This is a genomic window from Veillonellaceae bacterium (genome assembly GCA_025992895.1).
Lineage (GTDB): Bacteria > Bacillota > Negativicutes > Veillonellales > Dialisteraceae > Dialister.
Window position 1 is genome coordinate 560,343 of sequence record DAJPGA010000001.1, and the last position, 115,343, is coordinate 675,685.

General features: G+C 49.6%; 105 protein-coding genes (1 of these 105 only partly in view). 57 read left to right on the plus strand and 48 right to left on the minus strand.

Translation table 11 applies throughout. The annotated features are described in order from the left end of the window. Positions 1-68 precede the first annotated feature (68 nt). Both OIM03_02195 and OIM03_02200 read left to right on the plus strand, forming a co-directional pair. The gene (locus OIM03_02195) at positions 69-905 is read left to right on the plus strand and encodes a DUF4352 domain-containing protein (protein HJI73083.1); all 837 of its coding nucleotides are present in this window, start codon (positions 69-71) and stop codon (positions 903-905) included. 71 nt (positions 906-976) lie between these two features. Continuing rightward, positions 977-1,669 (plus strand): hypothetical protein, encoded by a 693-nt coding sequence (locus OIM03_02200; protein HJI73084.1) that lies wholly within the window; start codon positions 977-979, stop codon positions 1,667-1,669. A 167-nt stretch (positions 1,670-1,836) separates the two neighbouring features. Here the strand turns inward: OIM03_02200 and OIM03_02205 are convergent, their stop codons facing one another. Further along, positions 1,837-3,057, minus strand: a complete 1,221-nt coding sequence (locus OIM03_02205; protein HJI73085.1) for an MFS transporter — start codon at positions 3,055-3,057, stop codon at positions 1,837-1,839. Between the two features lie 25 nt (positions 3,058-3,082). Beyond that, positions 3,083-3,616, minus strand: a complete 534-nt coding sequence (locus OIM03_02210; protein HJI73086.1) for a methylated-DNA--[protein]-cysteine S-methyltransferase — start codon at positions 3,614-3,616, stop codon at positions 3,083-3,085. A gap of 307 nt (positions 3,617-3,923) precedes the next feature. On the opposite strand from OIM03_02210, the gene OIM03_02215 reads away from it, so the two are divergent. Beyond that, positions 3,924-4,796: an AraC family transcriptional regulator gene (locus OIM03_02215; GenBank protein ID HJI73087.1), complete on the plus strand. Its 873-nt coding sequence runs from the start codon at positions 3,924-3,926 to the stop codon at positions 4,794-4,796. A gap of 283 nt (positions 4,797-5,079) precedes the next feature. Here the strand turns inward: OIM03_02215 and OIM03_02220 are convergent, their stop codons facing one another. The 4 genes from OIM03_02220 to OIM03_02235 form a co-directional block, all read right to left on the minus strand. Continuing rightward, the gene (locus tag OIM03_02220; protein HJI73088.1) at positions 5,080-6,402 is read right to left on the minus strand and encodes a hypothetical protein; all 1,323 of its coding nucleotides are present in this window, start codon (positions 6,400-6,402) and stop codon (positions 5,080-5,082) included. A 167-nt stretch (positions 6,403-6,569) separates the two neighbouring features. Beyond that, positions 6,570-7,778 (minus strand): hypothetical protein, encoded by a 1,209-nt coding sequence (locus OIM03_02225; protein ID HJI73089.1) that lies wholly within the window; start codon positions 7,776-7,778, stop codon positions 6,570-6,572. 337 nt (positions 7,779-8,115) lie between these two features. Further along, complete coding sequence (locus OIM03_02230; protein ID HJI73090.1) at positions 8,116-9,486, minus strand: FibroRumin system radical SAM peptide maturase; 1,371 nt, start codon at positions 9,484-9,486, stop codon at positions 8,116-8,118. A 9-nt stretch (positions 9,487-9,495) separates the two neighbouring features. Further along, complete coding sequence (locus OIM03_02235) at positions 9,496-10,818, minus strand: radical SAM protein (protein ID HJI73091.1); 1,323 nt, start codon at positions 10,816-10,818, stop codon at positions 9,496-9,498. 1,061 nt (positions 10,819-11,879) lie between these two features. Between OIM03_02235 and OIM03_02240 the strand changes: the two genes are divergently transcribed. Continuing rightward, positions 11,880-12,113 carry a hypothetical protein gene (locus tag OIM03_02240; protein ID HJI73092.1) on the plus strand — a complete coding sequence of 78 codons (234 nt, stop codon included), beginning with the start codon at positions 11,880-11,882 and terminating at the stop codon, positions 12,111-12,113. A gap of 163 nt (positions 12,114-12,276) precedes the next feature. On the opposite strand, the gene OIM03_02245 is transcribed toward OIM03_02240, so the two are convergent. The 13 genes from OIM03_02245 to OIM03_02305 form a co-directional block, all read right to left on the minus strand. Next, the gene (locus OIM03_02245) at positions 12,277-13,221 is read right to left on the minus strand and encodes a WYL domain-containing protein (GenBank protein HJI73093.1); all 945 of its coding nucleotides are present in this window, start codon (positions 13,219-13,221) and stop codon (positions 12,277-12,279) included. A 315-nt stretch (positions 13,222-13,536) separates the two neighbouring features. Continuing rightward, positions 13,537-14,487 (minus strand): 50S ribosome-binding GTPase, encoded by a 951-nt coding sequence (locus OIM03_02250; protein HJI73094.1) that lies wholly within the window; start codon positions 14,485-14,487, stop codon positions 13,537-13,539. Positions 14,488-14,499: 12 nt separating this feature from the next. After that, positions 14,500-15,201: a 50S ribosome-binding GTPase gene (locus tag OIM03_02255; GenBank protein ID HJI73095.1), complete on the minus strand. Its 702-nt coding sequence runs from the start codon at positions 15,199-15,201 to the stop codon at positions 14,500-14,502. Positions 15,202-15,330: 129 nt separating this feature from the next. Beyond that, on the minus strand, positions 15,331-15,555 hold the full coding sequence (locus OIM03_02260; protein HJI73096.1) for a hypothetical protein: 225 nt from the start codon (positions 15,553-15,555) through the stop codon (positions 15,331-15,333). A 252-nt stretch (positions 15,556-15,807) separates the two neighbouring features. Continuing rightward, positions 15,808-16,347, minus strand: coding sequence for a 50S ribosome-binding GTPase (locus OIM03_02265; GenBank protein HJI73097.1), 540 nt, complete (start codon positions 16,345-16,347; stop codon positions 15,808-15,810). A gap of 482 nt (positions 16,348-16,829) precedes the next feature. Next, a complete protein-coding gene (locus OIM03_02270; GenBank protein HJI73098.1) occupies positions 16,830-17,834 on the minus strand; it encodes a hypothetical protein in 1,005 nt (334 codons plus the stop codon). Between the two features lie 269 nt (positions 17,835-18,103). After that, positions 18,104-19,438: a hypothetical protein gene (locus OIM03_02275; GenBank protein ID HJI73099.1), complete on the minus strand. Its 1,335-nt coding sequence runs from the start codon at positions 19,436-19,438 to the stop codon at positions 18,104-18,106. A gap of 150 nt (positions 19,439-19,588) precedes the next feature. Further along, a complete protein-coding gene (locus OIM03_02280) occupies positions 19,589-20,563 on the minus strand; it encodes a WYL domain-containing protein (protein HJI73100.1) in 975 nt (324 codons plus the stop codon). 208 nt (positions 20,564-20,771) lie between these two features. Further along, positions 20,772-21,647: an aldo/keto reductase gene (locus OIM03_02285; protein HJI73101.1), complete on the minus strand. Its 876-nt coding sequence runs from the start codon at positions 21,645-21,647 to the stop codon at positions 20,772-20,774. Positions 21,648-21,865: 218 nt separating this feature from the next. Further along, the gene (locus tag OIM03_02290) at positions 21,866-22,375 is read right to left on the minus strand and encodes a hypothetical protein (protein HJI73102.1); all 510 of its coding nucleotides are present in this window, start codon (positions 22,373-22,375) and stop codon (positions 21,866-21,868) included. Positions 22,376-22,405: 30 nt separating this feature from the next. After that, a complete protein-coding gene (locus tag OIM03_02295) occupies positions 22,406-22,966 on the minus strand; it encodes a hypothetical protein (protein ID HJI73103.1) in 561 nt (186 codons plus the stop codon). A 369-nt stretch (positions 22,967-23,335) separates the two neighbouring features. Continuing rightward, positions 23,336-24,070: a hypothetical protein gene (locus tag OIM03_02300; GenBank protein ID HJI73104.1), complete on the minus strand. Its 735-nt coding sequence runs from the start codon at positions 24,068-24,070 to the stop codon at positions 23,336-23,338. Between the two features lie 363 nt (positions 24,071-24,433). Continuing rightward, positions 24,434-25,552 (minus strand): 5-methyltetrahydropteroyltriglutamate--homocysteine S-methyltransferase, encoded by a 1,119-nt coding sequence (locus OIM03_02305; protein HJI73105.1) that lies wholly within the window; start codon positions 25,550-25,552, stop codon positions 24,434-24,436. 297 nt (positions 25,553-25,849) lie between these two features. On the opposite strand from OIM03_02305, the gene OIM03_02310 reads away from it, so the two are divergent. Beyond that, a complete protein-coding gene (locus OIM03_02310; protein ID HJI73106.1) occupies positions 25,850-26,452 on the plus strand; it encodes a TetR/AcrR family transcriptional regulator in 603 nt (200 codons plus the stop codon). Positions 26,453-26,602: 150 nt separating this feature from the next. Next, positions 26,603-26,734: a hypothetical protein gene (locus tag OIM03_02315; protein HJI73107.1), complete on the plus strand. Its 132-nt coding sequence runs from the start codon at positions 26,603-26,605 to the stop codon at positions 26,732-26,734. Positions 26,735-27,021: 287 nt separating this feature from the next. Here OIM03_02315 and OIM03_02320 read toward each other — a convergent pair whose 3' ends face one another. Both OIM03_02320 and OIM03_02325 read right to left on the minus strand, forming a co-directional pair. Then, entirely contained in the window at positions 27,022-27,606 is a 585-nt protein-coding gene (locus OIM03_02320; protein HJI73108.1) for a phosphatase PAP2 family protein, read from the minus strand. Between the two features lie 189 nt (positions 27,607-27,795). Further along, the gene (locus tag OIM03_02325) at positions 27,796-28,353 is read right to left on the minus strand and encodes a phosphatase PAP2 family protein (GenBank protein ID HJI73109.1); all 558 of its coding nucleotides are present in this window, start codon (positions 28,351-28,353) and stop codon (positions 27,796-27,798) included. A 77-nt stretch (positions 28,354-28,430) separates the two neighbouring features. Here OIM03_02325 and OIM03_02330 point away from each other — a divergent pair, with 77 nt between their 5' ends. Together OIM03_02330 and OIM03_02335 are read left to right on the plus strand one after the other, a co-directional pair. Further along, positions 28,431-28,757: a type II toxin-antitoxin system HicA family toxin gene (locus tag OIM03_02330; protein ID HJI73110.1), complete on the plus strand. Its 327-nt coding sequence runs from the start codon at positions 28,431-28,433 to the stop codon at positions 28,755-28,757. Between the two features lie 25 nt (positions 28,758-28,782). Further along, entirely contained in the window at positions 28,783-29,181 is a 399-nt protein-coding gene (locus OIM03_02335; GenBank protein HJI73111.1) for a type II toxin-antitoxin system HicB family antitoxin, read from the plus strand. A gap of 106 nt (positions 29,182-29,287) precedes the next feature. Here the strand turns inward: OIM03_02335 and OIM03_02340 are convergent, their stop codons facing one another. Both OIM03_02340 and trkA read right to left on the minus strand, forming a co-directional pair. Next, positions 29,288-30,736 (minus strand): TrkH family potassium uptake protein, encoded by a 1,449-nt coding sequence (locus OIM03_02340; GenBank protein ID HJI73112.1) that lies wholly within the window; start codon positions 30,734-30,736, stop codon positions 29,288-29,290. Between the two features lie 3 nt (positions 30,737-30,739). Further along, positions 30,740-32,089: a Trk system potassium transporter TrkA gene (trkA, locus tag OIM03_02345; protein HJI73113.1), complete on the minus strand. Its 1,350-nt coding sequence runs from the start codon at positions 32,087-32,089 to the stop codon at positions 30,740-30,742. Positions 32,090-32,824: 735 nt separating this feature from the next. Between trkA and OIM03_02350 the strand changes: the two genes are divergently transcribed. Further along, entirely contained in the window at positions 32,825-33,706 is an 882-nt protein-coding gene (locus OIM03_02350; protein ID HJI73114.1) for a DMT family transporter, read from the plus strand. 197 nt (positions 33,707-33,903) lie between these two features. Further along, positions 33,904-35,361 carry an ADP-ribosylglycohydrolase family protein gene (locus tag OIM03_02355; protein ID HJI73115.1) on the plus strand — a complete coding sequence of 486 codons (1,458 nt, stop codon included), beginning with the start codon at positions 33,904-33,906 and terminating at the stop codon, positions 35,359-35,361. A gap of 235 nt (positions 35,362-35,596) precedes the next feature. Here OIM03_02355 and OIM03_02360 read toward each other — a convergent pair whose 3' ends face one another. Next, positions 35,597-36,421, minus strand: a complete 825-nt coding sequence (locus OIM03_02360) for an aldo/keto reductase (protein HJI73116.1) — start codon at positions 36,419-36,421, stop codon at positions 35,597-35,599. Positions 36,422-36,928: 507 nt separating this feature from the next. Next, positions 36,929-37,759, minus strand: coding sequence for an aldo/keto reductase (locus OIM03_02365; GenBank protein ID HJI73117.1), 831 nt, complete (start codon positions 37,757-37,759; stop codon positions 36,929-36,931). Between the two features lie 391 nt (positions 37,760-38,150). Here OIM03_02365 and OIM03_02370 point away from each other — a divergent pair, with 391 nt between their 5' ends. Then, positions 38,151-39,722, plus strand: coding sequence for an IS3 family transposase (locus tag OIM03_02370; protein ID HJI73118.1), 1,572 nt, complete (start codon positions 38,151-38,153; stop codon positions 39,720-39,722). A gap of 270 nt (positions 39,723-39,992) precedes the next feature. On the opposite strand, the gene OIM03_02375 is transcribed toward OIM03_02370, so the two are convergent. Continuing rightward, the gene (locus OIM03_02375; protein HJI73119.1) at positions 39,993-41,021 is read right to left on the minus strand and encodes a YitT family protein; all 1,029 of its coding nucleotides are present in this window, start codon (positions 41,019-41,021) and stop codon (positions 39,993-39,995) included. A 451-nt stretch (positions 41,022-41,472) separates the two neighbouring features. On the opposite strand from OIM03_02375, the gene OIM03_02380 reads away from it, so the two are divergent. Together OIM03_02380 and OIM03_02385 are read left to right on the plus strand one after the other, a co-directional pair. Next, complete coding sequence (locus OIM03_02380; protein ID HJI73120.1) at positions 41,473-42,171, plus strand: helix-turn-helix domain-containing protein; 699 nt, start codon at positions 41,473-41,475, stop codon at positions 42,169-42,171. 29 nt (positions 42,172-42,200) lie between these two features. After that, positions 42,201-43,043 (plus strand): IS3 family transposase, encoded by an 843-nt coding sequence (locus OIM03_02385; protein HJI73121.1) that lies wholly within the window; start codon positions 42,201-42,203, stop codon positions 43,041-43,043. A gap of 167 nt (positions 43,044-43,210) precedes the next feature. Here OIM03_02385 and OIM03_02390 read toward each other — a convergent pair whose 3' ends face one another. Together OIM03_02390 and OIM03_02395 are read right to left on the minus strand one after the other, a co-directional pair. Continuing rightward, on the minus strand, positions 43,211-45,103 hold the full coding sequence (locus OIM03_02390; GenBank protein HJI73122.1) for a hypothetical protein: 1,893 nt from the start codon (positions 45,101-45,103) through the stop codon (positions 43,211-43,213). A gap of 122 nt (positions 45,104-45,225) precedes the next feature. After that, positions 45,226-46,140: a radical SAM protein gene (locus OIM03_02395; protein HJI73123.1), complete on the minus strand. Its 915-nt coding sequence runs from the start codon at positions 46,138-46,140 to the stop codon at positions 45,226-45,228. Positions 46,141-46,345: 205 nt separating this feature from the next. Here OIM03_02395 and ispE point away from each other — a divergent pair, with 205 nt between their 5' ends. Next, on the plus strand, positions 46,346-47,227 hold the full coding sequence (ispE, locus tag OIM03_02400; GenBank protein ID HJI73124.1) for a 4-(cytidine 5'-diphospho)-2-C-methyl-D-erythritol kinase: 882 nt from the start codon (positions 46,346-46,348) through the stop codon (positions 47,225-47,227). Between the two features lie 81 nt (positions 47,228-47,308). Here the strand turns inward: ispE and OIM03_02405 are convergent, their stop codons facing one another. Next, a complete protein-coding gene (locus OIM03_02405) occupies positions 47,309-47,770 on the minus strand; it encodes a MerR family transcriptional regulator (GenBank protein HJI73125.1) in 462 nt (153 codons plus the stop codon). Between the two features lie 109 nt (positions 47,771-47,879). Here OIM03_02405 and OIM03_02410 point away from each other — a divergent pair, with 109 nt between their 5' ends. Continuing rightward, positions 47,880-48,998, plus strand: coding sequence for an alpha/beta hydrolase (locus OIM03_02410; GenBank protein ID HJI73126.1), 1,119 nt, complete (start codon positions 47,880-47,882; stop codon positions 48,996-48,998). Positions 48,999-49,284: 286 nt separating this feature from the next. Here OIM03_02410 and OIM03_02415 read toward each other — a convergent pair whose 3' ends face one another. The 4 genes from OIM03_02415 to brnQ (OIM03_02430) all read right to left on the minus strand — a co-directional run bounded on the left by OIM03_02415 (position 49,285) and on the right by brnQ (OIM03_02430) (position 55,492). Further along, complete coding sequence (locus OIM03_02415) at positions 49,285-51,105, minus strand: S-layer homology domain-containing protein (GenBank protein HJI73127.1); 1,821 nt, start codon at positions 51,103-51,105, stop codon at positions 49,285-49,287. A 302-nt stretch (positions 51,106-51,407) separates the two neighbouring features. Next, positions 51,408-51,911: an energy coupling factor transporter S component ThiW gene (thiW, locus tag OIM03_02420; protein ID HJI73128.1), complete on the minus strand. Its 504-nt coding sequence runs from the start codon at positions 51,909-51,911 to the stop codon at positions 51,408-51,410. A gap of 540 nt (positions 51,912-52,451) precedes the next feature. Beyond that, positions 52,452-53,777 carry a branched-chain amino acid transport system II carrier protein gene (gene brnQ, locus OIM03_02425; GenBank protein HJI73129.1) on the minus strand — a complete coding sequence of 442 codons (1,326 nt, stop codon included), beginning with the start codon at positions 53,775-53,777 and terminating at the stop codon, positions 52,452-52,454. A 368-nt stretch (positions 53,778-54,145) separates the two neighbouring features. Further along, the gene (gene brnQ / locus OIM03_02430) at positions 54,146-55,492 is read right to left on the minus strand and encodes a branched-chain amino acid transport system II carrier protein (GenBank protein HJI73130.1); all 1,347 of its coding nucleotides are present in this window, start codon (positions 55,490-55,492) and stop codon (positions 54,146-54,148) included. 409 nt (positions 55,493-55,901) lie between these two features. Between brnQ (OIM03_02430) and OIM03_02435 the strand changes: the two genes are divergently transcribed. From OIM03_02435 to OIM03_02445, 3 genes are all read left to right on the plus strand, one after another. Continuing rightward, on the plus strand, positions 55,902-56,627 hold the full coding sequence (locus OIM03_02435; protein HJI73131.1) for a hypothetical protein: 726 nt from the start codon (positions 55,902-55,904) through the stop codon (positions 56,625-56,627). A 104-nt stretch (positions 56,628-56,731) separates the two neighbouring features. Further along, entirely contained in the window at positions 56,732-57,616 is an 885-nt protein-coding gene (locus OIM03_02440) for a hypothetical protein (protein HJI73132.1), read from the plus strand. Between the two features lie 40 nt (positions 57,617-57,656). Then, a complete protein-coding gene (locus OIM03_02445; GenBank protein HJI73133.1) occupies positions 57,657-59,024 on the plus strand; it encodes a threonine/serine exporter family protein in 1,368 nt (455 codons plus the stop codon). Positions 59,025-59,079: 55 nt separating this feature from the next. Here the strand turns inward: OIM03_02445 and OIM03_02450 are convergent, their stop codons facing one another. The 4 genes from OIM03_02450 to OIM03_02465 form a co-directional block, all read right to left on the minus strand. Further along, positions 59,080-60,846: a phosphoethanolamine transferase gene (locus tag OIM03_02450; GenBank protein HJI73134.1), complete on the minus strand. Its 1,767-nt coding sequence runs from the start codon at positions 60,844-60,846 to the stop codon at positions 59,080-59,082. A 400-nt stretch (positions 60,847-61,246) separates the two neighbouring features. Then, positions 61,247-62,920 carry a PIG-L family deacetylase gene (locus OIM03_02455; protein ID HJI73135.1) on the minus strand — a complete coding sequence of 558 codons (1,674 nt, stop codon included), beginning with the start codon at positions 62,918-62,920 and terminating at the stop codon, positions 61,247-61,249. Positions 62,921-63,038: 118 nt separating this feature from the next. Beyond that, complete coding sequence (locus OIM03_02460) at positions 63,039-63,677, minus strand: sulfatase-like hydrolase/transferase (GenBank protein HJI73136.1); 639 nt, start codon at positions 63,675-63,677, stop codon at positions 63,039-63,041. 39 nt (positions 63,678-63,716) lie between these two features. Beyond that, on the minus strand, positions 63,717-64,904 hold the full coding sequence (locus OIM03_02465; GenBank protein HJI73137.1) for a sulfatase-like hydrolase/transferase: 1,188 nt from the start codon (positions 64,902-64,904) through the stop codon (positions 63,717-63,719). A gap of 309 nt (positions 64,905-65,213) precedes the next feature. On the opposite strand from OIM03_02465, the gene OIM03_02470 reads away from it, so the two are divergent. From OIM03_02470 to OIM03_02550, 17 genes are all read left to right on the plus strand, one after another. Beyond that, the gene (locus OIM03_02470) at positions 65,214-66,197 is read left to right on the plus strand and encodes a hypothetical protein (protein ID HJI73138.1); all 984 of its coding nucleotides are present in this window, start codon (positions 65,214-65,216) and stop codon (positions 66,195-66,197) included. 138 nt (positions 66,198-66,335) lie between these two features. Next, a complete protein-coding gene (locus tag OIM03_02475; GenBank protein ID HJI73139.1) occupies positions 66,336-67,355 on the plus strand; it encodes a glycosyltransferase in 1,020 nt (339 codons plus the stop codon). Between the two features lie 33 nt (positions 67,356-67,388). Next, on the plus strand, positions 67,389-68,630 hold the full coding sequence (locus OIM03_02480; GenBank protein ID HJI73140.1) for an O-antigen ligase family protein: 1,242 nt from the start codon (positions 67,389-67,391) through the stop codon (positions 68,628-68,630). Beyond that, positions 68,630-69,586, plus strand: coding sequence for a glycosyltransferase (locus OIM03_02485; protein ID HJI73141.1), 957 nt, complete (start codon positions 68,630-68,632; stop codon positions 69,584-69,586). Before OIM03_02480 ends, OIM03_02485 begins: the two co-directional genes overlap by 1 nt. A gap of 16 nt (positions 69,587-69,602) precedes the next feature. Continuing rightward, positions 69,603-70,796 carry a glycosyltransferase gene (locus tag OIM03_02490; protein HJI73142.1) on the plus strand — a complete coding sequence of 398 codons (1,194 nt, stop codon included), beginning with the start codon at positions 69,603-69,605 and terminating at the stop codon, positions 70,794-70,796. A 417-nt stretch (positions 70,797-71,213) separates the two neighbouring features. Further along, complete coding sequence (locus OIM03_02495; protein ID HJI73143.1) at positions 71,214-71,627, plus strand: type II secretion system GspH family protein; 414 nt, start codon at positions 71,214-71,216, stop codon at positions 71,625-71,627. 9 nt (positions 71,628-71,636) lie between these two features. Then, positions 71,637-72,215: an A24 family peptidase gene (locus OIM03_02500; protein ID HJI73144.1), complete on the plus strand. Its 579-nt coding sequence runs from the start codon at positions 71,637-71,639 to the stop codon at positions 72,213-72,215. A 169-nt stretch (positions 72,216-72,384) separates the two neighbouring features. Then, positions 72,385-72,651, plus strand: coding sequence for a hypothetical protein (locus OIM03_02505; protein ID HJI73145.1), 267 nt, complete (start codon positions 72,385-72,387; stop codon positions 72,649-72,651). Then, a complete protein-coding gene (locus OIM03_02510) occupies positions 72,648-73,010 on the plus strand; it encodes a hypothetical protein (GenBank protein HJI73146.1) in 363 nt (120 codons plus the stop codon). Before OIM03_02505 ends, OIM03_02510 begins: the two co-directional genes overlap by 4 nt. Then, positions 73,007-73,534: a hypothetical protein gene (locus OIM03_02515; protein ID HJI73147.1), complete on the plus strand. Its 528-nt coding sequence runs from the start codon at positions 73,007-73,009 to the stop codon at positions 73,532-73,534. Before OIM03_02510 ends, OIM03_02515 begins: the two co-directional genes overlap by 4 nt. Next, complete coding sequence (locus OIM03_02520; GenBank protein HJI73148.1) at positions 73,527-73,928, plus strand: hypothetical protein; 402 nt, start codon at positions 73,527-73,529, stop codon at positions 73,926-73,928. The genes OIM03_02515 and OIM03_02520 overlap by 8 nt, the downstream gene beginning before the upstream one ends. After that, the gene (locus OIM03_02525; protein ID HJI73149.1) at positions 73,915-75,450 is read left to right on the plus strand and encodes a hypothetical protein; all 1,536 of its coding nucleotides are present in this window, start codon (positions 73,915-73,917) and stop codon (positions 75,448-75,450) included. Before OIM03_02520 ends, OIM03_02525 begins: the two co-directional genes overlap by 14 nt. Beyond that, positions 75,447-76,004, plus strand: coding sequence for a hypothetical protein (locus OIM03_02530; GenBank protein ID HJI73150.1), 558 nt, complete (start codon positions 75,447-75,449; stop codon positions 76,002-76,004). The genes OIM03_02525 and OIM03_02530 overlap by 4 nt, the downstream gene beginning before the upstream one ends. Beyond that, the gene (locus tag OIM03_02535; protein ID HJI73151.1) at positions 75,931-76,554 is read left to right on the plus strand and encodes a shikimate kinase; all 624 of its coding nucleotides are present in this window, start codon (positions 75,931-75,933) and stop codon (positions 76,552-76,554) included. Before OIM03_02530 ends, OIM03_02535 begins: the two co-directional genes overlap by 74 nt. Before the next feature lie 22 nt (positions 76,555-76,576). Continuing rightward, positions 76,577-77,572: a 6-phosphofructokinase gene (locus OIM03_02540; protein HJI73152.1), complete on the plus strand. Its 996-nt coding sequence runs from the start codon at positions 76,577-76,579 to the stop codon at positions 77,570-77,572. 269 nt (positions 77,573-77,841) lie between these two features. After that, positions 77,842-78,540 (plus strand): helix-turn-helix domain-containing protein, encoded by a 699-nt coding sequence (locus OIM03_02545; protein HJI73153.1) that lies wholly within the window; start codon positions 77,842-77,844, stop codon positions 78,538-78,540. Between the two features lie 29 nt (positions 78,541-78,569). Next, positions 78,570-79,412 (plus strand): IS3 family transposase, encoded by an 843-nt coding sequence (locus tag OIM03_02550; protein ID HJI73154.1) that lies wholly within the window; start codon positions 78,570-78,572, stop codon positions 79,410-79,412. Between the two features lie 457 nt (positions 79,413-79,869). Here the strand turns inward: OIM03_02550 and OIM03_02555 are convergent, their stop codons facing one another. Further along, on the minus strand, positions 79,870-80,763 hold the full coding sequence (locus OIM03_02555) for a LysR family transcriptional regulator (protein ID HJI73155.1): 894 nt from the start codon (positions 80,761-80,763) through the stop codon (positions 79,870-79,872). A 248-nt stretch (positions 80,764-81,011) separates the two neighbouring features. Between OIM03_02555 and OIM03_02560 the strand changes: the two genes are divergently transcribed. From OIM03_02560 to OIM03_02595, 8 genes are all read left to right on the plus strand, one after another. After that, positions 81,012-81,950, plus strand: a complete 939-nt coding sequence (locus OIM03_02560) for an AEC family transporter (protein ID HJI73156.1) — start codon at positions 81,012-81,014, stop codon at positions 81,948-81,950. Between the two features lie 172 nt (positions 81,951-82,122). Then, positions 82,123-82,692, plus strand: coding sequence for a flavin reductase family protein (locus OIM03_02565; protein HJI73157.1), 570 nt, complete (start codon positions 82,123-82,125; stop codon positions 82,690-82,692). A 289-nt stretch (positions 82,693-82,981) separates the two neighbouring features. Continuing rightward, positions 82,982-83,449, plus strand: coding sequence for a hypothetical protein (locus tag OIM03_02570; protein ID HJI73158.1), 468 nt, complete (start codon positions 82,982-82,984; stop codon positions 83,447-83,449). Continuing rightward, positions 83,446-83,922, plus strand: a complete 477-nt coding sequence (locus tag OIM03_02575; GenBank protein HJI73159.1) for a DUF523 domain-containing protein — start codon at positions 83,446-83,448, stop codon at positions 83,920-83,922. The genes OIM03_02570 and OIM03_02575 overlap by 4 nt, the downstream gene beginning before the upstream one ends. Next, on the plus strand, positions 83,903-84,805 hold the full coding sequence (locus tag OIM03_02580) for an ROK family protein (GenBank protein HJI73160.1): 903 nt from the start codon (positions 83,903-83,905) through the stop codon (positions 84,803-84,805). Before OIM03_02575 ends, OIM03_02580 begins: the two co-directional genes overlap by 20 nt. Positions 84,806-85,287: 482 nt before the next feature. Beyond that, entirely contained in the window at positions 85,288-87,822 is a 2,535-nt protein-coding gene (locus OIM03_02585; GenBank protein HJI73161.1) for a GGDEF domain-containing phosphodiesterase, read from the plus strand. A gap of 426 nt (positions 87,823-88,248) precedes the next feature. Next, positions 88,249-89,262 carry an iron ABC transporter permease gene (locus tag OIM03_02590; protein HJI73162.1) on the plus strand — a complete coding sequence of 338 codons (1,014 nt, stop codon included), beginning with the start codon at positions 88,249-88,251 and terminating at the stop codon, positions 89,260-89,262. Between the two features lie 55 nt (positions 89,263-89,317). Continuing rightward, complete coding sequence (locus tag OIM03_02595) at positions 89,318-89,998, plus strand: ABC transporter ATP-binding protein (protein HJI73163.1); 681 nt, start codon at positions 89,318-89,320, stop codon at positions 89,996-89,998. Between the two features lie 67 nt (positions 89,999-90,065). Here the strand turns inward: OIM03_02595 and OIM03_02600 are convergent, their stop codons facing one another. After that, positions 90,066-91,064, minus strand: a complete 999-nt coding sequence (locus tag OIM03_02600) for an ABC transporter substrate-binding protein (protein HJI73164.1) — start codon at positions 91,062-91,064, stop codon at positions 90,066-90,068. Positions 91,065-91,459: 395 nt separating this feature from the next. Between OIM03_02600 and OIM03_02605 the strand changes: the two genes are divergently transcribed. From OIM03_02605 to OIM03_02615, 3 genes are all read left to right on the plus strand, one after another. After that, positions 91,460-92,887 (plus strand): MFS transporter, encoded by a 1,428-nt coding sequence (locus OIM03_02605; protein HJI73165.1) that lies wholly within the window; start codon positions 91,460-91,462, stop codon positions 92,885-92,887. A 278-nt stretch (positions 92,888-93,165) separates the two neighbouring features. Beyond that, entirely contained in the window at positions 93,166-94,737 is a 1,572-nt protein-coding gene (locus tag OIM03_02610; protein ID HJI73166.1) for an IS3 family transposase, read from the plus strand. 423 nt (positions 94,738-95,160) lie between these two features. Next, positions 95,161-95,646 carry a DUF805 domain-containing protein gene (locus OIM03_02615; protein HJI73167.1) on the plus strand — a complete coding sequence of 162 codons (486 nt, stop codon included), beginning with the start codon at positions 95,161-95,163 and terminating at the stop codon, positions 95,644-95,646. Between the two features lie 53 nt (positions 95,647-95,699). Here OIM03_02615 and OIM03_02620 read toward each other — a convergent pair whose 3' ends face one another. From OIM03_02620 to lpxC, 5 genes are all read right to left on the minus strand, one after another. Further along, the gene (locus OIM03_02620) at positions 95,700-96,023 is read right to left on the minus strand and encodes a hypothetical protein (protein HJI73168.1); all 324 of its coding nucleotides are present in this window, start codon (positions 96,021-96,023) and stop codon (positions 95,700-95,702) included. 142 nt (positions 96,024-96,165) lie between these two features. Further along, on the minus strand, positions 96,166-96,978 hold the full coding sequence (gene lpxA / locus OIM03_02625; GenBank protein ID HJI73169.1) for an acyl-ACP--UDP-N-acetylglucosamine O-acyltransferase: 813 nt from the start codon (positions 96,976-96,978) through the stop codon (positions 96,166-96,168). Positions 96,979-97,234: 256 nt separating this feature from the next. Further along, a complete protein-coding gene (gene lpxA / locus OIM03_02630; protein ID HJI73170.1) occupies positions 97,235-98,047 on the minus strand; it encodes an acyl-ACP--UDP-N-acetylglucosamine O-acyltransferase in 813 nt (270 codons plus the stop codon). A gap of 139 nt (positions 98,048-98,186) precedes the next feature. Next, positions 98,187-98,654, minus strand: coding sequence for a 3-hydroxyacyl-ACP dehydratase FabZ (gene fabZ / locus OIM03_02635; protein HJI73171.1), 468 nt, complete (start codon positions 98,652-98,654; stop codon positions 98,187-98,189). Between the two features lie 47 nt (positions 98,655-98,701). Beyond that, positions 98,702-99,541, minus strand: a complete 840-nt coding sequence (lpxC, locus tag OIM03_02640; GenBank protein ID HJI73172.1) for a UDP-3-O-acyl-N-acetylglucosamine deacetylase — start codon at positions 99,539-99,541, stop codon at positions 98,702-98,704. Positions 99,542-99,821: 280 nt separating this feature from the next. Here lpxC and OIM03_02645 point away from each other — a divergent pair, with 280 nt between their 5' ends. The 11 genes from OIM03_02645 to bioB (OIM03_02695) all read left to right on the plus strand — a co-directional run bounded on the left by OIM03_02645 (position 99,822) and on the right by bioB (OIM03_02695) (position 110,622). After that, positions 99,822-100,088: a FeoB-associated Cys-rich membrane protein gene (locus OIM03_02645; GenBank protein ID HJI73173.1), complete on the plus strand. Its 267-nt coding sequence runs from the start codon at positions 99,822-99,824 to the stop codon at positions 100,086-100,088. 221 nt (positions 100,089-100,309) lie between these two features. Next, entirely contained in the window at positions 100,310-101,140 is an 831-nt protein-coding gene (larE, locus tag OIM03_02650; GenBank protein HJI73174.1) for an ATP-dependent sacrificial sulfur transferase LarE, read from the plus strand. A gap of 15 nt (positions 101,141-101,155) precedes the next feature. Beyond that, positions 101,156-101,926 (plus strand): nickel pincer cofactor biosynthesis protein LarB, encoded by a 771-nt coding sequence (larB, locus tag OIM03_02655; protein ID HJI73175.1) that lies wholly within the window; start codon positions 101,156-101,158, stop codon positions 101,924-101,926. After that, positions 101,919-103,673 (plus strand): nickel pincer cofactor biosynthesis protein LarC, encoded by a 1,755-nt coding sequence (gene larC / locus OIM03_02660; protein ID HJI73176.1) that lies wholly within the window; start codon positions 101,919-101,921, stop codon positions 103,671-103,673. Before larB ends, larC begins: the two co-directional genes overlap by 8 nt. 62 nt (positions 103,674-103,735) lie before the next feature. After that, positions 103,736-104,398: a metal ABC transporter ATP-binding protein gene (locus tag OIM03_02665; GenBank protein HJI73177.1), complete on the plus strand. Its 663-nt coding sequence runs from the start codon at positions 103,736-103,738 to the stop codon at positions 104,396-104,398. Next, a complete protein-coding gene (locus OIM03_02670) occupies positions 104,391-105,182 on the plus strand; it encodes a metal ABC transporter permease (GenBank protein HJI73178.1) in 792 nt (263 codons plus the stop codon). Before OIM03_02665 ends, OIM03_02670 begins: the two co-directional genes overlap by 8 nt. Before the next feature lie 93 nt (positions 105,183-105,275). Beyond that, entirely contained in the window at positions 105,276-106,193 is a 918-nt protein-coding gene (locus tag OIM03_02675) for a zinc ABC transporter substrate-binding protein (GenBank protein HJI73179.1), read from the plus strand. Positions 106,194-106,551: 358 nt separating this feature from the next. Continuing rightward, a complete protein-coding gene (locus OIM03_02680) occupies positions 106,552-106,977 on the plus strand; it encodes an Hsp20/alpha crystallin family protein (GenBank protein ID HJI73180.1) in 426 nt (141 codons plus the stop codon). 470 nt (positions 106,978-107,447) lie between these two features. Then, entirely contained in the window at positions 107,448-108,446 is a 999-nt protein-coding gene (gene bioB / locus OIM03_02685; protein HJI73181.1) for a biotin synthase BioB, read from the plus strand. 121 nt (positions 108,447-108,567) lie between these two features. Continuing rightward, on the plus strand, positions 108,568-109,569 hold the full coding sequence (gene bioB, locus OIM03_02690; GenBank protein ID HJI73182.1) for a biotin synthase BioB: 1,002 nt from the start codon (positions 108,568-108,570) through the stop codon (positions 109,567-109,569). Positions 109,570-109,638: 69 nt separating this feature from the next. Further along, entirely contained in the window at positions 109,639-110,622 is a 984-nt protein-coding gene (gene bioB / locus OIM03_02695; GenBank protein ID HJI73183.1) for a biotin synthase BioB, read from the plus strand. A 445-nt stretch (positions 110,623-111,067) separates the two neighbouring features. Here bioB (OIM03_02695) and OIM03_02700 read toward each other — a convergent pair whose 3' ends face one another. From OIM03_02700 to OIM03_02715, 4 genes are all read right to left on the minus strand, one after another. Continuing rightward, the gene (locus tag OIM03_02700) at positions 111,068-111,250 is read right to left on the minus strand and encodes an IS3 family transposase (GenBank protein ID HJI73184.1); all 183 of its coding nucleotides are present in this window, start codon (positions 111,248-111,250) and stop codon (positions 111,068-111,070) included. After that, positions 111,250-112,647 carry an IS3 family transposase gene (locus tag OIM03_02705; protein HJI73185.1) on the minus strand — a complete coding sequence of 466 codons (1,398 nt, stop codon included), beginning with the start codon at positions 112,645-112,647 and terminating at the stop codon, positions 111,250-111,252. Before OIM03_02705 ends, OIM03_02700 begins: the two co-directional genes overlap by 1 nt. Before the next feature lie 486 nt (positions 112,648-113,133). Then, positions 113,134-114,198 (minus strand): iron-containing alcohol dehydrogenase family protein, encoded by a 1,065-nt coding sequence (locus OIM03_02710; GenBank protein ID HJI73186.1) that lies wholly within the window; start codon positions 114,196-114,198, stop codon positions 113,134-113,136. Positions 114,199-114,282: 84 nt separating this feature from the next. Continuing rightward, positions 114,283-115,343, minus strand: partial view of an ABC transporter ATP-binding protein/permease gene (locus tag OIM03_02715; GenBank protein ID HJI73187.1) — the 3' portion only. Its footprint extends 604 nt past the window's final position; the window shows 1,061 of its 1,665 coding nt (coding positions 605-1,665); its start codon lies beyond the right edge, outside the window; the stop codon is at positions 114,283-114,285.

The window sequence follows — 115,343 nt, forward strand, 5'->3', positions numbered from 1 at the left end:
AGGTAGTATAATGATAAATATAGATATAGTTTTAGAAATATCATTTCAAAGGAAGCGGGGGGCTTATTATGAAATGGAAAAAACTGGGCATGGGGATTGCCGTCCTGCTGGCTGTCGGAACACTGGCAGGCTGCGGTGCTAAGACTGTCAAGAACGAACAGATCACACTGGATCTTTCCTTCGGACAGAGAGCGGGAACCTATACGGGCGAGGTCAATGAAACGAGCATTCCGAACGGAAAAGGAAAGTTCGTTTCCAAGAACTCTTCAGGCATGGAATGGACCTATGAAGGCCAGTTCAAGGAAGGCCACTTCGACGGCAAGGGCAAGACAGAATGGCCGGCCATCGGCGTCGTCAAGGAAGGCACCTATAAGAACGACCGCCTGAACGGCGAAGGCAGGATGTACAAGAAGAACGGGGACAAGACATACGAATACAAGGGGAACTTCACGGCGGGCCTTCCTATGGAATCCAAGGTCATAGAACTCAACCAGCAGACCACCTTTGACGACTGGACCTATAAAGCCACGAAAGTAGAGACACAAGACTCCATCGGAAACAGGCAGGCTGGCGGCAAGTACATCCTTGTCACCGTGGACGAAACGAATAACGGAGACAGCGCCCGCCAGCCAGGCGCAGACAGCTTCTTCATGGTCGTCGATAAAACAAACGGCGACCGCTACAGCATGGATACTGATGCCTCCCTGGCGCTCATGGACGTCACAGGTGACTGGAGCATCCCATGGATACTCTCCTCCGTCGGACCTGGAGAAACAGCAGATGGCATCGTCTACGTCTTTGACATCCCGAAAGATGCGGACCTATCCAATTACCTTCTCCTCCCGACAAGAAGCATGGGCGGCGTAGCTCCGATCCAGCTCGCGGAAAAAGAAACACTGAAATAGAGTGGTAGACATTCATGCTAAATAATCTTAAATAGCAGGATGAGACAGAATTACGGGATCATGGAGCGTAAATGGAGATTAAAATCATTGGCATAGGCGGTGGGGGTATACAGGCTCTTAACCACATGATTGACGCTGGGTTGCAAGATGTTGATTTTGTGGCAGTAGATACCGGGGAGCATGAACTGAAAAAATCCCGGGCAGCAACCAAAATTCAGATCTATGACTTTGCAGGTTTGGACCGCATAGTTGTGGAAACCGAAGAGGATTTTGGTAAAGAAGCTAAAGATAAGCTGATAGAAATCATAGACGATACGGATCAGGTATTTCTTGTCACAGGAGTGGGTGGAGGCACCGGCAGCGGGGCCGCTCCTGTAATTGCAGCCTGGGCCCAAAAGGCAGGTGCGCTGACTGTCGGTATAGTGACTACACCGTTCCGTTTTGAGAGCCGTATCCGGCACGATCGTGCCAAACGAGGCCTTACCTGCCTGAAATCCAAAGCAGATATATTGCTTGCTGTCTCGAGCGACAAGGTGGATGAAGCATTAAACAAACAGAGGAAATCTTTGATAGATACATGGAACCAGATTGATGATGTAGTAAGCCAGGCCGTGCAGAGCGTTATTAATCTGACGGCCAAACCGGGCTTGATTGGTACGGACTTCAAAGATGTCAAAAACATCGTTTCATATATTGCCAAGGCTGTAGATCAGAATATTGTTACGGTCTCTGCCGCCAGCATGGATGGTACGAGGCATCGTTGAAAGTTGGAATCGGTTTTCTCGGCGGATGGATCGGATGAATCAGTCATTGGAATTTTGTGAAATGACGAATTACCATATTCCGGAATTTCTTGAAAGAATGATTCAGCATTTAAATCAAAAAAAACTCTCGCAGGTATGATGCCTGCGGGAGTTTTTCGTTTCTATCTTTATTTCTCTGTTTGTGCCCGTGCTGCAGCTGGTTCTGTTCTAAGGTTCTTGAGGAAGAGAGCGGTGATCCAGATGGCTGCGCCGAGGAATCCTAAGAGGACGAATGCGCCGGTGAGGCCTTTCAGGTCGGCGATGTGGCCGAGAACCGGAGTGACGGTGCCGCCAATGCTGACGGCAAGGCCCAGGGTGACGCCGGAGGCGAAGCCCATGTGGTTAGGCAGGTACTGCTGGCCGGAGATGACCATCGGGCTGTAGCAGAGGCCGATGCCCATGCCCATCGGGATGAGGAGGAGGGCTGCTGTGTAAATATTCGGTGCCATCGGGAATGCAATGAGGCCGAAGGCGAGGAGGGTGGTGGAGAAGACGATGGTCTTCTTTTCGCCCCAGTAATCAGCCAGTCTTCCGCCAAGGAGGGCAGAAAGTGCGGACATCGCATAGTAGCAGCTCAGCATGGCACTGCTGACGGTGTCGCTCTGGTGCATGACGTGAAGCATGTAGAGGACAAGGAAGGTGCTGATGCCGCTGTTGATGATCGAGCGGAGCGTCACGAGGACGCCGAGTTTACAGAAGGCCCAGACATCATCTTTCCCTTCTGCCGAAGACTTCTTAGCCTTGGCTGCCGCTTGGACGGCTAAGTCTTTCGGGAAGAAAAGAGGAAGGGCAAGGCCGAAGAGCATCGGCGGGATGAGAAAGATGATTGTGCCTTTGAGGCCGAAGAGCGTGATTCCCAAAGTGGCAAGAATCGGGCCCAAGGTGAAGCCCAGGTTTCCGCCAAAGGAGAAGACGCCCATGCTGGTGCCTTTTTTCTTGGCGCCGCTTGTAGCATTGACAAGCTTGGCTGCCTGCGGGTGGAAGAGGGCAATGCCGATACCACTGATCATGACAGCGACGCAGAGGGCATAGAAATTAGAGAGGAAGCCCGTGAGCGCCATGCCGCCGCCTGCCAGGCAGACGCCAAGGAGCATGCAGTAAGGACGGTTCTTCTTATCTGCCATGTGTCCGAAAATCGGCTGGATGATGGATCCGGCAAGGTTCGAGGCCATGACGAGGAGAGCCGCGGTGGTGTAATCATAATGGTATGCAGCGACGAGGAAAGGGAGTATCGCTGCCAGTGTGCCCTGATTGATATCCGTGCACATGTGGCCGAGGGCGAGGATGTAACGTGCCCTGGTCTGCTTTTCTTGAAGTGCGGTTTCATTCGCGGAGATAGCTTGTGTCATGTGATTTCCTTTCATGGAAATGGGATCAGAGCGCTGTTCCTTTCTTCGGTATGAAGAAATGGCTCATGTCCGCTTTTTCCAGTTTCAATAGTTGTATTTTTTTGTCGATGCCGCCGGCGTAGCCCGTGAGGCTTCCATTTGTTCCGACGACCCTGTGACAGGGAATAAGGATAGAGATTTCATTATGACCGACCGCGCCGCCAACGGCTTGGGAAGACATACGGGAAAGCCCGTGCTTCTCTGCGATCCTTCCGGCGATGGCGCCGTAGGTCATAGTCTGCCCATACGGGATGGTGAGGAGAATGTCCCAGACTTCCTTCTGAAAGGCCGTTCCATTCATGTGGATAGGAACCTGGAAATCCGGTTTCCTTCCTGAGAAATACACGTCCAGCCAGCGCTTCGCTTCACGGAGAATGGGGGTGTCCATTTCCTTGTGAGCAGGAGCGAGAAGGCGGGCGAAGTATTTCTGCCCTTCGAACCAGAGTCCGGTCATGCCCTCATCATCCGCAGCCATGAGCATAACGCCCAGCGGGGATTCGTAGTGACTTGTGTACTGCATCATGATCTCCTTTCTTTCGTCCCGGGATAATGGCCTCCTGGACAAAAGGCCATTCTGAAAGGCAGGAAACCGGCGGTACTTGATGGACGGGGAGCCGGCCTTCAGGCGGCTGGCACGAAGCAGCGAGACTGATACGCTGATTCCTGTCAGCCATCCGGAAGAGTCTTGTTTCCCTGCCGCGGAAATAACCGCGTATACCCGAATCTTGACTTTCTTCCTGAGCACACTATAATTATATGACAGAAAAACAACTATAAATATGATAAAACCACTGAAAACTATCACAAAATAACCAAAGGAGCGGACCATGGCAAGAGAAAGAGAGAAATACATCAATTCCATCAATCTGAACAGCCAGACAGATTTCCCATACCTCGTCCTCGACGTCGTCAACGACCGTTCATATCCAAGAAATCCGGGCTTCCACGTCATGCACTGGCATGAGGATCTTCAGTTCGGCTATGTCCTGGAAGGCGCCGTCGTTCTCGAAACGCTCGATGAATCATGGAAAGTCAGCGAGGGGGAGGGATTCTTCATCAATAAGAACGTCATCCACACCGTCCGCCGACTTGGAAACTGTCATTACAAAAGCTTCATCTTTCCAACTTATTTCCTTGGCTTCTATGAAGGCAGCCCCGCCCGTGACATCGTCGACAGCATCACGGAAAACGAGGAAATCACCTGCCTTTCCTTCGCCAATAAGGAAGCATGGAAGACATCCGTCAATGAAAATCTCGCCATCCTGGCCGATATGGAAAAGGAAAAGACAGAGTACTACGCCTACGAAATCCTCCTCCGTCTTGCCTCGCTCTGGCTGACCCTCCGGAAGAACATCACGCTTCCTGAGCAGCGAAAGGAAAGTGCTGTGCACCTCCGCATGAAGAAGATCCTCCAGTACATCGAAGAGCACTACGGCGAAGACATCACCCTCGAAGACATGGCAGCAAGCGCCAGCATCAGCAAGACGGAATGCGCCCGCTGCTTCAAGACGAGCCTGAACACCACGCCCTACAAGTACCTCACCGAATTCCGCCTCTCCAAAGCCGCAAGGCGCCTCAAGACGACCGACGACCCCATAGGCACCATCGCCGCCGAAGCAGGATTCCACCAGGTCAGCCACTTCGGGAAACTCTTCAAGGAAAAGACAGGCTCCTCACCAAGAGAATACAGAAGGAAATGATGTTTCGTCCACGCAAAAAGGAGCTGTGACAAAATCCATCAAAACACTGTTTTTCCTTTTCTCGAACGAAGTTCGGTTTAAGGGTGTTTGAGCTTGCCCCGTAGGGGGAGCTGGCGCCGTAGGCGACTGAGGAGGTTCATTTCCTTCGAGCGCAGCGAGGTTTTGAGGCTTTCAGATAACACAAATATACAAATGTGTTGGATTATCTTCTAATTGAATATACCAGCATAAAAAGAGCTGTAGCAAAATGATTGCACATTTTGTCACAGCCCCTTTATTATTTTTAAGCCACGTTGTAATCTCCGTCTTTCCAGTATCCTTTGTAGGAAACGTCACCGCTTTCGTCATACATCGTGCCCTTGCCGTCATACTGGTTCTTGCCGTTGAACTCGCCTTCATACTTCACATGGCCATCCGGGTAGAATTCCTTGCCTTCCTCCCAGCGGGTGCCGCTGAATTCACCGGTGAAGAGTTTGTAACCATCAGCAGAGTATTCCGTCCCTTCTTCGATGTAGCTCATGCCCTTGAATTCACCTTTGATGAAAGGGATCGCCTTGAAAATATTCTCCACCTGATCATTGATGAGAGTGACAGACGGATATTCGAGCCCTTCCTTGATGAGACGGGCCTGATATTCCTGCTCGATCGAGAGCAGACTATCCTTGATTTCACTGCCCATCGAATGATCCTTGGCAATCTTGTCCATATCGTATGTCTCAAGAATCTGGCTCAGATCGTACGTATCCGGCATGATGATCTGCGCGCCCGGATGCTGGGCAAGCCACGCATTCAGGACATTGATAATCTTCGCCTCATATTCCGTCCGGAGCTCCCTGTGCAGCGCATTCTGCCTCGTGTATTCGGAAATGGAGAGCTTCTTCTTGCGCTCCTCCTTCTTTTCCTGAACAATGTCGCGCGCATCGGTGTCGATTTCATTCAGCTTCGGCTTCAGCTTGTGGTATTCATAAAGGATGCCCTCGCCTTCAGTGTGGCCTTCCTTGAAATTTCCTTCGTACTTCAGCGCATTTCCCGTAAGACTGGCCGAAGAATACTGGTCCTTTCGGAAGAGCCCGTGCAGCGGCATTTCCTCACCGGGGCGCATATACTTCGTATAATTGCTGAGCGGCAGCACGACCGTGTCGTAATACTGGCCATAGCCATCGTACTGGCCGTTCTTGAAATACCCTTTATATAAAGCGCGCCCCTTGACATAGAGGATGCCCAGACCATCCGGCTTGTCATCCTTCATTTCGCCCTTGTACGTCACCTTCGAATCCGGATTCCGACTGAGGAACCATTTTTCTTCCCCATTGATCGAATTCCGCCTGCTCTTGACCGGCACCGACTTCTCATTCTTCGACTCTAAAAGCCCGACAGCCTTGCGATCGTCGTTGAACTCATCGCCGATCTTTTCATTCATGTAATAGAAGACATAATTCGTACTCAGCGGATCCCTCTTGTAAAGATCTGCATACGAAGAAAAGGGATTCCCGGAGACCGACGACTTCGTATCTCCGCATCCCGCAAACAGCATACCCATGCCAAGGACAAGCATCACCATCCACAACGCCCATCCACGGAAACGCGTCCAACCAGCGCTCATCATACACCTCAAACCAGACCTTCCCCGCCCGGCCCTTCTGTACTAAAGAATTCGAAATATATATTAAGTATAAATAATAGACGTCCCGCTGTCTATGGGGAATAAAGAAAGGGGGCTGTAGAAATGTGCAATCATTTCTACAACCCCTTTAGTGTTTTTACTTATTTTTTTTACTTCGCGTGATAAGTACCGTCTTTCCACTTGCCGTCATAGACGATATTCCCATAGCTGTCATAGAGTGTGCCTCTCCAGTTGTATTCATTCCGGTCATTGAAGTAGCCCTCATACTGCACCGTGCCGTCCGTGAAGAACTGCTTTCCCTGATACCAGCTGAGTCCCTGGAATTCACCCTCAAAGAGTTTGTTGCCAAGATAAGAATATTCCGTCCCTTTTTCTACATAATTCGGTCCGGAGAACGTGCCGACGATGAAGGGGATGTGGACGAAGAGTTTTTCCACCTCATCATTGACGAGAGAAACCGTCGGGTATTCAAGGCCTTCCTTGACGAGCGCATCCTGATACTCTCTCTGGATTTCAAGGAGCTTCTTTCCGATTTCCTCATTCATATGATGATCCCTGACGTAAGCAGGCATGTCATACGTTTCCAGAGCATCTGCCAGCGCAAAGCCCTCAGGTATGGTAATCTTTGCCAAAGGATGCGCCTTCTGCCAGGTATTCAGGTAATCCATCACCTTCGCTTCGTACTGCACCCGGAGCACGCGGTGCTGATCATTCATCCTCGTGTAATCGGCAATGGATAGCGATCGTCTCCGCTTATCCATATTTGATTTCATTTCCGCCAGTGCCTTTTGGTCGATTTCCTTCAGCGCCGGCATCATTTTTCCGTATGCATATAAAATGCCATCACCATGGGGGAGGCCGTCCTTGTACATGCCCTCATATCTCAGCGCATATCCGGTAAAGGAAATCTCAGAAGCCTTCTCGTACGTGAAAAGCCCCTGCAGCGGCGTTACCGAACCCGGACGCGAATATTTCGTGTAATTCTCCAAATCAAACGTCATCCTGTCAAAATACTGTCCGTATCCGTCATATTTCCCATTCTTGAAATGGCCCTTGTAGAACGGCTTCCCGTCCGAGTAAAGGATTCCCAGGCCTTCCGGCTTTCCATTCTGCACCTCGCCGCGGTACTTTATCCGCGCAGCAGGATTTGTCGAAACCTGCCACTGCGAGCCATATACAATCGCAACCTCCTGCACTGGGATTTCCTTTCCTTTTTTCTCGTCAAAAGCTGCGACTTCTTTGCGTTCAGCATTGAATTTATCCCCGATTGTCTCATTCATATAATAAAAAGCATAATTGGGATTCAATGGATCGGACTTGTAAAGATCCGCATACGAAACGTACGGATTTTTTGACATCTCAGCCTTCTTGATAGCATCCCCGCATCCGGAAATCAGGAACACAAAAAGACCGAGGCATAGCAGCAAAACCCCGGCGGCCCTAGTGCGTCCCCGCATCCAAAAAGAAGCCATTAAAACCTCCCGCCAGACACGACCTGCCTGGCTCTATCTATTAAGCTTATAAAAGAATCGCATGTTAGTACTATCTATTATACTAGAAATGAAGATTTATTGTAAACGGGGAGAGAACGCGGATTTGATAAAAGCGCAAAAGAAAAGAGAAAGATTTATCTTTCGTTTAAACCAAGAAAAAAGAGCAGCCGGGGTGACTGCTCTTTTCTGATGGATGCCGATTTTACACACATTCCTCAGCTTCCCTGACGGAGTATTTCAAAAGCTCTCCGATGAGGTACTCGAGGACCTTCTTTGCATGGATGCAGAAGGCTTTGTCTATTGCATCGATGGATGCGGTATTGTTCAGCTTCTGTGCATTGACAGGGCATCCGCCTCCGCAGATGCCAAGGGCTTCGCAGTTCTGGCATTCTTCCTTGAAGACAGGGCTCAGATGATTCCAGTGATTGACTTCCGCATTTTTGTCGACGACGAGATTCTCGTCGTCAATGGATCCGATGAAGTGCTCTCTCTTTTCCATGGCTCCGTGGCAGATGCCGACCTGGCCGTCAGGTGTGATGACGATCTGACTGCCGGACGTGGCAGCGCAGTCAGAGAAGTAGAGGCCGGATTCAGCAAAGGCCTTCAGTTTCCTCATGAAGCGGTCCTCGTAGACCCCTTTGTCCTTCGTCTTTTCGTAGAAATCAATGATGAAATCAGTGGCATTGATGTAGTAATTCTTTTCAACGCCGAAGTTCTTGGACTTCAGGAGAATGTTGAAGCAGACGGAATCAACGTCAAGGTCGTCCAGAAGATTGATCAGCGACTGGACATCCTTGATCGTTTCCTCAGAAAGCGTGATGGAGAGGCCGAAGCGGAGTCCCATGGACTGGGTGAGGCGAAGCTTCCTGATGATGTGGGGGAATGCCAGGCCGCCGGCTCTCAGGACGCGGTTGCTGTTCTTGGCTTCATCCGCGCCGTCGATGGAAATGGAGACGTTGATCTTATGATCGATCAGGAACTGGACGATTTCCTCATTAAGGAGAGTGCCGTTCGTAATCATGGAGAATTTCAGCTTCGGGCCAAGCAGATGCTGCTCCTGGTAGTACCGGCTCCTTTCGACGACGTATTTCAGTGTGTCGAAATTGACGAGAGGCTCACCGCCGTAGAAGATGATTTCCTTCTCATCATTGAACTGGGACATGTCTTCTCTCGTCTGGCGGGCGAAGAAGGCGAGGGCCTTGTCGGCCGTCTCATGGCTCATCGGATACTTTGTGACCTTGGGCGCCTCGATATCAGCATTGCCGAGAAAGCAGTATTTGCATGCCAGATTGCACTGCTCAGAAAGGACGAAGTAGGCAAGGCAGATGTAAGGATCCGGTACATGGCTCCTTACATAGTCGATGATGCCTTCATCACTGTCTGTGACGATGAGATACTCCTTCAGGGCCTCCAGCGTTTCATTGGAAAGGGGAGGCTTCACACCATTTCTCATGGCCTCTTCAAAGACTTCTGCTTCCTCTGTCGTAAGAAATACAGGCTTCATTCGCAGGCTGTGATAGTATGCGGTATAGCCGTCGAAAGGGAAGCGGTGCACGTATTTAGAGATAATCAATTTGACCTCCTACCAATACAGGAATTCACTGGATTCGACCATCAGGCGGTACAGATTTTCCTTGTACACATCTTCGCATGTCCTTTCAAAGACAGGCGTCTTTTCATCCAGCTCCACATGAGTGACTTCCGGGATCTCCGAGACGCGGCAGCCGCCTCCGCAGACAAGGCGGATATCGCAGTCGCGGCAGGGGAGGATATTGTCCACGTACGTCTTCTGACGCGCCGTTTTCCTCTTTTTGAGGACCTCCTGGAAATCCGTTGTTCGGATATTTCCATAGCAGCCCACCTCGTACACGCGGCCGCAGAAGAAGAAATCGCCATTTGAATTGACAGTCAGTCCGCCGTAGCCGCAGTTCCTGTAAATGCGTCCGTACTTGTGATTGACGACAAAGGTATTCAGCTCTGCATTCGGATAGATTTCCTCATAGATCTCGTCCACGAGCTTCGTCATGATTTTGTTCTTCTCCACATTCGCCTTCACATCGCGGCCGTTCAGGAGTTCCTTGCCGTAGATGACGAGGAAATGATCCGTCCCGAAACGTTTGATCATCTCCTTACCAAAGGCGATGTACTTATCCTTGTACAATTCAAGGAAACCATAGAGAGGCGTTGTGATGACACTGACGAAGGGTTTTTTCTCCTGGACAAACTTCTCAATCGTATGAAGCGAACGCTCGAACGTGCCGGCCCCGCGGATCCTGGCATTCGACGCTTCATCGAACCCGTCGATGCTGACCTGGATCTCGTCGATGTAATTGGCCGTTTCCTTGATCATCTCATCCGTCCAGAGAACGCCGTTCGACAATACCTGGACGTAAAGCCCCAGATCATGCGCATGGCGGAGAATATCCACGAAACGCTTCTTCAGCGCAACCTCGCCGCCCGTGAAAATGACCTTCGAGCAGTGATTGGCACGGCTCTTGTCCAGAAGGTCGATGATTTCCTCATACGTCAGCTCATGCTCCAGAGAATGCGCTGCATACATGAAACAATGGCGGCAGCGCAGATTGCAGGCATTCGTCAGATAAATGCGGAGCGTGAAATCATCCTCCTCCGAATCGATCCTTTCGCAGAAATGGCGGCCTTCCAGCTCGCCGACAACATGCTCCAAGTCCGCTTCATTCTCAGGAAACGCCTCATGCACCCGACGAAGGGGAACCTTCTGTGACAGCATCTTTGCCATATCCGCCTGCACCTGATTCTCGATCACAATCCAATTCCCGTTCTCCGGAGTTATCAAAAGAAGACAACCCTCATAAGGCACTGCCGTCACATCTGCCGGAAACAAATACACCTTATCCGGATTTACTTCCACTCTCGCCTCTTCCATGCCAAGCCCCTCCCATATTCTTCCTTATATGAAAACAAAGGCCTCTGATAAGAATCAAAGACCTTTGCGCGGTAGATTTCAATTACCATTTAATTGTTACGTTTCCGCCGGTTTTTCTGCAGTTTCCAACGCAGCTCCCACCGATAGGTCTCATGCAGTCACTGTTGGAACCAGTTTTTCTGCAATTGCCTACGCAGCTCCCGCCGATCGGTCTCATGCAATCGGTGTTGGATGCAAACAGCTTGCTGTATGCCTTTTCGCTCCCTACCATCTCATTCACCCTCTCTCCTGAAATGTTTATAGTTATAGTTTTATAACTACCATTCAGCAACCTCAGCACAAACTTTAAATCGCCAAAATAATGATGTCACCCATGATCACTCTTCCTCCCTTCAGATCAGACGACAGGTAAGAAATCTTAATTCCAAGGTTCAATCACTTATTGAATTTTTATTGTGAACTCGTTTAAATCTAAAATAATTTTATCACTCGAGGTGGACAATCCAGTGTCCGTCTAAAAATAAGAAAAGAAAAGTCTGCTATAAATTTTTTGTTTTATGTGTTATTAAGAAGGGATTGAACAGAAAACGCCAGTAATCATCGGCCGAAATGGAGAGGGGCGAACTCTTAATAGGCAAAAGATAAGCCACAGATAAGGCAGAGGGTAAGAATGGTTAACAGGAGAGGAGGGGAAATTTGCATGAGAATAAATCCATCAAAAAAGCAGCCGGGATGGCTGCAATCTACCTATATGAAACTTTAATCCGAAAATTTTGAAAGCTGAAGGCAGGTAAGAATAAAATTTCGCATATTTAATAATTACTGCTATGCATGTGTATTGCATAAAGATATACGCTCATCTTTTATGTTATGAATATTAAGAAATACGATCATGCGATTAAAAGCTTAATATCATGAAATAAAACAGTAGATAGGGTCTCAAAGTAATGATACAATAGGAAAAAGAAATAAAAATTAAATAAATATAAAATTTATAATGCTAAAAATCAACGCGCAGAGGGTGTTTATGGTATAGGGATAATTTCAGATGGGAAGGTGTAATGATGGGACTTTTTGATGCATTTGCTGCAAGTATAAAAGAGAAGGGCTCAGAGCTTGCGTTAATGAATGAACAGATGAAAGCATATCAACTCGAAGGAAATGAAATGACTGACAGCGAGTTAGTCCGTGAATACAAGTATGCAGTGGAGACGTATAAGAGAAGAAAAGATACTGATTCAAGATTACGTGCGCTGGGATTAAGAAAAGCACTTCAAGAGCGTGATATGTTATAATTATTGAAAGATATCATTGGAGTTTAAAAGGAAGATAGGCGGGAACTGTGCCATTGTGTTTAAGACCTCTGCGTGATTGATATAAATTATTCATACGATTTAAACAGTACACCACGTTTATCAGGTGTAAATAAAACCCTCGCAGCAATTAGCTGCGGGGGTTTTATACTTCATACATGGTTTTCATTTCTGCGATTTCTTGTTTCATTTCCTCTACAAAATCATCCGGTCCAAGAACTTTGACTGAGCGGCCCTGGGAGAGGAGGAACATGTTGATGCCGGTGCCGTAGATTTCGGCTTCTATGATGTAAGTGCCATCCTTTTCTTCCACTACTTTAGCGGTAGGAAGGCGGTCAAGGATGGCCTGGACGGAAGGTCCGGTATAAGAAAACTTGATCTTCCTGAATTCGCCGGGGAACATGAACTGTATTTTCTTCCTGAGTTCCCCGACGTCGAAATCATGTTCCGGTGCAAGCGTGAAATGCTTCCTGTGTTCAACAATGTTTTCAATGCGCCCGATGCGGTAGTAGAGCGGTTTCCAGTCGTCTTTATCACAGCGGTAAGCAATGAGGTAGAAGTAATAGTCGGAGAAAGTAATAGCGACCGGCATGATTCTTCTCGTTACAAGTTTCCTGTTGACCTTATAGTACGAGACGGATATCTCTTTCCTTTCATGGATGCATCTTGTCAGCTTCCAGAGCTGGTCGATGACGCTTTCGCAGTCACTTCCTACCGGGCTGTAGTGGAGCATTTCCTTTCCGATGATTTGATCCAGCATAGTTGCATCATGGCGGGACGTGAAGGTTTTCAGCTTATTGATGATGGTCTGTAGCTCCTCCTTGCTGAAAGCGCGGCATCCAATCATGGCTTTGATGATGGCGATGAGTTCCTTACTGAGGAGAATATTGTCGAACTCAATGGAATACGTCTTGGAGCTGCCGGAATATTTAAGGTCGGTAAAATTAGAGAGTTCCCTCTTATCATGGAGGAAATTACGGATTTCGCTGATATCACGGGTAATGCTCTTCGTTGAGACACCATAATCATCGGCCAGTTCCCTGACATTGATTTCTTCTCCTAATATCGTCCGGAGGAAAATCTCCAGCATACGATTTTTCTTGTTTTTCGCTCTCATCGGCCCGTCCGCCCTTCCTGCTGAAAAGAATAAAGCGCTGTATAAGTCACTAAAAACCTATCCAAATCTTTTTTAAGTATAGAGGAAGGACAAAGGGGTGTCTATCAAGAAAGGATTTATAGCGGGGTATATTTATCAAGAGACTATAAATGGGAAGTGTATATGAATATGGATAGTCCATTTTAAAAGCGGTGAAATAAAAAGCAGATAGACATCTTATGAGGATGAGTATCTGCTTTTTTCATCTAATGGCAGAGGCTTTTAGGGAGCTGATGAAGTCTTGCAGGGCTATTCATCAAACATGCCGCCAAGAAAACCAAGGATGGCTCCTACGACAGCACCGATGACCGGGCCGATAAAAGGAATCAGTTTTCCGATTTTTTGGCCTGCACTGGCACCGCTGGCAGCACCTGACAGGGCATTGGTTAAGGAACCTCTGACTTCTTGCTGAATTTCCCGATTGTAGTTTTCAAGGGAGTCATTTTTCTTCCATATTTCCGGATTCCTGTTCAAGCTGTCGGAAAGGAGAAATCTTTTACTGTCTGGCATGATTTTCAGCATTGTCAGGAGAAGCTTGGAAATATTGTAGTGATACAGTGCTGAATAGTAAATCGGATCCGTGGAGATACCGGTTGATTCTAGAATTCTCTGATGAATGGAAGAAACCTTATCATCAAGGAAATCAATAAGAGGTGTTTCAGGCTCTCTTTTTTCTTCATTCCAATGACGGCCTTTAAGAGCCAGGTCGCATTGGTTGATTGCGATAATCATACGCTTGGTATCCTGGATATAAGGGACAATGAGGTTCTCGAATACTTCATAGAAGGTTTTCATGTCTCTGTTAGAGCCGTCTACAAGGATGACGACTTCATCAATGACCAGATTTCCAGCGTTATCCTTTTCTTTCAGCGTATTGGCGATGTCTACGGCATACTTCTTGTCATTTTCCGGATTGTCGCCTAACCCTGGAGTATCCCAGAGAACCATATTGTCAATTTCATATTTTTGGATGACAGATGTTTCGGGATCGGCGCTGTAACCAACTTTTGCAACTTCTGTATCAAAAATCGCATTGATGGTGGAGCTTTTTCCAACGCCGGTTGCACCGACAAACATGATATTTAGTCTCTGCTTTTTGAGTAGATCGATCTTTTCAAGGATGAGGTCTCTGTCCGGAAGCGATTTTGCTAAGTCGGAAGAAAGCCTGTCCTCAAGGGTATCCAGTAAGTTATTTCCCATGAGAAGACCTCCTTAGGTCATGAGCCTTCGTCTTTCCGTAGGCATATGATCAATAATGAAATCAAAGACTGCTTTGACGTTCCAGCCATATTCTGCAGAATAGCAGACCGGCTTTAGGATTTTAACGCCTGTTGCTTCCAGAACTCTTTTCTGCACGGAAAGAGCCTGATCATCCAAGAATGAAAGCAGCGTTGCATCAGGCCGGTTGATAGAAGAATTCCAGTGCCGGCCTTTCATGGCAACATCAGCTTGATTGATGAGAACGAGAATCCTGTCTTTCTGAATGTTAGGAACGATGACCTCGTTCAACAGTGTATAGGTTGTTCCCATGTCACGGTTGGCGCCTTCAATGATGACAATGACCATATCAATGTAGCCATTATTTTCATCGCCATATGTTTTATATAAAAGATCGATCATCTTCTTCTTATGAATCTGATCGAGCCGGACACCATCTCCCAGTCCTGGAGTATCCCAAAGCTTGAACTGATTGTTCAATGTATAGCATCCGATATCCATCGTTTCCGGATCGACGCCATCGCCGACTTTGGCAACGGTCTTTTGGAAAAAAGAATTCAGAGTCGTGGATTTTCCGGCTCCGGTAACGCCTGTCACCATGACATCCAGCCAGTTAATGTTCATGCGTTTGAGATTTCTTTTGATATCATCAGTTCTGTATGTATTATAGGTAATTTGCTGCATTTTCCCAGTCAAGGGCCTCCTGAATTGAAGGATGTTTCTGCCATTCCATGTTCTTTGTCTACGAAGCATAGTTTACGATCCATTTCTTTTGAATTATATGAGGAGTGAGAAGTAATTTTATATGAGGTTCAAAAGAGATGATTAGAACAAGGAGAAAAGACCTGATATAAGTCCTCCAATGGCACCGGTAACAGCCCCTACGACTCCGCCGACCGCTGAACCGATGGCTCTGCCGACGCCTCCAAAGACTGACCCTATGGAGCCGCCGATATCAGCGCCTCTGGAGATGCAGCTGGTAAAGGTTTCTGCAAATTCTTCTATGACGCTCTTGCGGTAATCCTGCAGGTCATCGTTATCCTTCCACATCTCGGTCTGCTTATTGATATTGTCAATATAAACAAGCCTCTTTTCCTGTGGGGTGTTCTGAATGATATAGAAAAGCAGCTTAGCCAGGTTGTATGGATTGGTCTGGGGCAGGCCTTCTTCCTTAAAGCCGGCGCTGTAATAGATAGGATCTACATCAATACCGGTGCCTTCCTTGATACGCTTTTTGACGGAAGCCGCTTTCTCGTCAAGGAATTTTATGAGTACCGGATCCGGTTTATTTTCATCAGAATTTCAGTGTTTCCCCTTCATTGCCATATCTGCCTGATTGATGGCTACCAGGATACGATGCTGCGGATCTTTTCCTAGATTCGGAATGATGACTTCGTTGATCAATTCATAAGAGGTGCCGAGGTCTCTTGTGCTGCCGTCAAGAATGACAAGTACGAGGTCAATCAGGAGATCGCCATTTTCATCGCGTTCGTTCAGCTTTCTGATGATGTTTCTGGCATGATTGTTGTCTGCCTCCTTGCCGTCACCAAGACCTGGGCTGTCCCAGAGAACAAGATTGTCCAGCTCATAGCGCTCAATCGACATCGTTTCCGGATCAGGCGTTACACCGACTTTTGCGCGTTCCGTGTAATTTGTTGAATCAATATTGAACAGCGCATTAATGGTGGAGCTCTTTCCGCATCCTGTAGCTCCTGTGATCATAAGGTTGATCTTCTTATCTTTCAGATACAAATAATTTTTGAGCAATTTGTTACGCTCGGCTTCCGGAATCTTAGCCTTCATGATGTCCGATTTCATCGTATCAAAGAATTTGCTTTCCATAAGGACTACCTCCCAAGGTAATTAAATTTATTCCTTCCCAAGTGTGACCGTTCCCATTGCGGTCCGTAATGATTATTAAAGTGATATGTTTTTTTGAGTTCAACACCTTTCTGTCGTCATGAAATATTCCGTCTTTAGCACTGAAAACGGAATGCGTGAATGGGCTGCTGGGCACGGTTGTCAATTTGTTTGTACGGTTCTCTATTAAGAGAAGACATTTAATTGCTGACCGTATGTATTTATTGTATAAGTGGTATAGGACGATCTTATGTCCCTCTAAACCGAAAAATTAGATTCTTGTGACACTTTGTATCAAATTATTAAAGAAATGATTTATAACAAGATATCTGTTACACGAAGAAGCCTTGGAATACGATAAAAAAGAGGAGCTGAGATCGGGTGTGATTCAGTTCCTCTTTTTTCAGGACGTTCTTCCGCTATGGAATATATTTTCTATTTGTTTAAGGTCCTGGCCTGCCTTCTTATTCCTCTTCGTTCGTCCTGTGCTCATCAGCAAAGTCGACTACCTCGGCATCGGTATCTGTTTTGCAGTTTATGATGTGGCAGGTTTCTGAAGGGCGGGTATTGAAGTTGAAGAGGGCGCGTTTTCTTTTATATTCTTTTCCACTGTCTGCGTCCTGCGTGAATTGTCTGAAGAGACCGGTGAGGGCATGATGGATCTGGATGTATTCGTGACTGTTGATGAAGGTGCAGCCTTTTACGAAAAAACGATCGACGTCTAATGACAGGGCGATGCCATTCTGGAAGTTTTCGAATGTGCAGTTTTCAAAGGTTACTTCTGGAATTTCCAGGAACCGGAACATTCCTTTTTCGGATTGGAACTTGCAGTTGCTGAAGGTGACGCTTTCGTGGTCCTGAATGCTCCAGTCATCTTGCAGGGTGAGTTCTTCGTTTTCAAACTTCAGATGCTTATCACGGGAATGCAGTATATAGTAGGGTTTGCCGGTCTCTGTTTCTATTGCCGGCGTCCTTTCGGCTGCATTTATGGAACGAAGAAAGTTTCTTCTCCGTTCGATTTCATTTGATGGGGTTACGATTTTTTCAGGATCCATGGACAGGATGTTCCTGAGGGTTTTCATGGCTTCCCGTGTATAGGATGTGATGGTGTCACCGTTCAGAATGAATTCGAAGGCTTCTTTCAGGAAAAGGGATTTCGCCGGGGTCTGAACGATTTTGAGCAGGAAGTTCTGCGCCGATTCGAGGTCGAGTGGCTGATCGTCAAGAGAGTCGATTCCCCAAGTCTTGAGGCGCAGGTGCATCCAGGCAGCCTGAGTGTCTGATGGGGCCTGGCCTTTTGGAAGGAGACCGCAGATCATTCGGAGATAAGTCGGCCGAAGAGGCGGAGGGATGAGCTGATCAGAAAGATCCGGGTCCCTGAAATGAAGTGTGGTAATCGACCAGGTTCTAAGATTCTGGAATACATCTTCCGTTTGTTTTGTGGTGGGAATGATGTCGTTGGTTTCCATGTTGTTCTCCTTTTTTGAAATCGGGCCTTGCGTTTTCTGGCAGCCATTTCTTTTGAATGATAAAGGGTATGCTGCGAATCCGCCTTCCGAAAGCTTCTGCAGCAGCGTGTTGATTTATCTTTATTATAAAAAGTGGGCAGGACAATATATGTCCGTCTAAAATTTTGTTTCAGAGAAAATGGACATTGGCATTGGAGAGAAAAAGGCCTGCCGGAGCGGGCGCGGCAGGTCTTCTTGTCAGATTGGCGCTGACTTAAGCAGATATTGTGTTAGTTGACTGCATAATCTCCGTCTTTCCAGTTTCCGGAGTAAACGACATTTCCATTTTCATCATATTGCGTACCCTTGCCTTCATAATGGCCTTTTTTATTGAATTCACCATCATAAGTAAGGATATTATTGGCATTGTACTCTTTTCCTTTGAGATATCTGTTATCTTTGTATTCCCCATCGAATATTACACCATAAGGACCGTAATCTGTTCCATGACCATTCAAAGTATCTTTTTCAAAGTTTCCATAAGTGAAAGGAATAAGGGAAAATGCAGTTTCTACCTGCTCTTCAAATTCAGGAATAGCAGTGGGAACCATGTACGTGGAAGCAGCTTTTTTATAGAATTCTTCTTGAAGATCAAGAAGGTGTTCTTTGACTTCCTTATTCATGTTGCAAAGCTTATCAAGACCGCCTAAATCGTAGAGGTAATGCATGTGTTCCATTTCAGCAGAAGTTGGGACTTCTACTCTGGAATCTTTATGCTGGGCTTGGTATTCATGGATGTAATCAATGACTTGCTTGTGGTAATCATCAAGAAGCCGATTATATTCCTTGATTTGCTGACCGGTTGAATCTTCAAGCTCATGTTTCTTGCGTTCAGCTTCATTTGAAATAAATTTTGTACGAGCGTTGGCTTCGGCCAGCTGAAGAAGGTATTTTATATTTTCATAGTTGTAAGATATTCCTTCGCCATTTCTTTCATTATTTTTATAGTAGCCCTCGTAGCTCATATAATATCCTCTATAAACGGCTGGAGAGACTTTAAAGATGTCGGTCTTTTCAAATTGGAAAAGACCATGAAGCGGCATTCTTCCTGGAACGGAGTATTTACTATAATTGGGCAGAGAGAAGGAACCTTCCCGGATTTCCTGACCATATCCTTCCATCGAGCCATCTTTAAAATGGGCGATATAATAAGGATGATCTTTCCAGTATATGACTCCGATGCCATCAGGTTTGTTATTTTTTATTGGGCCTCTGTAGTAATTGAGACTGTCCTTTCGGGTGATTTGCCAGAATTTGTGTCCATCAACAGAATGCCATGCGATGTTGACTTTGTTATATTTAGCCGGATCAAAGTCAGCAAGTTCTTTTCGTTCTTTAGTAAATATATTGCCTAATTTTTCATTGGTATAGTAATAAGCGTATTTTCGATTCAGCGGATCTGTTTTATATAAATCCTTAAATTCCGCATATGGATTTGGCTCCGATTTGCTTTCTCTCGAGCTTGATTCCGAGCCGCATCCTGCAAAGAGCAGTGCCATGAGGCTGATAACGGCAAGGAGGATGACTGGCAGAAAATGACTTCTGCGGTTCATGCTGGTTTCCATAATAAACTCCTTTTTACAAATTCCCTTCGTTTTCTTATGTGAAGAGGAAGTCCCGATTTCCTCTTTTCACCAATATAGATTCTCCTTCTGCCAAAAGATCCCCGCTGGGCTGCTCTTCCCAAAGCGGCCTTGCGGAGATTCCAATGAGCTTTATTCTTTGTACTGTGCGTCCATGTCGGAGATTTCTTCCCGGATTTCATCGACGAATTCCGGCGGACCGAGGGCCTTGATTTTCCTGCCCTGGGAGAGGAGAAACATATTAATGCCTGTTCCAAATGTCTCAGCTTCGAGGATGGATGTCTTTCCATTCTGCTCGAGGACGCGGGCGGTGGGGATCCGGTCGAGGATGGCCTGGACGGAGTCGCCCGTGTAGGAGAATTTGATTTTCCTGAGTTTTCCCGGGAACATGAACTGGATCTTGTCACGGAGCTTGCCAACGTCGAAGTCATGCTCAGGCGCGAGCGTGAAGTGCGTCCGGTGCTCGGTGATATGCGTGATACGGTCGACGCGGAAGTAGAGGGGAGTCCAGTCTTCTGTGTCGCAGCGGTACGCGATGAGGTAGAAGTAGTAGTCGGAGAACGTGATGGCGATCGGCATGATGCGCCTTTCGACGGGTTCGCGGTCTACTTTGTAGTAGGAAATGGAAATTTCCTGCCTTTCCTTGATGCACCTCGTCAGTTTCCAGAGATTGTCGATGACACTTTCACAGTCGCGGCCGACCTCGTTGTAATGATAGACTTCCTTCGTAATGATCTGATCGAGCAATGCGCGGTCCTGATGTGAAGTGAAGGCCTTCAGTTTACTGATGAGCGTCAAAAGTTCTTCCTTGCTGAAAGCGCGGCATCCGATGAGTACTTTGATAATGGCGATGAGTTCCTTGCTGAGGAGCACATGGTCGAATTCCAGATGATATGTCTTTGAGCTGGCTGAATATCTTAGATCTTTGTAGTTGACGAGGTCCCTGTTATCTGATAAGAAGTTCTTGATTTCGCCGATGTCTCTGGAAATGCTCTTCCCTGACACTCCATATTCATCTGCTAAAGCCTTCGTATTGATATTCCCGCCGACCATTGCCCTGTAAAAGATCTCAAGCATACGATTTTTCTTGTCTTTGGCTTTTACCATACAGCGCAGCCCTCCTTCCCTGTAGTATTTTTATTCTGTATCTATTGTATGAATGGGGAGGGACAATAGTCTGTCCCTATAAAATCGAAGGTTCAGATTTCTGCATCAAATTAGCAATTTTATTCAATTTTCTTCAGGAAATCGGTATTTCAGCGCGAAAAAAGGCAGCGGCCGGGGATGGCTGCTGCCTTTTTTATAGGTATTCTTTTTACAAGCTGGTGACGACGGGGTTGTTCAGGTAGTCGTAGACGCGGCGTACTTCTTTTACATTTCTGGTATCGAGCATCTGCGGACGGGCGAGGTCGAGGGCGCGGATGGCGTTCATTTCTTCATCCGTAAGCTCGAAGTCCCAGATATCCAGGTTCTGTTCCATGCGTTCCTTGTGAACGGACTTTGGAATGATGATGATGCCGCGCTGGATATTCCAGCGGAGGATGACCTGCGCGGTGGTCTTGTGATGAGCTTCTGCGATGGAAGTAAGGACGGGATTCGTGAACATGCCGTTCATGCCTTCTGCAAACGGTGCCCATGCTTCCGGCTGGATGCCGTATTCTTTCATAAGGGCGAGTTCATCTTCTCTCTGATAGAAAGGATGGAGCTCGATCTGATTGATGGCCGGAACGATGTCGGTATTGAAGCAGAGGTCGACGATGCGGTCTGGCAGGAAATTGCAGACACCGATCGCGCGGATCCGGCCTTCTTTGTAAAGCTCCGACATAGCTCGCCAGGAACCGTAATAATCAGCAAAAGGCATATGGATGAGGTAAAGGTCGAGGTAGTCCGTGCCGAGTTTCTTGCAGGAACGCTCGAAGGCTTCCTTCGTCTTTTCGTAGCCCATTTCCTGCATGTAGGCTTTCGTCGTCAGAAAAATTTCTTCACGCGGAATGCCGCTTTCCTTGATGGCTTCGCCGACAGCTTCTTCATTTTCATAGCTGCTTGCTGTATCGAGCAGACGATAACCACAGTCCAGCGCATCTTTCACAGCCTGCTTGCAGGCATCCAGGTCCGTAACCTGAAAAACGCCGAACCCTTCCTGCGGCATCTCGACACCATTATTCAAAGTGATAGACGGGATTTTCATCATATTTCCTCCTTACTATGCTGTACGATTACTGTACGTTTTTTAGAATCTGTCAATAGTATAGCATGAAATAGGCGAAAAATGAAAGATGTTAGCAGGGGTTAAAGTGGGTTGAATATGGAATAGAGAGAGCCCACTATGACGGCACAAAAAAGCCATGAGCAAAGGCTGCATGGGGATGGGGTTCATTCATGGAATATGCATGATTATTATTGGCTATGTCAAATAGCGATCCCTTGTACTCCTTGTTGGTTTTTCGCCAGGATAATGAGTTCGTCTTCTTTATAAGGAAGGAGAATGATCAGGGAGAGGGGGCCGCCCCAAATATAGTAACCTCTTCTTTTTACAGGTGTTCCCAGCATCTTGGTCATGCCGGCTAAGCGCGTTTCAAATTGGTCTCCGCTGAATGGGATCTCTATCCCGAAGAGTTTGTTGTCTATGAAGATGGCACGAATGGTTACAGGTCCCTCAAAGTTCAAAGAGCCCTTAGCATCCGGGATCAGGACGGAATAGTGCGCAGCATCGTCATTGCGTCCCAGAAAAGTGGTTTTATGGGAAGACTGAATGTCTGAGATTGTTTCATCCCAATGAACATCGCCAAAACCATTTGGATCCTGAGAGTTGGTCATAGCACTGACAGTGGGAAGCGGGCTGAATGGAATATAATTTGAAACGAGGGGAGATGCGAAAAGGAGTATTCCTAAAAACAGTATGCGAAGTGATTTTTTCATAGGGATCTCCTTAGGAATAAAGAATGCGGTTTAATAGAGGTTTTCTGACTCAAATTTGAGATGAAAGTAGATATTATAGCATTTATAGAACATATAGTTAGCGGCATGGTAAGGATTTGAATTAAGCACGACAGATTGATTATAAAAAGGTCTCAGACTATTAACATATGTTCCGTCGAGAGTATAACAATTAATATCGGTCATGGTATATTTTATTCCGATGTTCTCGTTGAGTTGGCTCATAAATTTTTTAGCCATACTATTTGTGTCTGATTTATTTGGACTTTCTGCAACAATATTTTCCATTAGCTGTTTAGAGTTTCTATTGTAATCATAGAAACAGGTAATAGTAAATTCAAAAATACCATTCTTAGCATAATCAGGGCCATAGACTTTTGCTCGAATTGTATAGTAGGGGGGAGCATAACGGAGTGATTTTATAGAATAAGAATCTACATAACAAGCGTCAGTTTGCCCTTCAGCTACTTTTACATAGCGTTCGGGATTGTTTTGAAGATCAGAACGTGAAATAGCAAAGGTTGAAAATGGGATTAAGATAAGAGTGAATAGTAGTGTCAGTATCCTTTTCATCGAGAGCATCTCCTTTTAGCAATTATCTAAACTTATTCTATCACCATGACTAATTATTTGAGTATACAAATAATTTATATACGTATCTAGTATAAATGGCTATAGTGTTCGGGAAGGATAAGGAAACAAACGACCGCGAGGTGAGTGGAAAGATTAAAACCATACAACCTCGCGGCGCTCGCGGAAATCAACCCTAACCGCCACTTCGTGGCCCTTCTTCCCCGTCTGGGAAGGTTAACACCACTTATTTGCTTCGCAAAGGGAAAATAGGCAAACCGGCCTTCGGCCCTGAAAAGCAATCTTCTCATATCTTCCAAGAAAAAAGACCCTCGCGGGTCTTTTTCTGTGGTTGGATCCTTACGCTTCCTTTCATTCCACCATTTGTTCTGGCGGATTGTCCATGGGGGAGCGGAAGGGTTTGTATTTTTTGTTTTGTGTCGGGAGCTGGAGGCAGCTGGAGAATGTGGGGTCGGTTTTGAATTGGAGGTAGTGTTTGACGAAGTTGTTGTTTTCGAGGTCGGTGTCTTTGATCATGGATAGGCCGGCTTCGGTGATGTAGACCTGGATGCTTCTGGTTTTCTTGCAGGTATAGGCGTGCAGGAGGCCTGTGGCGAAGAGTTTTCTTAGTTCTTTTTGGAAGGATTCGGAGACGGTTTCGAATTCCCAGTTGTCTTTTCCGATGCGTTTTCTGCGGTAGAAGAGGAGGCCCATTTTGTTGCCTACGAAGATGTTCATGGTGTTGTTGATACAGAAGGGCTGTCTCAGGTTATTGAAATAGTAGATGGTGCGGAGGGTGAGGTAGTCGTATAGGGTGAAGGGACACCATGAGACTTTGTCCAGGGTTTCTCGTATATTTCTTAGGACTTCGCCCGTGATCGGCGCGTATATGTCGAAGGTTTTGCTTGAGTAATAGGGCGTGGTTTTGTGGTCGCTGAAGCGGAAGCTGTAGTACATGCCGTCTTTTCTTCGTATGAGGGCATAGGCGGAGGCGTATTGGCGGCCGCAATAGAGGAGTTCGAGTTTTTCGTCTTCGTATAGGATGGTTTGTAATTTTTCTTCGATTTCCTGGCGTTTGGCGATAAGTTCTTTTTGTACGGTTTTCATGATGGGTTCTCCTTTCGTTTGACAGTGGTTCATCGGTCTGGTTTGCTATCTTCATTATAAGGAAAAGGATGACAGGAACTGTCGAGAGGAGAGAGAGGGAAAAATTTTCTTTAAGGAGAGAAGGAGAAAATCATACAACCGGACTTTGTCCGAGGAAATCAACCCTCTTTGAAAACCATAAAACCAAGGCGAGCGCCTTGAGGAAATGCAACTCATCCGCCCGGCATCAGAATTTATGGCCGGGCACCTTCCCTTCCAGGGCAAGGTGAAAGGTCTTCCACTTTGGCGTTCACCGCTATTTTCGATTTCCCGCATCAAAAAAAGGACTCTTTCGAGTCCCTTTTTTGTTTCAGGTTGATTCTTTTATTCTCCCCAGATTTTATCTGCGTAGTCGCGGATGAGTCTGACTTTGGCCCATTGTTCTTCTTCGGTGAGGGCGTTGCCTTCTTCGGTGGAGGCGAAGCCGCACTGGGGGCTCAGGCAGAGCTGGTCTTTGGGGACGTACTGGGAGGCTTCTTCTACGCGTGCCTTGACGTCTTCAAATTTCTCGAGCTGCGGGAATTTGGAGGTGATGAGGCCGAGGACGACCTGCTGTTTCTGGATGTACTTCAGCGGTTCGAAGCCGCCTGCGCGGTCGGAGTCGTATTCGAGGAAGAATCCGTCGATGTTGCAGTGGCCGAAGAGGATTTCAGCGACCGGGTCGTATCCGCCGGAGGAGAACCAGGTGGATCTGAAGTTGCCGCGGCAGATGTGCATGGTGATTTTCATGTCAGCTGGTTTGGCTTCGAGGGCGAGGTTGATCATTTTCACGTAGTTCTTTTCGATCTTGTCGAGATCAAGGCCTCTTGCTTCGTAGGCTTTTCTCTTGTCAGGATCGCAGAATTCGCCCCAGGAGGTATCGTCGAACTGGAGGTAGCGGCAGCCTGCTTTGTAGAAGGTGCGGATGGCTTCCTGATAAGCGAGGGCAATGTCTCTGTAGAGGTCATCTTCGTTCTTGTAAAGGTCGATCGGCTGGTAGTTTTCTTCGCGGACGCAGCAGATGAGGTGGAGCATGCTCGGGGACGGGATGGTCATCTTGGCCATGGTGTCTCCTGCGACGCTCTTCAGGTATTCGAAGTCTTTGACGAAGGGGTGATCGCCGAAGCCGATTTTGCCGGTGATCTTCACGGTAGCGGCTTTGGGCTGGTGGCCTTTGAAATGGACGGACCATTCTTCGGCCTTGACCTTTTCTACTCCTTCAAGGTTTTCAAGGAAGTCCAGATGCCAGTAAGTGCGGCGGAATTCTCCGTCGGTCACGGCGTGGAGACCATTTTCGATTTCCTTGGCGACAAGTTTCTTGATTTCTTCGTCTTCGATTTGGCGAAGTTCGGAAGCTGTGATTTTGCCTGCTTCCAGATTGCGGCGCGCTTCATGAATGACTTGTGGACGCAGGAAGCTTCCTACGACGTCATTGCGGAACGGCGGTACGTTTCTTGTTCCCATATGGACACATCCTCTCAGTACTCGGAATCTATTGATTCGAAAAAACGGCAGATCGCGGGATTTCCCGCTGCCGGGTAATTCAAGTATAGCATTGAATGAGGATGGCTCTCAAGGAAATAGGGGGTATTCAAGGTTGGCATTTTCGCAATCTATTATGATTTTTATCGAAATAGAAACGATGCGTTTTTCTGACCCGCAAGTGACCGGCTATAGAAATTGACCATAAGTCATTGCAAGACAAATGCTTTTTTAGTATGCTGTAAGAAATAGTATGCTTAGTGACAGTGAGGAGGCATCATGGCTTTAACGAAGAAGGCGGAAAAGACGCGTTCAAGGCTCTTGGAATCCGCAAGACGGCTGATTAGTGAGAGAGGATTTGACCACGTGTCTGTAGAGGATATCACAAAAGACAGCGGCGTGGCGAAGGGTACATTCTACCACTATTTCGAATGCAAGGAAGAGGTCGTGGCGGAGCTTTCCTTCCAGTCAATCCAGACGATCATCAAGAAGGCGATCGATTATGACGGAGACGTCAGGGAACGCTGCCTTTACTACTTCATCGAGCTTTACAAGGATGCTTCCTGGTCAGGCGTGCGCCTGGTGCGCCGGTGGATGAAGGAAACGATGGAGGCGGAAACGCCGGATTCCCGGACGAGGGAATGCCTCGACGGCATCCGCAATACGGTCATGGATATCTTCGTCACCGGCCTTGGCAAGGGAAAAGGCGAGCTCCGCGCAGATGCCCCGCTCGATATGCTTTCCAAACTGCTGATGAGCCATTTCTTCGGCGTCCTGACGATCTGGTGCATGATGAATGGCGAATGGGACATCGTAGCTGATGCCGATGTCTATGCGAAGACGGATATAGACAACCTCCTCGGTGCTTATATTGAAGAATAAACAATTGAAAACGGACCCTGCTCTGGTGGAAACTCCAGAAACAGGGTCCGTTTTCGTTTTTGAAAGGTAGTTTGGAAAAAGAGTGATACGGAGAGACAGGAAATGTGGGAGCACCTGTCTCTCCAGGTCCGGCGTTCGGGAGTCCGGACCATGGGATGGATCCAGCCAGTTGATTCTTTCGGCCGTGTCCTGGGCGTGGGCGCGCCGGACAATTGGGAAGGCTTCTGCCTGCGGAAGGTGGTGCTGGCAGAGGTTAACGGCCTTCAAAATATTTGGCTGTGAAATGTATCAGCGAAAGAGAAGCGACCTGCGATATGGCGCCGCAGGCAGGTTCCAGGGAGGTGCTCCGGGGTATTCCGGATGATGCCTTATTCCTTTTAGGCTCCTTTGCTTTCGCCTGACTATAATATACATGGAATTTTTTTCATGAAATATAATAGATTTTAAAGTTTTTATGAAGTTTGAAATGAGTGTCAGGCGCAGGAGGAAAACGCATGAAAAAAGCCGAAAGAGACGGGATATTTTGTCTCTTTGCGGCTTCTTTTCATGAATTGGATGGTAGTGGAAATTCATGCACTTTCTGCCCGTTTCTTGTGAGCCGGACTTTGTGATTTCGCGCCCGGTTTTTTCTCCGTATACGTCATGAACTTTTCAGATGCCCAGGCGGTGAAATAACCGATCGCGGCGCCTCCGATGACGTCGCTCGGGTAGTGGACGCCTAGGTAAAGCCTCGAGAAGGCGATAAGCGTGGCGAGGGTGAGCGCAGGAATGCTGAATTTCTTCGGCATGTAATGGTAGAGGACGAAAGCAGCGGCAAAGGAAGCAGAGGAATGGCCGGATGGGAACGACCAGTCCGTCGGCTCATGGATGAGCGGCTGCAGGTCCGGATATGTGTCAAAGGGACGGGCTCTTTTGAAAATATGCTTCAGGATGCCGTTCGTCAGGATGAGGTTCATTGCCAGGGAAAGAAATGTGGCATACCCGACCTTCCTGTATTTCTTCGTGCAGATGAGGACGATGGCGAGGGCCAGCCAGATGAAGCCTGCATTTCCCAGGTCCGTCATGGATTCCAGGAAATCCGTCAGCTTCGGAGTGCGCATGAAGTCCTGAATCAGGTAAAGCGAGCCTATTTCAAAGTTATCAAAAGCAAACATCTGCCATCACCTCGTTTCATTATTTTAAGTATATCATGAGGTGCTTTCGGAAAACCTAATAAACGATAAAATTTTGTTTAAATATGGAAGGGTTTCCTGCATTGAAAAAAGGAGCTGTGAAGGTATCGTTTTCTTTCACAGTTCCTTTTTTCGGAGGGGTTGGAATTAATCATCTATGCGATAAAATGGTCACGCATGCTCGGCAGATTTCCTGCCGGGACGTTTGGCCATGATGGCGGTGACTTTGGTTCCTGTGTCTTTGCTGAAGAAGCCGGTGATCTTTTCAGAGAGCCATGCGGAGAAGTATCCGACGAATACGCCGGCGAAGACGTCGGTGGGATAGTGGACGCCGAGGTAAAGTCTCGAGAAGGAGATGAGCGCGGCGAGGATGAACATGACGATGGCAAATTTCTTCGGCAGGTAATGGTAGAGGACGAATGCAGCAGCGAAGGAGGCTGATGCATGGCCGGACGGGAAGGACCAGTCGGCCGGGCGGTGGATCAGGACCTGGAGGCCGCCGTAAGTGTCGAAGGGACGGGGACGCTGGACCAGGTGCTTCAGGATGCCGTTGGCAAGGATGACATTGATGACAAGCGCGAGGATTGTTGTGAGTCCTGCTTTTCTGTATTTCCTGATGGTCATCAGGAGAACGGCAAGGGCGATCCAGACATAGCCGTTATTCCCCAGGTCCGTCATGAATTCCAGAAAGCTCGTCAGGATAGGCGAGCGGAGGGAGTCCTGAATCAAGTACAGAGCTCCTATATCAAAATTGTTCAGTGCAAATATGGTAATCACCTCGATGAAATAAAGATACCATGAGGTGATTGACTGAATGCAAACAATTCCTAAAATTTTCTTTAATTCAGGCAATGAAATGTTTAAGCGCTTCAGGTAATGAGATTTCTATTCCGTCCATTTCAATACGTAATATTACGTGTTATAATATTGATAGTGAGGAAACTTATATGAAAACATCGGAGCTAATAAAACTTTTAAAAAAGGCAGGTTGCCGCTTGGAACGCAGTGGGGCTAATCATGACATATGGTATAGTCCGATAACAAATAAAAAATTTGAAGTGCCTCGCCATGGTGCGAAAGAATTAAAGACGGGGCTAGCATATGGAATTCTTAAGCAAGCCGGACTTAAATAATGGTTCCGGATAGGAGGTGTCTTTTATGAAATATAATTATCCAGCTGTTTTTCATGCTGAGCCGGAGGGCGGGTATACGATTTCCTTTCCGGATATAGAGGGCTGTCTTTCTCAGGGAGAAACGATTCAGGAATGCTGTGAGATGGCAGAGGATGCACTGACATTGATGCTTTGGGATATGGAAGAAAATCACATTCCAGCACCATCTCCGACGCCAATCAATGAGGTGCATAAAGAAAGCAAAGATGATATCGTCACTTTGGTCAAAGCGGATACACTGGCGTATCGGAGGAAGTACGATACAAAAGCCATCAAGAAGACGCTGAGCATCCCGCAGTGGCTTGATACGATGGCGCAGGAAAAAGGCGTCAATTTCTCAAACGTCCTCCAGCAGGCACTGATTAAAGAATTAAATATCCGGTAAGGCGGATATTTGCGTTCGTTGATCCTTTGATCAAATCTACGAACACAAAAAAGGGCTGTGATAAATGATTATCCATTTACCACAGCCCTTTTTAGTTTTGCTTTTCTTACCACCCGCTCTTTTTCCAGAAGGAAGGGATGAAGATGGCAAGGAGTGTGACGGATTCGAGTCTGCCGAAGAGCATGGAGAGGCAGACGATGAATTTGCTGAAGTCGGGGAGTGCCGAGTAGGTGCAGGTGGCTCCGAACTGGCCGAAGGCCGGACCTGCGTTGGACATGGTGGAGAAGGCGACTCCGATGGCGTCCATGAAGGCGACTCCGTCCATCATCAGGCATGCGGCCCAGAGTGTGGCAAGGGCCATGTAGATGAAGAAGAAGCAGAGGACGCGGAATATGGTGTCCTGGGAGTATCTTTCGTGGGATACGGTGACGTGGAGGACGGCTCTCGGGTGGATGTGGAGCTTCAGAATCGAGGTGAAGCTCTTCACGAGGAGGATGAGGCGGATGACTTTCAGACCGCCTGCGGTAGAACCTCCGCAGCCGCCCACGATAATAATGAGCAGGATGATGAATTTCGCAAAGGACGGCCACTGGTCGAAGTCCGCAGAAACGAAGCCTGTCGTCGAGGAGAGGGAGGCGGACTGGAAGAAGGTTTCACGAAGTGCTTCCACGAATCCGTAATTTCCCTGAAGGACTAAGGAAATCGTCATGAGGACTGTCGCCGCGAGGACGATGCCGATGTAGGTGCGGAATTCCATATCGCCCGTGATGGCGGAAAGGCCGTGTTTCCTTGCTTCGACGTAAATCCCGAAGTTGGCGCTCGAGATGATCATGAAGAAAGCGATGACGAGCTCAAGGACGGGGTTGTTGTAGTAAGCGATGCTGGCATCCTTCGTGGAGAAGCCGCCGGTCGCAATCGTCGAGAACGACGTGTCTATCGCATCAAGGAAGGTGAGGCCGCAGAGCATGTAGGCTAGAGCGGCGGCAATCGTGAAGATGAGGTAGACGGTGAAGAGGGCAGAGGCTGTCTCCTTGATCCTTGGAAGGGCTTTCGAGGAGGTGGGGCCGGTGCTTTCCGCATTGACCATCTTCGCACTGCCGCGCCCGATCTGCGGGAAGATGGCGACGAAGATGACGATGATGCCCAGGCCACCCAGCCAGTGCGTCATGGCGCGGAAGAAGAGGATGCTCTGCGGGACGGCGCCAAGGTCGTCGATGACGGTCGCGCCGGTGCCGGTGAGGCCGGAAATGCTTTCGACAAGGCCGTCCAGGGGGCCCAGTGTTCCGCTGAATATATAAGGCAGTGCGAAGAGGAGCGAGACGAAGAGCCAGGAGAGCGCGGTGATGGCCGTGCCTTCTCTGGGCGTCAGGCTGTTTTCCTGCGCGACGCCTCTTTTCTTGAGAACCACGCTTGCAAGACCCGCGACTACCATGGAGAAGATGAAGGCGAGGATCGGGCCTCCCATGATGAGGGAAATGGCCAGAGGCAGCGCCATCATGGCTCCGCTGACGAGCATGATGCGGGAGAGCATGGTGTAAATGACTTTAAGATTCATTGCTTAATCCCCGCCTTTGAAGAAGGAAAGGACGTCGGAGGCCTGGTCGGCTTCGACGATGACGATGGCCCTGTCTCCGGCATGGAGAGCGGAGCGGCCGTCCGGGATGAAGGCTTTGCCGTCACGGACATAAGTCCCGATGAGGCAGCCCTTCGGAAGCTCGACGTCCATCAGGCGGCGTCCGTCGAGCGGAGATCCTTCCTGCACGATGACTTCGACAGCCTGGACGCGCGCACCTTCGAGGAGGCTGACGCGTTCGATAGAGCCGCTTCGTACGAAGGAGAGGACTTCGCCGGCAGCCAGAAGCCTGGTCGCAAGGACGATGTCGACGCCGACCTGCTGCATGAGGGCGACGTACTCCGTGCGGACGACGCGGACGATGGTCTGGCGGGCACCGAGGTGCTTGGCCAGAAGTGCCATCATCATATTCAGACGCTCGTCGCTTGTGATGCAGATGACGATATCCGCATCCTCGACGCCTTCCTGCTTCAGCAGGTCGATGTCGGTCCCGTCACCGTAAAGGACGATGCCCTTCTTCAGACGGGAAGCGACGAGACGGCAGTGATCCCTGTCGTTATCAATGACTTTGACGGAAATGCCCTGCTCTTCCAGCATGGGGGCGAGAATCTGTCCCGTGCGGCCGGCCCCGATGATGAGAGCGCGGCGGATGCGGTGCTGGTAATTGGCGGCCCCGACATTCTGCGGAAGTTCGGTGACAGTTTCCGGATTTCCCAGGAAATAGACGTTATCGAGCGGCAGCAGCACATCATCGCCGTGAGGGATGATCATCCTGTGGTCGCGGAAAATCATGGCGATCAGGACAGACTGCGGCAGATGCAGATCTTTCAGCGGGATATGGAGAAGCGGGGAACGCGGTCCCAGTTTCGTTTCCATGAGGCGTACCTTGCCCTCTGCGAAGTCTTCGACATTCAGTGCTGAAGGCGTCATCAGGATGCGGTTGATTTCACGCGCGGTGATGAGCTCAGGACTCAAGAGAAGGTCGATGTCGAAATTTTCCCTGATATAGGACGGCGGTTCGGCGAGGAACTTCGGGTCCCTGATACGCGCGATGGTATGGGGGATGCCGTTCTTCTTGGCGAGGATGCAGGCGATGATATTCACTTCATCGATGGCGGTGACGGCGACGACGATATCCGTGCCTTTCATATCTTCGTCACGCATGAAAGACGGGCTCGTGCCGTCGGCATGGATCGTCAGTACGTCCAGCGCGTCGCGGATCGCATCCAGCTTCGATTCATCCGAATCGACGACGACGACGTCATACTGCTCGTTTGAAAGAAATTCCGCGATAATATAGCCCAGATGCCCCGCTCCGATAATAGCGATACGCATATAATTTGACTCCTTATGGCAGCCATTCTGGCTTGCTTTCTTATGGAAATGGAGGAGAAAGTCCCCTTAAATATTACTCCTTATTATACTACGAGCATACAATACTCTACTATGAGGTATGATAAACGGGCAGGAAAAATCCCCGTCGTGCGGGCGGCGGGGATTTTCCGGACTCTCCTTGGGTAAGAGTCCTATTTTGAATTGCCGGCGGATGGAGGGGATTTTTCCTTACTGTGTCACTACGATTCATTCAAGAGGCATATTTTCATACTACGATCAAATGAAAAAATCTTGAGAAGAACGAAAGCAGTGAAAACAATTAGAAGTACCGCAAATATTGGGGTATATGTGCAGACATTAGTAAGGGTCCGCCGGCCAAGTGCAGGAGACAGAGGGCTCTGCCTTTGCCTCTACCCACAGTATAGGCAGAATCGAAAACTGAGTCAAATGCAAAAAAGAAATAATGTTCTACATATTGAAAACATTTAATCATAGGTGCAGGAGAGGCTGCGGAAGAGAAAACAGGGGAAAACCGGCGAAAAATCCCTGCTTCACAGGAGCGCGGCGGTCCCTAAATAAATGGGAAGGGGTATCGAATTTGACGATTCCGCAAATGCGCGGGCGCCGTATTTCGGGATACTTTTTTCGGGAAAGGAAATTTTTCCATCCCTTTGCGGGTTTTTCAAAAATTATTTCCGTGCTACAATGATAAGACAAAATGAAAGAAGGGAGATCATGGCAAATTTATCCAGTCACGGCGTGCTGCTCGTCGCCGCGGGCTCCATTCTCTGGGGCTCCAGCGGCATCGCAGGACAGTATATTCTGCAGGGACAGGGCATATCTCCGGAGTGGCTGACATTCTTCCGCCTCTTCGTTGCCGGATCGATCCTCCTTCTTATTTCCCACCTGATGGGGAAGGACATTGTTTCCGTCTGGAAGAGCCCGGGCGAGAGGGCAAGGCTTCTCATCTTCGGCTGCCTCGGCATGCTGGGGACGCAGTACTGCTACTTCGCCTGCATCAAGCTCAGCAACGCAGCGGCCGCGACGGTCCTCGAATACATCATGCCGGTCCTCATCATCATGTGGTACTGCATGCGTGAAAAACGGCTTCCGCGGGGAAAGGAAGTCTTCTGCGCGGTCTTTGCCATCGTTGGTACGGTTCTCATCGCGACAGCCGGCGACCTGACATCTCTGGCGCTTCCTCCCGAAGCACTCTTCTGGGGCCTTCTTTCCGCTCTGGCCTGCGCGCTTTACACGATTTCCCCGGTCGGCCTCATCCTGAAATACAGTGCGCCCGTCGTCGTCGGCTGGGGCATGTTCCTCGGATCCCTTGTCCTTATGCCCGTGACGCTCATGACCACCTTCACCGGCGTCGTCGATACAAATACACTTTTGGCATTTGCCTACGTCGTCGTTTTCGGCACCATCCTTTCCTTCGTCTTCTACCTGGGCGGCGTCGCCTACGTCTCCCCGACAAGAGGAAGCATCATCTCGGCGCTCGAACCGGTTTCCTCCGTCATCTTTTCCTTCCTCCTCTTCAGCATGACATTCGGCATGTACGAGCTGGCAGGCATGGCGCTCATCATCATCGCGACTGTCGCCGCCGGCATCAAGTAGAGCTCTGAAACTATCTTCCCTGGTTTCGGGCTCTTTTTCATGCAGGAATGAGTCAAACAGGAGGTTATCAATTTCTTAAAAAATGCGGGAAAATATAGAAATAAACTAAGAGCCGCGGGCTCTTTTCCGTGCTATGATTAAGATGACATAGAGTGCAATCGGGATGCGGCAAACGCATCCTGGAAGGAGGCAGTGCGATGTACGGAGCAGCTTTGGGCGATATGATCGGCGCGCCTTATGAGTTCGACCGGGGCGAAAAGACGAAGGATTTCCCGCTTTTTACCGCGGAGTCGACCTACACCGATGATACCGTTATGACAGTCGCCGTGGCGGAAGCCCTGATGGATTCAGAAGGAGAAAGCGACAAGGAGATCCAGAAATGCATCGCCGAGACGATGCTGCGCTGGGGCCGGAAGTACCCCAAGGCAGGCTACAGCGCGCAGTATCTTCGCTGGCTCTTCAAGGATCACAAGCCCCTCGACGTCGATACCGTCGATGCGGCCATGAGCATCTCCTGCATCGGCTGGCTCTATGACACGATCGACGAGACAAGGAAAATGGCACGTCTCTCCGCCATGACGACGCACGTCAATCCGGACAGCATCCGCGGCGCTGACGCCGTCGCCTCCGTCGTCTACATGGCAAGGACAGGCTCGACGAAAGAGGAAATCAAGGACTACATCCAGAGGATTTTCGGCTATGACCTGAGCCGCAGCTGCGCAGAAATCCGCAAAACTTACGAGCACCAGGAATCCTGCAGGGAAACGGTTCCCCAAGCCATCACGGCATTCCTCGAATCCAGAAATTTTGAAGACGCTATCCGCACCGTCATTTCCTTAGGCGGCAATACCGACTCCACCGGAGCGATGACAGGTGCTATGGCATCGGCCTATTACATCATTCCCGTCGACCTCATTGCCGAATGCCGCCACCGCCTTCCCGAGGACATGCTCGAAGTCGTCGACCGCTTCGAGACACTTCTTGCACAGAAAAGAAGGAAATCCGCCGGACATGGCAGAGTCTTCCAGAAAATCACAAGGTACCTCGACGACCTGGACCGCCTGGGCGTAGGCACATGGGCCATCGCTGCCAGGAAAAAAGACGAGGATGCAGAAATCGAAGCATCCTACTCCGCTGCCGGCCAGAGCTTCATGAGGACTATCCAAGACTTCAAAGATGCCCATCCTGAACTGAAACTCGATGACTTCCGCGACATCCTCTGGGAATCCCACATCACATGGAGCGCGAAATCCATGAGCGAAGCCGAAGTCGGAAACCTCGACTCCCGCACCATCATGGCCCTTCTCGTCGCGGCTGTGGAAGCAGAGAAATCCTACGGCGGAAGCCTCACCGAATTCATGCGGAATGGCTCCGTCCGCCGCTGGCTCATCCGCCTCAAGAAACTCGACGACGACGGCCTCGGCGAAATCCAGGCGCCGAGAGTCATCCCCGAAAAGGAAATGGCAAGCCACGTCAACCACAAAGTACGCCTCTACCTATGGACAGGCGAAGATATCGCCGGCTTCTTCGGCGCTTACGTCAGCACAGAAGAAAGAGTAGGAAAAGGTGCCATCCTCTTCCGTCAGGACGGCCACGCAGGATACAGAGAAATCCGGGAAGACACCATCAAGAGAATCGAAGATCTGGAAGTGTAGGGAATATAAAAAGAGGCTGCAGGAATGTGCAATCATTTCTGCAGCCTCTTTTTGCGGTGGGATAAGATTAAAAGAATATCTAATGCAAGTGTACGGAGTCATAGGAAAACGGAAAACCATACAACCAGCCTTCGGCTGTCGGTAATCAACCCTATCCACCGCACGCGGTTCCCCTTCCCCGTCTGGGAAGGCAAGTGTTAGCGGCGCTCTCGAGAATGCACGCTCCTCGGCAGACTCACCACGGTGAGTCTGCGGGATCGGTGCTGGTGTATTCGTTGAGGGAGGCGATGGTTTCCATTTCCTTATCCGTCAGGGAGAAGTCCCAGATGTCCATGTTGCTCTGGATGTGGGCGGGATTCCTGCCTTTGGGAATGGTGATGAAGCCTTTCTGGATTTCCCAGCGGAGGGTGACCTGCGCGGCGGTCTTTCCATGGGATTTGGCGATTTCTTCAAGGACGGGATCCTTGGCAGCTCTTCCTTCGGCCAGAGGGGAATAGCATTCGATGGCGATGTTTCTTTCACTGTCTGCCTTGACGTTCCCGATCTGCTGGCGGTAGGGATGGAGCTCAATCTGATTGACGACGGGCGGGAGATGGCCGTGGATGAGGAGGTCGTCGATCTGGCGCGGGTTGAAGTTCGATACGCCGAGGTGCTTGATGAGGCCTTTGGCCGCGTATTCTTCCAGGACGTCCCACGTTTCTCTGTGATACTTCTCATTCGCTGCCGGCCAGTGGAGGCGCATGAGGTCGATCCAGCCGATGTCGAGCCTCTCAAGGCTCTTTTCAATCCACTGGCTCTGCGGGCGCTGGCTCATTTCACTCGGCGTGATTTTCGTTGTGACAAAGAGATCTTCCCTGTCGATGCCGCTCTTCCGGATGCCGCGGCCGACGGCTTCTTCATTGCCGTACATGGATGCAGTATCAATGAGACGATAGCCTGCTTTGATGGCTGTGTCCACAGCGTCTTCGGCATCGTCCCTGAGTGTCCATGTGCCAAAACCAAGCTGCGGGATCATCCCGCCGTCTGAAAGTGTGATGTAAGGTACCTTTGATTCGTTCATGAGAGCCTCCTTCAGTAATCATTTCTTTTATTATAAAAAGTGAAAGCAGACTTCAGTCAAGAGGAAAAGGAAAAAGGGGCTATACAAATGGATGCGTATTTCTACAGTCCCTTTTTCTATTGGAATATTCCATTAAAAGATTATCTAACACTTATATGCTTTGAGTTTATCTGAAAACCAAAAGGATGCTTCGCCTTTTCATAAACTGCACCTCTATCGCCCAGCATCAGAAAAATGATAGGCTGGGCACTTTCTCCTACGGAGACAGCTCGGCGATGAGAAACAAAAGAAATAAGCTCTTATTTGTTTTAAACTTATATAGCTGCCGCTCGTGGTAATCAACCCTTTTGAAAACCATAAAACCAAGGCTAGCGCCTTGAGGAAATGCAACTCATCCGTCGCCTCCGGCGACACCTTCCCTTCCAGGGCAAGGTCAAGGGCGCCCTTCCCCGTCTGGGAAGGCAAGTATTAGCGGCGCTCGGGGAAATGCGTATTCCTCGTCGGTTCTTACCACGGGCAGTTTTCGGGATCGTTCAGGGGATTGCAGCGTTTGTTTTCGTTGAGGGCGGTGATGGCTTTCATTTCTTCATCGGTCAGCTCGAAGTCGAAGATGTCCATGTTCTGTTGGATATGGACAGGGTTCCTGAATTTCGGGATGGTGATGAGACCTCTCTGGATTTCCCATCTGAGGGTGATCTGGGCGTTGTTCTTCTTGTGTGCTTCAGCGATTTTCGTGATGACGGGGTCTTTCATGACACGGCCCTGGGCGAGCGGGGACCAGCATTCTACGGCGACGCCTCTGTCATGGCATGCTTTGATGTTGGACTGCTGCGTGTTGTAAGGATGAATTTCCAGCTGGTCGACGACGGGACGGATCTTGGCGTAGGCGAGGAGGTCGTCTAAGTGATGCGGATGGAAATTGGAAACGCCGATGTGTTTGACGAGGCCCTTGTCGACGTATTCTTCCATCGTTTCCCAGGTTTCCTTATTGTGGTCGTCGATGGACCAGTGGATGAGCAGGAGGTCGATGTAGCCGCAGTCGAGTTTTTTGAGGCTTTCATCGATCCACTGTTTCTGCGGCGGATGACGCATGGCGTCCGGGGAAATCTTCGTGGTGAGGAAGATGTCTTCTCTCGGGATGCCGCTTTCGCGGATACCTTTGCCGACGAATTCTTCATTGCCATAGAGCTCTGCTGTATCGATCGAGCGGCAGCCGGCAGCAAGTGCCATCTTGACGACGTCGACAGCGTCTTCCTTCAGCGTCCATGTCCCGCAACCGAGCTGCGGGATTTTTCCGCCATCAGAAAGTGTGATATATGGGACTTTTGATTCAGTCATAATAATTCCTCCTTCTTGGTTGTAATATTGTAATAGCTTTTGTATTTATTATAGACCAAATTGAGAGGGATGGGGAAAGAATAGAAACTTGGCGAGGATGAGAAAACCGTACAACCTCGCTTCGCTCGACGAACTACAACTCATCCGTCGGCTCCGCCGACACCTTCCCTGAAGGGCAAGGTCAACACCATTAAACCAAGGCGTCGCCTTGTGGCAAATAAAAACCGTACAACCTCGCGATGCTCGTGGGAACTACATCTCATCCGAGAAATTTTTAAAAAGCAAAAATTTCCCACCTTTGGTATGATTCAACAAGAAAGACAGAATAATATCATAAATATATTAGGAGGTCATTCTTATGCCATGTAAAACCAAAGCGTCCCCGGAGGAAATGTTAGACCAGATTGCTTCATATCTCTATCAGGGTGTTACGATTACCCAGGCAGCTGAAAATCTTCATATGAGCCGCATAACATTCAGGAAATGGGTCCTCCGGTATAAAGAGGAGGGCTTTAAGGGATTGCGGCCCAGGCAGCATTTGTCTTACTACTCCAATCAGATGAAGATCCAGGCCGTAAAGGAATATCTTAAAGGCGGTGTTTCCATGCTTTCCGTCTGTGCCAAATACAGAATTTCCGGCACACTCTCCCTTAAAACATGGATTGAGGCGTATAATGAGCATAAGTTGACAGACCTCGTTTCTGAAGGAGGAGATCCTATGGGCAAACGCCAGCAATCGGTCAAGGAAGAGCGAGTCAGAATCGTTCAGGAGTGCATCGCCAGTGGATGCGATTATAACAAGATAGCCAAGAAGTACAACATGTCCTACCAAACGCTCTACACATGGGTAAAAAAGTTCAAGGAAATGGGCGAAGTTGGTCTTGAGGATTACAGAGGAAAGCCGATCAGGCTCCAAACGCCCCGGACCGAAGAAGAACAGCTGCGTCAGGAGAATGCCAGACTTCTTGAAGAACAGAAGGATCTTATAGCAGAGATTGCCCTGCTAAAAAAAAAAGATGGAGATAGAGGAAAGGTTGCGTTCCTCGAAGGATTCAGCCTTACTCACCTTCTCAGAGATTTTAAAGCCATAAAAGAAGTCCATGAAGAAACCAACATCTCCATAGAAAGTCTCTGCCAACTCTCAAAGGTCTCCCGGGCAGCTTATTACGGATGGCTGAATCATATTAAGAGCGGCCGTGAACTGCTGAGAGAAAAGGTCGCACAGGAGGTCATGAAAACCCATCAGGAATATCCGGATATGGGATACCGCCGGATTAACGATTGGATCAAGAAGGATGACAACATCAATATAAATGTAAGCGACAGTCTGGTTCTTCGTATCATGCGGATACTTAATATTAAGTCCGTGATCAAGTACAAGACCGATGGTTGCACTCGTAACGCAAAGGATCCAAAGTACATTTTTGAAAACCTGCTGAACCGTGACTTTGATGCCGGCGTGTCCAATGCAAGATGGATGACGGATGTCACTGAATTCAAGTACACAACTGCTGATGGAGTTTTGCACAAGTTATATTTAAGCGCGATTATTGACGGCCATGATCGCCGGATTGTCTCTTATGTCATCGGCGACAGGAACAATACTGCACTGGCTTTTGAGACAATGGAAAAGGCACTTAAAGAGAATCCTGGAGAACATCCAATGATTCATACCGACCGCGGATTCCAGTATACAAGCAACGGATTCCATAAGATTGTTGAAAAAGCAGGACTGGTTCACAGCATGTCCCGTGTAGGCTGCTGTGCAGACAACGGTCTGATGGAAGGGTTCTGGGGAATGCTGAAGCGCGAACGTTACTACACACGTAAATTCACCAGCCGTAAAGCAGTGGTAAGCATGATCAACGGCTACATCTACTTCTACAACAACAAACGCATTCAGCGCAAATTACATCTTTTAGCTCCAATGGAAGTATTCAACGCAGCTCCAATGGCTGCATGATTAAGATTAAAGTACGATTAGATTTTTTATGATATTTATTTGTCTGTATTAACAAATCCGCACCACCTTCTCCTCCCGGAGCAAGGTTAAGACCGGCCTACGGCCCTGAAAATCAAGACTCAGTACATCACAGTTAATAATATCGGTTCGCAACGATGCAGAAGGTTTTGACTTGCCTCACTTGGGAAGGCGAGTATTTCGCCCCGCTCGAAGAAGTCATCTTTTTTTCCTGCATCAAAAAACCGGAAGCTCGATGGCTTCCGGTGCGTTTTATTTCTGGTCGACTTTGGGTGGTGTTTGTTCGCCTTTGTAGGGATGGGCTTCTGCGTCCATTTCGAACTGCCACATGCGGGTGGGGACGACGTCGCCTTTTTCGTCGCAGGTGTAGCGGATGGACTGGGGGATGTTGCGGCCGGCGGAGAGGGGGCTGGTGAAGCCTCTTCCGATGACGTCGGTGGTGTTCATGAGGAAGACGAAGGCGTGCGGGTCGATGTCTTCTACGAGATGGCGGACGCGGGTGACCTGGGTGAGGTCGACGATGGCGAAGATGATTTTCTTGTCAGCGCCGGAGAATGCGCCCTGGCCGTAGAGGAGGGTCGCGCCGTGGTGGATGGTGCGCAGGATGGCGTCAGAGATTTCAAGCGGCTTGTCGGAGACGATGAAGGCTGCTTTTCTCTGAGCAAAACCGAGGACGATACGGCTGGCGAGGTTCGCATTGATATACATGCCGATCAGGGTGCAGATGGCTGGTTCCAGAGCGAAGATCCATGCACTGGCCATGACGATGATGAAATTCAGTGCGAAGACGACGTAGCCGATTTCCAGATTGTAGTACTTCTTGATGATGGCACCGATGACATCGAGGCCGCCGGTGTTGCTGTTGTAACGGTAAAGGATACCCATGGCGACGCCGATAACGACACCGCCGGAGATGGCAGCGACGATCGGGTCCTTGACGACATGGTAGTCAGCCAGGAAGGCCGTGAGGTCGATGAAAAGGGAGAGGAGAACGGTCCCGAGTATCGTGATGATGGTGTAAAATTTCCCCATGAATTTCAGGGAAAGGCCAAGGATTGGGAGGTTCAGAACAAGGTTCGTGACGCCGATCGGTATGCCGGTCAGGTAGTATATGATCATGGCGATACCTGTCAGCCCGCCAGCCAGGAACTGGTGCGGGACGAAGAAGGCATTGACGCCGACGGAATAAATGAAAGTGCCTAAAATCGTAATCGCTATAATGAAAGCGAGACGTTTCCAGAAGAGCGGTGTGCGGTATTCGGACATCGAAAGAGATGCCATTTTGGTTCCTTTCTGCAGGGCGCAAGAAACGCGGGCCATAGTCAACAAAAGCAGCCCGCGGAATTACATTCATCTCATTATAACAGAACTTGTCAATAGTGGTAATTTTATTTCGAGCAGGATGCAGGGAAATAAGGAAATCGGACCAAAGCGCGGGATTTTCGGCTGGCCTGACAGCCCCATTGGAAAAAGGACTGTGGCAAAATGTGCAATCATATCGTCACAGTCCCTTTGTGTTAGTATATTCGATTAGCGGATTATCTAACACAGGTGCATTGGGGTTAGATGAAAAGAGAAAACCATACAACCAAGGCTTTGCCTTGGGGAAATTAACCTCCTCAGGCGCATGCGCGCCAGCTTGGTATGATTCAACAAGAAAGACAGAATAATATCATAAATATATTAGGAGGTCATTCTTATGCCATGTAAAACCAAAGCGTCCCCGGAGGAAATGTTAGACCAGATTGCTTCATATCTCTATCAGGGTGTTACGATTACCCAGGCAGCTGAAAATCTTCATATGAGCCGCATAACATTCAGGAAATGGGTCCTCCGGTATAAAGAGGAGGGCTTTAAGGGATTGCGGCCCAGGCAGCATTTGTCTTACTACTCCAATCAGATGAAGATCCAGGCCGTAAAGGAATATCTTAAAGGCGGTGTTTCCATGCTTTCCGTCTGTGCCAAATACAGAATTTCCGGCACACTCTCCCTTAAAACATGGATTGAGGCGTATAATGAGCATAAGTTGACAGACCTCGTTTCTGAAGGAGGAGATCTTATGGGCAAACGCCAGCAATCGGTGAAGGAAGAGCGAGTCAGAATCGTTCAGGAGTGCATCGCCAGTGGATGCGATTACAACAAGATAGCCAAGAAGTACAACATGTCCTACCAAACGCTCTACACATGGGTAAAAAAGTTCAAGGAAATGGGCGAAGTTGGTCTTGAGGATTACAGAGGAAAGCCGATCAGGCTCCAAACGCCCCGGACCGAAGAAGAACGGCTGCGTCAGGAGAATGCCAGACTTCTTGAAGAACAGAAGGATCTTATAGCAGAGATTGCCCTGCTAAAAAAAAAGATGGAGATAGAGGAAAGGTTGCGTTCCTCGAAGGATTCAGCCTCACTCACCTTCTCAGAGATTTTAAAGCCATAAAAGAAGTCCATGAAGAAACCAACATCTCCATAGAAAGTCTCTGCCGACTCTCAAAGGTCTCCCGGGCAGCTTATTACGGATGGCTGAATCATATTAAGAGCGGCCGTGAACTGCTGAGAGAAAAGGTCGCACAGGAGGTCGTGAAAATCCATCAGGAATATCCGGATATGGGATACCGCCGGATGAACGATTGGATCAAGAAATATAGCGAGAGTCACCTCAGTGTAAGTGACAGTCTGGTTCTTCGTGTCAGGCGGATACTTAATATTAAGTCCGTGATCAAGTACAAGACCGATGGCTGCACCCGTAACGCAAAGGATCCAAAGTACATTTTTGAAAACCTGCTGAACCGTGACTTTGATGCCGGCGTATCCAATGCAAGGTGGATGACGGATGTCACTGAATTCAAGTACACAACTGCTGATGGAGTTTTGCACAAGTTATATTTAAGCGCGATTATTGACGGCCACGATCGTCGGATTATCTCTTATGTCATCGGCGACAGAAACAATACTGCACTGGCTTTTGAGACAATGGAAAAGGCACTTAAAGAGAATCCTGGAGCACATCCAATGATTCATACTGACCGCGGATTCCAGTATACAAGCAACGGATTCCATAAGATCGTTGAAAAAGCAGGACTGGTTCACAGCATGTCCCGCGTAGGCTGCTGTGCAGACAACGGTCTGATGGAAGGGTTCTGGGGAATGCTGAAGCGCGAACGTTACTACACACGTAAATTCACCAGCCGCAAAGCAGTGGTAAGCATGATCAACGGCTACATCTACTTCTACAACAACAAACGCATTCAGCGTAAATTACATCTTTTAGCTCCAATGGAAGTATTCAACGCAGCTCCAATGGCTGCATGATTAAGATTAAAGTACGATTAGATTTTTTATGATATTTATTTGTCTGTATTAACAAATCCGCACCAGCTCCCCCTACGGGGCAAGCTCCGACACCCTTAAACCGAACTTCGTTCGAGGAAAGGCAGAGTTTTACTGGATTTTGCCACAGCCCTTTCTCGTGATTCGTATTATTCTTTTGCTGTGACTTCTTTGACCCAGGCGATGAAGTTGCCGGTCGAATTGCCGGTGCGTTCTGCCATGGTGTGCTTTTGGTTCCAGACGGTGGTGAAGAGGACGTCTTTTACGTCCTTTCTTTGCTTCAGGCCGAGGTAAAGGTTGAGCTCGGTATTGAGAGCCGTGTCACCCTGGAAGAGGCCGGTATTGATGCGCCAGTGGTTGGCAAGGACGGACGGCTTTTCTTCGTCATTTGGAACGAGGATGAATGTCATCGGATCGTACATGATCTGGCGGATGATGGAGGGGACGCCGAGGCTGTCGACGTTGTCCATTTCATCATAGTAAGATTTTCTGATGTTGTCATTGTAGTCAGAGTAAGCGCTGTAGCGGTCCTTGTTGTGTTCCATGAGCCAGGACATGCCGCCGTCGAAGTGCATGGCGCTGATCTTGCCATTGCCGAAGAGAAGGTTTTCCGCCTGGGAGAGCGTGGTGCTGTCGAAGGCGCCGATGCCCTTGGATGCTTTCTTGAGACGGGACGTGAAAGCGCCGATGGATGTGATCTTGGCCGTATTCGTCTTGGCGTCATAGGTGATCCATGGGTCATCGCCGTTCAGGCTGTCGATGTAGTCCTGCGGAGTCTGGTAGGTATGAGGCTCGGTCGGTGTATCCTTCGGGAATGGCATGCCGCCCGGGACCATGGAGGTCGGGCGTTGCTGCGGGCCCTGCCCGGGGAAGCCGCCGTCCATATGGAAATCGCTGCCGCCCAAGGTGAGCGGGAATTGATTGTCTGAGAGGAAATGGTTGAGCGATGTTTCAATGACACCTTTCATGTAGTCATAGTACGTGCCGCTCGCATTGATGCCGTTTCCGTCCCAGCCCTGATGGAGGGTGAGGAGATTTCCATTTTCATCCTTGAGCTGCATGTTGTTCAGGTAAGCGGCATAATTTCTTGCCATGTCCTGGGAAATCGCGCGGGTCCATGTGCCGTAGGCTCTCTCGCCGTCGTTCGCATACTGGCCCATCATCCATTCATAGGAGAAATCGGCCTGCGTGAGGTTCGTGATCGGGCACCATGCCTGCGCGCCGTCGATGGCATCGCTCAGAGGCTTTCCCTTCGCATCGGTCATGAGGGCGCCGATGGAAGAAAGATACGGACCGAAGAAATCACTGTCGCCGGTCGCGCCCATGAGCGCACTCTGCGCGCCGCCGCCGCTGTGGCCGAAGGTGAAGATGCGGTTCTTGCTGCCCGGGATGAGACTGTCATTGTAGCGAAGGTATCTGACAGCGGCTTTGAGGTCCGTGACGCCCCAGGGAGCGCCGCCGACGAATTCCGTACCGTTCGGGTTCGTGCCGTTTTCTCTTCCGCGGCATCCTGCAAAGACATAGACGAAACCTTCGGAAAGGTACGTATTGAGTCCGTCAGGATAGTAAGCGGAGGGCGCCTTCTGCGCGGCATATCCGCCCGTATTGACCGGCATGACGATCGGCGCGGTCCTGGCTGTGTAGTTTCCGACCTTTGCCTTGTCATTGATGATGGCTGTGTACGTGCCGTCCTGATTCTTCGTGCCCTTCATGTAAGCGCCCGGTACGTAGACAGCGAGCTGCTCGTATTCCGTGGCAGCCGGCTTTGTGCAGTAGACGAGGCCGATCTGGTAGTAAATATCATTCTTCTCATCGTAATTCCACTTGGCGGGGTTCACTTTGATCGATTCAGCCGTGAGCGGAGCCTCGGCCGTTTCTTTGGAGTCTGCCTTGTCTGTCTTTGGAGCCGTCTGTACAAAGGCAGCTGTGGTCTTGAAGACCTGTGCTGCTGAAGGCGTCTCATCAGCAGCAGATGCGAAGGATACGGGAGCGAGGCCCATCAGCACAGCGGCTGAAAGGGCGAGCCATTTCTTGGATACCATATTATTCCTCCTTAACAAAAGAGCCGCGGATCGTCTTCCAATCCGCGGCATTTCATTCTCTCTGAATCATTTCTGATTGTTTTTATTATAGGAGTTTGAAGGGGAAAAATCAAACGACGGACCTAGAATTTGCTCCAGTCGTGGTTGTAGATATCCCAGTGCTTCTGCTTCTTCAGGTAAGCGATGCTTTCATCGATATCCGCAAGGAGCTGGTCCTTGTCTCTCGGCAGTGTGGCTGCGAGGCGGATGTAGTTGGAAACGTGGTTGCTTCTGAAAATCATGTGTTCCGTTTCCGGAAGGTCAAGGTGCTCGATGATGACCTTCAGCTCTTCCATGAGTCCGGCCGGGGTGAGCGGTGTGAACTCGCCGCGTTCGAACTGGTCCTTCAGTTCGCTTCCGCGGTAGAGCATGAGGGAGAGTGCGGAAAGGTGGGTCGGTTTGATTTCATTGATGGCTTTTGCGGTGGCCAGGGCATGTCTTTCACTGCCCGGAACGCCTGCGATGCCAAGGATGATCATGATGGAAAGCTGCATGCCGGCCGCACGTACGCGTTTGCCGACTTCGATGGACTGCGGGCCGTCGACGCCTTTGCGGATATCGCGCAGGGTCTGGGTATCGCCGGATTCCATGCCGTAGTAGAGGATCTGCAGGCCTGCTTCACGAAGCTGGGTCAGTTCTTCCACGGACTTTCTGAGGATATCTCCAGGAGCTGCATACGATGCGACTCTTTCCAGGTTCGGGAAATATTTCTTGAGCGTATTCAGGATTTTCAGAAGACGTTCGGTTTCGAGAACAAGCGCATCGCCGTCAGCGAGGAATACGCGGCGGACACCGTCGCGGTCGACGGAGTAAGCCATGGCGATCTGGCGCATGATTTCTTCATCGGTAAGTTTTTCAAACTGGACGCCGCGGTACATGTTGCAGTAAGTGCAGTGGTTGTGCGCGCATCCACGAGTCACGCGGAGAATGAAGCTTTCTGCTTCACTCGGCGGACGGTAAACTGGGGTTTCGTAGTCGTCAAAAAATAATCCTGGCATACGATCATTTCCTTTCAAAGTGGGACATTTTTAATGATACTGTTTTGCAAAATAGTTACATACAGTTTTAATAATCACTATTATACATAATTCCCTTGAAAAATACAACAACAAATTTAAATGTTTAAATATTAATAATTCAAAGGAATGGTATAATGAGTAGGGAAGATAGATCACTATAAAATGAAGAAAGAAAATGCCGGAAATGGCAGGAAAAGAGGTAATCATGATCACGGAAACAGCGCGCGCGAAAATCAATCTGACGCTTTGGGTCGGGAGGAAGAGGCCGGACGGCTACCACTCGATCGATTCCGTCATGCACAGCATATCGCTCTCAGATGAAATTACACTGGAGAAATCGAATGAGATCCTCCTGACAGTCCTCGAAGGCGATGCGCCGGCAGGACAGGAAAACCTCATGGTCCGCGCCGCTGAAGCATTCTTTGCCGTGACAGAACTAGAAGGAGGCGTCTTCCTGACGCTGAAGAAACGCATCCCTTCAGGAGCCGGCATGGGAGGGGGCTCTGCGGATGCAGCCGCCGTCCTTCGCGGGCTTTCCAAAGCCTATGACCATCCGCTCAGCAAGGAAGATCTCCTCAAGGTCGCAGCCAGGATCGGTGCCGACGTTCCCTTCTGCGTAGAAGGAGGAGCATCCCGCTGTCAGGGCATCGGGGAAATCCTGACGCCGGCCAGAGCCTGGGAAGGCCTCCCGCTCGTCATCGCCATGCCGCCGCTCTTCATGCCGACCGGTCCTGCCTACCAGAAGCTCGATGAAAGAAAAGAACTCAGCATCGACAAGACAGAAGACTGCCTCAAAGCACTCGAAAAAAGAGACTGGGAAGGCCTCGCCGATTCCCTCTCCAACGACTTCGAGCTCGGCCTCTTCCCGAATTCTCCGGGACTCCTCTCGGCAGCCCGCTACGTCCAGAGCTTCGACTGCCCCACCGTCATGACAGGCTCAGGCTCTGCCTTCTACCTCATTCCCGAAAGCCACGAAGAAGGACAGTGGATCGTCGAACAGATCCACGAAGAAAAACCAGACTGGTTCGCCCAGACAGCAGAAACCGTTGGAAGACATGAATTATAAAAGAAGACATGAATTATAAAAATAGAAATCTCCCTTTGGGTCCAGGAAATTTGGACTCCAAAGGGAGATTTTTTGATGCTCTCAATTTTCAGATGGCTGCGGATTTGCCAAAGAGGGCGCGGCTGTGATGAATTCATCCGCGTGGGGGAGTTTATCCTTGGCGAAGAGATGCTTCTCCGTTCCTGCTTCGACAGCCTTTTGGTAATACTCGCATTTGTAATTGATGACGTCGAGGATTTTCTTCCATTCCTCGATCTGCTTTTCCATTTCCTCCTTGCGGCGAAGGAAAAGTTCGAGACGTTTCTGAAGCGTGCTGTCGCCTTCGTGGACCCATTCGGAGAACTGGCGGATTTCCTCGATGGAAAGCCCTGCGCCCTTGAGGCACTGGACGATCTGGAGAGAGGCGAGGTCGACGTCGGAGAAGCGGCGGTATCCAGACTCGGTCCTTTCGAGGAAGGGGAGAAGGCCTTCCTTGTCATAATAACGGAGCGTCGTCGCCGGGATGCGCGTCATTTTGGAAACTTGCTGGATGGTATATGACATATTTCCTCCTATTTTTTTGAAAATGCTATTGACCTTAGAGTTAAGTCTAATGTTACACTCTACTCGTAAAAGAAGCAAGGTATGGAATTCAACCACAGGAGGAATCAAGATGAATAAGAAAATGATGAAACGCGCTCTTACGCTCGCTGCATTCGGACTTCTCATGGCTGGCGGCATGATGAATGCCTCTGCTATGGACCGCGCGCCCGTAGTACCATCTAAAGCGCCGGCTGAAACGATCGACGCTTCGAAGCTTTTGAACGCATGGGACAAGACATTTCCTGAAGATGCAAGGGTGAGCCATAAGAAAGTGACCTTCCACAACAGATACGGCATCACTCTTGTCGGCGACCTTTATACGCCAAAGGACATGAAACCGGGTGAAAAGCTGGATGCCATTGCCGTGGCCGGCCCGTACGGCGCCGTGAAGGAACAGGTTTCCGGACGCTATGCACAGGAACTGGCGGCCCGCGGTTTCCTGACACTCGCCTTCGACCCGTCTTACACAGGGGAATCTGGCGGACAGCCGAGAAACACCACATCCCCGGACATTGATACCGAAGATTTCCTGGCAGCTGTCGATTACCTGTCCAACAGGCCCGACGTCGATCCGCAGAAAATCGGCGTTCTCGGCATCTGCGGCTGGGGCGGCTTTGCCATCAATGCGGCATCCATGGACCTAAGAATCAAAGCAACCGTGACATCCACCATGTACGACATGAGCCGCGTCATCGCCAACGGCTACTTCGACTACGATAAGACGCCGGAACAGATCAAAGCAGAAAGAAAGGCCCTTCGTGAAATGGTCAGCGCGCAGAGAACGCTCGACTACAAGAACGGCACCTACAAAATGGCAGGCGGCGTCCCGGAAACCGTCACTCCGGACATGCCTGAATTCGTCAGAAACTACCACGACTTCTACCAGACAAAGAGAGGCTACAGCCCGAGATCTTTCGGCTCCACCACAGGCGCAACACTGAGCTCCCTCCCGGACTTCGCCGGCATGCCGATCAATATCTACGCCGATGAAATCGAGACACCGGTCCTCCTCATCCATGGAGAAAAAGCCCATTCCCGCTACTTCAGCGAAGACATCTACAAGAAGATGAAAGGAAATAACAAAGAACTCCTCATCATTCCTGGCGCCGTCCACACCGACCTCTACGATCATATGGACGTCATCCCGTTCGCCAGGATTGCAGAATTCTTCAAGACAAACTTGAAATAAGGGAATAATAGAAGGAAAAGGGGCTGTGACAAAGCCCACCCAAATGCTGCTTCTTCCTTTTTTCGAGCGCAGCGAGGTTTAAGGGTGTTTGACCTTGCCTCGTAGAGGAAGGTGGCGCCGAAGGCGACGAATGAAGTTCATTTCCTTCGAGCGGAGCGAGGCTTTGAGGTTTTCAGATAGACCGAATAAATACATTTGTTAGTATCCTTTAATGGAATATTCCAACACAAAAGGAGCTGTAGCAAAATGATTGAACATTTTGTCACAGCTCCTTTCTTTTTATTCCTTATTTAATATAAGCGGTAGCTTTGAGGAGGAACATGTTGTCCATCTTCTTGCCGCCCATGTCCTGGGCGTTGAAGCCGTAGTTGGCTTCGATGATGAGGCCTTTCATTGGAACGTAGGCTGCTTTAGCGAGGAAGAATTTCGCGCCGCCGTAGTTTCTGTTCGGGTTGTCAGTGCCATCGAGGACGGCGTCCATCTTGTCGGCAAAGTAAGCCGGGACGTTGCTTCTGCCTCTCCAGCTGCTGTAGACGTGGCCCATGTACTGGTCGGTGATGTCATTGGTGGATCCGCCGAAGTAGGTGCCTGCCTGGCTGTAGATGTAGTCAAGGCCGATAGAGTAGGACTTGGCTTTCAGTACGTCAGCAGTGCCGTAAGCGACGCCGTAGTTGAAGGAGTACGGACGCTCGTTGTTCAGCGGAAGTTTCTTCATATTCTTGACGTATTCAGCGTGGACGTTCCACATCGGAGTGACGTAGTACTGTCCTGCAAGGCCGTATGCCTGAGCAATATTGGAAACAGGACCAAGGGCTCTCATGCCATAAATATGGAATTCATAATGCTGCGGTTTCTTGTAGATGTAGGACGCGTAAGCAATCGGCACATCTTCATCTTCGCCCCATGCCATCTGGACTTTATCGCCCATCGGGTAGAGTGTGAATGCATCTTGTTCGTTAGCGGTGACCACAAGATCATCTGCCATGGATGCCAGGTCAGAGCCACTGGCAACAATCATATCTTTAACTTTTTGAGCGGTGGCCGCACGGATTGCTGGATTGTCACTTGAAAGACCTTTGTTTTTTCCATTGAGTACTTCTATAGTGTTTGTTTCGGTACTTGCTGCGACAGCTTTTGCCTGAGCATCACTATAACCAGCCGCAAGAGCCTGACTGTATGCCTGTGCAGAGGCTAACTTTCCCACAAGGCTGGCTACTGTAGAATTTGAAATTCCAAATCCATGCATCATTGGCGCCGTGTAGTCGACGTTGATGTTTGTTGCGCGGCCGTATGCGAGCGTGAAGTGGCCGCCTTCTCTGTAATCACCAAGGGTAAGGAATGCGCCCTTGAATTCGCCATCATAGGTGTAGCCAGTGACGCCCATCTTGACGGGGAACTGGCCGATACCGATGAGGTTCTTGGATGGTCCGAACGGAAGGCCTGTTGTATCCTGCTTCGGTCCGAACTGGTAGGTCGTCCATAAGCGGTTCAGATGGACTTCACCTTCGCCGTAGCCATTATTCTGATAGCGGGAGCCATCAGAGTTATAGCTGTACTTGTTGACACTGTACACATCATTTCCAGAGAAACCGAGGAAGGTTTCGAGCTGTCCGTAAACGGTGCTTCTGTCATTGACAGTGGTGATCGTATTCAGGCGGACGCGGGCGCTGAGCTCATTGTCCTTTTCCGTATGGCCTTTGAAAATGTTGCCATAGCGGTCGACATCCTGAATGCGGAGTTCAGTGATGAGTTCTGTGTGTCCGGTCTTCTTTTCAAGTTCCGTGACGCGGACGCCAAGGTTGGCGAGATCGTCTCTATACGATTGAGCGAGCTTGTCGACGGTAGCCTGCTGATCAGCAGTCAGGCTGTCCTTTCTTGCGACAAGGCGCGCAATGATCTGTGCAACTTCATAACGGGAAATATTCTTTTCCCCGCGGAACGTGCCGTCCGGATATCCTTCGACGACGTTTTCAGCGGACAACTTGGAAACTGCCTGGTAAGCCCAGGAGTTTGTATCGACGTCCGTGAACGGATTGGCTGCCTGTACATGGAACGCGGCGCACGTAAATACGACGGCTGCCGCGGCTTTCAGTAGACGGTGCTTCATAAAATTCCCCTCTTTTCCAGGGGCTTCCCTCCCAGTGGAAACTCCCTTATCAATCCTTCCCAGGATTAATTTTTATACAAAATACTCACTTTGAGTGATAAAATGCTTCTGAAACTAAAACAATATACATTTTATTTTAGAAGGGTGTCAATAGCAGTTAACAGCAGGTGCTAAAACTTTGACTCATAGTCAAGGCATGAAAAAACCGCAGAAAATCGAACTTTTCTGCGGGGAAAATATACGTGAAGCATGAGATTTTATTATTATAAATAATAGTTTATAGAGACTTATAGATGAAGATATTATCTGTTTTTGAGTAATTCTGTTTGAATTAAGCGGGCACTTTTTAAAACACAGAAAGCGATGACGCAGCCGGCGCCGCAGGAAATGGAGAAGAGGGATACATAGAAGAGAGCACCCTTCGAAGAACCCATGAGAAGAGCGGCAACCGGATAGGAAACCAGCCCGCCGATAATCGAAGTCCCGACGAATTCACCAAGCACAGCGCACCAGAGCTTCTGCGTCTTGCTGTAAAGATAACCCGAAAGGAAAGCGCCGATCATAGAGCCCGGGAAAGCCAGAAGACTGCCCGTGCCAAGAATATTCCGGATCAAAGCCGTCCCGAACGCAGCCGACGTACTGAACCTTGTCCCGCAAAGCACCGCGAGGAAAATGTTAATCATATGCTGCAAAGGAAAAGCCCTTGTCACACCCAGAGGGAAAGAAAAAAGCGGAGAAAGCAGCACACCCGCCGCTACCAGGAGCGCCGAGAAAATCCACTTCCGAAGAGAATCCTGTCTATCCATAACTCCTCCTTGAAGGAAAAAATTCCTGAAATCTTGATTCATTAATAGAATAATATATTTTACCTATTATAGAATCATGCAGGAACAATTTGCAAATGAAGAACAATCAAAACAGAAAAGAAAATAGTGATTGAAAACGGGGAGCGATGAGATGCATTATAATCAACGCGAAAAGCTGTCCCCGTTAGGGGAAGGAGTATGGTAGGGATGGGGTTACATAAGGTTTCAAACAAATAAGAGCTGAGTTCTTTCTTTTATTCCTTACGAAGCTGTCCCCGTCAGGGGAAAGTGGACCGTATACCGATTGACTCTATACTAATATCAGTATAGAGTCAATTGTTTTGTACGGGCCGAAAGAGGTGAAGTTTAAGTAAAGTACTTCCTTTTGCGATGAAAGGGGTTCATTTTTATTAGTAGCGTGAGCACTCGTTTTCCCTGACAGGAAAGCACTTTCCCTTTGTCACCCGGCTTTATCATCTTCCACCAAAAAATCTCCACGATTCCTTTTCAGGACTTCGTGGAGATTTCCTTTTTATTTCCTTATGCAGTCTTTCCTTTAGACGGTGCCATGTGGGCAATGATGAGGCCTACGATGTAGCCGGCGGCGCAGAAGGTGACCCATGCGAGGCCGTAGTGTGCGAACGGAAGGTTCGACATGACGTTGTCGAGGGTGGTGATCTGGAGGCCTGCGGTGTGGATGCCGTCGTAGAGGGACGGGATCAGGGTAAAGAGGGTAACGCAGGCATAGACAGCTCTGTGGCCGTGGAAGAGTTTATCTGTGAATGTGAGGATCATGAGGGAAATCGTCAGCGGATAGAGGAACATCAGGACCGGAATAGCGGCATGGATGATGGTGGTCAGGCCGAAGAGTGCGACGCAGAAGGAAGCGACTGCGAAGACGGTTACCCAGATTTTGTAAGAGAGGACCGGAATCAGGCGGCCGAAGTATTCAGCGCATGCCGTGATGAGGCCGACGCTTGTTGTGAGGCAGGCGAGGAGGACGATGATGCCCATGACAAGACTGCCGTAAGAACCGAAGTAATGAAGTGCAACGCCTACGAGGACTTCAGCACCGTTTTCCAGGTGTCCCAGTTCAGAGACGGAGGATGCGCCGATGAAGCAGAGGAATACGTAAATGATGCTAAGGCAGAGGCCTGCGATGAGGCCGGAACGAAGGGTCATGAATGCGATTTCTTCATTCGTTGTGGCACCGTACTGGCGGACGGAATTGACGACGATGATGCCGAATACGAAAGCGGCGAGGGCGTCCATGGTGCCGTAGCCGTCAAGGAATCCCTGGGAAAGAGCTTTCATCGGATCGATGTAGTCCTTCGAAGCGGCCTGCCAGGGTCCGATTGGAGCGATGGCTGCGCAGATGAAGAGCAGGGCAAGGAATGCCAGAAGAACCGGAGTGATGACTTTGCCGATACGGTCGACCAGTTTCGACGGGGTGACGGAGAGCCACCAGGAAACGGCGAAGAAGACGAAAGCGAAGCCATAGAGTGCCATCTGACGGTTTTCTTCCGAGAAGAGCGGAGCGAAGGCGATTTCAAAAGATGTCGTAGCCGTACGGGGGATAGCGAAGGCAGGCCCGATGGTCAGGTACAGGGCGACGGTGAAGAAAATGGCGTACGGTGTGCAGATACGGGAAGCCAGTTTCTGCAGGTCGTCTCCGGAGTAACCGATTGCCGCAATGCCAAGAATCGGAAGACCCACGCCCGTGATCAGAAAGCCGATTGTAGCGGGAATCGTTTCCACACCTGAATTCTGCCCCATGAATACCGGGAAAATCAGGTTGCCGGCGCCGAAGAACAGCGCGAACAGCATCAGCCCGATGGCAATGAAGGAATTCTTAGATTTCTCCATAATAACATCTCCTTTTCCGAAGGTTTCGCCTTCTACTTCCGGTGGGTACGAAAAAGCCCTGCCGGAAAAACTCCGACAGGGCACATATGCTGTGAGGTACCACCTTGTCCAATTACTCAATTCGCTGCTAACGGGGCTTCCGCCTTTCCCTGCCTCCAAATGGAGTACGAAAAAGGAACTCACGGGTGACGCGGCTGATTCAACTTCAGCGATTTGCACCATCCATCGCCTCTCTGAGAAGATCCCCAGCCTGATTCCTATCCTTGTCTCTAATGATTTAGAGATATTCTAGCATGAGAAAATGAGAATGTCAAAGGAAATATCGTATATATTTTAGAAAAATTTTAGAAATCTGAAAGAGTATATACTTAATGGGATTCTGCTGTGGCAGGTGCCTTGTCTGCAGCTTTGTGCCAGATGAATCCGAGGACGAAGCCTGTGATGAAGAAGAGCGTCCATGCCATGTCGTATTCAGCAAGCGGCAGGGAATGCATGAACTGATCCATAGCCGGAGTCGTGAGCTTCAGCATCTTCAGTCCGTCATAGAGAGCCGGAACAAAGGTGAAAGCCGTTGCCAGCGCATAGACCTTCTGGCTTCCTCCGAAACGCTTGTCGAGGAATGTCAGGATGATCAGGGAAACAGCCAGCGGGTACAGGAAAAGCAGTACCGGGATGGCGCCCTTGATGATGGCAGAAAGGCCGAAGAGCGCGATCAGGAAAGAGAAACCTGCAAAGAGGGCAGCCCATGTCTGACGATGCAGCATCGGGAAGAGCTGATGGAAATAAGCAGCGCAGGAAGCAATCAGGCCGATCGAAGTCGTGAGGCATGCCAGGATGACGATAAGTCCCAGAAGGACTGCACCGGAAGTGCCGAAGTAGTAAGCAGAAGCGCCGGAAAGAACCGGAGCGCCCGTTTCCATATGGCCCAGAACACTGACAGAATCAGCGCCCAGAACGACCAGGGATGCATAGATGACGAACATGAAGAATGTAGAAATGAGGCCGGACTTCATAGCAGAACGAGCCACTTCCTCATTTGTCTTCACGCCGAAGAAACGAATCGATTCCACGACAATGACGCCGAAGACAAGACCAGCCAGGCAGTCCATCGTGTTGTAACCTTCAACCAGTGCATTCGTGAAAGCCTTCACCGGAGCCGAATAAGCAGCGGAAGGTTCCATCCACGGCCCCATCGGGAAGAGGATAGAAGAGCCGATCAGAATGAAGAGGAAAAGAAGCAGCATCGGCGTGATGACCTTGCCGATACGCGGAACAAGCTTGGAAGGAGTGACAGCCAGCCACCAGGACAGAAGGAAGAAAATGAAAACGAAGACATAAAGTCCGATCGTTTTCTGTGCATCCGTCAGGAATGGGGCTGCTGCAATTTCAAAAGAAACCGTAGCCGTACGGGGAATCGCAAAGAACGGTCCGATCGTCAGGTACAGAAGAGAGCTGAACAGCACACCGTACACCGGATGGACACGCGAAGCCAGCTCCCTAAGACCTGCGCCCGAATAACAAATCGCAAGCACAGCCGCAAAAGGAAGGCCGACACCCGTAATCAGGAAGCCGATCGTAGCCCAGGGCGTATTCCAGCCAGCATTCTGGCCTAAGAATACCGGGAAGATCAGATTCCCTGCGCCGAAAAACAGCGCGAAAAGCATGAGCCCGATCGAGATAAACTCGCGGGAAGATTCCTGTGATGATTTTTTCATAAGCGATACCCCATCTTTACTGCAGAGTGAAACGTATTTTATGCTATTTTATCATAGATTAAAGAAATGTAAATCGAAAAAGAGTATAAAACAGTAAATTATATGATTAAAATAAATAAAGAAATGTTATCAAAAAGCAATGAACCCATAAAAAATCCTTATTTTAGAAGAGAGGGAGAGAGAGGAACAGGGCCGCTAGGCCGGTCTTGACCTTGCCCTGGAAGGGAAGGTGGCGGCGGAGCCGACGGATGAGTTGCATTTCCGCGGACGAAGTCCGGTAGTATGGTTCTAATTTTCCTCAATTTCACTCTCTCTTTCCCCATTTCCATCCTCCCTGCTGACGAGAAACACTCCACATGTTAAAATAAAGGGTAAATGCATGATTGAAAGATACAGGAGACAAAGGAAGATGGAAGAAACTTTAACGGAACGTTTGAGACGGATGGCGGACAGGGTGATCTCGGAAAGACCCTCTGACCGCGTCCTGAATTTTACACTGGACGACCAGAAGTACTGGATCAAAAGAAAGCTGGGGAACGGAAGAAACCAGCTCGTGAAGTACTCTGTCGAAAAAGAATTTTATTATGAAATCGCCCGCATGACGATTGCCGGGAGAAATAATCCTGACCTCGTTCCGGAGATTGAAGTCCTGACACCGAATTACATGGTGACGAAGGACGGCGGTCCTACCGTGAAGAACTGGCTCGACTCGGACAAGTCCGAAGCAGAGAAGGAACTCATCCTGGAAGAGGCCGGCGCTGCGCTTGCCTCTCTCCACAAGAACGGCATCGTTCATGGCCGTCCGGCCCTCCGCGATATTACGTGGAACGACGGAGTCATCCATTTCCTTGACTGGGAAAACCGCATGTACTCCCAGGATCTTGCCACGCAGAAAGCACTCGATTTCCTTCTTCTTCTGCAGGGCATCTACCGCGAAAATTATCCTGAAGCCCGCGAAAGAGCAGCCGCTCTCGAAAGGGGCTACGTCAAAAACGGCGGCGAAGAAACGAGAGAGGAAGCGCGCCGTTTTCTGATGAAACATTCCATCGTCGGATCCCTGACACGCCAGCTCGCGCCCTTCAAGATGAAGGACATCGAATCCGTCAGAAAAATTTATGACCATCTTCTGACCTGACAGGCCTCCTGCTATTGCCCGCAGGGCCCGCGCCTTATATACTTAAAGATAGAAACAGATAACAATAACCGTCCCTTCCGGCACTTTCCCGGGAGGACAGGGGAGTGAACATAATGAACTTCTGGGAGCAGGAGCAGGAAAAACTCAAGCTTTGGTGGGAAGGTGTCTCGAAGCGCGAAATCGGGACGTACTTTTTTGGTACCATTTTTCTCCTGTTCCTCGTTTTCATTTACTATTTTGCCCTCGGAATCACCGGCCTTTTCGAATGGTACCGTTTCCAGAGGAGCATGGGGGAATGCTTCATTCTCCTTTTCCTGACACAATTTATGACAAGGAAGAGCCTTCTCCATCCGTTCTGGCGGATCGGCTACATTCCTTTCTTTTCATGGATACTCATATTTCCTTACGTACTCCTGCACGCGGTGAACGGACTGAAGGATGCCTCCTTCAACCACCTGAGCCCGTACTTCCTGACGGCGATCGCGATCCTGCTCCTGATCTTCTTCATCATGAACGTCATCTGCCGCGTCGTCATGGGGCGGAAACTGGCGGTCCTCATCTGCCTCATCGCCGTGTGTTTCTTTTCCTTCAGCGCCTTCATTTTTCTCACGCATTACGCATACATGGGAATCATGATGACGCCCAGGGAAATGTTCTTCGCGCTGTACAGTCCGGGCAAGTGGTTCTCCCACGTCGTCCTGACGCACATCGGAGGATTGAATCTCATCCTGATGAACCTCGGGATCCTGGCTTTCGTCATCCTCTATGCCCGCTGGATTTACCAGAGCGCGTACGAGCTGGACAAGAAATGGATCAGGAAGGACACCGCGTCCTATTCCGCCATTCACAGGACACTCCAGTTTCTCGTATTCTTCGGCTGCGCATGGCTCCTCATCCGCTGGGTGAGTGAATGCTTCCCGCTCCACGACTACGAACAGGCAAGGCAGTACCAGGAGTATTTCGATATCATCAGGAATACGCCGCTCTAAGGCAGCGCATCCCGTTAGGGGTTATCGGAGGTGATGCCTTTTGTATAAGAAATCAGATAAAGCAGAGCTGACCGTCAGGGATAAGATGCAACTTATCCTCGACATCGGACAGCTTATGATGGAAAACGGGGCCAGCAGCAAGCGTGTCGTCAGAGACATGCTCCGCGCCGCCGCTTACCTTGGCATTTACTGGGAAAACGTCCAGATCCACATCACATACAGCACCATCATGATCAATGTGGACGACGGCGTCACGTCGGAAACCATGTTCCGCAAATGCTACAAGCACGGCGTCAACATGATGACGACGCTTCTTGCCAACCAGCTCAGCTGGGACGCACTGAAGAGCAATGAATCCTATCTCATCTACCGGAATCAGATGATGACCATCCAGCAGATGGCAAGGAAGAGGCTCTATCCCCAGTGGCTGACACTCTTCTGCATCGGCATGGCATCCAGCGCCTTCTGCCTCCTCTTTGGCGGACACTGGTACGAAGCCCTCTATACCTTCATCGCCGCCGTCGTGGGCGCCTACGTCAAGACACTCTGCGAACGATTCGGCGTCAATATTTACATCGGCATCGCTGCCAGCGCTTTCTTTGCGACCGCGACAGCCTACCTCACACTCTACATACCAGGGCCGCCCTGCTCGTGGCTGCCCGTCGTCGCCTGTGCGCTGACACTCATACCAGGCGTCCCGCTGATCAACTGCGTCGACGACTTCCTGTCGAACTACCTGAACTCAGGCATGACGCGATTCACGCAGACCATCCTGGTCATGACTGCCATGACATTCGGCCTCTCCGCCGTCGCCGTCATGACAAGCGTCCCGAACTTCACCGGCGTCCGCATCGCGCCTGAAAGCCTCTATATCGCGCAGGCCCTCGCCGCCGCCATGGCAGCCGCCGGCTTCTGCGTCATGTTCAACATCCCGAAACGATACATACCGCTCGCATGCTTAGGTGCCATCATTACCGTCGACATGAGAAACATCCTCATGATCGACTTCGGAACAGGCATGGCCACCGCCTCCTTCATCGGAGCCGCCACACTGTCCCTCTTCCTCTTGATTGTCGCACGCAACCTGCATGCCCCGGTATTCGTCCTGACCACACCGGCCATCATCCCATTGATCCCCGGCGTCCTCCTCTACCGCTTCCTCTTCGCCGTCATCCGTATCCATACACTGACCACGGATGAATTCATGTTCGCCATGCAAAACGGCGTCGAAGCCGCCCTCGTCATCCTGGGCATAGCCTTAGGAGCCACACTCCCCGACGTCATAGCCCACCAGTTCATCGACCGCTCCAAGAGAGAACGCTTGAGAAAAATCCTCGAAGAAAGAGATGGACAGGAAGCCGTCATCGAAGACGCCGCCAACCTCGACCACGCAAGCGAGAGAAGATAAAAATTAGTGAAATAAAAAAACTGTGAAATCAGGATTCCTGATTTCACAGTTTTTATTATGATTCTATTTTTCGTTCACCATGCAGCGTGCGGACATTGTCCTTCGTCCTGTCATAGGCTGGATTTCCAAGCGTGAGATTCGGCTCATTAATCGGAAGACTTTGGATACCCATGATTTCCGTCATGAAATTATAAACAAGATCATTGGTCCAGTAATCATTTTCCTGACCCTTCAGCGTTTCAAATAAGGCAGGATTGGCAGACCGGTAAGAATCAGAGAAATGAACAACAAATGGGATGCGGCTCATCTGATTCGTGAACTTTGTACTTTCATGGCCTTTTCCAAGATCAGGTTCCTCACCATGGTCAGAAAAATACACAAGCCCTTGGAAATGAGGATTGTCCTTGACCAGATCATAAATCCTGCTCAGAACAAAGTCCGTATAAAGGACCGCATTGTCATACTCATCTCGCTTCGTACCGGCCTCGTCAAATTTCTGATATACAGCAGGATAACGGTCTGCATAGGTCGTATGCTCTCCCATTAAATGAAAGACAACTAACGCATTGTCCACATTTTTAAGATCAGGTGTCTTTATTGGCAATTCCTCATCAAGATAAGCTGTCTTTATGTTCGTGCCGACTTCACCATTCAGCCATACCTGATGCTTGGCCGTGGAAGCAATTTCTGCAACCGGCGTATCCCATGCACCATAACGTTCCTGGTTGCTGATCCAGTAAGTATCGAATCCGGCTGCATTGGCGATTTCAATCAGCGAATACGCTTTAGCCAGCGGCACCTGATTGTACTGATTCTTTTCACTCAAAGCATATGTCAGTACAGGAACCGTATGAGTATGGTTCGAATACGGATTTTTGAAAAGGAGAGTTCCCGGCTCCTTGGCAAACTGAGTCAGCCAGGGCGTCGTTTCACGCTGGTAACCGTAAGCAGACATATGGTTCCTCGTTTCGGATTCCCCGATGACAAGGACATAAATGCCTTTATGACTGGGCAGGACAGGGAGAGTACCTAACGCATTGAGCCGCTGAATACGCTTTTCCTTATTTTGCGCAAACATCGTATAACTCTTAACCGAATCACGGACAGAAAGGACGATATGAGCCGGTTCATATTCTTTGGCTGCATAGGTTGTTTTTAAACCAAGCGCAAGCAGGACAATCATCGGAAGAATACCAAGCCATCCGTGCGGCGTCGAGGCAAAAGAAGGACGGTCCGTCACGCATACTGTGTATGCTGCTTTGAAAATCAGGACGGAAATAAGAAGGAAAGCGGCAACGGCTAATCCTATGTAGAAAGGATTCTGGCTCATCAGATAAGCAATGGCCTCATCCTTATTTGTCTGGTAAATCGTCATGACGATATCCGGACGCAGGTAGTGCTGACTTAATGCAAAATAACCCCAGAGAACCAAGTTCGGCACTGCAAGAATTGCCAGGCTGATAAAAAGCCACGCACTGGATATGATACGGCCAGCCTTTATCTTTCCCGTAAGGGCAGCGGCATTCTCTATGCAAAGCCATACAAGGAGAATCGATCCCCAGATCGTACTCGCCAGAGAAATGTTCCCAAGGAATTCTCCTCCGCCTACCGCAACATGATCGATCAGCTTGATGATAAGTCCGGCAGACAGGAACAGCATCATGCCTGCGTAAATGGCAAGGAATCTTTTCCTGTAATTCCAAAAATGCCCGGCAAGAGCGAAAATGACACCTCCGGATAAAATCCCTTTTAGTCCATGGAGATAAAGCCCTTCCTTTAAAAGAGAAACAAGACAGATGTTGATACACGCGTAAAGCGCCACAAATAAAGCGGCCTTCCCAAAATCCGCTTTTCTGCGACTAATAAATTGAACCATTATGCATACTCCCTGTGCATATAATTTTATGCAGTATATGTATACCTTCCCAATTGCATACATACACTGTATATAAATAGTACAATTATACAATATTTGTACAGTACTGGATATCGTAGCACTACGTTTGGTTATTGTCAATTTGCCAATAACGCAAAAGATACGGGGCAATATAAGTAGATGTATTCATATTGAAATAAATGTAGCATTTCTATTATATGAAAGTACTGTGACAATCCAGTGTCCGGCTCAATTTGAAGTGGAGTTTTTTGTATAGATTTATATGCAAAAATTGATATTAAAGAAAAAACGCCAGCGAAAGCTGGCGGGGAGAATTTTGCTGCGTTTATTTCTTTGCTCTTTCTTTTTTAGCTTCTTTACGGAGTGCATGATGCTGAGATTTCTGGCGGAACCTTTCAAATGTATTTTTCCAACGATCCAGTTTCTGATGGAAACGTAAAGAGCGGAGAGCAGCGGAAGAGCCCGGAGCAAAAACGGCTTCATCCCAAATGTCTGGATGCTCTGTAAGAAAAGCACAGATGGTAATCGGTTTCTTTAGTCGATTCAGCTCTTCTTGGATTTGCCCGATGCTTGATGGACTTCCGTTCATTTCCCAGGATACATCATCATCCGAGCCATAAGTCCATGCAGAAATCTTGGGCTTTTCACCAGGCCAAACGGTCCAGTCATAAGCAAAGTTTCCATCGGCAAGAATATGGATCATTGAAGCAGTATCTTCTTCTTCATAGAGTTCAAGTTCTGTGAGACCAGGAGTGGATCCTTCTGCTTCATTGATGGTAAATTCCACCCAGTCTACAGATTTCTGCACTTCGATGGAAAAGTCATTAGGGAGGCCGTTCTTTCGGAATGGTCCTGTGCGGAATTCATATCCTGTACTGAACCGAAGCGTACCGTCAAGGATGCGGCTTTCCGTATCAATGTTCCCATAGAGAACCGCTTCGCGGATGGTCACCGGATGGGTAAATGTAAGGCGGCAGGTTTTTACTTTGTCATCTTCGGGAGGTGCCCAGAGGCAGTCATCCATCGGCATGGCGGGCTTTGCCATGTCTGAACTGCCCAGAAGGAGAAAGTCATTCAGATACTTGATATTTCCAGAGGATGCTGAAACAGCAGCCTGCATGGAGAGATTATCCGTGCGGCGTTTCCAGAAGACCTGATCACCATTGGCGATCTTAGCGGCATATCGGTAGCCTTTTTGTGATACGTGACAGCAAAAAGCCTTATGAATGAGGTTATCAGAAAGAAGAGGCCTTCTGCATTCCTCGGGAACAGGAAGCCTGATTCTCTCATCCCATGCATAGGCAGGATTTGACGTTTCCCAGGAAGGTTCGGGAAGATTATCCCGTGCGAAAACGGTGGACAGCATGTGAGGCGCATAGAAATCCGGTACGGATTCAAAAGCGGTCTTATAAGCAAATCCTTTGAAAATGACAGGGAAATATTCATTTCCCGGGCGCTGAAGGATCCGTCCCATAGCTGTCTCGAAGGCAGCCGAACAGGCACGATGATCCGGATGGACGTCATAATCAATGCAGAGAATGGCATCCGGCTTATGAGCAAGGACGACATCTTCCATATCCTGAATCATGCCTTCCCGCGTGAAAGGACGGTGGAATCCATGTGCTGCCATACAGAAATCAGGAGCAGCTTTTGTCCCGTACGTTTCATGGCGGCCGCGAACGGTAATTGGTTCATTTAGACCGTATATGTAAGGGTCAGATTCCCCATAACGCCCTCCATCCGGATAGCCAAGGAATATGACATCATCCTCCTTGACGCCTAATGTTTTCAGTGCCTTTACAGCTTCTCTCCTCCGGATATCTGGCGTATATAAATCATCGCCCCATGTGGAGAAAACGCAGATAACGTGAACCCCTTCCAGAATGGCGCCGTGAATCGTTGATCCGGCAACGTTGATTTCATCATCCTCATGAGGGATGACGACCATCAATGTCTTTCCTCTGAAGATGGATGTATATGAAAATGAACTGTCAGCCATATGAACCTCCTGATGAAGGAAAGATATAATCTTCCCATGGTGATTTAATTATAGCAAAGGCGGGGATAAATGAAACAAAAAAACGAACGAACCCGGAAAGGCTCGTCCGTTTTTTATTTCACTTTATATCGTGCAGGGATGGATCATTTGCTACAATCCATTTTCCATTTACTGCCAAAGCCTGATCTGCGTTTAAAGAATAAAGAGGGGAGGTGAGATCATACGTGGGAGAATAGTCATTATTTGGTGCTTGGATAAGACCACACATGGTATCAAAGAGAAGATCATTGGTAAAAATCTTTTCTCTGTTATTACGAAGTGCTTTGGCCGTATTCGGAAAAGCAGTTTCATACTCAGGGGATAAATAGAAAAATAAAGGAATGTGCAGCATAGACCATGTGACGTGCCCTTCACCGTGACCATATTTCATATCTTCTCCATGATCGGAAAGATAAGCCATGGCTGTCATATGAAGATTTTCTTTCGAGTAGTTGAAGATATTTTTGAGAACATAATCTGTATAATCTACAGTTGTTGCATAATCATTCTCCGTTTCATCAGCGCCGGGAAGAGACAGATAGGGCCAGTCGTCAGGAATGCGGCTGTCGTATTTAGCATGGCTGCCCATGAGATGAAGGACTATAAAATGATTGCCGTTTCTCGGTACTTTTTTAAGGAGAGAAATGAGATCAATATCAGCTCCTTCGGCATGTGTAGTCCATAACGTATGATCAGCACCGGATGAAACGAGATCCACACTAGGGTTGCCGGCTCCCAACTGACGGTGATTGCTGATTCACCAGGTGTCGTAACCTGCTTTCTTAGCAACATCAAGCAGTGTGACAACCTGACCAATTTCTTTTTCGTTATACTGATTAATACCGGTCAAAGCCATGGAGAGTGCGCCAGCAGTTGCTGGGAAATTGGTATAAGCATGGTTAAAGAGATAAAAATCTTTATTTTCTTTTTCAGAGGTAAGCCAGGGCGTCGTATCAACAGGAAGAGAAGGGGTGAATGCAGTCATTAAGTCGCTTGTCTCGCTCTCTCCGATGACTAAAAGAACAGTGCCTGGAACACGGGATGCAAGAGTATTATTTATGCCATTTGCTAAGACCAGCTTAGCGGCATTGATAGTGTGTAATTTTTTTGCATCACGAATGCTGTGGATGTATGCCTGCGACAATTGGTAGTCAAGAACAGGAAACGAACGTGGAATCCAATGACGAACATTGATGATCCCAGCTGCAAAAAGAAGAACAGAAAGGGCAATGATCCATTTTGGCCATTTCGCGGATGACATTCCACCGTTTTTTATGTTGCGGACAAGAAGTGTAATCGTTGGCACAAATAAAACAAGAAGGAGAATAACACCGAGGCAAAGTGTCTTCACGCTGATAAAGGATTTGAGAAATCCAATCGCTTCAGAAAGATGAGTCTGTACAAAAGGAAGAAAATCAGCCGTAGCAAACGTACTGCCATAAATGAGGAAGTATGAGAAATATATCAAAGCGCAAATGATTTGGAATGTTGTGATGAGAAAGGTGCCTATGGCAATCAGGATGGATAAAGGGCGTCTTGCTTTTTGCTGCCAGAATGCAGTAATGACAGAAATGCTCAAGAATCCCAGTGCTTCCATAACATATGGATTTAAAAGATGACGGAAATCCGGGTCACGATTTCCGCTTCCAGTACCGATTACATAAGGGAAAACAAGCATTAAAGCAAGAAATCCGGGGTATGCCGCATGCCAGAGACGCCCGCGAATATCCTGACCACAAGTTAGTTCCAGCAAAAATATAGTTACGAAAGTTAATAAAGCATCCCTTAAACTGAGGTTCCATTCCCACAGAAATTTAATTCCGGTGAATGCAAACCAGCCCCAAAGGACTGCTGTAAAAATAATGGAAACTAAACAATACCACGCAGCATCTTTTTTAGTTATATTTCGAACAGATAGGATTTCGCCTATATCTTTTTTCAGCATTCAGATTCCTCCTTAAGATATACGCATTTATCATACCACATTACATAGAAATGAATCTTCATAAGTGAAAGATTTGAAGTGCGGAAAACGCAATATGCTTTAGGCGCCGTATATTCTCATGGAAAAAGGAAGATTCTCTATGTATAATATAAATAGGTATTTTTTACTTTAAACGGATTTTGTGAGTCATAAAGCAACAGTAATTTTGATGTAATGACAACTACTGCTGTGTTCATATACAATATGAATGCTTGAGAAAGCATTTTATATTGTATGCTTTCTCATATGATTAAGGAGTTTAATTAACTTATGGAAAATGTACTTCTTCATGCTGTGAAAGATACGGTCTTTATTGGCGGAGAGCCTGAGAAAGATGCCTTTCATATTGCGCTGACCGGGACAGCAGACTATATTCCGCATATGGGTGTTGTGGCTTTGACGGTGCGTGAGCATAATAAGGATCTCCCGCTTTGTTTTCATTTCTTTGTGAATCAGCTTGTGGATGAAGAGAAAAAGCATTTGGAGGAAATGGCGTTGATTACAGGATGCCCTGTGCAGGTTCATCTGATCGATGACAGAGCATTCAAGACTCTGCTTCTTTCAGATGGCAATCCTGCTTTCTTCTATCGTTTCCTGGTAGCACCGACACTGGCGCCTTTGACAGATCGTGGGCTTTACCTGGATGGGGATATGATGTGCCGAGGATCGCTTCGTTACCTGAAAGAACTCGACTTTGGAGATAAGATTGTTGTCGTCGTATCGGACAGAAATGAAAAAGCACAGATGAAACGCATGCATACAAGTCGTTATTTCAATGCAGGTATGATGCTGATGAACCTCGGTCCGTGGATGGAGCAGGGCTGCTTTGATGACATTGTCCGCCGTGCGCAGGAAAATGTAAAGCGTGTAGGCAACCGTCTTTCTCATCATGATCAGGATATCCATAATGAGATGCTGGATGGTAAGTGTCTCTATATTGAAAAGAAATATAACTACCTCTACAACTTGGATCGCCAGTCATTGTTCAAGAAACAGCCAGTGAATGAAGATTATAAGAATCAGGTCATCATTCATTTTGCCGGGCATGCTAAGCCATGGCACAGTTGGGTCCAGGGATGGCCGGTTGTGAAAGAATATGCTGCTATCCAGAAATCTTCGCCCTGGAAAGACGTACCTCTTGTTCCTCCGAAGGGGACAAAGAACCTTCATCAGGCAGCAAGAACAGCACGCATGAATGGCCAGTATGGTGCTATGATTGGTTGGTATTTGAAGTATTTTGCCGCAAAACTGTAATGGCGGAGTTCCTTCGGACAAACCGTTGATTGTTAGGGGATTTAAAGTAATTTCTTGGATTTAGACTTCTACGAGATCTAAATTGTCTAATTCATAAAAGTATAAAAATCTCAATGGGGGCGTAGGAGAGGAGAATTTATGGAAACGGATTTGGTGTCAATCATTGTTCCTGTCTATGATGCAGAACAGTTTCTTGACCGCTGTATAGAAAGCGCGCTCCACCAGACATATCAAAATCTTGAAATCGTCTTGGTGGATGATGGTTCACCGGATCGTTGCGGGGATATATGTGATCGACATGCCAAGGAAGACAATAGGATTGTTGTCATTCATCAGGAAAATGCAGGGCCGTCGGCTGCAAGAAATACTGGTCTGGATGCTGCAAAGGGTGACTTTATTTATTTTCTCGATTCAGATGACTATATAGATCTAAATACGATTTCTGTTTTGGTCGACACTGCCAAGAATGAAGATGCCGATATTGTTATTTCCGGCCATTATCGGGTGGAATCTAGTGGGGAAATTCGTGATGACGCTGCGGTCTGGCCAGAGATTCATTCAACTGAAGAAGCGAGACTGGCTGTGCTTAGAAATAAAATTCCCAATTTTGTCTGCAGCAAGCTCTTCCGTAGCTGGATTTGGAATGATTTACGATTTCCTGTTGGTGTTGTTATGGAGGACATGTATGTCATAGGTAAGGCAATGTATATTGCCAATAAGGTTGTTGTCAGAAAGAATCCGCTCTATTACTACAGTCATGAAAATGCGGGGAGTATTACTAGTATTTCGGGTACTGGATATCTGAAAATACGTTATGGTAAGTACTTAGCCTGGAGAGAACATGAAAAACTCGCACTCCTTTATGCCCCGAAATATGCTGAAGAGTGTGCAGCTAAGGCTTTGCATGCAGCGATTCGTTCCTATTATTTGAATGAAAGATTTCCTATTCTAACAGAGGTTCAAATTCAGGATATTCATGACTATGTGATCGGTCATAAAGATATACCTATGAGTTTTATTATGAATTTGATGAAAAATATGATCCTGAATAACAGTGCATTTATAACTATTTTCGGCGGAATTCAGGGGAAACTCGTTGAGTGGCAGTGCAGACGACGCGAGGCAAGAATCAGGAGTCATCCCAAAGTGGTAAAATAAGTAATCAATATAGACGAAAAGGGAGAGCGGGACATGAATGATGTCAGCATGGATAAACAGAGGTATTTAATTAAAGCATCAGGAGTTGCTGCGGCACTTTTTGCGGGAATCGCTGAGAATGGTTTTAGTGCCTCTTATTTCTCATATGCTTTGGCTGCTTTTCTTCTTTTCCTCTTTTATGATTTATATATGTCAAGACCCATTGACCGCAGCTTCCTTCCAGATGTTCGTTCAGCTAAATGGCTGTTTACTGGTATCGTTATTTTTTATGGAGTTCTTCTGATTTCTGCTTTTCTCCATGGTACCAAAGGAAGCGTTAATACGGTTCTATGGCAGTTTAATCTGACGATACCGTTTTTTCTGATGCTTTTCTGGCGTGCTCGTTATGATATTGATAAGGGATTTTTATGTGGTATGGCCGCAGGGGCTCTTGTCAACTGCATCTGGGCCTTTGTTCAGTTTCACGCTGACCCCAATGTACCAGCCATGGCCGGTTATGCACAGCAAAATCATTTAGGCACAGGTATTAATCTCATGTGGCCTTTCGTACTGTACATGATGTATAGGACGCAGGATACAAAGAAAAAAGTCATGTGGGCTGTTTTGCTTGTGTTGATGGCGGGAGCTCTTTACACTTCTAAATCAAGAGGTGCGGTGTTAGCTCTTTCGGGTGGCTTGATATTGACCGGCATCACTCTCATAGCAGCTTTGCGCGGAAAATTTAATTTAGGCCTGATTTTTAAAGGGCTTGCTGTTATTGCACTTGTTACTGCTGTATGTGCCGGCGGATTTTTGTATTTATCACATGATAAGAAAACAGGCCTTGATCCAGAGAGGGTCGGCGGAGAACGCCTTATGATGCTGGAAGCCAGCTGGGAGATGTGGAATGATCATAAGCTGACTGGTGTAGGTCCTGGCAAGTGGGGAGAGTATTATTACAGTCCCAAGTATCATCCGAAAGACGGGCATGAAAAAGGACATACCATGCCGCATGATATGCCTATGCTTTTCCTGACGGAAGATGGCATATTTGGCGTGGCAGCATACTTTGCATTTCTGCTTTTGACATATGGATACTTGTATAGAGCTATTCGTACCTCTCAGAATAAGGCCCTTGCATCCGCAATGATGCTTTCTTTTTTGATATTTACACTGCATGGTCTGGTGGATACGACAATTATTAATAAAATACCGGGCCGTATGTACTATATGATTCTCGGATGGTATGCAGGATATATTGCTTATGAGAGTTACCGCCAAAGGAGATTGATCTGATGGAGAGCAACGGAAATACGAAAATTTCGCTTATCGTACCAGTCTATCAGGCAGAGGAGTACTTGGCACGCTGTTTTGACAGTATTTTGAATCAGACATATAAAGATTTTGAGGTTATTGTCATTGATGACGGGTCAGAAGACAGGTCTCCTGAAATTTGTGATGCATATGCGAGAAGAGATTCCCGATTTCATGTATTCCATCAGAAAAACGGCGGTGTAAGTGTTGCAAGAAAAGCTGGCTTTGAAAAATCTTCCGGAGATATTCTTTATTGGATTGATGCGGATGATTATATTAGTCCAGATCTACTAGAAAAAACGTATTTTCTTTTTGAAGAAGAAAATGCAGATATAGTTGTATATGATATTGCAGATGATAATAATGGCAAAATCAGGAAGGTTCACTTTACTGAATCAGATTTAAGGGGATGGCAGCGCCGGGCTGTTCAGGCAGATTGCTCTGTCCTTTGGATGTTTGCATCTAGAAGGAGTCTGTGGAAAGGTCTAAAAATTCCTGTTGAATTAACACATTCCGGAGAAGACGGATACTTATCACTGCATCTCTTTTACAGGGCCAGAAATATTGTACATGGCTGTGGAGGAATGTATTATCAGGATGTAGCAAATGAAGCATCTTCAACGCATCGTGTTACGTCGCGTAAGTTTTGGGGAAGTTTCTGGATGTGGAAGGAAAGAGCCATGATTGCCAAATGCCGCTTCCCGGAAATATTTTCCTATTGTTGCTTAAATGCGTCTAAAGCAGCAATTAAAAGTTATTGTATCTCTGTCGTTCTGCGTGATCTTGAGGATAAGAGAAAACAAGGACTTTTCCGCTGGCTTTCCCATATGGAGAATCATCCTGCGAGCATCAGCCCAAGAGACAAAATTCTGCGTTATGCAATCGTTCATCGCAAGGAATGGATTTGCCGCTTGTATGCGCGCCATAAGTTGAAATAAAGTGGAGCTGAATTTAATGAAAATTGTGCTGGGACGTGTTCATCAGATGCGTGGCTTGAACGGCGGCATGGAAAATGTCTGTGCCAGAATGGCTAATGAAATGATTAAACGCGGCCATGATGTTACGGTTATCTCTGATGATCCCGATGGCGGAATGATGTATTTCCAATATGATGAAAGTACTCATTTTGTGAATTTAGCGGATTATGGAGAAGAAAAGGCGCCTGTCAGGCAGGCCCTTTTTAAAGTGATGCGTGAACTTGCCAGGCCGGTAAGCAAGGGAGCTGCTATGAGCTGGAAGAACCGTGGGCGTGCACTTCGCATGAGAGGGTCCATCCAACGCGCACTGGAAGAAGCAAATCCTGATGTTATCGTTTCTTTTGAGGCCTCTTCCAGTGCACTTTTCCTGGATGCTATGGGAAAGAATCATCTCCCTCTTGTGACTATGTTCCATTTCCCGACCGCTATGGCGGTGAATTGGGATGATCCGCAGGAAAGACAGGCTCTCTTAGACAGTGATGTAGTTCAGGTCTTGATGAATGCAGATATCGATAGTTTAAAGAAAAGGCTGCCGAAGGCTCGGGCTTTTCGTATTCCCAATGCTGTTCCGCAATATAGCAAGGAAGCAGACCCCGGGAAAGAAAGAACGCGACACACGATTATTGATGTTGCCCGTTTAACCAGGGAGCAGAAACAGCCTCATGTTTTAATTACAGCATTCAGCCTGCTTGCAAAAGAATTTCCTGATTGGGACTTGGAATTCTGGGGAGTTGATCCCGGTGATGGATCTTATCAAAAGTATCTTAGTGATCTCGTAGGGAAATTAGGATTAAACGATCGGGTTTTCTTCCGTGGTGTAACGACGGATGTTCTTTCTGTTTATCTGAATTCAGATATTTTTGCTATTCCCAGTTCATTTGAAGGATTTGGCCTTGCCATGACAGAAGCAATGAGTGCAGGCCTCCCGGCAGTTGGTTTTAAAAGCTGTGATGCAGTGAATGAAATCATTCGGGATGAAGTATCAGGATTTTTGACAGATGATGGGCCGGAGGCCTATGCGGAAGCCCTTAGAAAACTGATGGCAGACCCGATGCTTAGGAAGAAAATGGGTCATGCGGCAAAATTGGAAATGGAAGAATTTTCTCCTGAAAGAGTATGGGATGAGTGGGAGAAACTTCTTTCCAAGCTGGTTCAAAATAAAAAACAATAATTTCACCGCCCTTCACGGGCGGTTTTTTATTTCCTTGCTACTCTTTTCTCCTCATCCCCCAAATCTTTATTCTGCTATGCATCGGCTTCATGGAGTTTATAATCTTTATGATTATTTTCTATTTGAATATTGATACAGCATTTTGGATAATATAGGAAAATTACGTGATTGATCCGTGTCTTTCCGATGGAGGGAAGGGCTGGTATCAATAAAGAGCTGGCCGGCTGCGGAAGGTCTGGCGGTTCTGTTTATGTTTCTTGACGAGCTCCGTGGAAGGGAGCTGGCAGCGGGAAGGCTGCGTCGGGTTTCGTGCGGGGAGGAGGTATAGGTTTTTTCAGGCGGGCGCCAGTCAACGTGCCGCCTTTTTGTTGTGCTCAAAAACCGGCGAGGCCGGTGTGTTGTGGGAAAGGTTGGTCCATGATGGAAGGTACAATGGAAGATTACAAGGGCAGTGGATTAGGAAGGAAAAGGAAAGGTTTCATGCTCCTGGAGCTCATCATCGTCGTGGCGATCGTGGGGATTTTGTCGGCGGTGGCTATGCCGGATATCCTTGGCATGACGAATGATGCGAAGGCGGCTCGTATTCAGGCGGATTTGTCGGCGATCGGAACGGCGTCAGAGATGTATTACGTGAAGAATGGCGAGTACCCGACGGCGCTTTCGCAGCTGGTGGATACAACGGGAGCGAATGGGTATCTGAAGAAAATGCCGGAGCCGCCGGATAAGAGTGTGACATACACGATGGGCTCGAAAGGTGAAGTGACGGCTGTTTTCAATTCTGTGACGTACTCGTCTTTCGGAACGACGAGCACAAGTACACAGCAGTCGTAAGAGGTTCCCATGAGAAGCGGAGGGGAAGACCGGTTATTGTGGGAGGATGTCTGGCAGGGCGGGAGAGGATTCCTTCTGCTCGTGATTTCGTGCGCCCTGTATGCGGGTCTTCTTTTCATGACGGAGGGGAAGGCCCGTTTTCTGCTGCCATTTTTGCTCTTCTTCCCTGCACTGGAGGACAGGCGGACGGGGTATATTTCGGACGGCTGGAGTGCGCTTCTTCTTCTCTGCGGCCTCCTGACTTCGTATGAGGCGGGGATGATTTACTTTGCTATCCTTTCAGCGGCGCTTGCGGGCGGCGTTTTCTTTGTGCTTCGCCTGGCGTCCGGCGGAGGCGCGGGGGAGGGAGATATATTTCTGGCCGCTGCGATTGCATCCTGGCTTTCTCCGGTGGGAACGCTCGGTTTCCTCTGGGCGGCGTCGGCTTCGTGCGCGCTCTTTTCCCTGCCTCTTTTGATTTCGGGAAGGAGGTCGCTTGATGACGGGATCCGTTTCGCGCCGTTCCTTGCTGCCGGAGGGATCGCGGCTTTCTTCTTCGAGGAAACGGGGCTTACGCTTCTGGCGGCATCGTGGCTTTGTTCTCGCTGAAGCGCTCATTGTACTTCTGATCGTTTCGCTGGGGATGGCGATGGCGGTTCCCTCGCTGTCTGACTGGCAGGAGGAGCGGCAGCTCGATCTGGCAGCGGAAGAGCTGGCCTCGGCTATCCGTGAGGCACAGACGGAGGCAAGGAGTGAGACGTCTCGGTATGGAAATGTCGTGGCGCGGACGTACTTTTTCTGCGCACAGGACGGCGACCACGTCTCTTATTTCACAAGAAAGGGCACGACGACGATCCGTCCGAAAGGCTCGTTCCCTGAAAACATCCGCGGGACGGGCAATCTGAACCTGACGCTTCGGAAGGACGGCTATGCCGGGGAGAGCAGCAAGTATTCAATGTATTTGAGGACGAAGGACGGAAAGTATGCGCGCCAGATCGTGGTGGCGGCGTACACGGGGCGTGTCCGGATCGTGAGGGACGCATGAGGAGAGAGGGCTTTCTTCTGGTGTGGGCGGCCGCGGCGCTGGCGATTGTCATGACGCTTGGCGCGGGCGTTTTTCTCTCGGTGTCCGTGGCGGCAAAGCAGGAGGCAGAAAGGGAAATTTCCCTTGATGAAACGCTGATTGCCCAGGATGCCATGGAGCAGATGAAGGCCAGCGTGCGCCTGGGTGAGCCCGTTTCCATGCCTGAAGAAATCGTGAGAAATGGCAGGACGTATACGGTCGAGATGAGTGAGGAGCCCGTCTATGTCGAAGCTGTCCCGATGAAGCGGATGAAGGCGGAGGTCTCGGATGCGTCCGGGAAGTCCGTTTCATTTTCTGTCCTGATGGAGGATCCGCAATGAAACGAAAAGGATTTCTTCTTCTGGAAGCTCTGATTTCCCTCTTCATCCTGACCTCGCTCGCGCTTTCCATCTTCCCTCTGGCCACGGAGACGGCACGGGTGATCGACAGTCTTGCAAAGCGCGGACGGCTTTCGAGCGAGGCGCTCTCTGTTTCCGACTACATGACGGAAAAGATCAGGAACGGCAGGCGGATGGCACAGGTCCCGGTCTCCGGCGACCGGTACACGTACTACGACCTGAACGAAAGGGACGTCGAGGCGCGGTATACGTTTTATATCGACAGGGAAAAGCTGAAGCTTCTTCTCTACAACGGCCTTTCGGAACCGGTGACAGGCGAGAAGACGGGAACGGGCGAGACGATCATTTTCTCGCCGTCTGAGGAGGATCCGGTGTTTTCTCAGGAAATGGGCGCGCTGCGTCTTCATTTCCTGATGGAGCATAAGAACGGGATCGACCAGGTGGACTGTGAGACGTCGGTCATTCCTTATGCGGATTTGTATAAGAAGGGGCAGCCATATGTCTAGGAGGAAGGGGACGCTTTCAATCATCCTGATTCTCCTCTTCTCGGCACTCCTTTCGGCATCGACGGCGCTCGTCCTTTTCCTCACGAGGGGCAGCGCGGCAGCGGTGTCGCATGAAGAGGGGCTCCGCTCGGTCTATGCGGCAGAGAGCGGGGCGAACTGGGCTCTTTCGCGCCTTTCCTCGGGCGCAGGCGGAAGCACGTCGCTCACGCTGGAAGAGGGAGACCGGACGATTCTTGTGAGGATCACGGATGACGGGGAGAGCGGCAGGATCAAGGTCCGCTCGGAAAATGAAAAGGGGGATCACCGCCGGTTCCTGACGATTGATTTCTCTTCGGAAACGGTGGATGGAAAGCGCATTTTGACGGTGGAGGATATTTCAAGTGTTCCATTTTGATACCTCAGTTCTTACGAAGGAAGCGCTGCTCATGCGGGCAAGGCGCTTCTTTTCGGGTACGAAGAAAACGATTCTCCTCCCGATGGCAGGCAGCCTTTACGGCGCTGACATGCAGGAAGGGAAGTTCCTCCATTTCGCTTCCGTCCCTTTTCCCCACGACAAGGAGCCGGAAAAGATTGCCAAAGCTCTGGAAGCGCTCGCAGAGAAAGGCATCCGCGGGAAATCCCTGATGCTCATTGCGACGGGACGTGATCTCCGGACGAAGGTGCTGCATCTTCCGGAAATGGATGAGGATGAAATGCACGAGTCGCTTTCCTGGGAAGAGGACAGGATATTCCCGGGCGATGAGCCGCTCCGGACCGGTCTTCGCGTCCTTTCGCACACGCCGCAGGCCTGGCACATCCTCTTTTCTTCTGTTTATGAAATCACGGTCACGCGTTGGATAGAAGGCGCGCGTCTGGCCAAGAAATGCCTCGTTTCGCTCCTCCCTGTGACGGATATCCCGCTTGCAGAGGGGCCTTACGGTGTCTGTTTTGCAGCAAAATCGACGGCGCAGCTTTTCTTCTACCACGGCGAAAAGGTCAGAAGCCTCAAGGCCAGGCAAAGCGAGAGGGACAAGATACGACGCTTCTTCCTGAGGGAGGCAGATGGCATGGAAGGGGAAGTGCCATGCTTCCTCGTGCCGCTTTTTTCCTGCACGGAAGAAGAACTGGCTTACTGGAAGGCATCCCTGCTCGCCGCGATTTCGGGCGGAGAAGTTCCCGAGGAAAATCCGGACATCGTAGAGGAAGAGGAGGACGCTTTCTCGGCGGTGCTTGCCTACGAGGATGCGCCTGACACCAGGGATTTCTCGGAAGAAGAAGCGTCTGCCAATCTCAAAGTGATGATTCCTGCCGAGGAAGAGGGATTTCTTCATGAAACGGCATTTCGTCTCCTCATGGGCGCGGAAAAGGCAGGGACGGTCATTCCTTCCGGCGCGGTGCGGAGGCTCTTCACGGAAGAGAACCGCGGCCTTCGCATGGCGCAGGGAGCGGCGGTGATATCGTTCCTTTTCTGCCTGACGGGCCTTGGAATGTTCGTCTCTGCCGAGAAGGATTTCCTCCATGAAAAAGAGCTTTCCATTTCCCTCTCGCCGGTCAGGAAGGAAATGGAAGCGTATGAGAAGGAGCAGCATGAAGCGCGGGCACTCGAAGGCATGCTGCGGAAGCTGGAGAAGGAAAACATGCACTGGGAGCAGAAGCTCGCGTACCTTGGCGAATCGATGCCAAGCGGCGTCGTCTTAAGGGAAATCGCCGAGGAGAGCGGGGAAGTGCGTCTCGAAGGGACGGCGCAGACACCTGAGGCCGTCGGGATTCTACGTGATGTCGTCGCCTCTTCCTGGGGCGGGGAGACGAGAATCGGGAAGCGGAAGGGAAATCCGCTGACGAAGCTCACGGATTTCACAATCATCTGGACGAGGGCGGATGAAACGCCGAAGACGGATGCGCCCAGAAAAGCAGTCAGAAGGACGGTGAAGAAATGAAGCTCGAACCAATCCTGCATGATACGAAGTACAAGAGAGGGTACCTCGCGCTCGCCTTTCTTCTCGCCCTGACGGGCTGCTTTTTCGTCGAGCGTTCCTGGGACAAGCAAGAGTCGGCCGGCCTCATGGCGGCAGAGAACCAGAAAGCGCTCCATTTCAGGGCGCCGGAAGAGGGGACGTACCTGCCCTTTCTGACAGAGCTTTTCGGGAAAGCAAGCGCGCCGGAGCTTGCTGAAGCGCTCGAGGAGAGCGGCGTCATCGTGACGAATATCTCGGAAAGTGAAGGAACTATCGACGAAAACGGAAAATTTCAAAAAATACGTGTACAAGGTACCGGAAGCTTTGCCCAAATTGTCCGCGGCTTTGATATAATAAAAGGCAAAGAGAGATGGAATGCGATGGATCTCAAATCATTGAAAAGAGAGGGAGGACAGTTGTCCTTCGACGCGGAGATCCGTACCTTCCAAAGCCGAGGTACCTATGAAAAAGAGAAATATAGTTCTGATCGGTCCCATGGGGACAGGAAAGAGCCGCGCGGCGAGGATTCTCGCTGACGGCCTGGACTGGCAGCTGGCCGATACGGACCGCATGATGGAAAAGGACACGGGGATGCGCATCGCCGAGTACTACCAGAGTGCGGGGCCGGATGCGTTCACTGCCAAGGAAAAGGAAATCATCAACAGAGTGCGCTTCTACCATGAAGCGGTGATTGCGATGGGCGGAAATTATCCCATGACGGAGGAGAAGTTTCATCTCCTCTCCGAGCATGGCGTCGTCATCCTGCTCTATGCGAAACCATTCCGCCTGGCCGAGCGCGTGAGGCGCCGCATCGGAAAACGCCCGACGATGGACTACTCCGATGTGGACGGATACGTCCGTCAGATGCTGAGGAAATGGACAAAATGGAGAGACAGGGTCGATCTTGTCATCAATACGACGAACTGCCATCCGGAACAGACAGCGCTCATGATTGCGCGCTACATTGACAAGCACAATATAGGATTTGCAGCACGGCGGGGACCGGGGTATCCCGGCCGTGAGGAACACACCGAGAAGAGAGCGCGGAACGGCCGGCCCTCTTCCCATGGGAGAAGATCCCAGTAGTCGGCCGCAGGGAGGGATTTTCATGAAAAGACTAGCTGTACTCACAAGCGGCGGAGATGCGCCGGGCATGAATGCGGCCGTACGGGCGGTCGTAAGGACAGCCCTGGCGCTTGGATGCCAGATTTATGGAATATACAGAGGCTATGCAGGACTTCTGGACGATGATTTCGTCCGCATGGAATCCTCCTCCGTGAGCGGCGTCGTCCTCCATGGCGGCACCATGCTGAAAACGGCCAGATGCAAGGAATTTCTGGAAGAAGAAAACCAGATCAAAGCGGCAGAAACGCTGAAGCGCAGAGGCATCGACGGCCTCGTCGTCGTAGGCGGAGACGGCTCCATCAAAGGCGCCGAAGTCCTTTCGAAACTGGGCATTTCGACTGTCACCATTCCGGGCACCATCGACAACGACATGCACGGCACCGATGAAACTATCGGCCACGATACCGCGGTGAATGCTGTCGTATCCGCTGTCAGCCGCATCCGCGACACCGCCAGCGCCCACAACCGCGCTGCCATCGTCGAAGTCATGGGACGCTTTGCAGGAAACATTGCCTTAGACTCCGGTCTTGCCTGCGGCGCCGAATACATCCTCGTCCCCGAAGTTCCCTTCAGCCGCGAGAAACTCGCCAGAAGCCTCAAACGCCAGATGGAAGAGGGCAGGACGAACAGCATCATCATCTGCGCAGAAGGCGCCGACGACGGAAGAGCCCTCGGCGAATGGCTCAAAGAAAGAACCGATATCGACATCTGCACCACCATCCTTGGCTTCATCCAGCGAGGCGGCCAGCCAAGCGCCAAAGACGCCATCCTGGGATCCACCCTGGGAGCCGCAGCCGTCAAAGCACTCCTTGATGGAGAAACCGCCGCCCTTGTCAGCATGTGGGAGGGCAAAGTCACAAAAGTATCCTATGAAGATGCGAAACATATAAAGAAACCCTTCAACCAGAAACTCTACGATCTCGCAGAAATGCTTGGCGCAGCCCAGGTAGAAGGAAACATAAGAGAATCAGGACTGTAAGAAAAGGAAGAAGGAGCTGTGGCGAAGTGATTGCACATTTTGCCACAGCTCCTTTTTCTATTGGAATATTCCATTAAAGGATTATCTAGCAAATGTATTTATTGTTTCTGTCTGAAAACCACAAAACCTCGCTTCGCTCGAGAACTACATCTCATTCCCCGGCTTCGCCGGGACCTTTGGTATGATTCAACAAGAAAGACAGAATAATATCATAAATATATTAGGAGGTCATTCTTATGCCATGTAAAACCAAAGCGTCCCCGGAGGAAATGTTAGACCAGATTGCTTCATATCTCTATCAGGGTGTTACGATTACCCAGGCAGCTGAAAATCTTCATATGAGCCGCATAACATTCAGGAAATGGGTCCTCCGGTATAAAGAGGAGGGCTTTAAGGGATTGCGGCCCAGGCAGCATTTGTCTTACTACTCCAATCAGATGAAGATCCAGGCCGTAAAGGAATATCTTAAAGGCGGTGTTTCCATGCTTTCCGTCTGTGCCAAATACAGAATTTCCGGCACACTCTCCCTTAAAACATGGATTGAGGCGTATAATGAGCATAAGTTGACAGACCTCGTTTCTGAAGGAGGAGATCTTATGGGCAAACGCCAGCAATCGGTCAAGGAAGAGCGAGTCAGAATCGTTCAGGAGTGCATCGCCAGTGGATGCGATTATAACAAGATAGCCAAGAAGTACAACATGTCCTACCAAACGCTCTACACATGGGTAAAAAAGTTCAAGGAAATGGGCGAAGTTGGTCTTGAGGATTACAGAGGAAAGCCGATCAGGCTCCAAACGCCCCGGACCGAAGAAGAACAGCTGCGTCAGGAGAATGCCAGACTTCTTGAAGAACAGAAGGATCTTATAGCAGAGATTGCCCTGCTAAAAAAAAAGATGGAGATAGAGGAAAGGTTGCGTTCCTCGAAGGATTCAGCCTTACTCACCTTCTCAGAGATTTTAAAGCCATAAAAGAAGTCCATGAAGAAACCAACATCTCCATAGAAAGTCTCTGCCGACTCTCAAAGGTCTCCCGGGCAGCTTATTACGGATGGCTGAATCATATTAAGAGCGGCCGTGAACTGCTGAGAGAAAAGGTCGCACAGGAGGTCATGAAAACCCATCAGGAATATCCGGATATGGGATACCGCCGGATTAACGATTGGATCAAGAAGGATGACAACATCAATATAAATGTAAGCGACAGTCTGGTTCTTCGTATCATGCGGATACTTAATATTAAGTCCGTGATCAAGTACAAGACCGATGGTTGCACTCGTAACGCAAAGGATCCAAAGTACATTTTTGAAAACCTGCTGAACCGTGACTTTGATGCCGGCGTGTCCAATGCAAGATGGATGACGGATGTCACTGAATTCAAGTACACAACTGCTGATGGAGTTTTGCACAAGTTATATTTAAGCGCGATTATTGACGGCCATGATCGCCGGATTGTCTCTTATGTCATCGGCGACAGGAACAATACTGCACTGGCTTTTGAGACAATGGAAAAGGCACTTAAAGAGAATCCTGGAGAACATCCAATGATTCATACCGACCGCGGATTCCAGTATACAAGCAACGGATTCCATAAGATTGTTGAAAAAGCAGGACTGGTTCACAGCATGTCCCGTGTAGGCTGCTGTGCAGACAACGGTCTGATGGAAGGGTTCTGGGGAATGCTGAAGCGCGAACGTTACTACACACGTAAATTCACCAGCCGTAAAGCAGTGGTAAGCATGATCAACGGCTACATCTACTTCTACAACAACAAACGCATTCAGCGCAAATTACATCTTTTAGCTCCAATGGAAGTATTCAACGCAGCTCCAATGGCTGCATGATTAAGATTAAAGTACGATTAGATTTTTTATGATATTTATTTGTCTGTATTAACAAATCCGCACCACCTTCTCCTTCGGAGCAAGGTTAACACCCTTAAACCTCGCTTCGCTCGAGAAAAGGGAAAAGCAGCGTTTTAACGAATTTTGCCACAGCTCCTTTTTGATTGGCAGAATAACTTATAACATTTGTGGATAAGATGGGGGTGAACCCCTTTTCGACTGGCTGGTTCTCCGCTTGCGAAGCAAGGAAGTGGTTTTGACCTTCCCAGACGGGGAAGAATGCCTTTGACCTTACCCTGGAAGGGAAGGTGCCCGACCTCAAATTCTGATGTCGGGCGGATGAGTTGCATTTCCTCAGCCTTTAGGCTGGTTTTGCGGTTTTTCTCCGCATTCCCCACGCAAAAAGAGCACACGAAAGCAGGCTGGCTTTATGTGCTCTTTTTTTGTTTATGTTCTGTTATTCTTCGATTTCAGCGGTTTCCGGGAATGCTGCCAGGAATTCTTCCATGGCTTTGCTTAAGCGGTGGCCCTTCTGGCAGAAGAAGGTCTTTCCGATCGGTACGTCTGGCATGGCGAGCGGGCGGAAGGTGAGGGTTTCTGTCGGATAGATGTCGCCTTCGTCCCTGACGACGATGCCGAATGCCATTTTGCTTTCAGCGGCGTCCATGGCAGAGGAACGTGTGTCGACGGAGAAGAGGATTCTCGGGACGATGTTGTGGGAGCGGAAGAGTTTCTTGATGATTTCTTCGGTGCTTCTGCTGACGGCGAGCGGCTGTCCGGCGAGCATGTCGGGCGTGATGGTCTCGTTTTCTTCGAGAAGCGGGCTTCCCTTCGGGCCTGCGATCATGATCTGGCATTCTTCTTTTCTGAGGATCTTGAAGAAGGATGGATCAGGGAGCGGCGCATTGGCGATGCCTATTTCAGAGACGCCGGTGCGGATATCGTCGACGAGCGTGGTGTGATAGGATTCGCGGATGCGGAAGCAGAGGTCCGGGTATTTCTCATGGAACTGCGGAATGATTTTCTGGAACAGGAAAGGCGCGTACGACGGGAAGACGCTGATGCGCAGGGTTCCTGTGAGGCCTGCTGTGAGCGCTTCGATTTCCGCGTGCGTTGTCTGGTCTGTCTCATAAATCTGTTTTGCCTGGCGATAGAAGATCCATCCGGCTTCCGTGAGTTTCAAACTGTGCCGGCCTCTTCTTGGGTCGACGAGCGCAGCCCCGTATTCTTTTTCCATCAGCTGGAGCTGACGGGTCAGTGCAGGCTGTGCGACATGGATCTGGCGCGATGCCTTATTGAGGCCCCCCGCCTCGACGATCGCAATGAAATTTTTGTAAAATTCCAGATTCAAGTGAATTCCCCCCTATTCTATTGGTAAAAAAAGAACTTATACGAATACGCGATTCCGCTTATTCGAAAAATAATGAACATATAACAATCGAGATGTTTAATTATGCTGAATCGTTATAAGTGAAATTCATTATCTTTATTTGAATTATATGACAAGATGGGCTATGCTGTAAACAGAATTTCAGTGCAAATTTGTATAAATCTTGGGTTAGTTATTGAAAATTTAGAAAATTTGAGGTATTTGGGGATATGGATGCGATTCTGCAGGGGTTGTCAGGTATTTTTGAAGTAGCTGTGATTGCGGGTCTGGGGTTCTTTTTGAGCCGGATGGGTTTCTTTTGGGAGTCCGCCGGGAAAGATCTGACGAAATTCACGATGTCAGTGGCACTGCCGCCTCTGATGATTTATTCTTTATACTCGAATTTCACGCATGATCAGCTGATCGAAACAGCGCCGGACATGCTTCTTCCTTTTGCCTCGATTTTCGTGGCGTACCTCGCCGGCCGCGTCCTGGCCAAGGTGCTGAATATCACGAAGGGCCGCCGCGGCGTCTTCACCTGCACCTGCTGCATTGCGAATGCCATCTTCATCGGCCTTCCTGTCAATATGGCGCTCTTCGGCGAAGCGAGCGTGCCTTCCTGCATGCTGTACTATATCGCAAATACCGCGATGTTCTGGTTCCTTGGCGCGTACCTCATCGTCAAGGATGCCGGCGGTGATCATAAGTTCACTGTGAAGGAAATGCTCATGAAGCTGCGTACGCCGCCGCTCATGGGATTCATCACAGGCGTTCTCCTCATTCTCCTCAATATTCCGCTGCCGCATTTCCTTTTGACGGCATGCCATTACGTAGGAAATATCGCAACGCCGATGGCCCTCATCGTCATCGGGATCCAGATGGCGCATATTCCGTTCTCCGCGATCCGTCTCGACCGCGATCTTGTGGGCGCGATGTTTGGACGTTTCGTCCTTTCACCGCTCTGCCTTTTCATCCTGCTGCCGTTCATTCCGGTCAGCGCGATGTCCGCGAAGGTCTTCCTCATGCAGGCAGGCATGCCGGCTATGACGAACATGACGATTCTCGCCAATTCCGTCGGCGCCGATGCCGATTACTCGACGATGATCAACTGCGTCTCCCTGATGCTGGGGATCTTCTTCATTCCTTTTTATATGTACCTCCTCTCCTGAGGATATACATAAATAATCCCTTCCTCCCGATGGAATCTCTTCCCGGATTCCATCGGGATTTTTACTGCGCAGGGCCGGCCGGAAAGGGCGCTCGCGCTCCCCGCCCGTGGTATAATAATCTTTAGAATGTATAAATAAAATAAAGGAAATTTTGGATACAGGAGGGATTTCTATGAAGAAAAGTTTCAAGCCCGCATCATGGATTTATCCGCAGCCGGCGCTCGTCATCGCTTCCCAGGACAAAGCAGGGGAGACTGATGCCATGGTTGCTGCCTGGGGCGGCATCTATGACACGAACAAGATCGGCTTCATGCTCGACCATAATCACAAGACGACGGACAACATCCTGGAAACCGGCGCCTTCACCGTCAGTATGGCGACCGTGAAGACGATGGCAGAAGCTGACTACTTCGGCACCGTTAGCGGCCACAAGGTAAAAGGGAAAATCGAGAAAGCAGGCTTCCATGCCGTCAAGAGCGAGCATGTGGACGCTCCTGTCATTGAAGAATTCCCGCTCACATTCGAATGCAAGGTCGTGAAGACCACACAGGAAGGCGAAGACTGGTACATCGTAGGAGAAATCGTCAACATCCTGGCCGACGAATCCGTCCTGACTGGCGGCAAGCTCGACCCATCTCTCATCGAACCTCTGACATTCGACCCCGTCCACGGCACCTACATCCGCTTAGGCGACGTCGCAGGCCGCGCATGGAAAGAAGGAGCCAAATTTACCAAAGAATAATTGCATAAAGAGGGAGGGATTGCGGTAGAATGCTGACTCACCTTCCCAGACGGGGAAGGTGCCCGAAGGGCGGATAGGGTTGATTACCACGGACGAAGTCCGGTTGTATGGTTTTTCCATCCGTTCTTTATCTGGGCAGACCAGCCCTTCTTATTTTTATCAGATTTTTGTTAGGACTGAATTTGTCTATTTCCTCGATAGATAAATTTCAGAGAAAAGGCGGCTGTGGCAGGATGATCGCGCATTTTGCTGCAGCTTATCTTTTACTAGAAATAGAAATGGAGTATATATGACGGAACTGGCAAGAGAATCCTGGAAGAAAGCGCTGTCCTTCCTTCTCGTCCTTGTGGCGGTCTTCATGATGGCGGGCTGCGGGAATACGCAGTCGCTTTCTTTCAAGACACCGGCTGGCGAGAAGCTGGAGGTCAAGCTCGACACGAAGGATGATTACTCGATGGAGTATACGAGCGATTCGCTCATCGTTCATCAGGCGAAGAAGGTCATGCTGACCTGTGCATTTCTCACGAAAGCACAGAAGGCGCAGCTCCTAGACCGCGTGAATGAGATGGGCGTCACAGACATTTACAAGCAGGACGGCGAGACGTTCAGCTACGGCATGGCAGGGCCGCAGGGACTGGTCAATTACTACATCGAGCCGATCGGAAATGACACGTATCTCTATGCAGCGACGTACCTGCCGTATGATGCGCTGACAGAGGCCGTTTCCCGTCTGCATTTTGAGGTAGCAAAATCATGAAGATCATCGTGAGTGCCTGTCTCCTTGGCGTTCCCTGCCGTTACAAGGGAGGCGCGAATACGGATGAAGGCGTCATTTCCTTCGTGGAAGGGATGGACGTCATCCCTGTCTGCCCCGAGGTCGCTGCCGGCATGCCGGTCCCGCGTCCGCCCGTGGAAATCCGAGGCGGCCGTATCGTGCGGAAAGACGGAACGGATATGGATGAAATCTACAGAGCCGGCGCAAGAAGAATCATGGAAGAAATCAAGGGTGAAGACATCGCCTTTGCCATCCTGAAAGCAAGAAGCCCGACCTGCGGCGTGCATGAAGTCTATGACGGCACATTTTCCGGGACAAGGGTGCCCGGAGAAGGCGTTTTTGCAGCGATGCTGAAGGAGGCCGGAATCCCCGTCTATGATGAGGAGGATCTGGCAGCAGGACGGATTCCGATGGATGTAGAAAGTGAGGGAAGAAATGCTGATCGGAGGAATTGAGGCCGGCGGGACGAAAATCGTCTGCGGAGCGGCAGAGGTGACGGAGGAAGGCATCCATATCCTGGACCGGATGCGCTTCCCGACGAGGCGCCCGGAAGAGGCAGTCAGGAAAGCGGCGGACTATTTCAAAGATTTCCCGATCAAAGCATTGGGCGTTGCCTGCTTCGGGCCGCTGGATCTCCGGAAGGACTCTGCGACTTACGGCCATATCATGGCGACACCGAAGAAGGGCTGGGAGCATTTCGATCTTCTGGGGCCTCTTGAAAAGGAAATCGGCGTGCCGGCCGTGCTCGATACGGATGTGAACGGTGCTGCGCTCGGCGAAGGCGCATACGGCGCAGGAAAGGGGAAATCCGTCGTCGCTTACATCACCGTCGGAACCGGCATCGGAGTCGGACTTTCCATCGGCGGCAAGCCTCTCCACGGCCTCGTCCATCCAGAAGGCGGCCACATGCCAGTCGTCCGCGCGCCGGGGGATACGTATGAAGGCTGCTGCGCCTTCCACAGGGATTCCTTCCTGCCAGCCGGATGCCTCGAAGGGTATGCCGCAGGACCCGCCATCGAAAAACGGTGGGGTGAAAAAGGAGAGAACCTGGGAAACCGCAGCGAAGTCTGGGAGATGGAAGCGTTCTATCTCTCGCAGGGCGTATCGCAGATCGCGCTTCTCTGCTCGCCGGATATCATCATCCTGGGAGGCGGCGTCATGCACCAGGCATCCCTCTTCCCGATGGTCAGGGAAAGAGTGAAGAACCAGATGCACGGCTACGTCCATGCGCCGATCCTTGACGGAGATCTTTCGGATTACATCGTCCCGCCCGCTTTGGGAGACGATGCAGGACTTGCCGGTGCCTGCCGCATAGGCTATGATTTATTGAAATCTTGAGGAATCGGAAATAAAAGGGAGGAAAGTTGAGCAAAATTCATTCTGCTGCGCTTTCCTCCTTTGCAATTTCCCTGAAAAACATATATACTATAGATAAATATAAATAATTCATAAAAATATTATTTCGAGATCATGCAAATAAATTCTATTTAGAGATATTTATTAATAGAGATGTTATAAATATTTAGCATATCTAATTCCTTAAATATTCTATAAGGAAGGGCACGGTACGTTAACCGGAAATGCGGAAGGGCCTTTTGTCCCCATTTTTCCGCGTCTCCAAGGTTTTTCGCGGATGACGGATTCCCGCGGAAAGGGTATGCGAGGTGTATTGGCAGCGATCATAACCTATACAAAAACGATATAATTCGATATACTTATAAAGGCAAAGAGCTGTCATGGAACGGAAGAGTCCGGACATTATAAAGACGCGGCAAGGGAAGGCCTGACGTCATTTTAGAAGAATAGGAAAGTGAAGAGCGATGGGAGAATTAGCATATCCGGGTAATCATATTCCGGATGCGTTCAGAAGTGTTCTGGACGAACTCCCGGGTGGTGTGCTTGTGTATCGGGGGACCCGGGAAAAGGAAATCCTTTATGCAAGCAAGGGCGTCATTCAGATGCTGGAGTGCAAAGATGCGCATGAATTTATCAATTACACTTTCGGCTCATTCCGTCATTTCGTGTATATCGATGATGTAGGCCGCGTGGAACGCGAGATCGAAGAACAGATGCGTTCCGGCAAGGACCTCTATGATTACGTGAATTACAGAGTGAGAACCATCACGGGAAAAATTGTGTACGTGGAAAACTTCGGACGCAGGGTGAAACTGCCCGGCGAAGGAGATGTTTTCTGCGCCTTTGTCATGGACTCTCGTGTCAAGGATCTGACGAGGGACATTGATTCGCTGACGGGATTCCCCGGACAGAAGCGATTCCTGGAACATGCGGGCAATGAACTCAAGCACCGCAGCTTCGATACCGAAGCACCCGAGACGGCAATCCTCTATTTCAATATCAAGAATTTCAAAATGTTCAACGTGCAGTACGGCGGCAAGGAAGGCGACCAGCTGCTGCGTGATGTGGCGGATATACTGAAGGAAGTATTCCCGCATGATTACATCGCGCGTTTTGCTGACGACCATTTCGTCGTACTGACTGACTATGTGGATCTGAGGTTGAGAGCCCGCGAGGTCTATCAGAAGCTTGTGAGCCTCAGAAGCGGCGTACGCCTCGATGCGAAATTCGGCGTGTACCATGTCACCGATTTCAATGTCAATCCGGAGCTTGCCTGCGATCTGGCCAAGCTTGCCTGCGACAGCATCCGCGACTGCCTCGATGTCCATATCCTTGAATATACCGATGAAGTCTGGAATCTGTCCGAACTCAGGAATTATGCTGTCTACCATATTGATGAAGCATTGAAGAACGGATACATCAAGGTCTACTACCAGCCTGTCATGCGTTCCCTTTCCGGCACGCTCTGTGGCCTCGAGGCGCTGGCCCGCTGGGAAGATCCCGAGAAAGGCTTCATTTCGACCGGTATCTTCATCCCGGCCCTCGAAGACAGCCGTCAGATCAGCAAGCTCGATATGTACATGATCGAGCACGTATGCCAGAACTACAGAGAACGCGTCGACCGCGGAGAACCGGTCGTACCCGTTTCCTTCAACCTTTCCCGCATTGACTTCTTCACCTGCGAAGTGCTTGAGGAACTGAACCGCATCACCGACAAGTACCGCGTCCCGCACTACATGCTGAACGTGGAAATCACTGAAAGCGTCTTCGTCCATGACTTCCGTAAGATCAGCGAAGAAATCGACAACTTCCATAAAGCGGGCTTCCAGGTCTGGATGGACGACTTCGGCAGCGGATATTCCTCGCTGAACGTCCTCAAAGACTACAGCTTCGATGAACTGAAGATCGATATGGAATTCCTGGCGCACTTCACCGAAAAAGCGAAGAGCGTCATCGAAAGCACCGTCTGCATGGCCAAGAAAATCGGCGTGCAGACACTCGCTGAAGGCGTCGAAACGAAAGAGCAGCTCGATTTCCTGAAGAGCATTGGATGCGAAAAAATCCAGGGCTACTACTTCGGAAAACCGATGCCCTATGACCACGTCGTCGAACGCATCAAGGAACAGCACTGGACCACGGAAACAAGAGAAATGGCGAAGTACTACGATGCAGCAGGAAGAGAAGATTTCCTGACGAACCGTCCGTTTGCCCTCCTGGAAGACGACGGAACGAAATTCAAATACCTCTTCGTCAATAATGAATTCATGAAATCCCTTGCGACCGCCGGGACGACCTCTACAGGCATGTCCGAGCATACCATCAACGACAATGCCTCGCCGCTTTCCCATCTTTTCAGAAATTTCGCCAATGAAATCGCAGAATCCGGGAAAGAGCAGGTCCTCACCTACACATCCAGGAACCAGTACATGCGCCTCCGCTGCAAGACCATCGCCTCCTGCGGGAATAAGCACATTCACAGGGCTGAACTTATCAACGTCACATTTAACAGTGACCAGCGCCAGCAGGACATGCTCGACGGCCTTGTCAGAAATATCTACTACCTCTACAATACCGTTTTCATCATCAACTTTGACGAAAACTCCTGCAACCCGATCGTCGCCTCCGCCAGCTCCTGGGAATTCCTCCATCAGAAGACCTACGGCCTCGAAGAAGTCCGCATAAGCTACGCAAGACAGAACATCCACCCGGACGATCAGGAACGCTTCCTCGAATTCGTCCGCCTCGATAACATGGAGCAGCGCATTGAAGACAGCCCCGAAGGCATGATCGCCAACTACTTCAGAACCAAAGGCGCCGACGGCAACTTCACCTGGGACGTCCATACCATCATCTCCATCCCGAAGACCAATGGCAAAGTATTCCTCTACACCGCGAAACTCTCGCCCCTGGACGACGAGACCCTCCGCAAACACGTCCTCAAGGAATACATGAAAGCGGATAAACCAGCACTGAAAACAGCCGAAAACAAAGCAGAATAAAAAATAAAAAGAAGGACTGTGGTAAATGGGAAACCATTCATCACAGCCCTTTTTGCGTGGGGAGATGGGCGATAGGAGCGGTGTATTTCTGCGAGCACCGCTAATACTCGCCTCGCCTTCCTAAACGGGGAAGAAGGGCCGTAGGCCGGTTTTGACCTTGCCCTGGGAAGGGAAGGTGTAAACGGATACAGCATTTCCCAGGCCGAAGGCTGGTTTTAGGGTTTCCCAAAGGTGCAGTTAATATAAAAATGCCGGCAAGGTTGATTACCACTGGGGCTTGTTCGTTTCCATCATTAAATGATCCATCTTAAATGTAGCAGCGAGCATTCGCTATCCGGTATGAAGTTATCGTGAAATTATATATCATTCTCATGATATAATCAGAATATACTCATTGAAATATCATTTAATTTTCATGGAGGCCATATGCAAAGAGTGTATAACACTTCATTTCTGAGCCGGACCTGCATTCTGATTGCGGCCCTGCTCGTTTCACTGGTCCTTTCCCTCCGGTTTGGTTCCGTGGGGTTGTCATCGGGAGATGTCATACGGACGGTGGCAGATATGGGTTCAGGGAATGCATCCCTGTCGACTATCATTCTGGATATCCGGCTGCCCCGGAGTATTTTCGCGGCCGTCTGCGGCATGGGGCTGTCTCTTTCGGGGATGGCGCTTCAGACGATCACCCGCAATGATTTGTCAGATCCTTATGTTCTTGGTGTATCGTCCGGCGCCAGTACAGGCGCGGTATCTGTGATCGTTTTGGGCTGGTTCGCCTTCCTCGGGAGCTGGAGTGTGACAGGAGCTGCATTTCTGGGCGCTGCGCTGACTACGGCGCTTGTGATTTTCCTGTCATCCCGCTTCAGCGATCCATCCCGTTTAGTGCTCATAGGTATGGGCATATCGGCATTCTTTGCCGCAGTCACGATGCTGATTGTTTATTATGCACCCCACGAAAGCCAGGTGAGAAGCGCTATGTTCTGGCTGATGGGAAGTCTTTCCGGGATCCAGTGGGAGGACATACCGGCCGTGCTGACTGTATTTCCTGCTGCTTTTCTTCTCTGGTTCTTCCGCTATGATCTCGATGTCCTTCTTCTGGGAGAGTCGGAAGCAGGGCACCTTGGCATGGACATCAAGAAATTCCGTCTGATGGTGATTCTGCTTTCCTCGATCCTTGTGGCAGTGCTTGTCGCCAAAGCGGGAGTTATCGGCTTCATCGGCCTGATTGTTCCGCATATGGCTAGGAAACTGGCCGGTGCAGAGCATGGGAAATTAATCATCATGACCTCGCTCCTCGGGGCACTTGTCATGGTCTGGGCAGATGTTCTGGCAAGAAGCATGGCCGCTCCGTCTGAAATTCCAGTAGGCGTATTGACATCGCTGATGGGCGCTCCGCTCTTCCTGCATATTATCCTGAGAAAGGGGAAAAATCATGATTGAGATCAGACATTTGTCCTTTCAGAGGGGCAGCTGAAGCATCCTGAAGGATATAACGATTTCCGTTGGTGAAGGTGTCACCGGCATCATCGGACCCAATGGCTGCGGGAAAACGACGCTTCTTTCGCATATTTCCAGACGGCTTCCCAGCAAAAACAGAATCTTTATCGATGGACGTCCTATAGAAACGATCGACCGCCGGGAGTATGCCCGCAAAGTGGCTGTCATGCGCCAGAATGAAGACTCGATGGCAGATGAGCTGACGGCAGGATATCTTGTCCTGACAGGAAGATACCCCTATAAGAAGCTCGGGATGGGGTATACGGAAAAGGATCGCGCCATTGCCTCGGAAATGATGAAGAAGCAGGGCGTGTATGACCTGAGGTATAAAGAACTTGGCCAGCTGTCCGGCGGAGAGTGCCAGCGCGTATGGCTGGCCAAAGCTATGGCGCAGGAGCCGGAAATCCTTCTTCTGGATGAACCGACGAACCATCTGGACGTCAAGTACAGGCTCCACCTGATGGAAGAGCTGCCGGATTTCCCGGGCACAGTCATGATCGTGCTGCACGATATTTCACTGGCGCTCCGGTACTGCAGCCATCTCGTCATCATGAAAGAGGGAAAAATCGTAGCGAGTGGCAAGACAGAAGAGACAGCCAGCCGGGAAATCCTGGAGGATGTATTCGAAGTTCCTTTCTATACGGTCAATGGAAAAGACGGAGAATTCTTCTGCTGCTAAGAATAAATTGGCAATCAAAAAAGGCTGTGGACGTCATGTCACAGCCTTTTTGATTGGGAGGGTTCTTCTATTTCGTATTGTGGATTTCTGATGCAATGCGGGTCAATGCATCGACAGTCCTGACACCAGGCGTGATTTCGGAGAGCTTCACGCGGACGAAATGATTTTCCTTGACAGCGTTCACATTCTGCAGGATCGGATTTGCTTTGATCTTTTCTACCTTCTGATCAAAGTCGTCCGTATTGCGGATGCTGTTGCCATAATCAACGATGATGAAGTAATCCGGATTTGCCTTGACTACATTTTCCCAGCTCGTCTTAGCCCATGTCTTGTCGACACCTTGGCCGCTCATGACATTTTCTGCGCCGACCAGTTCCAGCACGTTGGTGGTATAGCCTTCAAATACGGTGAACGGATCGCCGTCTTCAGAGTCGTAAACAAAGACTTTGACCTTTGGCAGATCTTTGAGCTTGGCCTGTACTTCGGACAGTTTCTTTTTCTGGGAATCGATCCATGCGTTGGCACGGTCTTCTACACCAAAAATTTCGCCATACATATGCATATCCTCGAAATTCATGTCCAGTGTTGCGTTTGTGGACTGCATAGACTGGGGAACGTAAATCGGGATACCCTGGGAAATAATCTTTTCAGCAGGGATGCCTCTCTTTGTGAAGGGGACTTCCCATCCGGTCACGAAATCCGGTTTGACAGCCATTAACTGTTCATAGGACGGCCATTTATTGGAGAGAACCGGTACTTTATCGTATGCTGCCTGCAAAGGTTTGTAGATTTCTTCTTCCTTGAAAGCAGTGCCGGCCATATCGTTTTCGACACCCAGGGTAAGAAGCATCTCTGTCGTCGCCTGGGACATGGAAACCGCATGTTTTGGTACGGAGGTGACTCTCATCGTTTCCTTTTTGCCGTCCAGAGTCTCTGTCCATGAGACACTGGAACTGGAGATGGAGCTGGCAGCCCCATTCTTTTCCCCGCCGCATCCTGAAAATGCCAGACAGGCGGTGACTGCCATGGCTAGTGCTGCGATTCTTACGTGTTTAGAATAACCCATATTCCCTCCTCATTGGAAATAATGTCGGTCTAGTCATTGGATTGTTATAAAATTCCAATTTTTATGTTATAAATATCAAATACTTTTCTAATTATATAATATTTGAACTTTAAGGTAAAGATTAACAAAAGAGAATTATTATCAAAAAGGCGAATCATAAGGAGTGAGTTATTTTAAATCCTTCTAATTCCCACATCGTTCCATGCCAATCATGCGTTTTTGTCAAATCAAATTTGTGATTGGCTCTTTTTTTTCATATAATAGACGTATGCGCTCTAAGGCGGGATGCCTTAGACAACTGAAAGAGGATGCGGGAATCTTCTTTCGGGATTTCTTATGGTCAAAGCTCAGCGGATCTTCTGGAAATCTGTCTGAGAAGGAGGAATGTCGAAAGTATGAAAATGGGGTATAAAGGGACAGACCGGATGATCGCCGGGATTGTTTTTGGCGTGATTATGTTCTGGCTTTTCGCACAGGCCATCGTGAATGTCGGACCTGCTGTGCAGGCGGATCTTGGGATTCCGCTGGATACGCTGAATATTGCGGTCAGCCTGACGGCTCTTTTCTCGGGGCTCTTCATCGTGGCCGCCGGAGGTCTGGCGGATAAGATCGGAAGGAAGAAGATTGCTTACCTGGGATTTGTCCTGAGTATCATCGGCTCGTCCTGTCTCGTCCTTTCGCAGGGCGCAGTGCTCCTCATCGCAGGCCGCATTATCCAGGGCCTGTCGGCCGCATGCATCATGCCTTCGACCATTGCTCTCATGAATGCCTATTTCGAAGGAAAAGCCCGTCAGAGAGCCCTGAGCTTCTGGTCCATCGGCTCCTGGGGAGGCGGCGGCATCGCATCGTTTGCGGGCGGTGCCATTGCATCCAGCTTCGGCTGGCGCGGCATCTTTGTCTTTTCCATCATCTTCGCCGTCCTTGGCATGATACTCCTCTGGGCGACGCCGGAAAGCAAAAGAGATTCTGACGAACCCTTCCATTTCGACTTTGCAGGCCTCTCCATCTTCATCGTGACCATGGTCGCACTGAATATATTCATCAACTTCGGCGCTGCCTTTGGCTGGACGAGCGGAAGGACACTCGGCCTTCTTGCCACCATCCTGATCGGCTTTGCCGCATTCGTGAAAGTGGAAAGAAATAAACACAACGCACTCCTCGATTTCAAACTTTTCAGGAGCAAGCCCTATGCCGGCGCCGCTGCGTCGAACTTCCTCCTGAATGCCGTTGCAGGCACGCTGATCGTCGCCAATACCTATGCGCAGGTAGGCCGCGGTTTCACCGCCTTCCAGTCCGGCATGCTCTCCCTCGGCTACCTTGTCGCCGTCCTTGCCATGATCCGCGTCGGAGAAAAGATCCTCCAGAGAGTCGGTGCCAGAAAACCGATGCAGTGGGGCGCCTCCATCACGACAGCCGGCATCGCCATGATGGGACTGACATTCCTCCCGGACCTCACCTATACCGTCGTCGTATTCGTAGGCTTCTGCCTCTTCGGATTTGGCCTCGGCATCTACGCGACCCCGTCCACCGACACCTCCGTCTCCAATGCACCGTCCGACAAAGTCGGCCAGGCAGCCGGCGTCTATAAGATGGCAAGCTCCCTGGGAGGCGCCTTCGGCGTAGCCATCTCCGCCGCCGTTTACGGAGCCTTCGCCGAAAGCACCAACCTCGCCGCCGCAGCTACCGCCGGCATCCTCGTCAACGTCGCCTTCGGACTCCTCGCCATCCTCGCCATCGTCACCCTGATTCCAAGAGGCATCGGAAGAACAGAAGACGAAATGGAAGAAACAGAAATGGCAGTATCAGAATCGTATAACCAGTAAAATCCATAGTAAATCAAAGGAGCTGGGGCTGTGACAAAATGGTTAATCATTTTGCCACAGCCTCTTTTTCTATTGGAATATTCCATTAAAGGATTATCTAACAAATGTATTTATTGGTTCTGTCTGAAAACCACAAAGGACGCTACGCTCGAAAACTACTGTATTCCCGGTCTCCGACCGGACCTTTGGTATGATTCAACAAGAAAGACAGAATAATATCATAAATATATTAGGAGGTCATTCTTATGCCATGTAAAACCAAAGCGTCCCCGGAGGAAATGTTAGACCAGATTGCTTCATATCTCTATCAGGGTGTTACGATTACCCAGGCAGCTGAAAATCTTCATATGAGCCGCATAACATTCAGGAAATGGGTCCTCCGGTATAAAGAGGAGGGCTTTAAGGGATTGCGGCCCAGGCAGCATTTGTCTTACTACTCCAATCAGATGAAGATCCAGGCCGTAAAGGAATATCTTAAAGGCGGTGTTTCCATGCTTTCCGTCTGTGCCAAATACAGAATTTCCGGCACACTCTCCCTTAAAACATGGATTGAGGCGTATAATGAGCATAAGTTGACAGACCTCGTTTCTGAAGGAGGAGATCTTATGGGCAAACGCCAGCAATCGGTCAAGGAAGAGCGAGTCAGAATCGTTCAGGAGTGCATCGCCAGTGGATGCGATTATAACAAGATAGCCAAGAAGTACAACATGTCCTACCAAACGCTCTACACATGGGTAAAAAAGTTCAAGGAAATGGGCGAAGTTGGTCTTGAGGATTACAGAGGAAAGCCGATCAGGCTCCAAACGCCCCGGACCGAAGAAGAACAGCTGCGTCAGGAGAATGCCAGACTTCTTGAAGAACAGAAGGATCTTATAGCAGAGATTGCCCTGCTAAAAAAAAAAGATGGAGATAGAGGAAAGGTTGCGTTCCTCGAAGGATTCAGCCTTACTCACCTTCTCAGAGATTTTAAAGCCATAAAAGAAGTCCATGAAGAAACCAACATCTCCATAGAAAGTCTCTGCCGACTCTCAAAGGTCTCCCGGGCAGCTTATTACGGATGGCTGAATCATATTAAGAGCGGCCGTGAACTGCTGAGAGAAAAGGTCGCACAGGAGGTCATGAAAACCCATCAGGAATATCCGGATATGGGATACCGCCGGATTAACGATTGGATCAAGAAGGATGACAACATCAATATAAATGTAAGCGACAGTCTGGTTCTTCGTATCATGCGGATACTTAATATTAAGTCCGTGATCAAGTACAAGACCGATGGTTGCACTCGTAACGCAAAGGATCCAAAGTACATTTTTGAAAACCTGCTGAACCGTGACTTTGATGCCGGCGTGTCCAATGCAAGATGGATGACGGATGTCACTGAATTCAAGTACACAACTGCTGATGGAGTTTTGCACAAGTTATATTTAAGCGCGATTATTGACGGCCATGATCGCCGGATTGTCTCTTATGTCATCGGCGACAGGAACAATACTGCACTGGCTTTTGAGACAATGGAAAAGGCACTTAAAGAGAATCCTGGAGAACATCCAATGATTCATACCGACCGCGGATTCCAGTATACAAGCAACGGATTCCATAAGATTGTTGAAAAAGCAGGACTGGTTCACAGCATGTCCCGTGTAGGCTGCTGTGCAGACAACGGTCTGATGGAAGGGTTCTGGGGAATGCTGAAGCGCGAACGTTACTACACACGTAAATTCACCAGCCGTAAAGCAGTGGTAAGCATGATCAACGGCTACATCTACTTCTACAACAACAAACGCATTCAGCGCAAATTACATCTTTTAGCTCCAATGGAAGTATTCAACGCAGCTCCAATGGCTGCATGATTAAGATTAAAGTACGATTAGATTTTTTATGATATTTATTTGTCTGTATTAACAAATCCGCACCACCTTCTCCTTTCGGAGCAAGGTTAACACCCTTAAACCTCGCTTCGCTCGAGAAAAAAAGAAGCAGTGTTTTAACGGATTTTGGCACAGCTCCTTTTTTAGTGGAGAAAAGTGTAAGAACAGCACATAAAACCAGACAACCGGACTTCGTCCGTTGGAAATCAACACTATCCGACCCTTTTGAAAATGAACCCCTTTCGGCGCATGCGCGCCACTTTCCCCTAACGGGGACAGCCATGCGATGACAAATTTCACGATTCGTCCATATTTGATCATTGGCTAAAAATTATTTTTGCTGTATATTAAAATCAGGAATATACAATATTGTTATGCTCGGGGGAGCAGGAAGCGGGGGACGCTATGGAAACTTTAAAGCGCTTGTTTTCAATTCATGGAAGAATGAATCGCTGGAAGTCCTTTGTGTGGATGGTGGCATGCAGTGTTCTGTCGGGGGTGATTTCTACCATCATAGAGCTGCTGTTCCTGCCGCTTCCTTTTTCGTTTCCGCTGAATGCGCCATCGATGACGACTTATGTCGTCTTGTCCGGGATTGTTGCTGTCATAGGCCTGATTTTTTCTCTTACGGTTGTGGTGCGGAGGCTCCATGATCTGGGGTATTCGGGATGGTGGGCTGCCGCAGTCTATATCATTACTCCTTTGCTTATCCTTGTGCTGCGGGAGATAGGTGCGATTCTAAGCATGGTGATGCTTCTTGCATACTGTTTGATTTTATTGTTCAAGCGCGGGACGATAGGGCCCAATGAGTACGGTCCCGATCCGCTGGCGGGGGAGGATGAGCCGGTGCCAGTGCCGGAAGATCCGGTTCATGAAGAAGATAAGATGTAATAAAAGAGGGCTGCAGAATGATTGCTCATTTCTGCAGCCCTCTTTTTTAGTGATTAGTCGGTGATGTATGTTTCTGCATCATCGATGAAGGAAATGATATTGAATTGTTTTGTTTCTTCGGGATAACGTTTAGCGGCACGCCGAAGGGCAGCGATAAATTCATGGCTCTGTGAGGCTTCCGCAATTTCTTCAAAAATCTCACTCAGCCATGCGAATTGATCTCCCGTGCATTCATGATCCAGGAAATCAATGGCTTTCGGCATGTCTTCGGTCATGAGCTTGATCATTTTCATAATGACGGGTTCGCGGAAATCCATAATGTAGGTATGTTTTCGTTCTTCGATAAGTGCGTCGTATTCATCTGATATCTTTGACATTTTGCCGGCTCCTTTCCTGGAGGAAATAGAGAAATCTTCGATTCTGTCTCTATTATAGACGGGAAAGGGGAGGGATGCTATATTCTCCAATCAAAAACCCCGCTTTTTCAGGCGGGGCTTTCTTACTACGATCATTTACCTTTTATCTGTCTCTTGTACGGCAGAGGCCTCTGTCACAGTTTCTCAGGAAGTAGAGCAGGTGCTCGATTTCCGGGGTGGAGGGGAGTTCCTGTTCCATTTCTTCTATGGCTTCGTTGAGTTTCAATCCCGAGCGGAAGAGGAGACGGTAGGCTTTCTTGAGGGCGCTCTTGACGTCGGCGGAAATATTATTTCTTGCGATGCCTACGCTGTTCAGTCCTACGACTCTGGCGGGGTTGCCGTCGGCGATGACGAAGGGGCATACGTCCTGGACGATCTTGGACATGCCGCCTACCATGGCGAGGGCTCCTACTTTGACGAACTGGTGGACACCGCTCATGGCACCGATGACGGCGTGGTCTTCGACGGTGACGTGGCCGGCTACGCCTGAGAAGCTGGATACGACGATGTAATCGCCGAAGCAGCTGTTGTGGGCTACGTGGGTGTATGCCTGAAGCATATTGTGAGAACCGATGCGGGTCTCGCAGTTTTCGCCGGTCGCGCGGTGGATGGTGGCGAATTCTCTGATTTCATTTTCGTTCCCGATGACGACGGTGCTGTATTCACCTTTGAATTTCAGGTCCTGCGGCGCTTCTCCGATGACGGCGTGCGGGAAGATGTGATTGTTTTTGCCCATGCGCACGTTTTCCGCAATGACGGCATGGGATTCGATGATGCTGCCTTCTCCGATTTCACACCCAGGGCCAATGACGGCGTACGGTCCGATTTTCACGTTGTGATGCAGGATCGCCGTCGGGTCGATGATGGCCGTCGGATGAATGTCCGGCTCTAGTGGTCTGATAGCTTTGAGTTCCATGATCCATTCCCCATTTCATAAGTAACGTTAAAAATTGACTGTCGGACACTTTCCTATATTATAGACCCGTTTGTCAAATAATTCTGCAATTGTGATAAATTCTCATCATATCATAATCAATGCGATATGGAATCGTGAAAAATTTTACGAATTCGAGACGGTCAGTTTTTGAAGGTCAATGCCGGGGCGGAAATGGCGGGTATTTTGGGCACGAAAAAACCTCCCGGTCGAAAGGGGACGACGGGAGGTTTCTGTATTATCTGTCTCTTGTACGGCAGAGGCCGCGGTCACAGTTCCTGAGGAACCGGAGAAGATGTTCGATTTCCGGAGTGGACGGGAGTTCCTGTTCCATTTCCTGGATGGCATCGTTGAGCTTCAAGCCCGAGCGGAAAATGAGGCGGTATGCTTTTTTGAGCGCGCTCTTGGATTCGGCCGGGATCTTGTTTCTGGCAATGCCGACTGCGTTGAGTCCTACGACTCTGGCCGGGTTGCCGTCAGCGATGACGAAAGGGCATACGTCCTGAACGATCTTGGACATGCCGCCGATCATGGCAAAAGCACCGATCTTGACGAACTGGTGGACGCCGCTCATGGCGCCGATGACGGCATGGTCTTCGACGGTGACGTGGCCGGCAACGCCGGAGAAGCTGGATACGACGATGTGGTCGCCGAAGTTGCTGTTGTGGGCTACGTGGGTATATGCCTGAAGCATGTTGTGAGAACCGATGCGGGTTTCGCAGTTTTCGCCGGTCGCACGGTGGATGGTGGCGAATTCGTGGATGTCGTTTTCATCTCCGATGACGACGGTGCTGTACTCGCCTGCATACTTGAGGTCCTGCGGAGCTTCGCCGATGACGGCGTGCGGGAAGATGTGGTTCTTCTTGCCCATGCGGACGTTTTCTGCGATGACGGCGTGGGATTCAATGATGGTGCCTTCTCCGATTTCGCATCTCGGACCGATGACTACGTAGGGTCCGACGGTGACGTTTTTATGAATGATAGCGGTAGGATCGATAATGGCAGTCGGATGAATCGCCGGATCTATCGGTTTGATCACTTTTAATTCCATGTTCTTATATTTCCCCTTTGTTTTACGGGCGGCCGGGCAGCGGAGCCGGGCGGGTCCCTGAATGATTGTCCATGATTTTGAAATCGGCTGTTTCCTGCTGCGGGGAAGCGGCCTGGACGGTCTTGCTTATTGTTGAGTCTTATTTCTTGGATTTTTCCGGATCCATCAGGTAGAAGATGAAGTCAGCATCTGCTTTGCGGACGCCGTCTACGGTGCCTTCGCAGTGGACTTTGCCCATGCGGCCTTTGATCTTTTCAATGACAGCTTTGGTGACGAGAACGTCTCCCGGTACGACCGGGGAACGGAAGTGGACGCGTTCCATGCCTGTGAACATGGGGATAAGTCCTCTGTTTTCTTCCGGATACTGAAGGGCAACGCCGCCTACCTGAGCCATAGCTTCGCAGATGAGGGCGCCCGGCATGATCGGACGGCCCGGGAAGTGGCCCTGGAAGAACGGTTCATTCATGGTGACGGATTTCTGTCCGATGGCATAGTCCATCGGTACCATTTCCGTGATCTTGTCGACGAGAAGCATCGGATAGCGGTGCGGCAGGATTTCCATGATTTCTTCAACGTTCAGATGTAACTTTTCCTGTGTTTCTTCCATAATAATTTCCTCCTTGAAATGTGGGTGGTGCGTACGGATTTATTCCTTTATTCCTTGAGGTCTTTTTTCAAAGCCTGAAGTTTCTCAGATAGTTCGGCGTTCAGCTTATGGCTGCCGAGGACGGCGATGATGTGCGCATGAAGCGGGCCGACGAGGGAAATGTCTCCCAGGATGTCGAGTATTTTATGACGGACAAGTTCGTCGGGGAAGCGCAGCTGCGAGAGGCATTCGGTCTCGGAGTAAACGACGGCGTTTTCCAATGTGCCGCCTTTGCCAAGGCCCATCTTTCTCATGGCTTCGAGTTCCCATGTAAATCCGATCGTTCTTGCCGGCGCGATTTCTTTCATATAGGAGTCGTGGTCAATCACGACGTCTCTCATCTGTGTTCCCAGAAGAGGATGCGGATTGATCGAGGTGAATGTGATGCGGAGCCCGTCATAGGGAAGGGCTGTGATGAATTTGTTGTCTTCATAGACAGCAGCGCTTGTATCAAGCGTCAGGATCGTGATCATCTCATCCTGAGTTTCAATGCCTGCTTCCTCGACCATGTCGCAGAATGTCTTTGCGGAGCCGTCGCCTACGGGCGGTTCAGGCGAATCCATTTCGATCACGCAGTTGTCGATCTGGAGTGCATAGAGCGCGGAGAGGACATGTTCGACGGTGAAGACCTTGGCTTCGCCTTTTTCCAGTGTCGTTGCGCGCAGCGTATTGGTGATGTACCGGGACTGTGCCGGCACTTCCGGTCCTCCGGGCAGGTCGCTTCGCTTGAAAATGATTCCTGTCCCCGGAGCGGCGGGATGCATGGTCATGGTGACAGGCATGCCGGAGTGGAGCCCCAGGCCCTTGTACGTGACATCTTTCCCGATGGTGTGCTGATTTCTTTTCACAATTTGCTCCCTTTACATTAAATTCCGTTTTACAATTATTTCATTATACCTTGTTTTGTATTTCAGTACAAGTTAAAAGGGCGTAGAAATTAGACAGAGACGGGAGTTTGCCCGTTTTGATATAGATGAATTTCGAAGTAAGGCACGCATGAAATTTTGAGGAAACTGCAATCGTTTCGCGTTTGACCAAGTTGCCTTTCGTGCTATAATCAAATTGAGAAGAGTTTTCATTCATTCGTTTTTGTTATCTGTTGAAAAAGAGACCAGGGGAGGGGATCTTATGAATAATATATTGGTAGGACTCATCATCGCTGTCATTGCAGGCTGGTTCGGATACTGCCTGTACCGCATGTGGCGCGGTGCAAGAGGCGCTGACTGCGCGAGCTGCGCACTTGGCGGTGATTTCGATTACGGCACTTACGGCAAGGAAGTTGTTCCTGAAAAGCCTATGGAAGTCGTGACATCGGCAGGACATCATATCATCGTCGATGAAGAAGCGGCAAGAAGACGCAGGGAACGAATCCGCAAGATGATGGAAGGGAAATAGTTTTCGGGCGGCCGGAGGGCCGCCTTTTTTATACCTTATAGATTCTTATACTGCTTTTATCCCTTTATAGAATCTTATACCACCTTTATCCATTTTCTCTATTCTATGAAATGTTATAATAAAAAGTACGGGAAATCCCCGCGTTACAAAGCCGCTCTCTTTCCTTCCGGCCATGCGCCTGAAGTCTTACGGTCTTTTTCAAAAAAGAATGGAGAAATCTTATGCTTACTAAGGAATTACAGAAGAAACAAGACAATCTGGAGGCATACCTCAAGGAGCTCGGCAGCGTCATGCTGGCGTTCTCCGGCGGCGTGGATTCCACATACCTTATGCATGAAGCTCATAAAGTCCTCGGCGACAAAGCCATGGCTGTCACGATGAATCTCGCATCCGTTCCTGAAAGGGAAGTGGCTGACGCGATGGAATACTGCACGAAGGAAGGCATCCGCCAGAAGGTCATCAAGATGGACCAGTTCGCCATCGAAGGCTTCGCTGAAAATCCGACGAACCGCTGCTATCTCTGCAAGCACTTCCTTTTCAGCACGCTGCAGCAGATTGCCAAAGAAGAAGGCTTCGCTTACGTCATCGACGGGACAAATATGAACGATGCATCGCAGTACAGGCCAGGCCTCACGGCTCTTTCCGAACTCGGCATCAAGAGCCCGCTCCGTCATGCCGGGCTTTACAAGGCAGACATCCGCGCACTTTCCAAAGAAGCCGGCCTTGCCACATGGAGCAAGCCGTCCTTTGCCTGCATGGCGACACGTTTCGTCTACAACGAAGGCATCACAGCCAAGAAGCTTGCGATGGTCGAAGCAGCGGAGAATTTCCTTTTCTCCAAAGGCTTCACGCAGCTCCGCGTCCGCGTGCATGAAGGAAATCTGGCGCGCATCGAAGTGCTCCCGGGAGAACTCTTCAAGCTCTTCAAGCTGCACGATGAAGTCTCCCGCGTATTCAAAGCGATCGGCTTCACGTATGTGACGATGGATCTTCTGGGCTACCGTATGGGAAGCATGGATGAAGTACTCGACAAGGATCAGTTGGAAATGTAAGAAAGCGGTGAGACGATGGATGTCAGGGAAATACTCGAAGAAGTGAAGAAGGGGACAATGGATACGGCAGCGGCCGAAGAACTGCTCCGCGCCAACCCTGCTTCGCGTTCGTATGAGGAAATGGGATATGCAAAGCTCGACACGGACAGAAGAGAAAGGTCCGGCTTTGCCGAGGTCGTATACTGCCAGGGAAAGTCCGACAAGTTCATAGCAGACATTTTCCAGAAGCTCTATGAGCTGGACGGGGAAGTCTTCGGGACGCGCGCCTCTTCCCACCAGTATGAACTCGTGAAAGAGAGGATCCCGGATATTTCCTATGACCCCGTCTCCCATATCCTGAAGAAGGAAAAAGAAGGAAAGGAACGCATCGGATGCGTCGCTGTCTGCACAGGCGGCACGGCGGATATTTCCGTCGCCGAAGAAGCGGCCCAGACGGCTGAATACTTCGGCACGCATGTCGAACGCATTTACGACGTGGGCGTGAGCGGTATCCACAGGATACTTTCCAAGGAAACCTTGGTCAGGAGCGCGAACTGCGTCGTCGCCGTAGCCGGGATGGAAGGGGCACTTGCTTCTGTCATCGGAGGCCTCGTGAAGAATCCCGTCATCGCCGTTCCGACATCGGTCGGCTATGGCGCCAGCTTCCACGGCCTTTCGGCGCTTCTGACGATGATTAATTCCTGCGCGAACGGCATCGTCACAGTCAATATTGATAATGGATTTGGCGCCGGCTACGTGGCGACCCAAATCAACAGGCTTGCAGAAAGGGGAAAAATCAGTGAGTAAAAAATTATATCTGGAAACCGGTTCCGGCATCAGCGGAGATATGTTCGTTGCTGCCATGCTTGATTTGGGCGCTGACCAGGAAGCACTGGAAGCAGCTCTCGCTTCCCTTCCGGTGAAGGGCTTCAAGACAGAAATCTCCCGCGTACAGAAATCCGGCATCGACTGCTGCGACTTCAATGTCATCCTCGATGCAGAACATGAAAACCACGACCATGACATGGCATACCTCTACGGCCCTGATCCGGTCGTTTCTTCCGATGTCCCGGAAGAACACCACCACCATCACGACGAAGAAGGTGAGCACCACTGCCACTGCCATGAAGACGGTGAAGAAGGCCACCATCATCATCACCACCATGATGAAGAAGGTGAACATCATTGCCATTGCCACGAAGAGGGCGAGGAAGGCCACCATCACCATCATGACGAGGAAGGAGAACATCACTGCCACTGCCATGAAGAGGGTGAAGAACATCATCACCATCATGACGAGGAAGGTGAGCACCACTGCCACTGCCATGAAGACGGTGAAGAACACCATCATCATCATGATGAAGAAGAGCATCATTGCCCGCACTTCTATGGCGAGGAGGGCCATCATCACCATCATCATCATGACGAAGAAGAGCATCACTGCCCTCACTTCCATGGTGAGGAAGGCCACCATCATCACCACCATCATGATGAAGAAGAGCATCACTGCCCGCACTTCCATGGTGAAGAGGGCCATCATCATGATCATGACCACGTTCATGGCCATCACCACCATCATGAACACCGCAATCTGGCGGATGTCATGGCGGTCATTGACGGCGCTTCCATGACGGATCATGCCCGTGAAATCGCAAAGAAAATTTTCATGCTCATTGCGGAAGCAGAAGCGAAAGCACACAACCTTCCGATCGATGAGGTTCACTTCCACGAAGTCGGCGCTGTCGATTCCATCGTGGATATCATTTCCGCTGCGGTGTGCTTCGACAGCCTTGGCATTTCCGAAGTCATCGTGCCAAAGCTTTCCGAAGGCACAGGCACTGTCCGCTGCCAGCATGGCCGCCTGCCCGTACCGGTGCCGGCAACGCTGAACATCGTGACCGCCTGCGGCATGCCGCTTGAAATCATGGATGTCAAAGGGGAATTCGTCACCCCGACCGGTGCTGCGATCGCATGCGCACTGGCTACATCCCACACGCTTCCGTCCCTTTTCCGCATCGAATGCATCGGCCTTGGTGCAGGCAAACGTGCTTACACCGAAAGAGCCGGCATTCTCCGCGCACTCCTCATTTCTGACGACCAGGGAGAAGGAGAAAGAGACGAAGTCCTGAAGATTGAAACAGACATCGACGACTGCTCGGGCGAAGTCCTGGGCTACACCCTTGAAAAACTGATGCAGGCAGGGGCTCTCGACGTCCACTACGCACCGGTATTCATGAAGAAGAACCGTCCAGCATGGGAACTGACCGTCATCTGCAAAAAGGAACTCCGTGAAGCTGTCGAAGCTGTCATTTTCCGTGAAACGACGACCATCGGCGTCCGCGAATTCCCAAGCGTCATGCGCGTCATCCTGAAGCGCGAAGAAAGGGAAGTGGCAACACCTTTCGGACCGGCCCGCGTCAAGCAGGTCACATTTTCCGATACCGTCCGCAACTATCCGGAATATGAATCCGTGAAAGCGCTGGCAGAAGAAAACAAACTGCCTTTCACTGAAGTATTTGAAGCTGTCCGCAAAGCGGCAGAACAATTTGATTGATTAAAAAAAGAGCGGCGTGATTGAAAGCCGCCCTTTTCATTGCAGGTCCGGAGGGATCCATCATGCTGACCATTGAGAATTTATATTTTTCCTACACAGGGAGCGCTCCCTGGCTGCTGGAGGATGTCGATTTCCATCTGGCGGGCGGAGAGTATATTTCCATCGTAGGAAATAATGGGAGCGGCAAGAGCACCCTTCTGAAAATCATACTGGGCTTCCTGAAGCCGGTCTCCGGGACGGTCACGCGCCGCGCCCGCCGCATTGGCTACGTGCCGCAGCGGTCCGCCTCGGATGCTTCCTTTCCCATCACCGTGGAAGAAGTCATCCATTCCTACGGGAAACTGCTGCATTTGAAAAAAATCGACGTGGGTCAGGTCCTTTCCGTGACAGGCATGGAAGGGTACAAGAAACAGCTCATGGGAAGCCTCTCGGGCGGCCAGCATCAGAAGGTGCTGATTGCCAGGGCGCTCATGGGAAGTCCTGATCTCCTCATCCTCGATGAACCGTCGACCGGCGTCGACCTGACCAGCCAGCGAGACATCTACAAGGAACTCGATACCCTCCATAAGGACAAGGGCGTCACCATCCTTGCCGTCGAGCACAACCTCGCAGAGGCCGGCAAAGTCTCCGACCGCCTCTACCACGTCGAACACGGACACGGCCACCTCTGCAGTGTCCGCCATTATATAGAAGAATACATAGAAAAGGAGGGCGGCCATGTTTAGTTATACCTTCATGCAGAATGCGCTCATCATTTCCATCTGCATCGCCGTTCTCTGCCCATGCATCGGGCTTTTCCTGGTGCTGAAACGGTACTCGATGATCGGGGATACCCTGGCGCACTCGTCTCTGGCGGGTGTCACGCTCGGGCTTCTCTTCCGGGAGAGTCCCGTCCTCGTTTCCTTCGTCTTCACCGCTTTTGCGGGGATGATGATCGAATTTCTCCGGCAGTATTTCAAGAAATATACCGATCTCATCCTGTCCGTTGTCCTCTCCGTCTCCGTGAGTATCGCTATCACGCTGATCAGCTCCGGGCGTCTCCATGCTAATGCCGATGCCTACCTCTTCGGCTCGATGCTGACGGTCAGCAATGAGGACATGGCGATCACAGGGCTCCTGAGCCTTGCCGCCGTCCTGACGGTCATCCTGAACTACCACCAGCTTCTCTACATCACCTACGATGAAGAAGCAGCGCGCGTTGCCGGCGCGCACGTCAAAGTACTGAATTATGTCTTCGCCTTCCTTGTGGCGGCTGTCATCTCCGTTTCCATCCGATCTGTCGGGATATTAGTCATTACCTCGATGATCACGCTTCCGGTGGCCTCGGCGCTGCAGCTGGGGAAAGGTTTCCGCGCAACCTTCCTCGCCGCGATGGTGTACAGTTTCCTGTCCATACTGGGGGGCTTCTTCGCATCCTATTACATAGGCGCCGCACCGGGCGGCGTCACAGCGCTCTTTGCAGCCGGACTGCTCCTTGTGACGATCCTGGCAAAAAAAGTCCTGCGCTGATGAGTCCGTATTTCCTGGGAGGAAGGAAATGCGTCTCCGGTACTCGGATCCGGCGGCCCGGCCGCCATTAGAAGAAAAAGGAGTATTTCTATCATGAAATTGTGGAAAAAATTGGCTTTAGCAGGCGCGGCAGCTTGCCTCATCATTACAGCAGGCTGTGGCAAGGAAGAGAAACCGGCGGCATCCGCCCCGGCAGGGAAAGTTCCCGTCACCGTATCCTTTGAAGCCATGAAAGAGCTCACGCAGGCCATCGGGGGAGACCGCGTAGCTATCACTGTCGTCATACCGGACGGCACAGAACCCCACGAATTTGAACCAAAAGCATCCGACATGATGCGCGTCAAAGATTCCAAAGTTTTCATCTACAACGGAATGGGCATGGAACGCTGGGCGCCTGAGATGCTCAAGAGCATGAAAGACGGCCCCGTCGCTGTCGTTGCATCCAAGGGAATCGACCCCATCCGCCTGACGGATGAGGATGAAATCAAGGAACACGGCGACTTCGATCCGCACGTCTGGCTCGGACCGGAAGAAGCAAGAAAAGAAGCAAAGAACATCGCAGATGCCCTTGCTGCCGCTTCTCCTGAAAACAAGGAATACTTCGAAAAGAACTATGAGAAGCTCGACAAAGACCTCACGGCTATGACCGAAGAGTACAAAAAGAAACTCTCCACCGGCCACAGCAAAGAACTCGTCGCAGGCCATGCAGCCTTCGGCTACCTCTGCCGTGACTTCGGCCTCACCCAGGCCAGCGTCGAAGACGCATTCGCATCCGGCGAACCGTCCCCGGCCAAACTCGCAGACCTCATCGACTTCTGCAAGAAGCACAACGTCAAGACCATCTTCACCGAAGACATGATCAGCCCGGCCCTGACCGAGACCATCTCCAAAGAAGCCGGCGCCAAAGTCGAAACCCTTGACACCATAGAAAGCGGCGAACAAGACGCAAACTATGTCAAGACCATGAAAGAAAACCTGGAAAAAATCGACAAAGGACTTGCGCTGAACTGATTTGATTGATTTGAGAATTGAAAAAGGAGCCATGGAAATGAGAAGTCATCTCCATGGCTCCTTTTATTTTTTTGATACTATTTCTCCTTTTCAAAAGAAAAATGAATGGTGCTTTATAGCTAACTTTGGCAAGATAAAAGTCAAAAAATCAATAAGTTTAGAACGCGAATATTACGTAAATATGCGGATTTTCAAAAATTGAAAAATAAAAGTCAAAAGTTTTTTAGCACTCTCTTGACTTAAGTGCTAAAAGTGCTATACTATAGTTGTCAGGAGGAAAGGGGTAAGGAAAGAGGCCCTGGGAATCCTAAAAGTTTGACAACGCAAATGCAAGCGCAAAAGGAAAGAGGTCATTATTATGAGAAGCTTGATTCCATTTGATGGTTTGTTTGGTGATACGGTCCTGGATCATTTCTTTGATGATGTTCCGACCATTTACAAAGATTATGTTTCCGTTCCAAAAGCGGATATTGAAGATCTGAAAGATCACTATGAAGTAACCTGTGACATGCCGGGCTACACGAAAGATGAGATTCAGGTCACTTACGAAAACGGTATCCTGTCCCTGTCCGCAAAGAGAGAAGACACGAAGGAAACGAAAGACGCAGATCGTAAGTTTATCCGCCGCGAACGCAGCTCCGCCGGTTTCCAGCGTCAGTTCGCCGTGAGTGGCGTCAAGGAAGAGGGCATCAAAGCCAGCCTGAAGGATGGCGTTTTGAAAGTAGAGCTCCCGAAATCCGGGAAACCTGAAATCGAACCGTCCCATAAAATTCAGATCGACTGACCGGTGAGCCGCATGGGAGATGATTCTCCCGCCGGATGCATATACTCCTGAGGAGGTCCCGGCAAGGACGAAAATCCTTGCCGGGACTTTTTCGCGTCCAGAAAAAAACAGCAGCGCTCAAGGCAGCGCCTGAAGTTATATAAATCTTATATGACAACTTATACATATTTCCTTAGTAGACGATCAAGGGCCCTTTTGACAATGCATCACGCGTCAGAAGAGCCCTTATTTTTGTGGCGATATGTCCCATTTTCTCCGATAAAACCGAAGGTTTCACAGCGTATTCCGGACGCGTGATTAAATGTCTACTTTGTTAACCTATTGTGAACTAAAGTAAATACTGAAATTGACAAATAAACCGTTTATAGAATATACTATTTCATAAAGTGACAGTGCAGATTCCTGCGGTCATTTTACAGGTTAATCTCCAATACCTGGGAAACCATTTTTTTATTCGGGAGGAATTACATATGGAAAGCTCTTGTGAGGAAATCATCCGCCTGGCCAACAAAGTGTTGGACGGGGGAGAGATCACTAGAGAAGAAGCAGGCCGTCTGATCCGTACAAAGGATGAAGATACCATGCTGCTTCTGGCTATGGCAGATAAGATCCGTCAGAAGTACAACGGCAATGCTGTTGACTTCTGCGCCATCATCAATGCGCGCAGCGGACACTGCCAGGAGGACTGCAAATTCTGCGCGCAGTCCGGTCATTACAGGACGGGAGCTACGACTTACCGTCTTTTGCCGGAGGACCAGATTCTGGCCGCTGCCAAGAAAGCCAAGGATGCGGGCGCTGTCCGTTTCTCTCTGGTAACGAGCGGAAGAAATCAGGATAATCCGAATGAATTCGAGGAAATCATCGATGTCGTGAAGAAGATTCACGATCAGGTGGGCATTGAAGTCTGCTGCTCCCTGGGTCTCATCACTGAGGAACAGGCCATCCGTCTTCGCGAAGCAGGCATCACAAGAATCCACTGCAACATCGAAACATCACCGTCCTATTTCCCGGAAATCTGCACCACGCACACGATGGAAGATAAGGAAGACATCATCCAGACAGCGCAGAAGGCAGGCATCCGCGTATGCTCGGGCGGCATCATCGGACTGGGCGAAGACCTCGACCAGCGTGTGGAAATGGCATTCCATCTGAAAAAGCTCCACATCGACTCTGTTCCGTTGAATATCCTCAACCCTGTCGAAGGGACACCGTTCTACACGAACGAACGTCTGGCTCCGCTGGAAGTGCTCCGTACCTTTGCGGTATTCCGCTTCGTACTTCCAAAAGCGCTCATTCGCACAGCAGGCGGACGTGAAGTCAACCTTCGCAGCCTCCAGGCACATGCTCTCTCGGGCGGCCTGAACGGCATCATGGTCGGCGGCTATTTGACCACCGGCGGCAGAAATCCGAGAGAAGACCTGACCATGGTCAACGATCTGGGAAGAAGCAGAACCCAGCCACAGCTTTAAGCCTCAAGGAAATTTCCCGATTTCCGAGGGGTCAGAATTACGCATCTGACGCGTAAGGTTTCACCAAGGAGAGACCCTGTTACTATACAACAGGATGTATTCATTTAAGGAGTGGTCATTCATGGAAAGCGGTTGTGAACAGATTTTAAAAATTACAGACAGAATTCTGGACGGCGGAGAAATCACCGAAGAAGAAGCAAAAGCACTGATTCGTACGACAGACGAAGACACCATGCTTCTTCTGGCATGCGCTGATAAGATCCGTCAGAAATTCTCCGGCAGAAGCGTCGACCTCTGCGCTATCGTCAATGCAAGAAGCGGACGCTGCCAGGAAGACTGCAAGTTCTGCGCCCAGTCTGCCCGTTACGACACAGGCATAGACAACTACACCTTCCTGCCGGAAGAAGAAGTCATGAAAGCAGCCCAGAAAGCGAAAGAAGCAGGCGCTGCCCGCTTCGATATCGTTACCGCAGGCCGTGATCAGAGAAATCCGAAAGACTTCGCAGAAATTCTGCATCTCATCCGCCGTATCCGCACGGAAATCGGCATCGAAGTCTGCTGCTCGCTTGGTTTCCTCACACAGGAACAGGCATACCAGCTCAAAGAAGCCGGCGTAAACCGTCTTCACTGCAACATTGAATCTGCACCTTCCTTCTTCCAGGAAGTCTGCACCACACATACCGCCGAGGAAAAAGCTGAGAACATCCAGCGCGCTCAGAAAGCCGGCATCCGCGTCTGCTGCGGCGGCATCCTCGGTCTGGGCGAAACCCTCGACCAGAGAGTCGAGATGGCTTTCCATCTGAAGAAACTGCACATTGATGCGATTCCGCTCAACGTGCTGAACCCGATTCCGGGAACCCCTTATGAACACAACGAGCCTCTGGCTCCATTGGAAATCCTCCGTTCATTCGCTATGTTCCGCTTCGTGCTTCCAAAAGCACAGATCCGTACAGCAGGCGGCCGCCAGCTGAACCTCAGAAGCCTGCAGTCCATGGCTCTGGCAGGCGGAATGAATGGCGTCATGATCGGCAACTACCTCACCAGCAAGGGCTCCGACCCGCATGATGATCTCACCATGCTGCGCGACCTCGGCCGTACAAGAACCATGCCGAACGTACAGTAAGTGGAAGAGGCATGCCGCAGGGCGTGCCTTTTTCCTTGATCATACCGGGAAGAACCAATGGGAGGGACAATGAATCAGGATATAGCGCTCATTACCGAGTATATGGACAAAGTCCTGGAAGGCGGAGAAATAACAAGGGAAATGGCGGAGAAACTTCTCGACTGCGGGAAGCGCGAACCCTATTTCCTCATCGCATCCGCCGACCGCATCCGCCGCACCTTCTGCGGAGATGAGATGCACTTCTGCAGCGACGTCAACGCAAGAAGCGGACGCTGCAGCGAAAACTGCCGCTTCTGCGCGCAGTCAGGCTGGTACAACACAGGCGTCAAGGAGTATCCGCTCCGCCGTCCTGAAGAACTTCTCAAGGAAGCCCGTCAGGCAGAAGCCTATGGCGCCGAACGATTCGGCATCGTCACCAGCGGGAGAGGCCAGACCGATCCCAAACAATTCGAATCCATCGTCGAAACAGTACGCCTCGTGACACAGCACACCGGACTTTCCGTCTGCTGCTCACTGGGTCTCCTTACCGACGAACAGCTGAAGAGACTCAAGGAAGCAGGCTGCGAAAGAATCCACTGCAACCTGGAAACGTCGAGAGATTATTTCCCCGAAATATGCACCACGCATACCTATGACGAGAAAATGAACCACATCCGCCGCATCCAGGACGCAGGCCTCGACGTCTGCTCCGGAGGCATCTTCGGCCTGGGAGAAACGGAAAAAGACCGCCTCGACATGGCCTTCGCCCTGAAGGAAAGAGGCATCCGCTCCGTCCCCTTAAACATCTTCAACCCGATCCCGGGCACCCCGATGGGAGAAACCAAGCCGCCGCAGCCGCTTGAAATCCTCCGCTACTTCGCCGTCTACCGCTTCATCCTGCCCCACGCCATTATCCGCGTATGCGCAGGAAGAGAAGGAGGCCTCCGCGACATGCAGTCCTTCGCACTCGCCGCCGGCCTCAACGGCGCCATGATAGGAGGCTACCTCACCATCGCCGGCCGTCCCCCGGAAAAGGACAAACAAATGGCACGCGACCTGGGCCGCGTCCTCTAAAATGGGAAAAAAAGAACGCACAGCATTTCGTGCGTTCTTTTTTAGTAGGGAGGGAACAATTAAAACCATTGAAAACCGGACGACCAGCCTGCGGCTGAACACCATACAACCGAGCTGCGCTCGAAGGAAATGCAACTCATCCGCCCGACATCAGAAATTTAGGTCGGGCACCTTCTCTTCCCGAGCAAGGTCAAGTGCAAAACCACACAACCTCGCTTCGCTCGAAGGAACTGCACCCCTTTCTCCAGCATCAGTATAAATATAGGCTGGATCCTTCCCCGACGGGCAGGTTAAAACCTTTCGCCATCATTTAATACTGCTATTATCACTATCATTTTTTACGAACTGTAAATGAAAACCGTAAGATACTCATTCGATACTGGTGCGGATTTGTTAATACAGACAAATAAATATCATAAAAAATCTAATCGTACTTTAATCTTAATCATGCAGCCATTGGAGCTGCGTTGAATACTTCCATTGGAGCTAAAAGATGTAATTTGCGCTGAATGCGTTTGTTGTTGTAGAAGTAGATGTAGCCGTTGATCATGCTTACCACTGCTTTACGGCTGGTGAATTTACGTGTGTAGTAACGTTCGCGCTTCAGCATTCCCCAGAACCCTTCCATCAGACCATCAGACCGTTGTCTGCACAGCAGCCTACACGGGACATGCTGTGAACCAGTCCTGCTTTTTCAACAATCTTATGGAATCCGTTGCTTGTATACTGGAATCCGCGGTCGGTATGAATCATTGGATGTTCTCCAGGATTCTCTTTAAGTGCCTTTTCCATTGTCTCAAAAGCCAGTGCAGTATTGTTCCTGTCGCCGATGACATAAGAGACAATCCGGCGATCATGGCCGTCAATAATCGCGCTTAAATATAACTTGTGCAAAACTCCATCAGCAGTTGTGTACTTGAATTCAGTGACATCCGTCATCCATCTTGCATTGGACACGCCGGCATCAAAGTCACGGTTCAGCAGGTTTTCAAAAATGTACTTTGGATCCTTTGCGTTACGAGTGCAACCATCGGTCTTGTACTTGATCACGGACTTAATATTAAGTATCCGCATGATACGAAGAACCAGACTGTCGCTTACATTTATATTGATGTTGTCATCCTTCTTGATCCAATCGTTAATCCGGCGGTATCCCATATCCGGATATTCCTGATGGGTTTTCATGACCTCCTGTGCGACCTTTTCTCTCAGCAGTTCACGGCCGCTCTTAATATGATTCAGCCATCCGTAATAAGCTGCCCGGGAGACCTTTGAGAGTCGGCAGAGACTTTCTATGGAGATGTTGGTTTCTTCATGGACTTCTTTTATGGCTTTAAAATCTCTGAGAAGGTGAGTAAGGCTGAATCCTTCGAGGAACGCAACCTTTCCTCTATCTCCATCTTTTTTTTTTAGCAGGGCAATCTCTGCTATAAGATCCTTCTGTTCTTCAAGAAGTCTGGCATTCTCCTGACGCAGCTGTTCTTCTTCGGTCCGGGGCGTTTGGAGCCTGATCGGCTTTCCTCTGTAATCCTCAAGACCAACTTCGCCCATTTCCTTGAACTTTTTTACCCATGTGTAGAGCGTTTGGTAGGACATGTTGTACTTCTTGGCTATCTTGTTATAATCGCATCCACTGGCGATGCACTCCTGAACGATTCTGACTCGCTCTTCCTTGACCGATTGCTGGCGTTTGCCCATAAGATCTCCTCCTTCAGAAACGAGGTCTGTCAACTTATGCTCATTATACGCCTCAATCCATGTTTTAAGGGAGAGTGTGCCGGAAATTCTGTATTTGGCACAGACGGAAAGCATGGAAACACCGCCTTTAAGATATTCCTTTACGGCCTGGATCTTCATCTGATTGGAGTAGTAAGACAAATGCTGCCTGGGCCGCAATCCCTTAAAGCCCTCCTCTTTATACCGGAGGACCCATTTCCTGAATGTTATGCGGCTCATATGAAGATTTTCAGCTGCCTGGGTAATCGTAACACCCTGATAGAGATATGAAGCAATCTGGTCTAACATTTCCTCCGGGGACGCTTTGGTTTTACATGGCATAAGAATGACCTCCTAATATATTTATGATATTATTTTGTCTTTCTTGTTGAATCATACCAAAGGGGGACCACTTTTGTGGTGGATACAGTAGTTCCTCAGCCGCAGGCTGGTTGTGAAGGTTTTAAAGAATACATTTTCTAAAGTTGCCGAAGAAAGGGGTGTAGTATTCATTGGTTTTTATAAAAAGGTTCCACGAGCGAAGCGAGGTTTTGTGGTATTAGCTGTCCCCGTTAGGGGAAAGTGGCACGTATGCGCCGAAAGGGGTGCATTTTCCACTCGGGTCAGCTCGGTTGTCTGGTTTTAATCATTTTTCTCAAGGCATCGCCTTGGTTGTCCGGTTTTTTCTTCTCACTCGAGCGTCAGCTCGGTTGTCCGGTTTTGCCTTTCCATGCCTGCCCGGTTCCCCCCACAAAAAAAGGACTCATCAAGAGTCCTTTTTCACTATCCTTTTATTTATTTATCCTTCAGTTTTTCAACATCCATCATAGCCTTGTAGACCATGTCGAAGGTGATGTCGTATGGCTTGACTCTCATATCTTTGGTATGGAGGCAGTTTTCTACGAGTTCATCGGGGTGCTTGGGGTCGATGCCGATGTCTTCCAGGCAGTGCGGAAGGTTGATGGATTTGGCGAAGTTGTAGATCTTGTCTCTTTCTTCGATCTGTCCGTCCATGGTGAGCATGACCTGAAGGCCGTAGTTGACGACGGCGCCGTGGAAGTGCTCGCCCTTGTGCGGGGTGCGGGTGTGGCTGTTGTAGATGGCATGCGCGAGGCTGGAGTCGAGGTCATCCTCGATGCAGACGGAGGCCATGCCCGGAGCTACGATGATGGAAAGGGTGGCTGCTTCGAGAGCGTCTGTCACGATTCCCTTGTCTACGTCAGCGAGGGCTTCCTTGCCGTATTTCAGAATGCCCGGTGCTACGTTCTGTGCATTGTTCACGCCGGTCTGCTGGATCCATGTGAGGTCCATGCCTCTGGCGGAGAAGGGGACTTCATATTGCTTGGCAAGAGCATCGCCGAGGCCTGCCCAGAAGTACTGGCGCGGGGAGTGTGCGATGATTTCCGTATTGATGAAGGTGTGCCATGCACCGCGTTCTCTGTAAATGGAGCCTTTGAAGCTGTGGTCCGGGTTGTACATGATGCAGACGGCAGTGACGGAGGCGCAGTTGGATGCGAGTGTCGGGAATGTGAAAATCGGTTTCTTCAGGAGGTGCGCAGCCCATTTGCAGGTGTCGGTCGCGCGGCCGCCGCCGACGGCGAAAATCATGTCGGCTTCCTGGATTTCCGGGATCTTTGTCAGTGCTTCGGCGTTTTCAAATGTAGCGTCGTCGCCGTAGAGGAAGGATCCGGTGATATCGATCTTTCCGCTGACGGCTTTTCTGATCAGCGGTTCAGCGGCGATTCTAGCCTTGGTGCCGCCGATGATGACAGCGGTTTTTCCATATTCGCCGCAAATATCCGGAATCTTGTCATAGGCATCGCTGCCGATGGTGAAGTGCGGTAAATACGTACTATTCATAAATGATCCCCTCTCTTATGTAAAAGGCTTATGGCCTTGGATGTATACAGGTATTATAGTCGAATCGGATGGTCTCTTCAAGAATCAATGGCCGATGCGGACCTGCCTGCCTCCCGCGGCTTCGAAGAGGCGGTGGGAAATGGAGAGCACCGTGCGCTTTTCAGAAGCAGCGCGCAGGGCGTCAAGGACCTGCTTCTCTGTGACGGAGTCAAGGTTCGCCGTGATTTCATCGAGAAGGAGAAGCGGCGGATTCGTGACGGTCGCGCGGGCAATGGAGAGGAGCTGGAACTGGCCCTGTGAAAGGAGGCCCGGGTCGTAAGGGGTATCAAAACCTTCCGGCAAGTCTTCGATGGCAGGAAGGATGCCTGTCTCGGCCAGTGCTCTTCTGACGTCTTCCTCGGAAATGGAGGGATCGGAGAGCGTAATCTGGTCCCGCATATTTCCCGAAACTGGCTTGAACTGCTGCTCGACGAGGCCGAATACCTTTCTTCTTTCCTCTTCAGGGATGGATTCCGGCGCGCGGCCGAAGATGCGGACGGTGCCCTCAGATGGCTGGTAGAGGCCGCAGATGAGTTTGAAGAGCGTGCTCTTGCCCGAGCCTGTCCTTCCAATCAGCGTGACATTCTCGCCTTCATGGATGGTGAGGTCGAAATTGTGGAAGACAGGCTTTCCGTCTTCGTAGGCAAAGGAAAGATGGCGGATGGAAATCGGGATATTCTCTTCTTTTTCAGAAACTGCTGCGGAAGGCGTTTCCATTTCCTTTTCCGAAAGGAAGTCGCCGATCCGCTTGCAGCCTGCGATAGCGGACTGGATATTCTGGATTTCCATGCCGATGCTTTCGAGCGGCGAGAAAACCTTCCCGACGTAGGCGATGAGGGCGACGGCGGTACCTGCGCTCATGCCGAAGAGTGCCTGGAAGTCGCTCCGGCTGACGGAGAGAACGACCATGATGGCGATGATAAGCGAGCTCACCGTGATGATGATCGGCGAGTAAATCGAGTCGTACAGGTTGCTCCGGTTCATTGCGTCAAACCCCGCGCGGACGGATTTCCCGTACCTTTCTTCCATGAAGGATTCGCGGTGGTAGAGGCGGATCGTGCGGATGCTGGCAATCGTTTCAGGGATCGCCTGATTGATGCCCGCGA

Bases quoted from the DNA above. Each gene is read 5' to 3' on its own strand.
- OIM03_02195 (HJI73083.1), top strand. From the start codon at position 69: ATGAAATGGAAAAAACTGGGCATGGGGATTGCCGTCCTGCTGGCTGTC.
- OIM03_02200 (HJI73084.1), top strand. From the start codon at position 977: ATGGAGATTAAAATCATTGGCATAGGCGGTGGGGGTATACAGGCTCTT.
- OIM03_02205 (HJI73085.1), bottom strand. From the start codon at position 3,057: ATGACACAAGCTATCTCCGCGAATGAAACCGCACTTCAAGAAAAGCAG.
- OIM03_02210 (HJI73086.1), bottom strand. From the start codon at position 3,616: ATGCAGTACACAAGTCACTACGAATCCCCGCTGGGCGTTATGCTCATG.
- OIM03_02215 (HJI73087.1), top strand. From the start codon at position 3,924: ATGGCAAGAGAAAGAGAGAAATACATCAATTCCATCAATCTGAACAGC.
- OIM03_02220 (HJI73088.1), bottom strand. From the start codon at position 6,402: ATGATGAGCGCTGGTTGGACGCGTTTCCGTGGATGGGCGTTGTGGATG.
- OIM03_02225 (HJI73089.1), bottom strand. From the start codon at position 7,778: ATGTCAAAAAATCCGTACGTTTCGTATGCGGATCTTTACAAGTCCGAT.
- OIM03_02235 (HJI73091.1), bottom strand. From the start codon at position 10,818: ATGGAAGAGGCGAGAGTGGAAGTAAATCCGGATAAGGTGTATTTGTTT.
- OIM03_02240 (HJI73092.1), top strand. From the start codon at position 11,880: ATGATGGGACTTTTTGATGCATTTGCTGCAAGTATAAAAGAGAAGGGC.
- OIM03_02245 (HJI73093.1), bottom strand. From the start codon at position 13,221: ATGCTGGAGATTTTCCTCCGGACGATATTAGGAGAAGAAATCAATGTC.
- OIM03_02250 (HJI73094.1), bottom strand. From the start codon at position 14,487: ATGGGAAATAACTTACTGGATACCCTTGAGGACAGGCTTTCTTCCGAC.
- OIM03_02260 (HJI73096.1), bottom strand. From the start codon at position 15,555: ATGTGGAAGGATAACGATGACCTGCAGGATTACCGCAAGAGCGTCATA.
- OIM03_02265 (HJI73097.1), bottom strand. From the start codon at position 16,347: ATGGAAAGCAAATTCTTTGATACGATGAAATCGGACATCATGAAGGCT.
- OIM03_02270 (HJI73098.1), bottom strand. From the start codon at position 17,834: ATGGAAACCAACGACATCATTCCCACCACAAAACAAACGGAAGATGTA.
- OIM03_02275 (HJI73099.1), bottom strand. From the start codon at position 19,438: ATGGAAACCAGCATGAACCGCAGAAGTCATTTTCTGCCAGTCATCCTC.
- OIM03_02280 (HJI73100.1), bottom strand. From the start codon at position 20,563: ATGGTAAAAGCCAAAGACAAGAAAAATCGTATGCTTGAGATCTTTTAC.
- OIM03_02285 (HJI73101.1), bottom strand. From the start codon at position 21,647: ATGATGAAAATCCCGTCTATCACTTTGAATAATGGTGTCGAGATGCCG.
- OIM03_02290 (HJI73102.1), bottom strand. From the start codon at position 22,375: ATGAAAAAATCACTTCGCATACTGTTTTTAGGAATACTCCTTTTCGCA.
- OIM03_02295 (HJI73103.1), bottom strand. From the start codon at position 22,966: ATGAAAAGGATACTGACACTACTATTCACTCTTATCTTAATCCCATTT.
- OIM03_02300 (HJI73104.1), bottom strand. From the start codon at position 24,070: ATGAAAACCGTACAAAAAGAACTTATCGCCAAACGCCAGGAAATCGAA.
- OIM03_02305 (HJI73105.1), bottom strand. From the start codon at position 25,552: ATGGGAACAAGAAACGTACCGCCGTTCCGCAATGACGTCGTAGGAAGC.
- OIM03_02310 (HJI73106.1), top strand. From the start codon at position 25,850: ATGGCTTTAACGAAGAAGGCGGAAAAGACGCGTTCAAGGCTCTTGGAA.
- OIM03_02315 (HJI73107.1), top strand. From the start codon at position 26,603: ATGGGATGGATCCAGCCAGTTGATTCTTTCGGCCGTGTCCTGGGCGTG.
- OIM03_02320 (HJI73108.1), bottom strand. From the start codon at position 27,606: ATGTTTGCTTTTGATAACTTTGAAATAGGCTCGCTTTACCTGATTCAG.
- OIM03_02335 (HJI73111.1), top strand. From the start codon at position 28,783: ATGAAATATAATTATCCAGCTGTTTTTCATGCTGAGCCGGAGGGCGGG.
- OIM03_02340 (HJI73112.1), bottom strand. From the start codon at position 30,736: ATGAATCTTAAAGTCATTTACACCATGCTCTCCCGCATCATGCTCGTC.
- trkA (HJI73113.1), bottom strand. From the start codon at position 32,089: ATGCGTATCGCTATTATCGGAGCGGGGCATCTGGGCTATATTATCGCG.
- OIM03_02350 (HJI73114.1), top strand. From the start codon at position 32,825: ATGGCAAATTTATCCAGTCACGGCGTGCTGCTCGTCGCCGCGGGCTCC.
- OIM03_02355 (HJI73115.1), top strand. From the start codon at position 33,904: ATGTACGGAGCAGCTTTGGGCGATATGATCGGCGCGCCTTATGAGTTC.
- OIM03_02360 (HJI73116.1), bottom strand. From the start codon at position 36,421: ATGAACGAATCAAAGGTACCTTACATCACACTTTCAGACGGCGGGATG.
- OIM03_02365 (HJI73117.1), bottom strand. From the start codon at position 37,759: ATGACTGAATCAAAAGTCCCATATATCACACTTTCTGATGGCGGAAAA.
- OIM03_02370 (HJI73118.1), top strand. From the start codon at position 38,151: ATGTTAGACCAGATTGCTTCATATCTCTATCAGGGTGTTACGATTACC.
- OIM03_02375 (HJI73119.1), bottom strand. From the start codon at position 41,021: ATGGCATCTCTTTCGATGTCCGAATACCGCACACCGCTCTTCTGGAAA.
- OIM03_02380 (HJI73120.1), top strand. From the start codon at position 41,473: ATGTTAGACCAGATTGCTTCATATCTCTATCAGGGTGTTACGATTACC.
- OIM03_02390 (HJI73122.1), bottom strand. From the start codon at position 45,103: ATGGTATCCAAGAAATGGCTCGCCCTTTCAGCCGCTGTGCTGATGGGC.
- OIM03_02395 (HJI73123.1), bottom strand. From the start codon at position 46,140: ATGCCAGGATTATTTTTTGACGACTACGAAACCCCAGTTTACCGTCCG.
- ispE (HJI73124.1), top strand. From the start codon at position 46,346: ATGGCAGGAAAAGAGGTAATCATGATCACGGAAACAGCGCGCGCGAAA.
- OIM03_02405 (HJI73125.1), bottom strand. From the start codon at position 47,770: ATGTCATATACCATCCAGCAAGTTTCCAAAATGACGCGCATCCCGGCG.
- OIM03_02410 (HJI73126.1), top strand. From the start codon at position 47,880: ATGAATAAGAAAATGATGAAACGCGCTCTTACGCTCGCTGCATTCGGA.
- OIM03_02415 (HJI73127.1), bottom strand. From the start codon at position 51,105: ATGAAGCACCGTCTACTGAAAGCCGCGGCAGCCGTCGTATTTACGTGC.
- thiW (HJI73128.1), bottom strand. From the start codon at position 51,911: ATGGATAGACAGGATTCTCTTCGGAAGTGGATTTTCTCGGCGCTCCTG.
- brnQ (HJI73129.1), bottom strand. From the start codon at position 53,777: ATGGAGAAATCTAAGAATTCCTTCATTGCCATCGGGCTGATGCTGTTC.
- brnQ (HJI73130.1), bottom strand. From the start codon at position 55,492: ATGAAAAAATCATCACAGGAATCTTCCCGCGAGTTTATCTCGATCGGG.
- OIM03_02435 (HJI73131.1), top strand. From the start codon at position 55,902: ATGGAAGAAACTTTAACGGAACGTTTGAGACGGATGGCGGACAGGGTG.
- OIM03_02455 (HJI73135.1), bottom strand. From the start codon at position 62,920: ATGGCTGACAGTTCATTTTCATATACATCCATCTTCAGAGGAAAGACA.
- OIM03_02465 (HJI73137.1), bottom strand. From the start codon at position 64,904: ATGCTGAAAAAAGATATAGGCGAAATCCTATCTGTTCGAAATATAACT.
- OIM03_02470 (HJI73138.1), top strand. From the start codon at position 65,214: ATGGAAAATGTACTTCTTCATGCTGTGAAAGATACGGTCTTTATTGGC.
- OIM03_02475 (HJI73139.1), top strand. From the start codon at position 66,336: ATGGAAACGGATTTGGTGTCAATCATTGTTCCTGTCTATGATGCAGAA.
- OIM03_02480 (HJI73140.1), top strand. From the start codon at position 67,389: ATGAATGATGTCAGCATGGATAAACAGAGGTATTTAATTAAAGCATCA.
- OIM03_02485 (HJI73141.1), top strand. From the start codon at position 68,630: ATGGAGAGCAACGGAAATACGAAAATTTCGCTTATCGTACCAGTCTAT.
- OIM03_02490 (HJI73142.1), top strand. From the start codon at position 69,603: ATGAAAATTGTGCTGGGACGTGTTCATCAGATGCGTGGCTTGAACGGC.
- OIM03_02495 (HJI73143.1), top strand. From the start codon at position 71,214: ATGATGGAAGGTACAATGGAAGATTACAAGGGCAGTGGATTAGGAAGG.
- OIM03_02500 (HJI73144.1), top strand. From the start codon at position 71,637: ATGAGAAGCGGAGGGGAAGACCGGTTATTGTGGGAGGATGTCTGGCAG.
- OIM03_02510 (HJI73146.1), top strand. From the start codon at position 72,648: ATGAGGAGAGAGGGCTTTCTTCTGGTGTGGGCGGCCGCGGCGCTGGCG.
- OIM03_02515 (HJI73147.1), top strand. From the start codon at position 73,007: ATGAAACGAAAAGGATTTCTTCTTCTGGAAGCTCTGATTTCCCTCTTC.
- OIM03_02520 (HJI73148.1), top strand. From the start codon at position 73,527: ATGTCTAGGAGGAAGGGGACGCTTTCAATCATCCTGATTCTCCTCTTC.
- OIM03_02530 (HJI73150.1), top strand. From the start codon at position 75,447: ATGAAGCTCGAACCAATCCTGCATGATACGAAGTACAAGAGAGGGTAC.
- OIM03_02535 (HJI73151.1), top strand. From the start codon at position 75,931: ATGAAAAAGAGAAATATAGTTCTGATCGGTCCCATGGGGACAGGAAAG.
- OIM03_02540 (HJI73152.1), top strand. From the start codon at position 76,577: ATGAAAAGACTAGCTGTACTCACAAGCGGCGGAGATGCGCCGGGCATG.
- OIM03_02545 (HJI73153.1), top strand. From the start codon at position 77,842: ATGTTAGACCAGATTGCTTCATATCTCTATCAGGGTGTTACGATTACC.
- OIM03_02560 (HJI73156.1), top strand. From the start codon at position 81,012: ATGGATGCGATTCTGCAGGGGTTGTCAGGTATTTTTGAAGTAGCTGTG.
- OIM03_02565 (HJI73157.1), top strand. From the start codon at position 82,123: ATGAAGAAAAGTTTCAAGCCCGCATCATGGATTTATCCGCAGCCGGCG.
- OIM03_02570 (HJI73158.1), top strand. From the start codon at position 82,982: ATGACGGAACTGGCAAGAGAATCCTGGAAGAAAGCGCTGTCCTTCCTT.
- OIM03_02575 (HJI73159.1), top strand. From the start codon at position 83,446: ATGAAGATCATCGTGAGTGCCTGTCTCCTTGGCGTTCCCTGCCGTTAC.
- OIM03_02580 (HJI73160.1), top strand. From the start codon at position 83,903: ATGCTGATCGGAGGAATTGAGGCCGGCGGGACGAAAATCGTCTGCGGA.
- OIM03_02585 (HJI73161.1), top strand. From the start codon at position 85,288: ATGGGAGAATTAGCATATCCGGGTAATCATATTCCGGATGCGTTCAGA.
- OIM03_02590 (HJI73162.1), top strand. From the start codon at position 88,249: ATGCAAAGAGTGTATAACACTTCATTTCTGAGCCGGACCTGCATTCTG.
- OIM03_02600 (HJI73164.1), bottom strand. From the start codon at position 91,064: ATGGGTTATTCTAAACACGTAAGAATCGCAGCACTAGCCATGGCAGTC.
- OIM03_02605 (HJI73165.1), top strand. From the start codon at position 91,460: ATGAAAATGGGGTATAAAGGGACAGACCGGATGATCGCCGGGATTGTT.
- OIM03_02610 (HJI73166.1), top strand. From the start codon at position 93,166: ATGTTAGACCAGATTGCTTCATATCTCTATCAGGGTGTTACGATTACC.
- OIM03_02615 (HJI73167.1), top strand. From the start codon at position 95,161: ATGGAAACTTTAAAGCGCTTGTTTTCAATTCATGGAAGAATGAATCGC.
- OIM03_02620 (HJI73168.1), bottom strand. From the start codon at position 96,023: ATGTCAAAGATATCAGATGAATACGACGCACTTATCGAAGAACGAAAA.
- lpxA (HJI73169.1), bottom strand. From the start codon at position 96,978: ATGGAACTCAAAGCTATCAGACCACTAGAGCCGGACATTCATCCGACG.
- lpxA (HJI73170.1), bottom strand. From the start codon at position 98,047: ATGGAATTAAAAGTGATCAAACCGATAGATCCGGCGATTCATCCGACT.
- fabZ (HJI73171.1), bottom strand. From the start codon at position 98,654: ATGGAAGAAACACAGGAAAAGTTACATCTGAACGTTGAAGAAATCATG.
- OIM03_02645 (HJI73173.1), top strand. From the start codon at position 99,822: ATGAATAATATATTGGTAGGACTCATCATCGCTGTCATTGCAGGCTGG.
- larE (HJI73174.1), top strand. From the start codon at position 100,310: ATGCTTACTAAGGAATTACAGAAGAAACAAGACAATCTGGAGGCATAC.
- larB (HJI73175.1), top strand. From the start codon at position 101,156: ATGGATGTCAGGGAAATACTCGAAGAAGTGAAGAAGGGGACAATGGAT.
- OIM03_02665 (HJI73177.1), top strand. From the start codon at position 103,736: ATGCTGACCATTGAGAATTTATATTTTTCCTACACAGGGAGCGCTCCC.
- OIM03_02670 (HJI73178.1), top strand. From the start codon at position 104,391: ATGTTTAGTTATACCTTCATGCAGAATGCGCTCATCATTTCCATCTGC.
- OIM03_02675 (HJI73179.1), top strand. From the start codon at position 105,276: ATGAAATTGTGGAAAAAATTGGCTTTAGCAGGCGCGGCAGCTTGCCTC.
- OIM03_02680 (HJI73180.1), top strand. From the start codon at position 106,552: ATGAGAAGCTTGATTCCATTTGATGGTTTGTTTGGTGATACGGTCCTG.
- bioB (HJI73181.1), top strand. From the start codon at position 107,448: ATGGAAAGCTCTTGTGAGGAAATCATCCGCCTGGCCAACAAAGTGTTG.
- bioB (HJI73182.1), top strand. From the start codon at position 108,568: ATGGAAAGCGGTTGTGAACAGATTTTAAAAATTACAGACAGAATTCTG.
- bioB (HJI73183.1), top strand. From the start codon at position 109,639: ATGAATCAGGATATAGCGCTCATTACCGAGTATATGGACAAAGTCCTG.
- OIM03_02700 (HJI73184.1), bottom strand. From the start codon at position 111,250: ATGGAAGGGTTCTGGGGAATGCTGAAGCGCGAACGTTACTACACACGT.
- OIM03_02705 (HJI73185.1), bottom strand. From the start codon at position 112,647: ATGTTAGACCAGATTGCTTCATATCTCTATCAGGGTGTTACGATTACC.
- OIM03_02710 (HJI73186.1), bottom strand. From the start codon at position 114,198: ATGAATAGTACGTATTTACCGCACTTCACCATCGGCAGCGATGCCTAT.